At 61.0% G+C, this 112196-nt stretch carries 109 protein-coding genes and 2 pseudogenes (2 of these 111 running past the window's edge); 43 read left to right on the forward strand and 68 right to left on the reverse strand.

Features of this window, described 5'->3' with window-relative positions:
• The 4 genes from lexA to EOA16_RS14715 form a co-directional block, all read right to left on the reverse strand.
• A protein-coding gene (gene lexA, locus EOA16_RS14700; RefSeq protein ID WP_127259000.1) for a transcriptional repressor LexA crosses the window boundary here: on the reverse strand, nt 1-336 show its beginning. Its footprint begins 405 nt before the window's first position; only the first 336 of its 741 coding nucleotides appear in the window; its start codon is at nt 334-336; its stop codon lies off the left edge, out of view.
• A gap of 444 nt (nt 337-780) precedes the next feature.
• Nucleotides 781-2028, reverse strand: a complete 1248-nt coding sequence (gene kynU, locus EOA16_RS14705) for a kynureninase (protein ID WP_127259002.1) — start codon at nt 2026-2028, stop codon at nt 781-783.
• 78 nt (nt 2029-2106) lie between these two features.
• Nucleotides 2107-2943: a tryptophan 2,3-dioxygenase gene (gene kynA, locus EOA16_RS14710; protein WP_027036649.1), complete on the reverse strand. Its 837-nt coding sequence runs from the start codon at nt 2941-2943 to the stop codon at nt 2107-2109.
• A complete protein-coding gene (locus tag EOA16_RS14715; protein ID WP_127259003.1) occupies nt 2940-4565 on the reverse strand; it encodes an AMP-binding protein in 1626 nt (541 codons plus the stop codon). Before EOA16_RS14715 ends, kynA begins: the two co-directional genes overlap by 4 nt.
• A 259-nt stretch (nt 4566-4824) precedes the next feature.
• Here EOA16_RS14715 and EOA16_RS14720 point away from each other — a divergent pair, with 259 nt between their 5' ends.
• Entirely contained in the window at nt 4825-6180 is a 1356-nt protein-coding gene (locus tag EOA16_RS14720; RefSeq protein WP_127259005.1) for a hypothetical protein, read from the forward strand.
• Between the two features lie 97 nt (nt 6181-6277).
• On the forward strand, nt 6278-7108 hold the full coding sequence (locus tag EOA16_RS14725) for an alpha/beta hydrolase (RefSeq protein WP_127259006.1): 831 nt from the start codon (nt 6278-6280) through the stop codon (nt 7106-7108).
• Between the two features lie 48 nt (nt 7109-7156).
• On the opposite strand, the gene glp is transcribed toward EOA16_RS14725, so the two are convergent.
• Genes glp through EOA16_RS14750 form a run of 5 tightly spaced genes read right to left on the reverse strand, consistent with a single transcriptional unit; the run spans nt 7157 to nt 12562 of the window.
• Nucleotides 7157-8362, reverse strand: a complete 1206-nt coding sequence (gene glp / locus EOA16_RS14730; protein ID WP_127259008.1) for a gephyrin-like molybdotransferase Glp — start codon at nt 8360-8362, stop codon at nt 7157-7159.
• Nucleotides 8362-8844, reverse strand: coding sequence for a cyclic pyranopterin monophosphate synthase MoaC (moaC, locus tag EOA16_RS14735; protein WP_127259009.1), 483 nt, complete (start codon nt 8842-8844; stop codon nt 8362-8364). The genes glp and moaC overlap by 1 nt, the downstream gene beginning before the upstream one ends.
• Before the next feature lie 2 nt (nt 8845-8846).
• Entirely contained in the window at nt 8847-9659 is an 813-nt protein-coding gene (gene trpC, locus EOA16_RS14740; protein WP_127259011.1) for an indole-3-glycerol phosphate synthase TrpC, read from the reverse strand.
• 3 nt (nt 9660-9662) lie between these two features.
• Entirely contained in the window at nt 9663-10673 is a 1011-nt protein-coding gene (gene trpD / locus EOA16_RS14745) for an anthranilate phosphoribosyltransferase (protein ID WP_127259012.1), read from the reverse strand.
• Nucleotides 10670-12562 (reverse strand): SurA N-terminal domain-containing protein, encoded by a 1893-nt coding sequence (locus tag EOA16_RS14750; RefSeq protein WP_127259014.1) that lies wholly within the window; start codon nt 12560-12562, stop codon nt 10670-10672. Before EOA16_RS14750 ends, trpD begins: the two co-directional genes overlap by 4 nt.
• Nucleotides 12563-12706: 144 nt before the next feature.
• On the opposite strand from EOA16_RS14750, the gene tpiA reads away from it, so the two are divergent.
• The 5 genes from tpiA to EOA16_RS14775 all read left to right on the forward strand — a co-directional run bounded on the left by tpiA (nt 12707) and on the right by EOA16_RS14775 (nt 17781).
• On the forward strand, nt 12707-13474 hold the full coding sequence (gene tpiA / locus EOA16_RS14755; RefSeq protein WP_127259016.1) for a triose-phosphate isomerase: 768 nt from the start codon (nt 12707-12709) through the stop codon (nt 13472-13474).
• Nucleotides 13475-13643: 169 nt separating this feature from the next.
• Nucleotides 13644-14117 (forward strand): preprotein translocase subunit SecG, encoded by a 474-nt coding sequence (secG, locus tag EOA16_RS14760; RefSeq protein WP_127259018.1) that lies wholly within the window; start codon nt 13644-13646, stop codon nt 14115-14117.
• Between the two features lie 210 nt (nt 14118-14327).
• Nucleotides 14328-15452 (forward strand): L,D-transpeptidase, encoded by a 1125-nt coding sequence (locus tag EOA16_RS14765; RefSeq protein ID WP_127259020.1) that lies wholly within the window; start codon nt 14328-14330, stop codon nt 15450-15452.
• A gap of 137 nt (nt 15453-15589) precedes the next feature.
• Nucleotides 15590-17227 (forward strand): CTP synthase, encoded by a 1638-nt coding sequence (locus tag EOA16_RS14770; RefSeq protein WP_127259022.1) that lies wholly within the window; start codon nt 15590-15592, stop codon nt 17225-17227.
• A gap of 17 nt (nt 17228-17244) precedes the next feature.
• Nucleotides 17245-17781, forward strand: coding sequence for a DUF1697 domain-containing protein (locus EOA16_RS14775; protein WP_127259024.1), 537 nt, complete (start codon nt 17245-17247; stop codon nt 17779-17781).
• A 37-nt stretch (nt 17782-17818) separates the two neighbouring features.
• On the opposite strand, the gene EOA16_RS14780 is transcribed toward EOA16_RS14775, so the two are convergent.
• Both EOA16_RS14780 and EOA16_RS14785 read right to left on the reverse strand, forming a co-directional pair.
• Nucleotides 17819-19276 carry an NCS1 family nucleobase:cation symporter-1 gene (locus EOA16_RS14780; protein ID WP_127259026.1) on the reverse strand — a complete coding sequence of 486 codons (1458 nt, stop codon included), beginning with the start codon at nt 19274-19276 and terminating at the stop codon, nt 17819-17821.
• Nucleotides 19277-19519: 243 nt separating this feature from the next.
• Nucleotides 19520-20422, reverse strand: coding sequence for a LysR substrate-binding domain-containing protein (locus tag EOA16_RS14785; protein ID WP_127259028.1), 903 nt, complete (start codon nt 20420-20422; stop codon nt 19520-19522).
• Nucleotides 20423-20669: 247 nt separating this feature from the next.
• On the opposite strand from EOA16_RS14785, the gene EOA16_RS14790 reads away from it, so the two are divergent.
• From EOA16_RS14790 to EOA16_RS14825, 8 genes are all read left to right on the forward strand, one after another.
• On the forward strand, nt 20670-22184 hold the full coding sequence (locus tag EOA16_RS14790) for a leucyl aminopeptidase (RefSeq protein ID WP_127259029.1): 1515 nt from the start codon (nt 20670-20672) through the stop codon (nt 22182-22184).
• Between the two features lie 54 nt (nt 22185-22238).
• Nucleotides 22239-23144, forward strand: coding sequence for a proline iminopeptidase-family hydrolase (locus EOA16_RS14795; RefSeq protein WP_127259031.1), 906 nt, complete (start codon nt 22239-22241; stop codon nt 23142-23144).
• 19 nt (nt 23145-23163) lie between these two features.
• Complete coding sequence (locus EOA16_RS14800) at nt 23164-24825, forward strand: ABC transporter substrate-binding protein (RefSeq protein WP_127259033.1); 1662 nt, start codon at nt 23164-23166, stop codon at nt 24823-24825.
• A gap of 39 nt (nt 24826-24864) precedes the next feature.
• The gene (locus EOA16_RS14805; protein WP_127259034.1) at nt 24865-25881 is read left to right on the forward strand and encodes an ABC transporter permease; all 1017 of its coding nucleotides are present in this window, start codon (nt 24865-24867) and stop codon (nt 25879-25881) included.
• The gene (locus EOA16_RS14810; RefSeq protein WP_127259036.1) at nt 25881-26852 is read left to right on the forward strand and encodes an ABC transporter permease; all 972 of its coding nucleotides are present in this window, start codon (nt 25881-25883) and stop codon (nt 26850-26852) included. Before EOA16_RS14805 ends, EOA16_RS14810 begins: the two co-directional genes overlap by 1 nt.
• Nucleotides 26849-27808: an ABC transporter ATP-binding protein gene (locus EOA16_RS14815; protein ID WP_127259037.1), complete on the forward strand. Its 960-nt coding sequence runs from the start codon at nt 26849-26851 to the stop codon at nt 27806-27808. Before EOA16_RS14810 ends, EOA16_RS14815 begins: the two co-directional genes overlap by 4 nt.
• Nucleotides 27809-27816: 8 nt before the next feature.
• Nucleotides 27817-28803, forward strand: coding sequence for a dipeptide ABC transporter ATP-binding protein (locus EOA16_RS14820; protein WP_127259039.1), 987 nt, complete (start codon nt 27817-27819; stop codon nt 28801-28803).
• A gap of 139 nt (nt 28804-28942) precedes the next feature.
• A complete protein-coding gene (locus EOA16_RS14825; RefSeq protein ID WP_127259040.1) occupies nt 28943-29245 on the forward strand; it encodes a DUF982 domain-containing protein in 303 nt (100 codons plus the stop codon).
• A 106-nt stretch (nt 29246-29351) separates the two neighbouring features.
• On the opposite strand, the gene EOA16_RS14830 is transcribed toward EOA16_RS14825, so the two are convergent.
• Both EOA16_RS14830 and EOA16_RS33130 read right to left on the reverse strand, forming a co-directional pair.
• Complete coding sequence (locus EOA16_RS14830) at nt 29352-30026, reverse strand: DUF1194 domain-containing protein (RefSeq protein WP_245455928.1); 675 nt, start codon at nt 30024-30026, stop codon at nt 29352-29354.
• A gap of 171 nt (nt 30027-30197) precedes the next feature.
• Complete coding sequence (locus EOA16_RS33130; RefSeq protein WP_245455944.1) at nt 30198-31658, reverse strand: DMT family transporter; 1461 nt, start codon at nt 31656-31658, stop codon at nt 30198-30200.
• Nucleotides 31659-32020: 362 nt separating this feature from the next.
• Here EOA16_RS33130 and EOA16_RS14845 point away from each other — a divergent pair, with 362 nt between their 5' ends.
• On the forward strand, nt 32021-34003 hold the full coding sequence (locus tag EOA16_RS14845) for a BTAD domain-containing putative transcriptional regulator (RefSeq protein WP_127259043.1): 1983 nt from the start codon (nt 32021-32023) through the stop codon (nt 34001-34003).
• Nucleotides 34004-34755: 752 nt separating this feature from the next.
• On the opposite strand, the gene EOA16_RS14850 is transcribed toward EOA16_RS14845, so the two are convergent.
• The 4 genes from EOA16_RS14850 to EOA16_RS14865 all read right to left on the reverse strand — a co-directional run bounded on the left by EOA16_RS14850 (nt 34756) and on the right by EOA16_RS14865 (nt 39082).
• The gene (locus EOA16_RS14850) at nt 34756-36126 is read right to left on the reverse strand and encodes a sensor histidine kinase (protein WP_164754270.1); all 1371 of its coding nucleotides are present in this window, start codon (nt 36124-36126) and stop codon (nt 34756-34758) included.
• A gap of 51 nt (nt 36127-36177) precedes the next feature.
• On the reverse strand, nt 36178-36564 hold the full coding sequence (locus tag EOA16_RS14855; RefSeq protein WP_127259046.1) for a response regulator: 387 nt from the start codon (nt 36562-36564) through the stop codon (nt 36178-36180).
• Nucleotides 36561-38456: a PAS domain S-box protein gene (locus EOA16_RS14860; protein ID WP_127259048.1), complete on the reverse strand. Its 1896-nt coding sequence runs from the start codon at nt 38454-38456 to the stop codon at nt 36561-36563. The genes EOA16_RS14855 and EOA16_RS14860 overlap by 4 nt, the downstream gene beginning before the upstream one ends.
• 335 nt (nt 38457-38791) lie before the next feature.
• Nucleotides 38792-39082, reverse strand: coding sequence for a hypothetical protein (locus EOA16_RS14865; protein ID WP_127259050.1), 291 nt, complete (start codon nt 39080-39082; stop codon nt 38792-38794).
• On the opposite strand from EOA16_RS14865, the pseudogene EOA16_RS33635 reads away from it, so the two are divergent.
• A pseudogene (locus tag EOA16_RS33635) lies at nt 39024-39234 on the forward strand (RidA family protein); the annotation flags it as partial. The gene EOA16_RS14865 and the pseudogene EOA16_RS33635 overlap by 59 nt on opposite strands.
• A gap of 75 nt (nt 39235-39309) precedes the next feature.
• On the opposite strand, the gene EOA16_RS14875 reads toward EOA16_RS33635, so the two are convergent.
• Nucleotides 39310-39579, reverse strand: coding sequence for a hypothetical protein (locus tag EOA16_RS14875; RefSeq protein ID WP_245455946.1), 270 nt, complete (start codon nt 39577-39579; stop codon nt 39310-39312).
• 340 nt (nt 39580-39919) lie between these two features.
• Nucleotides 39920-40894 (reverse strand): helix-turn-helix domain-containing protein, encoded by a 975-nt coding sequence (locus EOA16_RS14880; protein WP_164754272.1) that lies wholly within the window; start codon nt 40892-40894, stop codon nt 39920-39922.
• Nucleotides 40895-41774: 880 nt separating this feature from the next.
• On the opposite strand from EOA16_RS14880, the gene EOA16_RS14885 reads away from it, so the two are divergent.
• The 5 genes from EOA16_RS14885 to EOA16_RS14905 all read left to right on the forward strand — a co-directional run bounded on the left by EOA16_RS14885 (nt 41775) and on the right by EOA16_RS14905 (nt 48519).
• On the forward strand, nt 41775-42599 hold the full coding sequence (locus EOA16_RS14885) for a hypothetical protein (RefSeq protein WP_127259056.1): 825 nt from the start codon (nt 41775-41777) through the stop codon (nt 42597-42599).
• A 168-nt stretch (nt 42600-42767) separates the two neighbouring features.
• Complete coding sequence (locus EOA16_RS14890) at nt 42768-44273, forward strand: arylsulfatase (protein WP_127259058.1); 1506 nt, start codon at nt 42768-42770, stop codon at nt 44271-44273.
• A gap of 79 nt (nt 44274-44352) precedes the next feature.
• Complete coding sequence (locus EOA16_RS14895) at nt 44353-45309, forward strand: formylglycine-generating enzyme family protein (protein WP_245455929.1); 957 nt, start codon at nt 44353-44355, stop codon at nt 45307-45309.
• A gap of 68 nt (nt 45310-45377) precedes the next feature.
• Nucleotides 45378-46610 (forward strand): alpha/beta hydrolase, encoded by a 1233-nt coding sequence (locus tag EOA16_RS14900; protein WP_127259197.1) that lies wholly within the window; start codon nt 45378-45380, stop codon nt 46608-46610.
• Between the two features lie 67 nt (nt 46611-46677).
• Nucleotides 46678-48519, forward strand: coding sequence for a mechanosensitive ion channel domain-containing protein (locus tag EOA16_RS14905; RefSeq protein WP_245455930.1), 1842 nt, complete (start codon nt 46678-46680; stop codon nt 48517-48519).
• Nucleotides 48520-48641: 122 nt separating this feature from the next.
• Here EOA16_RS14905 and EOA16_RS14910 read toward each other — a convergent pair whose 3' ends face one another.
• The 5 genes from EOA16_RS14910 to arcD form a co-directional block, all read right to left on the reverse strand.
• Nucleotides 48642-49289: a helix-turn-helix domain-containing protein gene (locus tag EOA16_RS14910; protein ID WP_127259061.1), complete on the reverse strand. Its 648-nt coding sequence runs from the start codon at nt 49287-49289 to the stop codon at nt 48642-48644.
• Between the two features lie 122 nt (nt 49290-49411).
• On the reverse strand, nt 49412-50335 hold the full coding sequence (gene arcC / locus EOA16_RS14915) for a carbamate kinase (protein ID WP_127259062.1): 924 nt from the start codon (nt 50333-50335) through the stop codon (nt 49412-49414).
• 1 nt (nt 50336) lies between these two features.
• Nucleotides 50337-51338: an ornithine carbamoyltransferase gene (argF, locus tag EOA16_RS14920; RefSeq protein WP_127259064.1), complete on the reverse strand. Its 1002-nt coding sequence runs from the start codon at nt 51336-51338 to the stop codon at nt 50337-50339.
• 17 nt (nt 51339-51355) lie between these two features.
• Nucleotides 51356-52570, reverse strand: a complete 1215-nt coding sequence (locus EOA16_RS14925) for an arginine deiminase (protein WP_127259198.1) — start codon at nt 52568-52570, stop codon at nt 51356-51358.
• Between the two features lie 13 nt (nt 52571-52583).
• Nucleotides 52584-54050, reverse strand: coding sequence for an arginine-ornithine antiporter (gene arcD, locus EOA16_RS14930; RefSeq protein ID WP_127259065.1), 1467 nt, complete (start codon nt 54048-54050; stop codon nt 52584-52586).
• A 207-nt stretch (nt 54051-54257) separates the two neighbouring features.
• Here arcD and EOA16_RS14935 point away from each other — a divergent pair, with 207 nt between their 5' ends.
• A complete protein-coding gene (locus EOA16_RS14935) occupies nt 54258-54389 on the forward strand; it encodes a sulfocyanin-like copper-binding protein (protein WP_245455931.1) in 132 nt (43 codons plus the stop codon).
• Nucleotides 54390-54565: 176 nt separating this feature from the next.
• Here the strand turns inward: EOA16_RS14935 and EOA16_RS14940 are convergent, their stop codons facing one another.
• From EOA16_RS14940 to EOA16_RS14950, 3 genes are all read right to left on the reverse strand, one after another.
• On the reverse strand, nt 54566-55135 hold the full coding sequence (locus tag EOA16_RS14940) for a cytochrome b (RefSeq protein WP_127259067.1): 570 nt from the start codon (nt 55133-55135) through the stop codon (nt 54566-54568).
• Nucleotides 55136-55412: 277 nt separating this feature from the next.
• Nucleotides 55413-55943, reverse strand: coding sequence for a cytochrome b/b6 domain-containing protein (locus EOA16_RS14945; protein ID WP_127259199.1), 531 nt, complete (start codon nt 55941-55943; stop codon nt 55413-55415).
• A gap of 43 nt (nt 55944-55986) precedes the next feature.
• Nucleotides 55987-56265, reverse strand: coding sequence for a PepSY domain-containing protein (locus tag EOA16_RS14950; protein ID WP_127259068.1), 279 nt, complete (start codon nt 56263-56265; stop codon nt 55987-55989).
• A gap of 254 nt (nt 56266-56519) precedes the next feature.
• On the opposite strand from EOA16_RS14950, the gene EOA16_RS14955 reads away from it, so the two are divergent.
• The gene (locus EOA16_RS14955) at nt 56520-57017 is read left to right on the forward strand and encodes a plastocyanin/azurin family copper-binding protein (protein WP_127259070.1); all 498 of its coding nucleotides are present in this window, start codon (nt 56520-56522) and stop codon (nt 57015-57017) included.
• 166 nt (nt 57018-57183) lie between these two features.
• On the opposite strand, the gene EOA16_RS14960 is transcribed toward EOA16_RS14955, so the two are convergent.
• From EOA16_RS14960 to EOA16_RS14980, 5 genes are all read right to left on the reverse strand, one after another.
• Nucleotides 57184-57774, reverse strand: coding sequence for an NAD(P)H-dependent oxidoreductase (locus EOA16_RS14960; protein ID WP_127259071.1), 591 nt, complete (start codon nt 57772-57774; stop codon nt 57184-57186).
• A 32-nt stretch (nt 57775-57806) separates the two neighbouring features.
• Nucleotides 57807-58193, reverse strand: coding sequence for a hypothetical protein (locus tag EOA16_RS14965; protein WP_127259073.1), 387 nt, complete (start codon nt 58191-58193; stop codon nt 57807-57809).
• Nucleotides 58194-58280: 87 nt separating this feature from the next.
• Nucleotides 58281-59531, reverse strand: a complete 1251-nt coding sequence (locus EOA16_RS14970) for an MgtC/SapB family protein (RefSeq protein ID WP_127259074.1) — start codon at nt 59529-59531, stop codon at nt 58281-58283.
• 13 nt (nt 59532-59544) lie between these two features.
• Nucleotides 59545-59994 (reverse strand): thioredoxin TrxC, encoded by a 450-nt coding sequence (gene trxC, locus EOA16_RS14975; protein WP_127259076.1) that lies wholly within the window; start codon nt 59992-59994, stop codon nt 59545-59547.
• Nucleotides 59995-60022: 28 nt separating this feature from the next.
• On the reverse strand, nt 60023-61876 hold the full coding sequence (locus EOA16_RS14980; protein WP_127259200.1) for a heavy metal translocating P-type ATPase: 1854 nt from the start codon (nt 61874-61876) through the stop codon (nt 60023-60025).
• A 166-nt stretch (nt 61877-62042) separates the two neighbouring features.
• Between EOA16_RS14980 and EOA16_RS14985 the strand changes: the two genes are divergently transcribed.
• Entirely contained in the window at nt 62043-64724 is a 2682-nt protein-coding gene (locus EOA16_RS14985; RefSeq protein WP_127259078.1) for a bifunctional acetate--CoA ligase family protein/GNAT family N-acetyltransferase, read from the forward strand.
• Between the two features lie 20 nt (nt 64725-64744).
• On the opposite strand, the gene EOA16_RS14990 is transcribed toward EOA16_RS14985, so the two are convergent.
• Together EOA16_RS14990 and EOA16_RS14995 are read right to left on the reverse strand one after the other, a co-directional pair.
• Nucleotides 64745-66298 carry a bifunctional aminoglycoside phosphotransferase/ATP-binding protein gene (locus tag EOA16_RS14990; RefSeq protein WP_127259079.1) on the reverse strand — a complete coding sequence of 518 codons (1554 nt, stop codon included), beginning with the start codon at nt 66296-66298 and terminating at the stop codon, nt 64745-64747.
• 49 nt (nt 66299-66347) lie between these two features.
• The gene (locus tag EOA16_RS14995; protein WP_127259081.1) at nt 66348-66746 is read right to left on the reverse strand and encodes a c-type cytochrome; all 399 of its coding nucleotides are present in this window, start codon (nt 66744-66746) and stop codon (nt 66348-66350) included.
• Between the two features lie 175 nt (nt 66747-66921).
• On the opposite strand from EOA16_RS14995, the gene EOA16_RS15000 reads away from it, so the two are divergent.
• A complete protein-coding gene (locus EOA16_RS15000; RefSeq protein WP_127259083.1) occupies nt 66922-67758 on the forward strand; it encodes a universal stress protein in 837 nt (278 codons plus the stop codon).
• 82 nt (nt 67759-67840) lie between these two features.
• On the opposite strand, the gene EOA16_RS15005 is transcribed toward EOA16_RS15000, so the two are convergent.
• The 5 genes and pseudogenes from EOA16_RS15005 to EOA16_RS15025 form a co-directional block, all read right to left on the reverse strand.
• Nucleotides 67841-68287 (reverse strand): pyridoxamine 5'-phosphate oxidase family protein, encoded by a 447-nt coding sequence (locus EOA16_RS15005; RefSeq protein ID WP_127259084.1) that lies wholly within the window; start codon nt 68285-68287, stop codon nt 67841-67843.
• Between the two features lie 19 nt (nt 68288-68306).
• Entirely contained in the window at nt 68307-68993 is a 687-nt protein-coding gene (locus EOA16_RS15010) for a phosphoribosyltransferase (protein WP_127259086.1), read from the reverse strand.
• A 3-nt stretch (nt 68994-68996) separates the two neighbouring features.
• A complete protein-coding gene (locus EOA16_RS15015) occupies nt 68997-69431 on the reverse strand; it encodes a DUF2267 domain-containing protein (RefSeq protein WP_127259088.1) in 435 nt (144 codons plus the stop codon).
• A 134-nt stretch (nt 69432-69565) separates the two neighbouring features.
• A pseudogene (gene hemA / locus EOA16_RS15020) lies at nt 69566-70834 on the reverse strand (5-aminolevulinate synthase); the annotation flags it as partial.
• Between the two features lie 136 nt (nt 70835-70970).
• The gene (locus EOA16_RS15025; RefSeq protein WP_127259090.1) at nt 70971-71795 is read right to left on the reverse strand and encodes a universal stress protein; all 825 of its coding nucleotides are present in this window, start codon (nt 71793-71795) and stop codon (nt 70971-70973) included.
• 201 nt (nt 71796-71996) lie between these two features.
• Between EOA16_RS15025 and EOA16_RS15030 the strand changes: the two genes are divergently transcribed.
• Together EOA16_RS15030 and EOA16_RS15035 are read left to right on the forward strand one after the other, a co-directional pair.
• On the forward strand, nt 71997-72380 hold the full coding sequence (locus EOA16_RS15030; protein WP_127259091.1) for a phasin family protein: 384 nt from the start codon (nt 71997-71999) through the stop codon (nt 72378-72380).
• A gap of 91 nt (nt 72381-72471) precedes the next feature.
• Nucleotides 72472-72747, forward strand: coding sequence for a cytochrome c (locus tag EOA16_RS15035; protein ID WP_245455947.1), 276 nt, complete (start codon nt 72472-72474; stop codon nt 72745-72747).
• A gap of 106 nt (nt 72748-72853) precedes the next feature.
• Here EOA16_RS15035 and EOA16_RS15040 read toward each other — a convergent pair whose 3' ends face one another.
• Nucleotides 72854-73240 (reverse strand): translational machinery protein, encoded by a 387-nt coding sequence (locus EOA16_RS15040; RefSeq protein WP_127259094.1) that lies wholly within the window; start codon nt 73238-73240, stop codon nt 72854-72856.
• 69 nt (nt 73241-73309) lie between these two features.
• Nucleotides 73310-73549, reverse strand: a complete 240-nt coding sequence (locus tag EOA16_RS15045; protein ID WP_127259096.1) for a lipoyl domain-containing protein — start codon at nt 73547-73549, stop codon at nt 73310-73312.
• Between the two features lie 363 nt (nt 73550-73912).
• Between EOA16_RS15045 and EOA16_RS15050 the strand changes: the two genes are divergently transcribed.
• Nucleotides 73913-74185, forward strand: coding sequence for a hypothetical protein (locus EOA16_RS15050; protein WP_348630319.1), 273 nt, complete (start codon nt 73913-73915; stop codon nt 74183-74185).
• Here the strand turns inward: EOA16_RS15050 and fixJ are convergent.
• Both fixJ and EOA16_RS15060 read right to left on the reverse strand, forming a co-directional pair.
• Entirely contained in the window at nt 74182-74796 is a 615-nt protein-coding gene (fixJ, locus tag EOA16_RS15055) for a response regulator FixJ (RefSeq protein WP_127259098.1), read from the reverse strand. The two genes, EOA16_RS15050 and fixJ, sit on opposite strands and share 4 nt — an antisense overlap.
• Nucleotides 74783-76339, reverse strand: coding sequence for a PAS domain S-box protein (locus EOA16_RS15060; protein ID WP_127259100.1), 1557 nt, complete (start codon nt 76337-76339; stop codon nt 74783-74785). Before EOA16_RS15060 ends, fixJ begins: the two co-directional genes overlap by 14 nt.
• A 199-nt stretch (nt 76340-76538) precedes the next feature.
• Between EOA16_RS15060 and EOA16_RS15065 the strand changes: the two genes are divergently transcribed.
• From EOA16_RS15065 to EOA16_RS15080, 4 genes are all read left to right on the forward strand, one after another.
• Nucleotides 76539-77351, forward strand: a complete 813-nt coding sequence (locus EOA16_RS15065) for a universal stress protein (protein ID WP_127259102.1) — start codon at nt 76539-76541, stop codon at nt 77349-77351.
• On the forward strand, nt 77351-79981 hold the full coding sequence (gene mgtA, locus EOA16_RS15070; RefSeq protein ID WP_245455932.1) for a magnesium-translocating P-type ATPase: 2631 nt from the start codon (nt 77351-77353) through the stop codon (nt 79979-79981). The genes EOA16_RS15065 and mgtA overlap by 1 nt, the downstream gene beginning before the upstream one ends.
• Nucleotides 79982-80002: 21 nt before the next feature.
• Complete coding sequence (locus tag EOA16_RS15075) at nt 80003-80491, forward strand: NUDIX domain-containing protein (protein ID WP_127259105.1); 489 nt, start codon at nt 80003-80005, stop codon at nt 80489-80491.
• A gap of 62 nt (nt 80492-80553) precedes the next feature.
• Entirely contained in the window at nt 80554-80823 is a 270-nt protein-coding gene (locus tag EOA16_RS15080) for a DUF6455 family protein (protein ID WP_127259107.1), read from the forward strand.
• A 226-nt stretch (nt 80824-81049) separates the two neighbouring features.
• On the opposite strand, the gene EOA16_RS15085 is transcribed toward EOA16_RS15080, so the two are convergent.
• From EOA16_RS15085 to EOA16_RS15095, 3 genes are all read right to left on the reverse strand, one after another.
• Nucleotides 81050-81748 (reverse strand): CBS domain-containing protein, encoded by a 699-nt coding sequence (locus tag EOA16_RS15085; RefSeq protein WP_127259109.1) that lies wholly within the window; start codon nt 81746-81748, stop codon nt 81050-81052.
• A 132-nt stretch (nt 81749-81880) separates the two neighbouring features.
• A complete protein-coding gene (locus tag EOA16_RS15090; protein WP_245455933.1) occupies nt 81881-82348 on the reverse strand; it encodes a DUF2231 domain-containing protein in 468 nt (155 codons plus the stop codon).
• A gap of 120 nt (nt 82349-82468) precedes the next feature.
• Nucleotides 82469-82702, reverse strand: coding sequence for a hypothetical protein (locus tag EOA16_RS15095; RefSeq protein ID WP_127259113.1), 234 nt, complete (start codon nt 82700-82702; stop codon nt 82469-82471).
• A gap of 185 nt (nt 82703-82887) precedes the next feature.
• On the opposite strand from EOA16_RS15095, the gene EOA16_RS15100 reads away from it, so the two are divergent.
• From EOA16_RS15100 to EOA16_RS15110, 3 genes are all read left to right on the forward strand, one after another.
• Complete coding sequence (locus EOA16_RS15100) at nt 82888-83157, forward strand: PepSY domain-containing protein (protein ID WP_245455934.1); 270 nt, start codon at nt 82888-82890, stop codon at nt 83155-83157.
• Nucleotides 83157-83822 (forward strand): response regulator transcription factor, encoded by a 666-nt coding sequence (locus EOA16_RS15105; protein WP_127259117.1) that lies wholly within the window; start codon nt 83157-83159, stop codon nt 83820-83822. Before EOA16_RS15100 ends, EOA16_RS15105 begins: the two co-directional genes overlap by 1 nt.
• Nucleotides 83823-83902: 80 nt before the next feature.
• The gene (locus EOA16_RS15110) at nt 83903-85165 is read left to right on the forward strand and encodes a HAMP domain-containing sensor histidine kinase (RefSeq protein ID WP_245455935.1); all 1263 of its coding nucleotides are present in this window, start codon (nt 83903-83905) and stop codon (nt 85163-85165) included.
• A 7-nt stretch (nt 85166-85172) separates the two neighbouring features.
• Here the strand turns inward: EOA16_RS15110 and EOA16_RS15115 are convergent, their stop codons facing one another.
• From EOA16_RS15115 to EOA16_RS33140, 3 genes are read right to left on the reverse strand one after another with little or no spacing between them, the layout of a single operon-like run.
• On the reverse strand, nt 85173-86684 hold the full coding sequence (locus EOA16_RS15115; RefSeq protein ID WP_127259120.1) for an RnfABCDGE type electron transport complex subunit D: 1512 nt from the start codon (nt 86682-86684) through the stop codon (nt 85173-85175).
• Complete coding sequence (locus EOA16_RS15120) at nt 86681-87403, reverse strand: FAD:protein FMN transferase (RefSeq protein ID WP_245455936.1); 723 nt, start codon at nt 87401-87403, stop codon at nt 86681-86683. Before EOA16_RS15120 ends, EOA16_RS15115 begins: the two co-directional genes overlap by 4 nt.
• 25 nt (nt 87404-87428) lie before the next feature.
• Entirely contained in the window at nt 87429-87731 is a 303-nt protein-coding gene (locus tag EOA16_RS33140) for an FMN-binding protein (RefSeq protein ID WP_245455937.1), read from the reverse strand.
• A 688-nt stretch (nt 87732-88419) separates the two neighbouring features.
• Here EOA16_RS33140 and EOA16_RS15130 point away from each other — a divergent pair.
• From EOA16_RS15130 to EOA16_RS15140, 3 genes are all read left to right on the forward strand, one after another.
• Complete coding sequence (locus EOA16_RS15130; RefSeq protein WP_127259123.1) at nt 88420-88938, forward strand: cytochrome b/b6 domain-containing protein; 519 nt, start codon at nt 88420-88422, stop codon at nt 88936-88938.
• A 4-nt stretch (nt 88939-88942) separates the two neighbouring features.
• The gene (locus tag EOA16_RS15135) at nt 88943-89638 is read left to right on the forward strand and encodes a VIT family protein (protein ID WP_127259125.1); all 696 of its coding nucleotides are present in this window, start codon (nt 88943-88945) and stop codon (nt 89636-89638) included.
• Between the two features lie 158 nt (nt 89639-89796).
• Entirely contained in the window at nt 89797-90012 is a 216-nt protein-coding gene (locus EOA16_RS15140) for a DUF1858 domain-containing protein (RefSeq protein WP_127259127.1), read from the forward strand.
• A 3-nt stretch (nt 90013-90015) separates the two neighbouring features.
• On the opposite strand, the gene EOA16_RS15145 is transcribed toward EOA16_RS15140, so the two are convergent.
• The gene (locus tag EOA16_RS15145; protein WP_127259129.1) at nt 90016-90717 is read right to left on the reverse strand and encodes a Crp/Fnr family transcriptional regulator; all 702 of its coding nucleotides are present in this window, start codon (nt 90715-90717) and stop codon (nt 90016-90018) included.
• A gap of 147 nt (nt 90718-90864) precedes the next feature.
• On the opposite strand from EOA16_RS15145, the gene EOA16_RS15150 reads away from it, so the two are divergent.
• Nucleotides 90865-91302: a pseudoazurin gene (locus EOA16_RS15150; protein WP_127259130.1), complete on the forward strand. Its 438-nt coding sequence runs from the start codon at nt 90865-90867 to the stop codon at nt 91300-91302.
• A gap of 96 nt (nt 91303-91398) precedes the next feature.
• On the forward strand, nt 91399-92574 hold the full coding sequence (locus tag EOA16_RS15155; protein ID WP_127259132.1) for an NnrS family protein: 1176 nt from the start codon (nt 91399-91401) through the stop codon (nt 92572-92574).
• Between the two features lie 58 nt (nt 92575-92632).
• Here EOA16_RS15155 and EOA16_RS15160 read toward each other — a convergent pair whose 3' ends face one another.
• The 11 genes from EOA16_RS15160 to ccoN form a co-directional block, all read right to left on the reverse strand.
• The gene (locus EOA16_RS15160; RefSeq protein WP_127259133.1) at nt 92633-93502 is read right to left on the reverse strand and encodes an SUMF1/EgtB/PvdO family nonheme iron enzyme; all 870 of its coding nucleotides are present in this window, start codon (nt 93500-93502) and stop codon (nt 92633-92635) included.
• 53 nt (nt 93503-93555) lie between these two features.
• Nucleotides 93556-94662, reverse strand: coding sequence for a copper-containing nitrite reductase (gene nirK, locus EOA16_RS15165; protein ID WP_127259135.1), 1107 nt, complete (start codon nt 94660-94662; stop codon nt 93556-93558).
• Between the two features lie 446 nt (nt 94663-95108).
• The gene (locus EOA16_RS15170) at nt 95109-95810 is read right to left on the reverse strand and encodes a CBS domain-containing protein (protein WP_127259137.1); all 702 of its coding nucleotides are present in this window, start codon (nt 95808-95810) and stop codon (nt 95109-95111) included.
• 66 nt (nt 95811-95876) lie between these two features.
• Entirely contained in the window at nt 95877-96047 is a 171-nt protein-coding gene (ccoS, locus tag EOA16_RS15175; RefSeq protein WP_023783777.1) for a cbb3-type cytochrome oxidase assembly protein CcoS, read from the reverse strand.
• On the reverse strand, nt 96044-98332 hold the full coding sequence (locus tag EOA16_RS15180) for a cation-translocating P-type ATPase (protein WP_127259139.1): 2289 nt from the start codon (nt 98330-98332) through the stop codon (nt 96044-96046). Before EOA16_RS15180 ends, ccoS begins: the two co-directional genes overlap by 4 nt.
• Nucleotides 98329-98826 carry a FixH family protein gene (locus tag EOA16_RS15185; protein ID WP_127259140.1) on the reverse strand — a complete coding sequence of 166 codons (498 nt, stop codon included), beginning with the start codon at nt 98824-98826 and terminating at the stop codon, nt 98329-98331. The genes EOA16_RS15180 and EOA16_RS15185 overlap by 4 nt, the downstream gene beginning before the upstream one ends.
• A complete protein-coding gene (gene ccoG / locus EOA16_RS15190) occupies nt 98823-100382 on the reverse strand; it encodes a cytochrome c oxidase accessory protein CcoG (protein WP_127259142.1) in 1560 nt (519 codons plus the stop codon). Before ccoG ends, EOA16_RS15185 begins: the two co-directional genes overlap by 4 nt.
• 216 nt (nt 100383-100598) lie before the next feature.
• Nucleotides 100599-101462: a cytochrome-c oxidase, cbb3-type subunit III gene (ccoP, locus tag EOA16_RS15195; protein ID WP_127259144.1), complete on the reverse strand. Its 864-nt coding sequence runs from the start codon at nt 101460-101462 to the stop codon at nt 100599-100601.
• A 2-nt stretch (nt 101463-101464) separates the two neighbouring features.
• Nucleotides 101465-101614: a CcoQ/FixQ family Cbb3-type cytochrome c oxidase assembly chaperone gene (locus EOA16_RS15200; RefSeq protein WP_023759205.1), complete on the reverse strand. Its 150-nt coding sequence runs from the start codon at nt 101612-101614 to the stop codon at nt 101465-101467.
• Between the two features lie 12 nt (nt 101615-101626).
• On the reverse strand, nt 101627-102358 hold the full coding sequence (ccoO, locus tag EOA16_RS15205; RefSeq protein WP_127259145.1) for a cytochrome-c oxidase, cbb3-type subunit II: 732 nt from the start codon (nt 102356-102358) through the stop codon (nt 101627-101629).
• 11 nt (nt 102359-102369) lie between these two features.
• Nucleotides 102370-103980, reverse strand: a complete 1611-nt coding sequence (gene ccoN / locus EOA16_RS15210; RefSeq protein ID WP_127259147.1) for a cytochrome-c oxidase, cbb3-type subunit I — start codon at nt 103978-103980, stop codon at nt 102370-102372.
• A 251-nt stretch (nt 103981-104231) separates the two neighbouring features.
• On the opposite strand from ccoN, the gene EOA16_RS15215 reads away from it, so the two are divergent.
• Nucleotides 104232-104633, forward strand: a complete 402-nt coding sequence (locus tag EOA16_RS15215; RefSeq protein ID WP_127259148.1) for a hemerythrin domain-containing protein — start codon at nt 104232-104234, stop codon at nt 104631-104633.
• Between the two features lie 2 nt (nt 104634-104635).
• Here the strand turns inward: EOA16_RS15215 and EOA16_RS15220 are convergent, their stop codons facing one another.
• Nucleotides 104636-105364, reverse strand: a complete 729-nt coding sequence (locus tag EOA16_RS15220) for a Crp/Fnr family transcriptional regulator (protein ID WP_127259203.1) — start codon at nt 105362-105364, stop codon at nt 104636-104638.
• A gap of 163 nt (nt 105365-105527) precedes the next feature.
• Here EOA16_RS15220 and hemN point away from each other — a divergent pair, with 163 nt between their 5' ends.
• A complete protein-coding gene (hemN, locus tag EOA16_RS15225) occupies nt 105528-106877 on the forward strand; it encodes an oxygen-independent coproporphyrinogen III oxidase (protein WP_127259150.1) in 1350 nt (449 codons plus the stop codon).
• A 12-nt stretch (nt 106878-106889) separates the two neighbouring features.
• Here hemN and EOA16_RS15230 read toward each other — a convergent pair whose 3' ends face one another.
• The 6 genes from EOA16_RS15230 to EOA16_RS33640 form a co-directional block, all read right to left on the reverse strand.
• Nucleotides 106890-107321, reverse strand: a complete 432-nt coding sequence (locus EOA16_RS15230) for a potassium channel family protein (protein WP_127259151.1) — start codon at nt 107319-107321, stop codon at nt 106890-106892.
• A gap of 63 nt (nt 107322-107384) precedes the next feature.
• Nucleotides 107385-107717, reverse strand: a complete 333-nt coding sequence (locus EOA16_RS15235) for a DUF779 domain-containing protein (protein WP_127259153.1) — start codon at nt 107715-107717, stop codon at nt 107385-107387.
• A 67-nt stretch (nt 107718-107784) separates the two neighbouring features.
• Nucleotides 107785-109302: an aldehyde dehydrogenase gene (adh, locus tag EOA16_RS15240; RefSeq protein ID WP_127259154.1), complete on the reverse strand. Its 1518-nt coding sequence runs from the start codon at nt 109300-109302 to the stop codon at nt 107785-107787.
• 135 nt (nt 109303-109437) lie between these two features.
• Nucleotides 109438-110406: a helix-turn-helix domain-containing protein gene (locus EOA16_RS15245; protein WP_127259156.1), complete on the reverse strand. Its 969-nt coding sequence runs from the start codon at nt 110404-110406 to the stop codon at nt 109438-109440.
• Between the two features lie 852 nt (nt 110407-111258).
• Nucleotides 111259-111495, reverse strand: a complete 237-nt coding sequence (locus EOA16_RS15250; protein WP_127259157.1) for a hypothetical protein — start codon at nt 111493-111495, stop codon at nt 111259-111261.
• 664 nt (nt 111496-112159) lie between these two features.
• Nucleotides 112160-112196: the 3' portion of a hypothetical protein gene (locus EOA16_RS33640; protein WP_348630320.1), read on the reverse strand. Its footprint extends 98 nt past the window's final position; the window shows 37 of its 135 coding nt (coding positions 99-135); its start codon lies beyond the right edge, outside the window — the gene reads right to left on this strand; the stop codon is at nt 112160-112162.

Consider the following 112196-nt stretch of genomic DNA (forward strand, 5'->3'; position numbering starts at 1 on the left):
GGGCGAGGGCATCCGCGAAGGCGCCGGCTTGATCTGCCGGCCAAGACCACCACCCTGACCGAGACTGCCCTGGATGACGCTTGGCGAGAACTTCTTTGCCGCGTTGAGGCCAGGCGCGATCGAGTCCGGCAACCGCAGCACTTCCAGCGCGCGTGCCCGGTTGGGCAGCCGGCGAATGAAGCCGCGCTCCTCGAGGGCGGTGATCAGCCGATGGATCCCGGATTTGGAGGCAAGGTCGAGTGCCTCCTTCATCTCGTCGAAGGAGGGCGGAATGCCGCTCTCTTTCAGGCGTTCATGGATGAACATCAGCAGTTCATGTTGCTTGCGCGTCAGCATGTCGGCCCCCAGATTACCTGAAACCAGAATCGAAAAACAAACCCAGAACAAACACTATCTGTTCCAGTTGTGTTCTGCAACTGTTTAAAGTTTAATGAATTTGTTAAGGCGGCTGAAACCATCGGCGTTCGCCAGCGAGCGCTCGTCGGCGACTGCATGCCACGACAGTGCGCTTGCGGGCATTGAAATTGTTATGGTTAATAGCCTGTGGCTCATCCTTTTTGCCCAGGTTTGGCATGGGCTGGCGATAGACCGCGGCGGGGGCGTTTCCAGCTTTCCAGGCGCTCGTTTGCCGTGAACGAAACGGAGCCAAAATGCCAACCTGGCTGACCTATTGCAGCCAGGCCGGTCACCCGGCAGGGAACTCATTTATGCACTGGAAATGCGTCCCTCAGTCGTCCGACCAGGCAGGGCCGGCAACAACTGATCGTCGAGGCGCCTGCATCAGGTAACGGCCTCCTTGACGGCGAAACGCCGGGCCTTCCATTCACCCGTGCGCAGAATGTCTTCCAGCACCTCAACCGCCAGCCACACATCCTTGTAGCCGACATAGAGCGGCGTGAAGCCGAAACGGATGGTTGATGGGGCGCGGAAGTCACCGATCACTCCGCGCTCGATCAGCGCCCGCATGATTTGATAGCCATGATCGTGAAGGAATGACACCTGGCTGCCGCGCCTGGTCGCGTCGCGGGTGGTCTCCAGCGTGAGACCGTAGGCGCCGCACTTGGCTTCGACGAGCTGGATGAACAGTTCGGTCAGCGCGACGCTCTTCTTTCGCAATGCCGCCATGTCGACCTCGTCCCAGATGGCAAGCGCACCTTTGAGCGCCCGCATCGACAGGACCGGTTGCGTGCCGCACAGAAAACGGCGGATGCCGGTGCCGGCGACATAACCCCGTTCGAAGGCAAAAGGCCGCGCATGGCCCCACCAGCCGCTGAGTGGCTGGCTGATATCGCCGTGGTGGCGCTGCGCGGCGTAGATGAAGGCCGGCGCGCCCGGACCGCCGTTGAGGTACTTATAGGTGCAACCGATGGCGAAATCGGCATTTGCGTGGTCGAGCTCGACGGGCAGGGCGCCGGCGGTGTGGCATAGATCCCAGACGATCAGAGCTCCGGCCGCATGAGCTTTGCGCGTCAGCGCCGCCATGTCGCGCAGTTCACCCGATTTGTAGTTGACGTGGTTGACCAGCACCACCGCGACGCTGTCATCGATCAGCTCTTCGATGGTTGGCGCGTCGATGCCCGCGAGGCGCAGCAGGACGCCATCCCGGGTCGAGGCCACGCCTTCGGCGATGTAAACGTCTGTGGGAAAACTGTCACCCTCGGCGACGATGGCCAACCGGCCGGGCCGCATCTCCAGCGCCGCATGCAGCACCTTGTAGATGTTGCTCGACGTCGTGTCGCAGACCACGGTCTGGCCGGCCGCGGCTCCTATCAGACCCCCGAGCTGATCGCCGAGTTCGATCGGCATCTCGAACCATCCGGCCGTGTTCCAGGCTCGGATAAGATCCTGGGCCCATTCCCGGGTCGCCGCCTGCTGCAGCTCGCCGAAAACGGCATGCGACGCTGCCCCAAGTGAATTGCCGTCGAGATAGATCAATCCCTCCGGCAGAATGAAACGGTCGCGCATGGCACGCAGCGGATCCGTGGCATCCATGGCTTCGATTGCAGCGAGATCAGGAATTCCACCCATGGTCAGTCAGTCCCGGTTGTTCGCGAAGGGTTTTCCGCCACCGAGCGTGCTCTCGGTGTGCCTAGTTTCATTTCGACGTCAGAGCCGGGTGCGGACAGTCCACAGTTCCGGGAACAGCACGACCTCGAGCATTTTCTTCAGATACGAAGCACCCGACGTGCCGCCGGTGCCGCGTTTCAGGCCGATGATGCGCTCCACCGTGGTGACGTGGTTGAAGCGCCAGCGGCGGAAATAATCCTCGAAGTCGACCAGCTTCTCGGCCAGTTCGTAGAACATCCAGTAGCGCTGCGGATCGCGGTAGATGGTCTGCCAGGCGACCAGCACCTCTTCATTCTCGGTTCGCGTCTCACGCCAGTCCGTGCGCCTGGCATCGGCACCGATGTCGAATCCGTTGCGCGCCAGAAGCAGCAGCGCTTCGTCGTAGAGCGATGGCTCGGCCAGGATGGCTTCCAGCTTTCCGCTCAGGTCCGGCCGGTGCTTGTGCGGCCCGAGCATGGCCAGGTTGCGGTTGCCGGCCATGAACTCGATGGCGCGATACTGCCAGGACTGGAAACCCGAGGACTGGCCGAGCGCGTCGCGGAACTCGGTGTATTCGCTGGGCGTCATTGTCCGCAGCACATCCCAGGCATTGTTCAGCTGCTCGAAGATGCGCGCGACGCGCGACAGCATCTTGAAGCTCGGCTCCAACCGGTCGGCGCGGATCGAGCGGATCGCGGCGCCAATCTCGTGCAGAGCGAGCTTCATCCAGAGCTCGGAGGTCTGATGCTGGATGATGAACAGCATCTCGTCATGCGCCGAAGACAGCGGCGTCTGGGCCTCCAGCACCTTCTCCAGGTGGAGATAGTCGCTGTAGGACATGCGTTCCTTGAACGACATCTGGGCGCCTTCGGACGCCGGATCGTAGGGTTCGCTCAATTGATTTTCTCCGTGCGCAGCCGGAAGCGCTGGATCTTGCCGGTCTGGGTCTTGGGCAGAGCGGCGATGAATTTTATTGACCGTGGATATTTATAAGGGGCGATCGTCGTTTTGACGTGGTCCTGCAGGCGCTTGGTGGTGAGAGCGTCAGGCGCGACGCCCTGCACCAGCACGACATGCGCCTCGACGATCTGGCCGCGCTCGGCGTCGTCTGCGCCGATGACAGCGCATTCGGCAACGTCGGGATGTGACAGCAACGCCGCCTCGACCTCGGGGCCGGCGATGTTGTAGCCGGCGCTGACGATCATATCGTCGGAGCGCGCGGCGAAATGGAAGAAGCCGTCTTCGTCCTGCGTGAAGGTGTCGCCGGTGATGTTCCAGCCGTCGCGCACGTATTCCTTCTGCCTGCCATCGGCCATGTAGCGGCAGCCGGTCGGGCCGCGCACCGCCAGCCTGCCGGTCGTGCCGCGCGGCACCTCGCGCATCTCATCATCGACGATGCGCGCCTCATAGCCGCCCACCGGCTTGCCGGTCGACGCGGGCTTCATGTCGCCAAAGCGGTTGGAGATGAAGATGTGCAGCATTTCGGTGGCGCCGATGCCGTCGAGGATCGGCTTGCCAGTCTTTCGCGTCCACTCTTCGAAAACCGGAGCGGGCAAGGTTTCGCCGGCCGAAACGGCAACGCGCAGTGACGACAAATCGGCACCTTCATCCATGGCCTTCAACATGGCGCGGTAGGCAGTCGGCGCGGTGAAGGAGATCGTTGCTTTGTAGGTCTCGATTATATGGATCATGTTGGGTGGCGTCGCCTGTTCCAGCAGCGTCGCCGCCGCACCGAAGCGCAGGGGAAAGATAGCGAGCCCGCCAAGGCCGAAGGTGAAGGCCAGCGGCGGCGAGCCGACGAAGATGTCGTCCGGCGTCACCTCCAGGATTTCGCGGGCATAGGCGTCGGCGATGATCAGGAGGTCGCGATGGAAATGCATCGTCGCCTTCGGCACGCCTGTCGTGCCCGAGGTGAAGCCGAGCAGGGCGACATCGTCGCGGCCGGTGCTGACGGCAGTGAACGTCACCGGCTTGTCGAGAGCGACACGATCGAGTTCGGCATCATGGTTGGCGGTGCCGTCGAAGCCGATGACCTGCTTGAGGAATGCGCTGTCCTTGGCGCAGGCGGTCATCTCGTCCATCAGCCTGGTGTCGCAGAGCGCGATGGTGATCTCCGCCTTGTCGACGATCTTGGCGAGCTCGCCGGCGCGCAGCATCGGCATGGTGTTGACGACCACGGCGCCGACCTTGGTGGCAGCCAACCAGCAGGCGACCATGGCGGGGTTGTTGGCCGAGCGTATCAGCACCCGGTTGCCCGGCTTCACGCCATAATTCTCGACCAGCGCGTGGGCCAGCCTGTTCGTCCAATCGGACAGTTCCTTGTAGGTGCGGCGGCGGCCATTGCCGATCAGCGCAGTGTGGTCGCCGAGGCCCTTCTCGACCAGCCTGTCGGTCAGTTCGACACCGGCGTTGAGGCGTTCGGGATAGTCAAAGCCATCGAGCAAGATTTCAGGCCATTGCTCCGGCGGCGGCAGGTGATCGCGCGTGAACGTGTCTATATGGGCCGATGGTCCCAGCATTTTGCGGCTGCCCTATCTGCTTCATGACCGTGACCGGACATGGCGCAGGATCGCACTAGTCGAAATTTGTTTCAAGCCTAAAATATTTTTGCCCCATTGACGTGTTTGTCTTGGTCCCAGGAATTTCAATCCTAAGAAACGCTGGGAAATCACCGAAAACGTCTTGTCGGATCGCAAGGGCGGCGCAAAAATCAACAGGCTTTGCGATTCAGTGAGCCTGTGGTCTCTCGCGTCGCCGAACAAAATCTGGAGACCCGCCATGCCCACCAGCCATGATCTTAAGGGGCTGACAAAATTCCTCGGCCGCGATGAATGGCGCGACTGCTTCGAAGAGGTGTTCGACGATCATCTCGGCCCGGTCCTGGATGACGACGGTATGGAGTTCGAAGACCTTGCCGAAATCCTTGGTGACAGCTGGGCCATGACGCTGTGGGGCTGCGCCTTCGAGGATTTTCTGACCCAGGACTTCGACGTCGGGGGCGTCAACATCGTCGACGAATATCTCAAGCGCCGTGGCTGGAAGGAGGGCGCCCAGGCAAAAGCCTACATGAAGGCGTTGCGAACATCGATCATGAGCCTTTACGAGGTGAGCGATGTCGTGCCCGGGAAGTCGCTTGTGGCGCGCGACCTTCTTCGCGGCGGCGATCCGATCACAGTCAGCGAGGGTACGGCTACCAAGACCCTGAAACAGTGGGACAAGGTCGCCGCCCGCATCGTGCCGGTCATGGGCAAGAACCTTTTCGCGGGTGGCCTTCTACCGTTCACGCCGCAGGCCACGGAAATTCTGTTCGACGGCCTGCGGGGCATATTCGAAAAAAAGGGAGTGAAGAAACTCCCCGTCTTCAAGAACGAAGACCTGCAGACGGTCGCCTCCATGTTCACCCTCTCATGGCTGTTCGATACGCTCGGTCGGGTCCTGGAGACGCCTTTGCTTAAAAACGCTGAAGGCGATGACATCATGTTCCACGATGTCCGGTTTCCACTGTCATCCGGCACAACCCAGAAAGACATCGCCGTGCGGTTGACTGCTATTCCGGGAATGTTGCAGCAAAACCCGAAGTTCTGGAACTGGCTCGAGGATGAGCCGAAAGGCGGGAGGAAAACGAAACACAGCGACGCGCTTTCCCTCGATACCACTATGGACAACGGTTTGCGTGTGTTGGGCAATGTCGAGCTGAAAGGATGCTTTCTGCACCTTTCCGCCAATTCCGACACGCGCGCGGACAAAGGAACCGCGCTGATCCGGCAGGCTCTCGGCGATCTGCTCGGCATGCCTGAGACCAAAATCGAAACCGTCGAGCAATTGATGGCCGAGCGACCAACCCGCGATCGTGGACGAAAGTCAACGGATATCCCTCTGGAAATCGCCGAGCAGGTCGTCCACGAGTTCATGGACCGCCAATATCGTGGAACCCTCGACCAGCCGGTCGATATGCTCGGCAACAAGACGCCACGCCAGGCCGTCAAAACACCCGCCGGTCGCCAGAAGGTCGCCGAGTGGCTCAAATATCTCGAAAACCAGTCTGCAAAGCGCGCTGATCCAGAAGATCCCATAGCGACCTACAGTTTCGAATGGATGTGGCGAGAACTCGGCGTCCACGATCTACGTCACTAAACGTACCGTGTATTCGTGTCCCAGTGATGCATTGGGGCTGTCATGCTTGCAATTGCCAACCGCTGAAATGATGCCGATCTCTTGGGAAGGGACGCAGATGTTCGAACGTCACATTGCCGATTGGGACAGCGCCTATGCCAACGGTGCGAACATCGCCGGCAGCGACCGCTGGCCGGCGGCCTGGGCGGAGCCGGCGCAAGCATTCCGCGATGCGCTCTCGGCAGAGGGCCGGGCACGGCTCGACATCGCCTATGGCGACGGACCGCGCAATCGGTTCGATCTTTTCCTTCCCAAAGCCGCTCCCAGGGGGCTCGTGGTGGTCATCCATGGCGGCTACTGGCTGGAGACTGACAAGAGCTTGTGGTCGCACCTTGCCAATGGCGCGGTCAGCAGCGGTTTTGCTGTGGCGATGCCTTCCTACTCACTGTGCCCTGAGATACGCATCGGCGGCATCGTTAGGGAAATCGGCACGGCGATCGGCAAGGCAGCGGCAATGGTTGGGGGACCGCTGATGCTGACCGGACATTCAGCCGGCGGTCATCTAGCGACGCGGATGGTGACGACAACAACGCCGCTGGCGGCCGATGTAGCGCGGCGCATACGCAATGTCGTTTCGATTTCGGGCCTCCACGACCTGCGTCCGATCATGTACACCGCCATGAACAAGGAACTGGCAATCGACGAAGAGGAGGCGCTGGCTGAAAGCCCAGCGCTGCTGCGGCCCGTGGATGGTGCCCGCATCACCTGCTGGGCCGGCGGTGGCGAGCGCGCCGAGTTCCTGCGCCAGAATGCGTTGCTTGCCAACATCTGGACCGGCCTCGGGGCCACCACCAGCGTCGTGATCGAGCCCGACCGGCATCACTACAGCATTGTCGACGGCCTTGCCGATCCGGCGCATCCGCTGACACAGAGCTTGATCTCGAACTAGAGGCGAGATCACTTTCTCGTCTGTTATGAAGAGCTTGTCTGGGATTCTTCAGCGCAGCATGAAAACACTGCAAGCCTCGCCCGCGGCCGCTGCGGGCGCAAACGGCGCCCGCACGATCAGCCCGTTGGCGTCGGCCAGCATTCTCAGCATCGAGGAATCCTGGATGCCGAACGGCGTCGCCACCAGCACGCCGCCATCTTCCCTGACCACGGCTCGGACATAGTCCTGGCGCAAATCATTGGCCGGCATTGCGGCGCCCAATCGCGCCGGACGTATGTCCTGGCGATAATTGCGGCCGCCGAGCCGCGCCAGCAACGGCTTCAGGAACAGTTGCGAGCAGACCAGGCTTGCCACCGGGTTGCCAGGCAGGCCGATGCACCTGATGTCGCCGAGGCGGCCGAACATCAGCGGCTTGCCGGGCCGCATGGCGATCTTCCAGAAGCCGAGCGTCATGCCTTCGCCGGTCAGCACGTCGTGGATCAGGTCGTGATCGCCGACCGAGGCGCCACCAAGCGTCACGATGACATCCGCACCGGCCGCGACCGCTTTTTGCACCAGTTCGGCGATGGCCTCCTTGCGATCGGCGGCAATGCCGAGATCGAGCGCGCGGGCGCCGACCGAGTGTGCGGTGGCAGCGACGCCATAGGCATTGGACGAGATGATCTGGTCCTGCCCGAGTTCGCTGCCGGGCGGCAGCAATTCGTCGCCGGTGGCGATGATGGCGACCAGCGGCCGTTTCACCACGTTGACCCGGGGATGGTTGGCCGATGCTGCCAGCGACAGTGCCGCCGGGTCGAGCAAGCGGCCTTTTTCCAGCAGCATGTCGCCTGTTGAAAAATCGAGCCCGATGCGGCGGATATTGCGCCATTGCGCCGTCGGCTCGGTCACTTCGATATCGCCGCCGCCGAGGTCGCGGACATTCTCCTGGATGACGATGGTGTCGGCGCCTTCGGGCAGCGGCGCGCCGGTGAAGATACGCACCGCTTGTCGCTCGCCGACCGTGCCGTCGAAGCCGCGCCCGGCAGGCGCCATGCCGATCACCGATAGTTTCGATGGGACCGACGCCACGTCGGCGGCGCGCGCCGCATAGCCGTCCATGGCGGAAGCATTGAAAGGCGGTTGGGTGCGGAGTGCCACGACCGGTTCCGCCAGAACACGATCCACCGCCTCGAACAGAGGAACGCTTTCGCCGGCCAGAGGTGCCGCACCATCGAACAGGCGTTCAAGCGCCTCCGCGATAGGAACCAGCGCCATCAGGAACTCGCCTTGTAGTCACCCGACTTGCCACCGGTCTTTTCGACCAGGCGGATACCGGAGATCACCATGGCGCGGTCTACTGCTTTCGCCATGTCATAGATGGTCAGGCAGGCTACCGAAGCGGCCGTCAGCGCTTCCATCTCGACACCCGTCTTGCCGGTGACGCGCGCCAGCGCGGTGACCTTCAGGCCCGGCAAAGCATGGTCGGGCTCGATGTCGACGGAAACCTTGGTCAGCAGCAGCGGATGGCAGAGCGGGATCAGCTCATGCGCCTTCTTCGCCGCCATGATGCCGGCAATGCGCGCAGTGCCGAGCACATCGCCCTTCTTGGCGTTGCCGGCGAGGATCATCTTCAGGGTCTCGGGCCGCATCGCGACAAAGCCTTCGGCGATCGCCGTGCGCGTTGTCTCCGCCTTGTCGCCGACATCGACCATGTTGGCCTCGCCCTGCGGGCCGAGGTGGGTGAGGGCTGATGTCATCGTCAGACGGCCTCGGCCGATACCTTGCCCGTCAAAAGCAGGCGCGTCGCCGCTGTGACGTTCTGTTGTCGCATCAGGCTCTCGCCGACGAGGAAGGTGTCGATGCCGGTCTTCTGCATCCTGAGGCAGTCATCATGGGTGAAAATACCGCTCTCGCTGACCAGCAGGCGGCCGCCCGGCACCATGGGCGCCAGCCGCTCCGACGTTTTAAGGCTGGTTTCGAATGTTCTCAGATCGCGGTTGTTGATGCCGATCAGCTGCGACGACAGCTTTACCGCGCGCAGCGTCTCGGCCTCGTCATGCACCTCGATCAGCGCATCCATGCCGAGTTCGAAGGCAGTCGCCTCAAGCTCGCTGGCCAGGGCGTCATCGACGCTGGCCATGATGATCAGGATCGCATCAGCGCCCCAGGCGCGCGCCTCATAGACCTGGTAGGGATCGAACAGAAAATCCTTGCGTAGCGCCGGCAGGGCGACGGCCGCACGTGCCTTGGTCAGAAATTCCGGCGCGCCCTGAAAGGACGGCGCGTCGGTCAGTACCGAAAGGCAAGCGGCGCCGCCTTTCGCATAGGCCTGCGCCAGCGCCGGCGGATCGAAATCGGCGCGGATCAGGCCCTTGGACGGGCTTGCCTTCTTGATCTCGGCGATCAGCGCGAAGGCGCCGGATTTGCGCTTCGCTTCCAGTGCGGCAAGAAAGCCGCGCGGAGCGTCGGCATCTTTTGCCCGGGCCTTGATTTCGGCCAGCGGCATGCGTGCCTTTGCCGCCGCGATCTCGTCGCGCTTGTAGGCCTCGATCTTGCGAAGAATGTCAGACACGTTTTATCCGTTCGAAATCTCGACCAGCCTGTCCAGCACTTGCAGGGCACGGCCGCTGTCGATGGCTTGCGCGGCGAGCGCGATGCCGTCGGCAAGCGTCGTCGCCTTGCCCGCAACGACCAGTCCGGCACCGGCGTTCATCAGCACGGTGTCGCGATAGGCGCCGGCGCCGCCGCCGAGCATATCGCGCAAGGCCTTGGCGTTGTAGTCCGAATCGCCGCCGCGCAATTCATCCTTGCTATGGCGCGCCAGCCCAACCGCTTCAGGGGTCAGCGTGAAGCTGCGGATCTCGCCGCCGATCAGTTCGGCGACCTGCGTCTCGCCGGTGGTGGTGATCTCGTCATAGCCGTCGCCATGGGCAACCCAGGCATGCTCGGCACCCAGCGCCTTCAGTGTCTCGGCAACCGGCAGGATCCATTCCGGCAGGAACACACCGACCAGCTGCCGCTTGACGCCGGCCGGGTTGGAGAGCGGCCCGAGCAGGTTGAATATGGTGCGGGTGCCGAGTTCGACGCGGGTCGGGCCGACATGCTTCATCGCCGGATGGTGCGCGGGCGCGAACATGAAGCCAACGCCAGCCTCGTGGACGCAGCGGCCGATGAATTCGGGCGAGATGTCGATCTTGACGCCGAGCGCAACCAGCACGTCGGCTGCCCCTGTCAGCGACGACAGGCCGCGATTGCCGTGCTTGGCAACCGGCACGCCGCTGCCGGCAACGACGAAGGCCGATGCCGTCGAAATGTTGACGCTGTGAGAATTGTCGCCGCCGGTGCCGACGATGTCGATGGCGTCGGTGGGCGCGTCGACGTGCAGCATCTTGGCCCGCATGGTTGCGACGGCGCCTGAAATCTCGCTCACCGTCTCGCCGCGCACGCGCAGCGCCATCAGGAAGCCGCCGATCTGGCCGGGGGTCGCATCACCCGACATGATGATGTCGAAGGCCTCGCGGGCTTCCTCGAAGGAAAGCGCGCTACCGGTCGCGACCTTGGCGATATGGGTTTTCAGCGCGCTCATCTTGTCGAGGCTTGGGCAACGGCGGCCTGGTCGATGCGAACGTCGTACTGCGTCTGCAACTGCGCCACCAACTGGTCGAGCAGATCATCCGACATGCCGGAGGTGAAGGATTTCTGCGCGTCGTCCGGCACCGAACTGGCATCGGCCCCAGCGGGCTCGAACACTTCGGCGACCTTGTACAAGATCTGCCCGTCGCCGGTGGGCGAGGGGATCAGGCCGGTACCGCCTTCGCCGACTCCGAACATCGCTGCGGCGCCCTCCTTGCCGAAATCGACGTCGTCAGCCTCGCGCTTGACACCGCGCTTGGTCTGCTTTTCCAACTTCAGTTCGCTGGCGATGACGTCGAGCGTTGCACCGGCCTTGAGCCGCTTTTCCAGCTCGTCAGCCTTGGCGGCGAGCCGCTTGCTTGTTTCCGCCGCCGTCCAGTCGGCCACGACTTTCTGACGAACCTCATCCAGCGTGCGGTCGCGAGCCGGCGTGATGGACGCCACCTCATAGAAGACGAAGCCGTTGTCGGCTGTGGTCAAGGCATCGTTTTCCGTGTTGGGTTCGGCGTCGAAGACGGCTTTGATCAGCTCCGGCGATTGCGGCAGGGCCTTGACGATGCTTGCATCTGGCCGCAGTCCACTGCGATCGATGGCGTCGATGGTGACGACCTTCAGCTTCAGCTTGGCCGCAGCGTCGGCCAGGGAACTGCCGGCGGCGCGGGTATCATCGTAATTGTCGCGTACGTCCAGAAGGATGCGGCTTGCCTCGCCCAGCGCCAGATCCTTGCGGATCTGGTCGGACACCTCGGCCAGCGGCTTCACCACCTCGGGCTTGATCTCGGTGACGCGCAGCAGCACCGGACCGAAGGCGCCTTGCACGACCTGGCTGACTTCATTGGCGTTGAGCGCGAAGGCCGCGTCGGCGACCGCCTTGTCGGCGATCTTGTCCTTGGCAAGCGTGCCGAGCAACGTGTCGGCCGGCGTCTTGCCTTCCGCCGTGACCAGCTTGTCGAAAGTAGCGCCGGCCTTGAGCGAATCGAGTGCGGCCTTGGCCGCGTCCGGCGTCTTGAACACGAGCTGCTCGACGGTGCGCAGTTCCGGCGTGGTGTAACGCGCCTTGTTCTTGTTGTAGTCGTCGCTGACCTGGCTGTCGGTGACGGCGGTCGTATCCATGATGTCGACGGGTTCGAGGCGGACATAGGAGAATTTGCGGTATTCGGGTGCCGCATATGTCTTCTTGTTGGCTTCGAAATAGGCTGAGAGCACGCTATCGGACGGTGCCGCGATCGGCTCGACCAGTGCCTTGGGGAGCGTCAAATAGTCGATGGTGCGGTCTTCGCCGCGATAGAGCGCAACCGCCTTGAAGAAAGTGTCCGGAGCCTTGAGGCCGTCCGAGACCGCCTCGACAATCTGCTGGCGCACGGCCACCTGGGCACGGTTCTTCAAATAGTCTTCGGGCCGCATGCCAATCTGCTGCAACATATATTCGAACGTTCTGCGGTCGAACTGGCCGCCCGGGCCCTTGAATGCTGGGTCTTCGCGTGTCAGCTCGGCCAGCCGGTCCTTGGAAAGTCCGAGGCCCAGCTTGCGGGCCTGTTCGTCGAGAACGGCCCCCGAGACGAGCTGCGCCAGCACCTGGTTGTCGACACCGAGCGCCTTTGCCTGTTCGTGGCTGAGACGCTGGCCGAACTGCTGCGACATGACAGCGAGCTGGCGATCATAGGCGAGACGGTATTCGTTGATCGACACTTTGGTGCCGCCAGCCGTTATGACCGAATCATGACCGGCAAGACCGCCCATCAGCCGTCCGGAAACACCCCAGACCAAAAAGCTGAGCACCAGCAGCACCAACAGCCCCTTCGCGACCCAGGTGCCTGCCGCGCTTCTCAATATACCAAGCATTTTTACTTCCGATTTATGCGCATTTTCGCATGCGCCGAGTCTGAAACAAGCGCAATAGCGCCCTTCCGGTCCACTGTCGATTGCTTTGTGGCCTGATTTTGGTAGTGAGGGCCAGAGCCCGATATCGCCCGGAGAAGCAAACCCATGACACCAGGAATTCGCCCGCTCGTCGCCGGCAACTGGAAAATGAACGGCACCAGCGCCTCCCTCAACGAGCTCAGGATGATCGGTAACGGTTTCATGAGCGGGCTCGATGCGGAGACCGAAGCGCTGGTTTGCGTTCCCGCGACATTGCTTGCCCATGCCGCGGAGATCCTGTCGCGCACGCCGGTGCATGCCGGCGGCGAGGATTGCCACCCCAAGGAGAGCGGCGCCTACACCGGCTGCATCTCGGCGGAAATGCTCAAGGATGCCGGTGCAAGCCATGTCATCGTTGGCCATTCCGAATGCCGCGAGCAACGCGGCGAGGATGATACCACTGTCCAGGCCAAGGCCTCCGCCGCCTGGCGCGCCGGGCTTGTGGCCATCATTTGCATTGGCGAGACGCATGAGCAGCGTGAAGCGGGCGCGACGCTGGACGTGCTGTCGAGGCAGGTCGATGGCTCGGTGCCGCCAAGCGCCACCCCGTCCAACACCATTGTTGCCTATGAGCCGGTATGGGCGATCGGCACCGGCCTGACGCCGACCGCCGCCGATGTGGCCGAAGCACACGCACATATCCGCGAAAAGCTGTCGGAAAAGCTTGGCAGCGTCGCGGCGAAAGTGCGCATTCTCTATGGCGGCTCGGTCAAGCCCTCCAACGCGGTCGAACTGCTCGGCGTCAGGAATGTCGATGGCGCCCTGGTCGGCGGCGCCAGCCTGAAAGCGGCTGATTTTCTCGCCATCGCCGAGGCCTATCGCAATATCGGTTGAAGACATTCGCCACGCCGGATGGGCTTCCGGCGCCGGAAATCGTTGCAAAGGGCGGGTTGCTTCCCATATTCCGGCCACGGGCTTGGAAATGCCGTCAAAGCATTGTATTGAGCCGCCTCCAATTCACCGGTCGTGTTCGCGGCCGGGTAAGGCCTTGCCAGGATAAACTATGGAAACCGTACTGATCGTCATCCATCTCATGGTCGTGCTCGCCCTTGTCGGCGTGGTGCTGTTGCAGCGCTCCGAGGGCGGCGGCCTTGGCATTGGTGGCGGATCCGGCTTCATGACCGCGCGCGGCGCTGCCAATGCGCTGACGCGTGCGACGGCGATCCTGGCGGCCGCCTTCTTCGCCACGTCACTGACACTGTCGATCGTTGCCCGCTATGGCGAGAAGCCGATCGACATCCTCGACCGCGTCCCAGCGACATCGGATGGTGCGGCAGGCAAGGGCGTGCTCAACCAATTGCCCGGCACGACCACACCGGCGCCCGCCGGCAACGCCACGCCGGCGCCGCCATCCGGCAACGACGCCGCGGCTCCGGCGACTGCCCCGGCCACTGCGCCTGCCGCCGGCTCGACGCCGCCGGCGACCAACGGCACGGCTCCCGCCGCACCGGCGACCCCGCAGGTTCCAAACCAGTAGTCTTCGGTGCCTGAAGACGCGATCTGTGGTCGTTTGAACACAGTCGCGGCAAATGCAGCGAGATCACGAAGATTCGACGGGGTGAGGCATGGCCCCACGCTTGAGGCGTCCGCGCTTATTCGACTATAGATTGCACGCGGCATTTCCGGCGCCCTTGGGGGGCGCTGGGCGACGCCGTGGCAACAAGCATAGAACGATCGGATCTTCGCCATGCAGCTTCGCAGCTTCATTTTCCTGGGACTTTGCGCCGCAATCGGCATGAGTTCCCCAGCCTTCGCCGGCGTGCCGGCAAATATGGCCGCACCTTCAGTTGAGAAAACCGGCGCCATCAATGTCGCCGTCAAGAGTGATGCGTCGCAATTGAAGCTTCTCAAGAAAAAGAAAAACCCGACACCGGACGACCTGGCCCAGATCAAGAAGATCGAAGCCAAGATCGTTGCCGACAAGGAGGCCGCCAAAGCCAAGGCGCTCGAGGCCAGGAAGCTGGCGATGCGCGAGGCGGCCAAGGCCAAGGCCGACGCTGAACGGCAGGCGTTCCTTGCCAAGAAGGGCAAGAGCGCGCCGGCAACCGAGGTGGCCGATGCCAAGCCGGCAAAGAAGCAGGCCGCCAAGATCATCGAGCCAATCGAACCGATCGCACCAATCCAATCAGCAGAGCCGCTTCCGGCAGAGGCGATGAACGTCGCCTTGACCGGCAACAATGGCGAGCTGCGCAGCGAGGTCATCGGCCAGAAGCAGCCGAGCAGCGGTGGTCTGTTCGCCGGTCTCTTCGGCGGGACCTCGTCCGGGTCTTCGATAAGCTATCTCCCTGAGACACGGGCTCTCGACCAGGTGCTCGCCAAGAGGGAAGCCAAGAAGCAGTTCAAGGTGAAGCCGGAATTCGTGCCGCAGGACGTGGAATTCAGCGGTTACGATGCCGGCACCATCGTCATCGACACCAGCGCACGGCGCCTCTACCTCGTCGAATCGTCCTCCACCGCGCGCCGCTACGCCATTGCGGTCGGCCGCGAGGGCCTGCAGTTCAAGGGCACGGTTGCGGTCGGCGACAAGCAGGAATGGCCGCGCTGGATCCCGACGCTGGACATGCAGAAGCGCGAGCCGAAGCATTACGGCCAGTACAAGGACGGCATGCCCGGCGGTGGTCAGAATCCGCTCGGCGCGCGCGCAATCTATCTCTATGACGGCAAGAAAGACACGCATTTGCGTATCCACGGCACCATCGCGCCGCAGTCGATCGGAACCAGCGCCTCTAATGGCTGCTTCCGCATGATCAACGAGCACGTCATGGACCTCTATAGCCGCGTCAGGGTTGGCACCAAGGTCGTCATCATCTGACGTTTTCGTCATCCTGCCGAAAGGGCCGGCTCAGCCGGCCCTTTTGTTTTGCCTTGTTCACGACCCAAGCGCCTTCTTGGGAAAAAACCTTCGCGGTGGTTTTTTCTCTGGCGGAATCAATCCGGCCGCGTTAAGCGATGACTCCCATGGCGCGATATGTATTCATCACAGGCGGCGTGGTTTCCTCACTTGGAAAAGGCATTGCCGCAGCGGCCCTTGGGGCTCTCCTGCAGGCGCGAGGCTATCGCGCACGCATCAAAAAACTCGATCCCTACCTGAATGTCGATCCGGGCACGATGTCGCCGTACCAGCACGGCGAAGTCTTCGTCACCGACGATGGCGCGGAAACCGATCTTGATCTTGGCCATTACGAGCGCTTCACAGGCCGCTCCGCCAATCAGCAGGACAACATCACCACCGGCCGCATCTACAAGAACATCATAGAGCGCGAGCGGCGCGGCGATTATCTCGGCGCCACCGTGCAGGTCATTCCGCACGTCACCGACGAGATCAAGAATTTCGTCCTCAACGGCAATGACGACTATGATTTCGTGTTGTGCGAGATCGGCGGCACGGTCGGCGACATCGAGGCGATGCCGTTCCTGGAAGCTATACGCCAGCTCGGCAACGACCTTCCTCGCAACAACGCCGTCTACGTCCATCTGACGCTGATGCCCTACATCCCGACGGCGGGCGAACTGAAGACCAAGCCGACCCAGCATTCGGTCAAGGAACTGCGCGGCATCGGCATCGCGCCCGACATCCTGCTGGTCCGCGCCGACCGAGCCATCCCCAAGGAAGAGCGCAGAAAGCTGTCGCTGTTCTGCAATGTGCGCGAAAGTGCCGTGATCCAGGCGCTCGACGTGCCGCATATCTACGATGTGCCGATGGCATACCACAAGGAAGGGCTTGATTCGGAAGTGCTGGCCGCCTTCGGCATTGATCCGGCGCCGAAGCCGCGCATGGAGCCCTGGCAGGCGGTATCCAACCGCATCCACAATCCGGAAGGCGAGGTGACCATCGCCGTCGTCGGCAAATACACCGGCCTCAAGGACGCCTACAAATCGCTGATCGAAGCGCTCTCGCATGGCGGCCTGGCCAACCACGTCAAGGTCAAGCTCGAATGGATCGAATCGGAGATCTTCGAAAAGGAAGATCCGACGCCCTGGCTGGAAAAGGTGCATGGCATCCTGGTTCCCGGCGGCTTCGGCGAGCGCGGTTCCGAAGGCAAGATCCTGGCGGCGAAATTCGCGCGTGAGCGGAAAGTGCCGTATTTCGGCATTTGCTTCGGCATGCAGATGGCCTGCATCGAGGCGGCGCGGTCGCTGGCCGGCGTCGAGCATGCGTCTTCGACCGAGTTCGGTCCGACCGAGGAACCGGTCGTCGGCCTGATGACCGAATGGCTGAAAGGCAACATGCTGGAGAAGCGCCGCGAAACCGGCGATCTCGGCGGCACGATGCGGCTCGGCGCCTATCAGGCCGAGCTCGCCAAGGGCTCCAAGATCGCCGAGATCTATGGCGACACGCAGATTTCCGAGCGCCATCGCCACCGCTACGAGGTCAATATCGACTACAAGGAGCGGCTCGAGGATTGCGGCCTGGTGTTTGCCGGCATGTCGCCCGACGGCGTGCTGCCGGAGACGGTCGAGTATCCAGACCACCCCTGGTTCATCGGCGTGCAATATCATCCGGAACTGAAAAGCCGACCGCTCGACCCGCATCCGCTGTTCGCCAGTTTCATCGAGGCGGCGGTGGAGCAGAGCAGGCTGGTGTAGCGACCAGGCTGGCGGCAATGCAGACTTATGTCGCGCTGCTTTACAGCATCATCCTGGGCGAGGGGCGGCGGCTCGTGATGGCCGATCTCAAGGCCATGGCGGAAGATCTCGGGTTGAAGAACACGCGCACGCTGGTGGCGACGGGCAATCTGGTCTTCGAGGCGCCGGCAACTGATATCGCCGACCTTGAACAGCGGCTGGAGGCAGCCTTCGAAAAAACCTTCGGCCGCCATGTCGACATCGTCGTGCGTGGTGCCGAGGACTGGCTGAAGCTTGCCTCCGGCAATCCGTTCCCGGCCGATTCGGCTGAGGCAGGCGATCAGGTGGCCGTACGGGTGATGCGCAAGCCTGCGCCCGTGGAGGCCGTGAAGGGGCTTCAAGCCTATGCCCGCGAGGATGAAAAAGTGACTTCAGTCGGCGGCGACATCTGGGTCGTATTTTCACGCGAGAGGCCAAGCTCGCGGCTGCTTGCGGCGATGAATCACAAGCGCATGGGCACGGGCACGTCGCGCAACTGGAACACAGTGCGCAGATTGGCCGAGATGCTCGGGTAGGGTTTGGGGCGGCTCTCGCCGCCCCAAATTCAGCTTGTCAAGCTTTCGCGGTCTTGGCGCCGGCGCCCAAAGCGGCGGTGCGCAGTGCGTAGTAGATGACGCCGGCGATCGCCACGCCGAAGAACCAGCCATAGACACCCCACCAGGACGGCAGCCAGTTGGTGAAGTTGGGCAGGATCGACGAGAAGATAGCGCCGATGCCGGCGGCGATGAAGGCGTTGACGTGCCAGCCGCCCTGGAAGCGGAACTCGCCATCTTCGCGATAAAGCGCCTCGACGTCGACCTCGCCCTTCCGGATCAGGTAGTAGTCGACCATCATCACCCCGAAGATCGGCCCCATCGTCGCGCCGATGATGTTGACGAAGGAAGCGGCACTGCCTTCCCATGGCGCGAAGGGATAGAGCAACAGTGCGATTACGGCTGCGATATAGCCGCCCTTCTTGAAGTCGATCTGCCTGGGGAAGACGTTGGAGAAGTCGAAGGCCGGCGAGACGAAGTTCGCCACCACGTTGATGCCAAGCGTTGCTACCGCAAAGGTCAGGGCTGCGAGCGCCGCCAGGAACCAGCTGTCGAATTTCGCCGAGATCTGGTCGGGATGCAGCAGCACTTCGCCATAGACGTCAAAGGCGGCAATGGTGGTGACGCCGGCGACAAGCGAAAACAGGATCAGGTTGATCGGCAGGCCCCAGATGTTGCCCTTGCGCAGCGATGCCTTGTCCGGCGCGTAACGGGCGAAATCGCAGAAATTGAGATAAAGCGCGGAAAAGTAGGTGACCCAGATCGCCGCCACCGCAAACAGTGACGTCCACGATCCCGGCGTACCCGGCACGCCCGCGTCCTTGGTCTTGTCCAGCAGCACGTCCATGGGGATGTCGCTGGTGAAGGCAAATCTCCCGGATTTGACGCAGAGGTAGATCGCCAGGATCAGCATCATCACCCACACCGCTGGGCCGGCCCAGTCCTGGAAGCGGCGCACGGTTTCCATACCGTTCTGGATGATCAGCAGTTGCAGCGCCCAGATGACCACGAAGCAGATCACCTCCAGGCCGGTATGGCCGAGGAAATGCGTGCTGGCGTTGAAGTCGGCGAACCATTGCGTGCGGATCAGCAGCGCCACGATCGCGCCCGAGGCGGCAGCCGTCTGTGCGCCATACCAGAAGCAGGCGACGATGGCGCGCACCAGCGCCGGTATGTTGGCGCCCCAGATGCCGAAAGAGGCGCGGGCAAGCACGGGGTAGGGCACGCCGGTCTTCACGCCGGCATAGCCGACCATGTTCATCATTACGTAGATGATGAGCGAACCGATGCCGATGGCGATGATGAAGTTGACGAAGCCGCCGCAGAACAGAAACAGACTGGCGGCCAGATAGTAGCCCCAGAGGCTGTGAACGTCCGACGTCCAGACGTTGAAGATCGAGAATGGTCCCCAGTTTCGAACTTTGGCTGGCGCGAGATCCTCGTTGTAGAGATCAGGTGAAGCACCCTGTATCGTCATGGCAATGTTCCCCTTTTGCAGCACGCGCCCTCACGCGTTGGCCGCGTGCAGGTTAAGCCTGCCGCAGGGGAACCGACAAGCAATCTATTTGCCGGCTTTGGCCTTAAAGATATTCAATGAGAACTGCGATTATCGATGCAAGGCGATGGTGGGTCATCGCTGAACCCGGCACGGATGATTCGAAGTTCGACGCCGGGATTTCAATCTGAAGCGGTGGCTGCCGACACCTTCGGTCGGGGCCATCTAAGCGATGGCCATCACCTGCTTGTGGTCCGCGACTTCGGCGAGCAGCCAATCCTGAAACAGGCCGGTGCCCGGTTTGTTGCCGATGCTGCGACGCTGATGCAGGTAAATGCCGGCCGGATAGGTGTGGCGGGCATGGAACGGGGCGACCAGTTTGCCTTGCTGCAGAAAATCTTGCGCCATGATCGTGTCCGCAAGCGCTATTCCGGCGCCATTGATCGCTTCGCGCATGATCAGGGTGCAATCATCCAGTGTTGTGCTGGATTTTGGCGTCGTTTCCAGAACGCCTTCCTGCTCCAGCCACCGCTTCCATCTCATGGTTTCGCATTCATGGATCAGATGATGATTGACCAGATCGGCCGGCGACCGCAGCGGCACAGGTCCCTCCAGAAGCGAAGGCGCACAGACCGGCGTCAAAAGCAGCGGGATCAGCAGCGTCAAAGCCGGGCCGGCCTTGTAGACGAACTCGTCGACAATGGCCAAATCGAAGTTGGCGCGCTTGCCTGAAGTGGAGATCTCTAGATCCACCGACGGATGCAACCGGCGGAAGTTCGGCAACCGGTCCGCCAGCCAAAGGTTCAGAACGGTGGGCACGCACAAGACCCGGACACGTTGGATCTTGCCGTGGCGCGACCCCTCGGAGAGGCTGACGTCATCGGTGGCGCGCCAGATGGCTTCGAACGCCTCCGAGAGGCTGCGCGCATAGTAGGAGCCCCTTATGGTTGGGGTTATCTGGCGAAAACCGCGTTCGAACAGGTCCTGGCCAAGATTTCGTTCAAGCGCGCGGATGTGGCGGCTGACAGCCGAGGGTGTCAGATGCAGTTCTTCCGCCGCGTCCTTGACGCTGCCGAGGCGAGCGGCGGCCTCGAAAGCGCGCATGCCATTGAGTGAGGGAAGGGCCATTGGCCGATCATGAATTGTCGGTTGAGTTTTTGTCAATTGACATGGGCAGAATTCGCGTTTGATCGCCTGCCCCGTTAGGGGATACCCAGAAGACAAGAGCAATTAAGTCGTCTCAAGAAGGCGACTGTTTGGGGACCGGCATTGTACCACGAACGGCGGAGACCGGCTTGACCAGTCTCCATCGGGGCGAGCGAAGCGTTGCTCGCTACCCGGCCGGTATTGCCGCAATTGGAGAGAGCGCCAGCCTATGCCTCAATCGCCAGCGCCGGTCTTCGAGACCGCGGACGAGATTTCCGCCGAAGCCTCCGTCGTCGTGATTTTGCAAACTGCCCAAACAGGCTTCGGCCCGCGGGCAGTCGCCCTGGATGCCGAGATGAGCGGGATTCTCTCTCGTGCATGCTCCGACCCGGCCACCCTGGCCGAATCCGGCACTTGCATCGATCTTATTGCTCCGCAGGCCGTATCGACCAAGCGCGTGGTCGTCCTGGCCTTAGGCAAAGCTGAAGCCGTAACCACCCTGTCGTTGGCGCGCGCCGGCGGTCTGCTTGCCGCGCATCTGGAAGGCAAAGGGGAATGCGCGGCCACCCTGGTCCTGGACCCCATCGCCGGCGTTGAACTATCCGGCGCCGAAATCCTGGCACGTGTCGCGCTTGGCATGCGGCTGCGCCGCTATCGTTTCGACATGCGCAACCGGCGGCAAGGAGCGGGAGCGGATCGAACCTTGCGGGTGAAACTGGTCGGGGCCCGCGGCCCGGATCTGACCGCGGCGCTGACGCGGATCAATGCAATCGCCGACGGCGTCGAATATGCGCGCACCCTGGTCAACCTGCCGCCGAACCATCTCCACCCCGACAATTTCCATGATCATCTGGAGCCGCTGCGTGAAGCCGGCATAGACATCGAAATGCTCGATGCCGCGCAGCTGAAAGAGCTCGGCATGAACGCGCTCCTGGCCGTTGGATCGGGCTCGGCGCGCCCGCCCCGGGTCGCTGTCCTGCGCTACAGGGGCAAGGGTGCTCCTGCCCAACCACTCGCTTTCGTCGGCAAGGGCGTCTGCTTCGATTCGGGAGGCCTCTGCATCAAGGGCGGAGCGCAGATGTTCGACATGAAAGCCGACATGGGCGGAGCGGCCGCTGTGGTCGGGCTGCTGATCGCGCTCGCCCGGCAAGGCAGCCCGGTACACGTAGTCGGTGTTCTCGGCATCGCCGAGAACATGCCATCCGGCACCGCGCTCAAACCGCGCGACATCATCACGACGGCCTCGGGACAGACCGTGGAAGTGTTCGACACGGATGCGGAAGGACGCCTGCTTCTGGCCGACTGCCTCCACTATGCAGCCACGCGCTTCAACCCTTCGGTGATCGTCGATCTGGCGACGCTGACCTATTCGGTGACGCGTGGCCTTGGGTCGATATTCGCCGGCCTGTTCAGCACCGACGATGCCATCGCGTCACAGATGATCGCGGCCGGAGAAACGGTCGGCGAACGGTTCTGGCGGCTGCCGCTCGACCGGGCCTACGACGAGGGTTTGCAATCGCCGTTCGCGGACCTCAGGCATCATGCCAAGGACATGGAAGACGGCGATGCCCCTTATGCCGCGGCCTTCCTGCGCCACTTCACGGAAGATCGCCCGTGGGTGCATCTCGACATCGCCAGCAAGGAACTGACCGACACCGATCGGCCGCTCGGCAGGCAAGGTGCCACGGCATTTGGCGTGCAGATGCTGGAAGAGTGGGTGCAGGTCAGCCGCAACGTGAACTAGGCGCTCGTCGTCACGGACAAATACGAGATGCCTTCAACCGCACTGGGAACTGGGATGTCATCTGATATCATCGGCATGGAAGGACGGGCCGCTTTCGGCGCCTACGAGACCTGGTATCGGGTCAGTGGCGAACTCGGTGGCGAAAAGGCACCGGTGGTGATCCTGCATGGCGGCCCGGGCGTCGCCCACAATTATGTCGATGCCTACAAGCTTCTTGCGCGAAGGGATCGCGCCGTCATCCATTATGACCAGTTGGGCTGCGGCAATTCCACCTTGCTGCCCGAAAAAGGCGCCGACTTCTGGACACCCCGGCTGTTCATCGACGAGCTTGACAACCTGGTCGACCACCTCGGCATTCGGCCGGGCTTTCACGTGCTCGGCCAGAGCTGGGGCGGCATGCTGGGTGCCGAATATGCCGTGAAGCGGCCGCAGGGTCTGAAGTCGCTGACCATTGCCAACTCACCGGCGTCCATGAAGCTGTGGGTCGAAGAGGCCATCCGCTTGCGTGCGGATCTGCCTGCCGATGTGCAGGAGACTCTGACCCGGCACGAGCAGGCCGGCACGACGGACGATGCGGCGTACCAGGCGGCGACAATGGCGTTCTACGAGCGGCATGTCTGCCGGGTCGTGCCTTTCCCGCCCGAAGTCACGGAAAGTTTCGCCCAGGTCGTGCGCAATCCTACCGTCTATCATCTGATGAATGGGCCGAACGAGTTCCATGTCATCGGGACGCTGAAGACCTGGAGCATCGTCGAGCGCCTGCCGGCCATCGATGTTCCCACACTGATCATCTCCGGACGTCACGACGAGGCCACGCCCGCGACCGTGCAGCCCTACAAGGACGGCATCAAGGGGTCTCGCTGGGAGATATTCGAGCATTCCAGCCACATGCCGCATGTCGAAGAGCAAGATGCGTGCATGCGGGTGGTGGGAGACTTCCTGGACCACAACGACAATTGAAGAAAAGGGGAATGAAAACATGAAGAAACTGCTTCTGGCGGCAACAGCCGCGGCATTGCTGGCCGGTACATGGCTGGCCCCGGCACAGGCCGAATATCTTAAGGAGCACCGAGGCGGCACCATCCGCCTGCTCGCCCGCTCCGCGGCCGGAACGCTCGATCCCCACATCAATTACACGGACCAGGGCTGGCAGATGTACCAGCCGATCTATGACGGCCTGGTGGCCTTCCGCAAGGCCGAGGGCATGGACGGCTTCACCATCGTTCCCGATCTGGCCGAGGCCATGCCGCAGGTCAGCAATGACGGCAAGACCTTCACCTTCAAGCTGCGCAAGGGCATCAAGTTCTCCAGCGGCCAGGATCTTGGCGTGAAGGACGTCGTCGCTTCCTTCCAGCGCATCTTCAAGGTTTCCGGACCCACCTCCGGCACGTTCTATGCCGGCATCGTCGGTGCCGACAAATGCCTGGCCGACACCAAGAGCTGCACGCTGGAAGGCGGCGTTGTCGGCGATGAAGCGGCCGGCACCATCACCATCAACATCACCAAGCCGGATGCCGAGCTGCTCTACAAGCTGGCCTTGCCGCATGCCGTGGTCCTGCCGGCGGACACCCCCGCCGAAGACATGGGTTCCAAGCCCATTCCGAGCACCGGCGCGTACATGATCTCCGCCTTCGACCCCAACAAGGGCATGACGGTTTCCCGCAACCCCAACTTCAAGCAGTGGAGCGAAGAAGCCCAGCCGGACGGCTATCCGGATGTAGTCCAGTACGATTTCGGCCTGTCCGAGGAGGCAGCCGTCACCGCGATCCAGAACGGCGAAGCGGACTGGATGTTCGACGCTCTGCCGAGCGACCGCCTGGGCGAACTGGGCAGCAAGTCCATGGACCAGCTGCACATCTCACCGCTTTCGGCTTGGTGGTACGCGCCGCTGAACAACCGTCTCGCACCCTTCGACAATGAAAAAGCCCGCCAGGCCGTTGCCTATGCGATCGATCGCAACACGCTGGTCAAGCTGTTCGGCGGCAAGGTGCTGGCTTCGCCAGTCTGCCAGGTCCTGCCTCCGGACTTCCCCGGCCATGAAGACTATTGCCCCTTCACCAAGAATCCGGGCGCCAAATGGTCGGCCCCCGACCTCGACAAGGCAAAGCAGCTCGTCGAGGACTCCGGCACCAAGGGCCAGAAGGTGACCATTATCGTCGAGGACACCGCCATTTCGCGCTCCATCGGCGTCTATCTGCAAAGCGTGCTGACCAGCATCGGCTATGTCGCCGACGTCAAGCCGATCTCGTCGAACATCCAGTTCACCTACATCCAGAACACCAACAACAAGGTGCAGATGTCCGTCACCCAGTGGTACAAGGACTATCCGGCGGCTTCGGACTTCCTGAACATCCTGTTCAGCTGTGCCTCCTTCCGCGAAGGTTCGGACGCCTCGATCAACATCGCCGGCTTCTGCGACAAGGAAATTGACGCCAAGATGCAAAAAGCATTGGACCTCGGCGTCACCGACCAGAAAGCCGCCGACAAAATGTGGGCTGAAATCGACAGGCAAGTCACCGACAAGGCACCCGCCGTGGGCCTCTTCACGCCGAAGCGGCTTGATTTTGTCAGCAAACGTCTTGGCAATTTCAAATTCAACCGGCAGTTCAACTGGATGATCACCCAATCCTGGGTGCAGTGAAGGGCCTGGGTGCAGTAACCAACCGCGGAGGGCACGTCCGTGTCGAACGTAGCTGTCGCCGCGCCGCGCAAGACGCGAGGGCCCTGGGCCGTCGCGTTTGCGAAGCTGGCAAGGGACAGGGCTGCCATGACGTCGCTGGCCGTGTTCCTCCTCATCGTCCTTGCCTGCCTCAGTGCGCCTCTTTATGCGAAATGGGCAGGCGTGGACCCCTTCGCCTCGACGCTCGACGCCGTCATCCAGATCGACGGCGCCGACGTTCCGGTGATGGAACAGTCGACGGAGGGGCTCGGGCTTGGCTACACACCGCTTGGTCCCACCTGGCGGCTGGGCAATTACTTCCTCGGTGCCGACAGCCAGGGGCGCGATGTCATGGCCAGGATGCTCTATGGCGGGCTCAGTTCGCTGCTGATCTCCGGAGCGGCGACCATCTTCACCCTGATCCTGGGCACGGCGGCGGGGTTGATCGCCGGCTATTTCGGCGGCGTCACCGACACGGTGCTGTCGCGCTTCCTCGACATCCTGTGGGCGTTCCCCATCTATCTCTTGGCGATTTCGCTCTCTATCGTCACCATCGCGCATGGCATCACGATCGGTCCTATCCAGATCGAGTCCGGCAGTCTGTGGCTGCCTGTCATCATCATCGGCATCGTCTACGTGCCCTATGTGGCCCGCCCAATACGCGGGCAGGTTCTGGCACTGCGCAAAAGCGAGTTCGTGCTGGCCGCGATCAATCTGGGCGTACCGGGATGGCGCATCCTGTGGCGCGACATCCTGCCCAACGTCACCACCACGCTCATCGTCTTCGTGCCGCTGATGATGGCGCTGAACATGCTTACGGAATCAGCGCTTTCCTTCCTTTCGATCGGTGTGCAGCCACCCGCCGCGAGTTGGGGCACCATCATCCAGGACGGGCAGGCGCTGCTTTACACCAGGCCATTGGTGGCGCTAGTGCCGGGCTTGGCGATCGCGGTTTCCGTCATGGCGCTCAATGTCTTCGGCGATGGCCTGCGCGACGCGCTCGACCCGCGCTCCAAGGTTCGGCTGGGGCGCGACTGATGATCTACGCAATCCTGCGCCGGTTCGGCCAGATGCTGTTCGTGATGTTTGGCATCTCGGTTATCGTCTTCCTGATTTTCTTCGCAACGCCGGGTGCCGACCCGGCAGCGCGCATTGCCGGCCGCAATGCATCGCCCGAAGTGCTGGAGGCGGTGCGCCACAGCTTCGGCTTCGACCGGCCGCTCTACGTGCAATATGTGACGATGATGGAGAAGATCTTCGTCACCGGCGACCTGACCTCCTTCGTCAATCGTGGCTGGAGGGTGGTGCCGGCGGTGATGGATTCGATCCCGGTCACACTCTCGCTGGTGTTCGGAGCAGCGATCCTGTGGGTGGTCGTCTCCATCATCATCGGTATCGCAGCCGCCGCCACGCGCGGCAGCTGGCTGGACAAGCTGCTTATGGCGTTAGGGTTGCTTGGCATTTCCATGCCGGTCTACTGGTTGGGCGAGGTGATGAACCTGATCACCCAGAGCCGCTACCACGACAGCTGGGCGTTCTCCTGGGTGCCGCCGCTCGGCTACAAGAATTTCTCCGACGATCCGAAGGGCTGGTTCCTGACCCTGGTCATTCCCTGGATCACACTGTCCATTCTTTATATCGGCATTTACGGGCGCGTGCTGCGCGCGGCAATCATCGAATCTCTGCAGGAAGACTATATCCGCACGGCCCGGGCCAAAGGACTGTCGGAGACCCGCATCCTGCTGCGCCATGCCCTGCGCACGTCGCTCATCGCCTTCGTCACGCTGTTCGGCCTGGACTTCGGTGCGCTGGTCGGGGGCTCGGCCCTGCTGACGGAGGTGGTGTTCGGGCTGCACGGCATCGGCAAGCTCACCTATGACGCGCTGCAGAATCTCGATCTGCCGATGATCATGGCAACGGTGATGTATGCTTCGATGTTCGTCGTCATCGCCAATGCGGTCGTCGATTTCGTCTACATCCTTCTCGATCCGCGCCTGAGGACATCATGATACTGTCGGTGCGCGACCTCAGAGTTGCCTTCCGCACCAATGACGGCCTGGTGCGGGCCATCGACGGCGTTTCCTTCGACCTCGAGGAGAGCGAGATCCTCGGCGTCGTCGGTGAATCCGGTTCCGGCAAGACCGTGTCGCTGCTGGCCGTCATGGGTCTCATCACCGACCCCAACGCCACCATCGAAGGGTCGATCCGCTACAAGGGCCGCGAACTCGTGGGACTGCCCGCGCGCGAACTCAGGCGGCTGCGCGGCAACGAGATCGCGATGATCTTCCAGGATCCGATGACCGCGTTGACGCCTGTCTACACGATCGGCTGGCAGATCGCCGAACAGATCCGCGCGCATCGCAGCATCAGCAAGTCCAAGGCGATGGAGCGCGTGGAGGAACTGCTGGCCGAGGTAAATTTCCCGAACCCGCACGAGGCGATGTCGCGCTACCCGCACCAACTGTCCGGAGGCATGCGTCAACGGGCGGTGATCGCAATGGCTTTGTCCTGCAATCCTGCGCTTCTGGTGGCCGACGAACCGACCACGGCGCTCGACGTCACCGTGCAGGCCGGCATTCTCGATCTGGTGCGCAAGCTGCGCGCGACGCACAAATCAGCGGTCGTCTTCATCACACATGACATGGGCGTGGTTTCCGAACTGGCCGACCGGGTCATGGTCATGTATGCCGGCCGCGTGGTGGAGCGCGGCAGTCGCGCGGAGCTGTTTTCCGATCCGCGACACCCCTATACGCGCGCGCTGCTCGGTTCGATTCCGCCGCTGACCGGCGAAAAACCACGGCGCCTGCCGGCCATTCCCGGTTCGCCGCCATCATTGCTGCGACTGCCGCAGGGCTGTGCGTTCGGTCCGCGGTGTCCAGTTCACTACGAGCCCTGCGAGGCCGGCAAGCCCGACCTCGGGAGCGGCACCCATGCCGCGGCATGCTTCAGGGTGGCACAGGCATGAGCGGGCCGATGATCGACAAGAACCGCCCAATCCTCGAGACGCGTTCGCTGGGCAAGCGCTTTTCGATAGGCAGCCGTTTTTCCGCCGAAGGCAAGCGAATCGTTCATGCGGTCGACAATGTTTCCCTGACCGTGTGGCGCGGCGAGACTGTCGGACTGGTCGGCGAATCCGGATGCGGCAAGTCCACGCTGGCGCGCTGCCTGGTGAGGCTCTACGACATATCGGACGGCGAGCTTCTGTTCGAAGGCAACGATATCACCTCGAAATCGCTATCCGAACTCAGGCCGCTGCGGCGTCGCCTGCAAATGGTTTTCCAGGATCCGTCGGCTTCGCTCAATCCGCGCCGGCGCGTCGGCGACCTGGTGGCCGAGCCGCTGCGCATCCATGACAGGCTCTCGTCGAGCGAGATCACCAAACGCGTGGCGGAACTGTTCGACCTTGTCGGCTTGCTGCCGGATCACGTCATGCGGTTTCCGCACGAATTTTCCGGCGGACAACGCCAGCGCGTCGGCATCGCGCGGGCTATTGCGCTGAACCCGGACCTCGTGGTCCTGGACGAACCCGTCTCCGCGCTCGACGTGTCGGTGCAGGCGCAAATCGTCAACCTGCTCGCCGATCTGCAGGAGAAACTCAACCTCACTTACATCTTCATCGCCCACGACCTGTCGGTGGTACGTCAGGTTTCAACCCGCATCGCGGTCATGTATCTCGGCTCGATCGTCGAAGAAGGGCCGGCGGAAGACGTGTTTGCAGCACCAGCCCACCCCTATAGCCAGGCGCTGATATCGGCGGTTCCCGTCGTGGAGACGACGCCCGGTGGGACGCGCAAGCGCATCATCCTCACCGGCGACGTACCGAGCCCGCTGAACCCTCCAACCGGCTGCCGTTTCCATCCCCGATGCCCGATCGCGGTGGAACGCTGCCGTTCGGAACGGCCACAGTTACGGGAATACCGACCGGGTCGCAAAGTCGCCTGCCACTTCCCGACGATGTAGGCGACACTCACCACCGCACGGGTGATCGCCTTCGCCCGACAGATTTCCAAAAAGATTCCATTTTTACCTGGAACCAACGGGCTGTTGGCGCGTTTGGTGGGGTTCGATCGAGCGCATTGCGGTCGACCGGGAGGAAACGATGGATCAGTTGCATTTCTTTTCGCCCGTGCGGATTTCGCGCGGGCAGGGGCATCCTGTGGAAGAAATCGATAGTGTTGCCGAAGCCATGATGTTCTTGCGGAAATGGCCGACGGGACGGCGCGGTCCGGTTTATCAGTGCGCGCTGAATTGTTGCTCGGCCGCCTTGTCGGGCCAGATGTCGGTCGAGGAAGCAAGGAAAGCGTTCACCGGCTTTGCCCGCATCACGCGCCTTCTCGACGACGACATGGCGTCGCCCGTGCCCAGCGAAGGCAAGGCAAGCGTGCACGCGCTACGGCGATAGGCTGTTGTCCTGACGCTCCTACAGGTCTCGCGCTACAGCGGCGCGAGTCTCGTCGTGCAACGCGCTCGGTTTGGGGCGTCGAAAGTTCGTCCTGCATGGCACACTTTCACAGCGGACGGTCGTCGTTCATGCTTACTTCAGTCACGAGCTTGCGGCGAAGCGCCATGGTGTAGTCGTCTGGCCCCTTCGGCGTCATGACGAAGGCTTGGGAACCGCCAATGACCGATTTGGCAAAATAGGATGCCAGAGGTTCGCCGGGATTCTCATCCTCCGTCGGGATGGCGATGGCGTTGATCGTATATCCCTTGGCTATGGCGTTCGACCTGCTCGGCTGGACGGGAAGCCCGTCGTTGTTTTCGCCGTTGGAAGAGATATCGATGACTTTCTTGGCCGCCTTTCCCGGGAACTGGTCGAGCAAGAGACTGCCGATGTCGATAGCCGAGGAAACGGATGTTCCGCCACGCCCCCTGCGGATGAAGCCGGTATCGCCTTTCCTGCTGATCACCGCTGCCGCCGCTTTGGCATCTTCCAGTCCGCAGATGCTTGTCCACGGCAGCACGACGCGCGCGTGTCCGGGGCTCGACCATTCAAAATAGGCGACGCCGATGCAGCCAACGTAATTCCGGCTGATGGCGGCGATGATCTCTGGCGAGGTGAGTGCCGCGGCATGTCCCTCGCGTTGCATATCGGCGATCTTCGGATCGATCGACGACGAGAAGTCGACCGCGAACACGATGGCGACGTCAACATTCGCGGCATGGGCAGAGACACCCCAAAACATCGAAGCTGCAAGTATTCCTGTCACTCTCGAGATTGAACTGGCCGGCGTCAGGAGACTGCCCCAGCCTGTCGTCCGCACCCGCTCGCGAGAGGATGGGGGTCCGGCGTCCTGATACACACTGCCAAACATGTCATTCTCCATCTCGACATCCGGTCGTTTTAAAAAGCGGGTTCAACATGTGGAAATCTGGCGGGTGGCCTTGGTGCCCACCCCGAACAGCAGCAGATCGGCCTTGGTCCACAAGAGACAACAGCCGAGCAAGGTCAGTGGCATGGCGAGTGCCGCGAAGGACCCGCCCGACCAGACCTCAGGCAAGGCACGTCCGAGGGCCACGGTGGTCGCCAGCATTGCCGGCAACCGGCTGGCGAGCACCGCACTGCGGAACGGATCGGGCCAAGCGGCCGGCCACATCGGAATCTGCCTGCCGGGCCTGTGGAAGGTGCTGCCGAATTTGCCCAGCGCATGCAGCAGGCCGGAGGTCGCCGCAAGCAATGGATCGCCGAGCAGCAGCAGCGCAATGCCGAGCCCGATCGCACCCAGACCCGACAGGAAGTCGCCCAGACGGTTGAGGGTGGGATCTGGAGCATCCGGCCTTGCCCAGGCCCGGTGATAGGCCTCGCCGCCCCAGAAGAAGACCAGGGTGGTCAGGGTCAGCGCAACAGTGCCATGGCTCCCAGCGAAATATTCGATCACCGCCGTAGTGACGCTGCTTCCCTCATGCAAGCCGACCGGCGCGGTGGCAATCTGGATCGCGAGACCGACAATGAGGCCGAGCGCGTTGCCGCTGTTGTAATAGCCGCCCGGTCCCTTCATGCGGGCCCGAAGCGCCGATACCAAATGTGCGATCGGAAGAAGAAGGATTGTCCGCGCGTCCATCATTGCGCCCCCGGGGTGACGATCGCCTGCCCAATTTTCGCCAGCAGCTGCAAAGGCAGGGGCCGCGTCGAAGGGTTGAACCGAAGCGGTTCGCAAGGACGTGCGTGCCTGCGGCGCTCGGTTAGACATCGCAACGGACAGGATCGCACCCAGAATGATGGCCGCGCCCAATGCGCTCGCGGACGAGCTCCGCTCGCCGAGAAAGACCGCCGCGCCCAGCGCCCCGAAAACGCTTTCTGCACTGACGATCACGGCGGCGTGGCTGGCCGGTGTAAAGCGGAGGGCAACCGTCTGTATGCCGAAGGCAATCGCAGTGGAGAACACGCCGAGGATCGCCAGTTCCGGACCGGCTGCGAATGCGGCGGCCAACGACAGATTGCCTTGCATTGCGCCGAGCGGCAGGGCAAAGGCTGCGGCGCCGAAGAACTGTGTCGCGGCTGCGGTGAACGGCCGCGCATGCACCTGCATGTGCCGGCCCAGCTCGACTGCCCAGAGCGAATAGCAGGCGGCTGACAGGACCGCGGTGAGATCGCCACTGCTGAACCCGGCAATCCCATCCGACAACAGCAGTGCTCCAACAACGGTCAGCCCGGCTGCGAGCGTGAGACTCGCTGTCGGACGTTCGCCGACGAGAAACCAGGCGGCCAGCGGTGTCATTGCCGTTGCCGTGCTGACCAGGAAGCTCGCATTGGTGACGGAGGCACTGAGATAGCAAAGCTGCTGGAGCGTGATGGAGATGGCAAACAGCGCGCCCACCTTGGCCAAGCTGGAAAAAATGGTCCAGCCTGATCGGAAGCCGCCTCTCCATCAAGACAAAGGGGAGCACAAGCAGCCCGCCGATCAGGCAGCGCAGACCCACCGCGCTCAGCGCGTCGAGATGTACAAGCACCATCTTTTGCGAGACATTGCCGAAGCCCCACAAAGCGGCTGCAAATAGCAGCAGCAAATTGGCTCTTGTCCTGGACACGCGTCCCCCTCGGACCAAGCCTTTCGTTGACTTGGTCACCTTAATTTAGCAAAGCCTAAATAGCCTGCCGTTACGGCAGCGCTTGAGCGCCAAGGCCGACTGTTGCGAAGCGTTAGTTTTGAGTTAGGATTTCGTCAGGCTGGGACAGCAAATGCAAAGTGAGGACAGCAGCGCTGCAAATAGAATCTCACTCTTCGGCGGTTTCCGGATTGAAAATGAAACGGCCGGTCCGCTTCGGCTGACCGGGAAACGAGGGCCGGCAATCATCGCCTATCTGGCCCGATGTCCGGGCATGGCGGCGACGCGGGAGAGGCTGGCTGACCTCCTATGGGGCGACAGCGACGGCGAACATTCTCGCAACAGCCTTCGGCAAGCCCTCAGTGTCCTGCGCCAGGATCTGGCGCGAGAGGGGGTGGACCTCATCCATTCCAGCGGGGAGTTGATCGCCCTGAGGCCAGAGGCGGTTCAAGTCGACGTGGAGAAGTTCGAAACGGGTCTCTCGGCCCGTTCCGCTCAGGACCTCGCGAAGGCCTTGGCGAACTACACCGGGCCCTTCCTCGACGGGCTTTATCTGGGAAGCAATGCGTTCGATGACTGGATCACATCGGAACGCGACAGGCTGCTCGGCCGCGCGCTTGAGTCCTTCGAAAAACTGGCCCGTCTCGTCGACCCCGATGCCGGGCTGATCCTGGCCGATCGTATTCTGGCCATGGAACCGACTCGAGAAGAATCCTATCGGCTCAAGATGGAATTGCTGCTCGCATGTGGCCAACGCGACAGGGCAATCAGGACATACGAAGCTTGCAGAAGCATGCTGAAGAAGGAGTTCGGCGTCGAAGCCGGCCCTGAAACGCGGGCGCTTTGGCAATCTCTGTTGCTTGCCGCCGACGACGCCTCAAATATGCAGTCGACAAGTGGTGTTCCGGCCAGCCAGCGCCTTGGGCGTCCGTCCATCAGCGTTGCCGACTTCGTCAATCTGACCGGAAAGCAGGGCGACGACTTTTTCGCCAAGGGACTTGTTCAGGACATCACGACGGCTCTCTCCGAAGTGGCCGACTATGTCGTGCTCGCCGCGCTTCCGCCCGAGAAGAGCGGCCCAGGCGAAGAAATCAAGACGCCGGGGATACTCCGGGCGCGATATATGCTCAGCGGCAGCGTCCAGAGATCCGGCAATGGGCTGAGGGTGAATGTCCAACTCGTTGATGCCGCCGGCGGCCACCACGTCTGGGCCCAGAAGTTCGACGGCCACTCCGAGAACGCGCTCGAATTCCAGGACAGGATCGCGCAGTCTGTTGTTCTTGCCGTGATCCTCGAACTTCAACTGACCAACTGGAAGGTTCGAGACAAAAGCCCTCCGGGTACCCCTGAAGTGCGCAGGCTGGTGAACGAAGCCCTCATGAAATATTTTGAGATGACTCGGGACTCGCTTTTGGTCGGGATAGAGCTTGCCGAGAGGGCTTTCTCGATAGGTCCCGATAATGCCCGTGCAAAGCGGACGCTCTCGATCATAATATCCATGGGCGTAGCGTTTGGCGCGCTGCCTCGGGAGAGTGGGGTGATCGAGCGTGCGGTCGAGCTTGCGGAAGCCGCGGTGCGGGCGGTGCCGGACGATGAAATTGCCCGATGTATCTTGTCGTTCGCTCTCGAAAGTTGCGGTCGTATCGACGAAGCGATCGCCGAATGCCGTCACGCGATCAGCCTCAACCCAAGCTACCCGACTGGCCACGGCGATATTTCGATGCTCTTTGCGTTGCGCGGACAGGTCGACGAAGCGGTGCGCGAGGCCAACGAAGCAATCCGGCTCGGAACGCACGATGTCATCGACTTCTGGCGCCACCACGGCCTGGTTGTGGCGCTCTTCGCTGGCGGAGACAACCAGCGGGCGCTCGAAGCCGCCCGCAAAGTGGTCAGGACAAAGCCGGGCTTCGTTCGCGGCGCCCTTTATTGGGCCGCGACCGCGTCGGCCACCGGAAACAACGAAGAAGCGTCCCGGGCCATCCACCATTGCCTGTCACAACTTCCGCATCTCAATCTGAGCAATGTCTGCCCTGGCTTTGTGCCGCGCTATGTGAAGGATCATCACCATTCCCGGTTCCTTGAGATGCTGTCGAGGGCTGGCCTTCCCAGTTCCTAGCCACTCATCGGCGCAGACACCGTCATACGAAGCTGGAGGGTTCCGTCCTCCGCCCAGGCATCGAAAGCAGATGACACTTTGGCAATTCCGGCCCGGTCGACCTATACGCTACCCTGCGATTGAGGTATTCGGCGCCGCACGCCGTCGCGCCGGCCAGGTCATCCGCCGATTTGCGGCGGCGGCCTATCATGGCACACGGTAGAGTCCGTACGACGCGATTCAACCTATTGAAGTTATGAAAATGCAAGATTATCAAAGGTTTAGGATAGCCATAGCCCCGATGATGGATGGGGAAGATACTTCAATATAATCAGCTAGTTACGAGATGGCGTGTGCAAAAATCGCACACGAAAGTTCTGCTTCTCTTCTTTTTTCGTTCCCACGACGGAGCCGCCGACAGCCCTTTTCGGACACGCTTCTGCCGACGATATTGACCGCTCAAATGCGGATGTTCGCTGGGATATCCGTGAGCTCATTGTCCGCGCGGCATCCAATTTGCCTCGGGTGCTTGGAAGCTTTCCGAACTTCCTGCCTTGCGCCTCCATACGAATTGCGCGCGTTTATGACAGAAGTTGGGATGCATGGGTTGGCACTGGCGCAAACTTGATCGAGACACTCATCTGGGTTCGAGTCGGTAGAGCGCTCAATCAATCAAGCGCGTTCGGCGGCAATCGGTTGCTGTCAACGCGACCATGTCTATTGGTTGCACCTAACCCGGATTTCAAGGTCACGGCGCTCCTTCTTCGCCCCGACTAGCCGGGAGTGGCAATAAGAATGTGGCAGGAAATTCCGGAAGGTAGCGGGTCAATTTGCGCGCTACCAAACTCTACAGGCAACACATCCAGGATCAGTCTCAAGCCAAACCCTCGGCCGAGCTTCGGAGGAACAGGGGGGCCGCCGCTCTCCTGCCAATGGACCTCGAGCCCCCTGGCCGTGGTCTCCCATCGGATACCGACCCTTCCTTCCGCGTTGGAAAGTGCGCCGAACTTGGCAGCATTGGTGCAAAGCTCGTTGAAGACGAGCGCTAGCGGCACATTCATGCGCGCCGGCAGCTTGATGTCCTCGCCGCGAAGGTCGAATCTGTTCGGGGACTGGAAGGGTTCCGCCACACCGACGATCAGGTCAGTCAGGCTAAAGGGTTCTCCCTGTTGAGCAACAGCCAGATCAGTCGCCTTGGCCAACGCAGCGAGTCTGCCCAGAAACCCGTTCAGCGCGGTTGGATTGGCAGCTCCTCGTCCGAACGACTGGGTTGCAAGCGCCTGGATGACGCTGAGCGAATTCTTCACACGATGATGGACCTCGCGCAGCAGCAAGTGCTTCTGTTCGTCGCCGCGCTTGCGCTCGTCGATATCCATCAAGACGCCGATAATCCGCTGCGGCTCGCCAGCAGGAGAATGTTGCACCTCTGCCCGAAGCAGTCTCCAGCGCAATGAACCATCGGGAAATCGGCAACGGAATTCTGCCTCAAAGTACGGATCAGCGACGTCGGCTGCGCGGCTTCGGATTTCCATGATCCTCTCAAGGTCGCCTGGAGCCAGCAAGGTCCGAAGCTCGGCAACGGTCGGACATGCATCCTCCGCCAGGCCGAACATACGGTTGAGCTCTGGGGTGACCATCAAGCGGTCCGCCGGCACATCCAGTTCCCACACCGCCATTCTGGCGGCATCTATGGCCAGTCGTTGTCTCAGTTCAGCCTCTCGCAGCGCATTCTCCGCCTGCTTGCGAGCGGTGATGTCCTCGATGGTGCCGAGGAAGCGCACCGCTTTCACGGTGTCGCCGCTGCGTTGAAACACCACCTCTCCGTAGGCCAGAGCCCAACGGATTTCGCCTGTGTCGGCCCGCACGAGACGATATTCGTAGGGCTCGTTGTTCCTAATCTCAGGGTCCAGCGCCATGCGGGCCTGTTCGCTGGTGACAGGTAAATCAGCTGGGTGGGTGACGGCGCGAACCTTCTCGATGGTAATCGATTCGTCCGGCGAAAACCCGCAAATCACCCGAGCCCGGGGCGAGTAGCTCATCTCGTTGGTTTCGAGGTTCCAGTCCCAAATGCCTAGGGGGGCGGCGCGGAGAGCCAGCCTGAGCTTTAGATTATCATCGCGGAACTTATCAATCGGCCGACGCACGGTTCCCCCAAGACAGACCAAGACTACGCGATGTTGGTCTCGTTCCGAAACTCATGCTGACGGGCTCCCTGATCCTTGGGGTCCCGACAGGGCGGAATGCAACGAGTTGGCCAGTTTCTCCTTGGAGTAGGGCTTGTCGATGATCGGAGCACCTTTGGCGAAGTCAGCGGCGCCATGACCGTAGCCCGTGGCACATACCATCGGGATGCGCCGTTCTCTCAGGGCGTCTGCCACGCGGTGGCTCAACTCCCCGCGAATGTTCACGTCGAGCACGGCCGCGTCGATATTATGGGTCGAAATCAGGTCCAAAGCGGCGTCGATTGACGTGGCCGGACCAATGACCTCTACCCCAAGGTCGTTGAGAAAATCGTTGGCCATCATGGCAATCAGGGATTCATCTTCAACCAGGAGGACGCGTCTGCCCAACAGTGTCGTCATTGTGCGAGTATCCCCTCCTGCAGCGGAGCATCAATTTTACAAACAAGCCCTTGGGGCTGAAACTCCATTGCGACTTCTGCCTCCAAATCGGCCGCCAGGCCTCCCACAATCAGCCGCGAGCCAAACCCCCGCTGTGATGGAGCCGACACCGCGGGACCGCCCAACTCGCTCCAAATTAGCTTCAGCCGGGGCTTGGGATTTTCGGTGCGAGCCCACTCGACCGAAACTTTGCCGGCATCGTTGGAAAGGGCACCGTACTTAACTGCGTTGGTCAGCAGCTCATGAAGTGCTAGTGCGACGGAAAGGGCCTGGTTCGGCTGCAAACGAATGGCTGGCCCGCTCGTTGTGACCCGGTTGGCAAACGTGCCTCGGATCTGGAGACTGTCGGAAACCAGTTGGTCCAAGGATGCATGCTCCCAGCTGGTCTGGGTCAGGATGTTGTGCGCGGCAGAGAGGGCCATGAGGCGACCCTCAAAGGCGGCATGAGCCTCGGTTGCAGCAGTTCCCCTGAAGGTCTGATGGGCGATTCCCTGGACCACCGCCAGCGTGTTCTTCACACGATGGTTGAGTTCAGCCATCAGCAGGTCTCGCTGGGTCTCTGACCGTTTTCGCTCGCTGATGTCGACGATCGAGGCGAGTGTCATCAAGCCTTCGCTCGTCTGGATCGGGCTTATTCCAATCTCAACCGGCACTTCGCTTCCGTCCTTGCGCCGGGCATACAGGTCTCTACCCGCACCCATCGGTCGCGCCAGAGGGCGCTTTCCATACTTGCCGCGGAACAGAGGATGAGAACTACGAAACTGCTCGGGTACCAACATTTCGATGCCGTGGCCTATCATCTCCTCCCGCTTATAGCCAAATACGGCTTCGGCATGCAGATTGACGAGGATAATCCGGCCGTTCCCATCGGTCATGACCATGCCGCTGGGGGCTGCCTCCACGGCCGACCGAAATCGCTCCTCGCTGTGGCGTAGTGCTGCTTCCGCCTGTTCGCTTTCCGTCACGTCGACATTCACCCCAATTAATCCGCGAAATTGGGCCTTGGCGGAAAAATGGGGGCGAGCGACGGTGAGCAGAGTGCGGTACTGGCCCTTGCGGTTCTTGTAGCGACCCTGGACGGTGACACTCGACTTTGTCGTCAGCGCTTCCATCATCCGGGCTCCGATATCGGCAGCGTCGTCCGGATGGATGGTCGGGTGCCAACTGAAGGTCGGGATCTCCTCGCTCGTGACACCCCAGAACTCGCGCAGCATGCTGTTCAAATTCGTGCATTTACCTGATGCGTCACACGTCCAGATCATGACCGGCGCATGTTCGGACATCAGGCGGAACTGTTGTTCGGATGCTCGCAACTCATCTTCGGTAAGTTTGCGGGCCTCTTCCGCCCTGGTCCGCTCAAGATAGAATCCGATCTGCCGGGCGATCGTCATCGCAAGATCAAGCTCGTGGCTGGCAAAGGAGTGCTTCTGGTCGTAGTAGGTCATGAACTTGCCCACCACTTCGCCTTGCGCCATCAACGGAATGAACGCCAAACCGACGATGCCTTCGCTGGCAATCCTGTCTTTGACGCTGGCCGGTTCAGAGGTCTCTGCGATGTCCGTTACAAGGATCGGCTCCGCATTGCGTTCGCCCGCTTTCCAAGGCGAATGTCCCGCCAGCGCGTGTCGGTAGGAATCGGATAGGCCACGCCACGCCACGAAGCGCATTACCCCTGCGTCGTCGAAAAGCAACATGGACGCCCTTCGACACCCGAGCCCATCGCGGATGGCATCCAGGCCAGCCTCGAAAGCTTCGTGATTAGATCTTGCCCGATACAGGCGGTCTGTCAGCACGTAAAGCGCGCTGAGTTCATCCACCCGTTCCGTGAGTTTCTCGCCCCCCGGTATCTGCATCGCCTCCCCTCCTTGGCGAACAAATTAGCACGACGGCATATAACGAAGACGATCCATCTTGGTTCCAGTTCGCAAATATGTGGCCGCTTGGCCCATTCAACGCAATAATCCGCACAGGGGCTTAAGCTACGCTGACGGTCAGATCATAAGGCAAGCGTTGCATTACCGGGGCGGACCGTTGTCCGGCCAAGTCCGGAGGGGCTAGATGACCTGCATTGCGAGCAACCGCTACCAAGGCCTAGCGCCTGCATTTATACCAGCGCGGACAGCTTAATCGGGTTAACTCATGTCTCGTCCGACGCTAGGCTCGCATCTTGGTGCGCGTTCACCCGGGATCAGGTCAACTCATAATAAAAGTCGCAGATCAAATCCGCGACCTTCACAGCTTCAAAATCCGTCATGTTGGCGGCCGTCTCGATAGCGACCGTTTCCATATTGTCGTGGTCGTCGGCAAGAAGATCCAAGATCTTGGTGAACTTGATCTTGAGCTCACGGTCACCGTCGAATTCATCGAGAGTGACGTGCAATATGTTCGCATTTGCATCGATCAATCTTGTCTGAATAGGGTCCGCCGAGGACGGCCGAAAGGCTGCGGAGATCGCCACTCTGAGCGCCTTGTCTGCCATCAGGGGCATCTCGGCTCGCTCGACATAGTGACTGGCGTTGCCAAGCTCGGGGTCTGCATCGCGACGGCGGGCGATTTCCGGGACCATCCGAAAGTCGCCGACGGGCGTCCGAGCTGCTCGTCAAGGTCTTCGGGACCGAAATGCTGTCAGGCGCCCTGTAGGTCCGCGCAAGTTGCGCGAGCCGCGTCAGGATACCGGCTCTTCACAAACCGATGTCGGTTCCCAATTCATTGTATGTGGACGACGACGTAACGTCCGCCGTACGACTGATAATAGGCGCCGCCACAGTGCCACAGCACGGCGCCATTGACCGAGGTCTTCACACAGGCCGCGGGCAGCCTGCTCACGTAGACAGTCGAACGGCGGATCGTTCGGCGTGTGGTCCGCCTCGCGACGCCTGCGACGCTGCCCGGCGTGAGTGGATGGCCCACTCTCGCATGCGCGTAACCGACGAAGGAGGTGGACGGCGCAATCGGATCGAGCAGACCGGCAAACATTATTACGACGATCCCGGCGGCGCCGGTCAACTTCAAGCTAAGTCTAGTCATTGTCCGTCCTCTCAAGAAAATCTAGCAATTGCGTCCGTGTGGAATCCGCAATCCATGCGGTCAGGCGCACGAGGCAAGTCTGCGCCGAATCCGAGTTGAAGCATTCGCAACTCCCTCGACCCCACGCGAGCCAGAGGCAGCGCTCTTTCAACTATTTAGAAGATACTAATTCTAGCACGCAGCTGCTATCCGAATTGCGCAAATCCGATTGAGGTGATCAGCCCATGATGCAATTCCTCGGCGTCACAATGCCGGGATTCCATGTCATTCGGCGGTTTTCGCGCGCCGGTCATGATGGCCGGGCACGATGGATCGTTTCCTTGGGAGACTCTCCAAAGAGTGAGCGATAGCTCGCTGCGAAACGCCCAAGGTGGGTGATCCCTACCTCCATGGCCACCCTTGTGACGCTTAAGCCGCTTGCGCGCGCAGTGGTCAGTTGCCGCCTGGCTTCATTGAGGCGGAGCGCTCTGATGAATTCGAGCGGACTTACCCCGAAGGTGGCCCGAAAGGCATACTCCATTTGTCTGCGGCTAACGCCGATTTCCTTGCATAGCCGAACGATTGGGATTTCTTCCTGAATGTGGGCGTGAATGAAATCTTCGGCAGCCCGGGCTTGGCGAAGATGCCGACCTACGGACTGAGTTATTCCAGGCTCATGACGGTCCGAGACCGCACGAGCGTCAGCCAGTGCTCCCAGATATTCGACGAGCATGAGCGGAGGGTGCTCTAGTTGAATCGGATCGGTTGAAGCTGCCGCGAAACAGTCTGCCATTGGCTCGATCTGATTCCGGATGGCTTGTGCATGGCTGGTCGCGAGCCGAACGGCGCTGGGGTGATCGGCCGCCTGCTCCTCGATCATTCCCGTGGAAAGCGCCTGGATTTCCGCCCAGATGGCAGTCGGAACAACGGCGGCCGCATAGCGGAGTCCGGGCTGAATGGTTGCCGTCACTGTCGTGCCGGCGGGGATCGTCACGACCATGTCGTCCTTGAGCGGAATGCCGCAGATTGTCGACCCGCAGGCCCGCTGGACTGACACAAGGGCGATGGAACTCGGACTGAAATCGCCAACGGCGCGGAAGGCGCAATGAAATTCGGGTAGGTCAAGCGCCCATTTGCCCGGGGACTGGATTTGCCGGATTCGCGACGGAAGCCAGCCCGACGAAAGCCGGTCCACCTTCACGGGCAGACCGGAGGCGGCGCTGGTAAGCTCGTCAGGGCCAAGCTCCACGTCCCTGTACGAAGGCAATGATGGCCGTTTTGTCAAAAGATAAGTCCTTTGCGCAAAGTGGATAGCGTAGCGGACACATAAGCTATAGCTCATAGAAAAAAATTGCGCTCGATCAAATTGGCGAAGGCCGGCGGACGGCTGGTGGGAGATTATCGACTCGGAAGTCTCGGACGGCTGATGGCGGGCTGCCTCAACAGCATGCCGGCGTCGATCAAGGCCGAGCTTGTCAAACGCGGCGTCGCGGCAGCGCGGCTTGACGCCGATGGCCAGGGTGAGAACACCCCAAGGGTGGCATGACACACTCGAAGGCCGATCCATCAATCGCCGGGTTGAGCTTGTCCGCACGGGTCGCTAGCGCCAAATGGTCCGGGCGCCAGTTCCTGACCGGTGCAAGAAGGTGCGGCAGTTACCGGTGGACTGGAGTTGCCGGATGCGCGACGCCCCCAGTGGGCCGAAAAGCCTGTCAACCTTGACCAGCATTCCAGAAGCTGCGCTGGCAAGCTCGTCTGGGCTGAGCCGCACGTCCCTTTGCGAGGGCGATGAAGGCCATTAGGTCAAAATGCGTCCTTTGCGCAAAGTGGATAGCAGGACGATTGTATAGGTATATCTTATCGCAAATTGCGCGAGATCAATTAGCGCGCAAATAACGCCGATAACGGCGAGTGGGGACTATGGGCGGAGAATATCTTTTAGACAGGTGCCGGGGACATCGAGCGCCCTATCGAAGCCGCGATATGACGAGATCGACAATGCGGGTGGCACGCTCCGTGCGCTACGATGCACATAGCGAAGTTGATCCAGCGCAAAGCGCGGGTTCGTCTGTTGCCCGATACTGCGCCGAATATGACGGGGCGCGCGGGACGCTGAATTCTTTGCCATGCGTAGCCGGGCCGACGAGAAGGACAACGGGGGGTTTATGAAGAGATTTGGTTTAGCTGCCTTGGGGGCGGCGGCAATGTCGGCGCTTTATACCGCCAATGCGTTTGCAGCGGATACTACCAAGGCGGCAGCGGAGACTATCAACCAGCAGGACGAAGGTTGGACCTTTACTGCCGCCCCGTATCTCTGGGCATCGGGAATCAACGGCCAAAGCGGCCTCTTCGGCTTTCCGCCCCAAGATGTGGACGTGAGCTTCAGCGACGTGTTGCAACACCTGAGATTCGGCTTCATGGGGGTTGCGGAAGCCCGCAACGGGCGTTTCACCATCAGCACAGACATAGTGTACGCTAGGCTCAACGCCGACATAGGCACCCCCCGGGGAATTATCGCTTCCAATATCGATGCGACGGTCACCACTTTCATGGGCACGGCGCTCGGTGGTTACAGCGTGTATTACCAAGACGGCACGAATTTCGATCTGGTGGCCGGCGCCCGCCTCTGGTCAGCAGACAATCGATTCGAGTTCCACGGTGGCGCATTTGACGGCACGTCTGCCAGTGACGGCGATACATGGGTCGATCCGGTGATCGGCGCCAAATTCAAGGCCAATGTTGGCAATGGATTCTACTTGGCCGGCTGGGGCCTCGTCGGGGGCTTCGGCGCAGGATCCAAATCCATGTGGGACGTGATGGGAGGCGCCGGTTACCAGTTCAACGAGAAGTCGTCCATGTTCGTTGGCTATCGGGCTGTGCACGACAACTATCGCCACGACGGTTTCGTGAATGATGTCACTCAGCAGGGTCCTATGTTGGGTTTCACCTACCAATTCTCAGCTGCCCATCATGGAACGATGGAGGATTGACATGAAGCCGTTGCTTCGTCGCGGCGCGTGCATTTAGCGCGGACTGCCGTGTGACGGCGGAGCAGGCATCGGCTCGGAAAGCAGAAAATTGGTTCTGAGGACTTCGGGTTTTGATTACGGGTTTTTTGCCAGCAAGAGTGTTTACCCGTAGGGAGAAGGGTGGAAAGTATGAGCAACGATCGAGACGTCCCGGCTGAACCCGGTATCAATAAAATCACGCGGCGGGACGCGTTAATGGGCGGTACGGCGGCCGCCGTTTCGCGATTTGCCGCACCGGTCGGCGTTTCGGGCGCGCTCGCCGGCCTTGCCGGCGTTCAGCAGGCAGCGGCCCAGCCACCACCGCCCAACATCGTCTACATCATCTCCGACGACCAGGGTTGGAAGGACGTGGGCTTTCACGGCTCGGACGTCAAGACGCCCAACATCGACAAGCTCGGCGCCGAAGGCGCGCGCCTGGAACAGTTCTATGCGCAGCCCATGTGCACGCCCACTCGAGCGGCGTTGATGACTGGCCGCTATCCGTTGCGCTACGGGCTGCAGATGGGCGTTATCCCGTCGGGCGGCAGCTACGGCCTTGCCACCGACGAGTATCTCCTGCCGCAGATGCTCAAGGACACGGGATACAAGACGGCGATGGTGGGCAAGTGGCATCTGGGGCACGCAAAGACCGAATACTGGCCGCGTCAGCGGGGATTCGATTCGTTCTACGGCGCCCTGGTTGGCGAAATCGATCATTTCAAGCACGCGTCCCATGGCGTGATGGACTGGTATCGCAACAACAAGCCGGTGAAGGAGCCAGGCTACGACAACACCCTGTTCGGCACGGAAGCCGCCAAAGTAATCGAAAAACATGACGGGAAGGCGCCATTATTCTTGTATCTGGCATTCACTGCACCGCATTCGCCTTATCAGGCACCGGAAGAATACATCAAAAAATATGCTCATGTTGCCGACGAGCAGCGCCGGCTCTACTCCGCAATGATTTCTGTCATGGACGACGAAATCGGCCGGGTTGTTGCAGCGCTCGAAAAGAAAAAAATGCGCGACAACACTATAATCATCTTCCAAAGCGACAATGGCGGCGTCCGTTCGGCCATGTTCGCGGGCGAATCGAAGGTTGGCAACAACCTGCCGGCGGACAACGGGCCGTACCGCGATGGCAAGGGCACGCTTTACGAAGGCGGGACGCATGTCTGCGGACTTGTCAATTGGCCAGGCAAGGTCAAATCGGGCGATATCGGTGGCATGCTCCATGTTGTCGACATGTATCCGACTCTCGCCGCGCTCGCCGGGGCGAAACCGACCAAGAACAAGCCGTTCGACGGCATGAATGTCTGGGACACGCTCAGCGAAGGCAAGCCATCGCCTCGCAGTGAGATAGTCTACAATGTTGACCCGACTGGCGGAGCAATCCGTGAAGGCGATATGAAGCTTGTCTGGTCGGCCGGTGTGTTGGAGCGGGTCGAACTGTTCGATCTTGCCGCCGATAAGTCCGAAAGTACCAATCTGGCAGAGAAGAATCCCGATAAAGTTAAGGAACTGAAAGGGAAGATCGTGGATCTCGCCAAACAAATGGCGCCGCCACTGCTGATGATGGAAGCGATCAAGCTGACCTTCGGCGCGCCGCCGATCTCGGCCGATCCGTCTTCGTTGTTTAATGAGGTCGGAGACTAGGCGCGCCAGATCGGTCCGGAGTTCCATGAAACTAGAATCAATGAATGACGCGAGCCCGGCTGTGCTATCCACAGGGGATATGGAACATGTCGGTTCCGCGCCTGAGCGCAGCCCGCCATTCCCGGATATGGAGTGGATTCCTGGCGGCGAATTCCTGATGGGCTCGAATCACCACTATCCGGAAGAGGCGCCGGCACATCGCGTTGTCGTCGGCGGCTTCTGGATGGATCGCATGACGGTCACGACTGGCGAGTTCAGGCGTTTTGTGCAGGCGACCGGTTACGTCACGCTGGCCGAGCGTCCGGCGAATGCCGCGGATTATCCCGGAGCCAGCGTCGATTCGTTGGCACCGGCTTCGGCCTTGTTCGTCAAGCCTGCGCGCGGCGTCGATCGAAGCAATCACTATAACTGGTGGGCCCATGTCCGGGGAGCGAACTGGCAGCATCCGCGCGGGCCCGCGAGCAGCCTCAAGGGCATCGAGAACCATCCTGTCGTCCACATCGCATACGAGGACGCGGAAGCCTATGCGAGCTGGGCGGGAAAGGCGCTGCCGACCGAGGCCGAATGGGAGTTCGCCGCCCGCGGCGGGCTGAATGGCGCCGAGTTCGTATGGGGCGCCGAACTGACCCCCGGTGGCCAGCATATGGCCAACACGTACCAGGGCGAATTCCCGTACCAAAATGCCTGCGAGGACGGCTATGAATGGACCGCGCCGGTCGGTTCATTTCCGGCAAATGGCTATGGGCTCTTCGACATGGCCGGCAATGTCTGGCAGTGGACCGTGGACTGGTACCAGGAGCACCGCCGGATCGAGAGCCCCTGCTGCACGATGACCAACCCGCGTGGCGGCCAGCGCGACGCGAGTTACGATCCGGCGACGCCCGATATCACGATTCCACGCAAGGTCACCAAAGGCGGCTCTTTCCTCTGCGCTCCCAGCTACTGTCGGCGCTACCGGCCGGCCGCGCGCATGGCACAGCCTGTAGATACGTCCACTTGCCATCTCGGCTTCCGCTGCATCGCGCGCCCAGCCTGATGGACGCTTGCCCCCACGCAACGCGATCCTCATCGCGCCGAGAGATCCGGCGGGAAAGTAAATTGACAATGATGTCGCAGTCCATCTCAATTAATGGGCGGACTAAGGGAAGTATATCGGCTCTGTTTCTTCTTACGCTTACGGCATGCGGAGGAGGGCCGGAAGGCGTCCTTACGCCGATTTCCGCGAATCTGGTTTCACCGTCGGCATCGGACGTGACAATGTTGGTGGCGACCAGCCGCAAACCTTCCGGCGACCCGGCAACGCTGTTTACAGGCGAGCGCAGTCCGGCACTTTCCTTGACCGACTTGACCATTTCAATTCCGCCGAACCGTGCGCCCGGCACGGTCGAGTGGCCGAAAAAGCTGCCGCCGAATCCCCAGAAGGAATTCGCTGTCATTGCCGCGAAGAGCCTTTCGATTCCCGAGGCTCACGACTGGCTACATTCTCACAATTCGAACGGCCGTGTTCTCGTATTCGTACATGGCTTCAACAACCGTTACGAAGATTCGGTTTTTCGCTTCGCGCAGTTTGTGCATGACTCGCGAGCAAAGGTCGTGCCTATTCTTTTCACGTGGCCTTCACGCGCGAGCGTGTTCGGCTACAACTACGACAAGGAAAGCGCAAATTTCTCACGGACGGCGTTCGAGCGAACATTGAAGGCTTTGGCGGACGACCGCGGCGTGACGGACATTACCGTCATGGCCCATTCGATGGGAACATGGCTCGCCATGGAATCGCTGAGGCAGATGGCTTTGGAGGACGGGCAGGTTTCGCCCAAGATCAGCAACGTTATCCTCGCGTCTCCCGACCTCGATGTGGATGTCTTTGGTCGCCAGTGGACCGAACTTGGACCAAAAAAACCGAAATTCACGATCACCGTTTCACGGAACGATCGGGCGCTTGCGGTCTCGCGCCTGATTGCAGGCAATGTCGATCGGGTTGGGCAGGCTGATCCGTCAAAGGAGCCGTACAAATCGAAGCTGGAGGCAGCCGGAATAACCGTCCTCGATTTGACCGACGTGAAGACCGACGATCGGTTGAACCACAGCAAGTTTGCCGAAAGCCCGGAAATCGTGCAGCTGTTGGGAGCCCAATTGGGTTCCGGTCAAATCCTGACCGACTCGCGAGTAGGCCTTGGTGACAAGCTGGGTCTGATGGTTGCCGGCACGGTCGACACGGTTGGCAACGCCGCGGCAGCGACGTTAAGTGCGCCCATTACAACAGTCGAGGGGAAAGCGGACAAACCCGCGCCAGACGAACTGGAGACGATCCTGAAGGGCGATGCGACCACCGAATGATCCGTCCTGGAGAACCGACGCGCAGGACTTGTCGGCTACTACGGGCGAGGCGCTGAGGGGAGAAAACGTGGACACGACGGCGGAAACGGACGTTACTTCGTTGATTTCGGGCTTCGAACAGCTAGCCGAGCGTTTCGTCTCCGGACTGTTCGCGCGGTTTGCCGCTTTGAGCGACGTCCCGGTCGACCTTGAAAACCTGAGGGCCTCGCTTGCGGCCGGGGGAACATCTCTCCTTGTCCTCCTGTCCGAGATTGTGTTGATTGTTGCGCTCGTCGCGGGCGTTTTCATCCTGCTCGCCTGGCGGTTCAATACGGCGAGTGTCACAAGCAGTGCATGGCGCAGATTCTTCGCAGGCGTGGCGGCTACCGTGGTGGCATTGGTGGTCGGTTTCATCGTCGCGCGGCTGCTGGCCGGTTCTGGCCTGCCTTTGCAAACCCTTCGCCTTTGGACGGTGGCGACCGTGCTCGGCTTCATCATTCTCGCCGCCGTCAGATCGCTCTTGATGGCATCGCGGCGAACCGAATTCGCAGAGCGCTCCGCCCATCTGGTGGCGCTCGTGCGCGACCTCTCACTTGCCATTGGCTTGGCAATCATCGCCGTTACGCTGCTTGCGACGTTGCGCCTCTGGAGCGTCGGGCCGGCCTTGGACGATCTGCTGCGAACGGGCTCGGCAATTCCGATCTACCTTCTGTTTGCATGGGCGGTATGGCGGCACAGACGCACAATGGCAGCCGCCGTCGCCGGTCCGCGCCCCAGAAGCCGCTGGCGCACCCGTTTCGCCAAAATGTGGCCGGCAATCGTGGTCGCGTTCGTGATAACAACCTTTCTCAGCGCTCAGACCGCAGTGACCCTGGGAGCATCGCTTCGTGGGTCGACCGTTCTGCTGACCGCGTTGATGTTTCTCGCCGCGCCGCATGTCGACGCAATGATCGGGAACTGGGCGCAGCGCGGCTTCGAATCTCCTGACATCTCGATCTTGGCAGCGGCAGGGCGACAGACCGCCCGCTTCACCGTCGTGGCTATCATTGTTGCCATGCTGGGAACGCTATGGGCGACACCGCTGGCTGCCGGGTTCGGCATAGATCTAAGAGAGGTCGCCAAGGGCGCATCCGGTGTGGCGCTGATCATGTTGGGGGCGGCGTTTCTTTGGAACGTGGTCGGGGCAGGGACGGCTCGTGCCTTGCGCGCGGAGTTGCCCTCCGTAGGGGGTGACGAGGAGGTGCAGGGTGCGCCGCGTTCACGGCTGGGCACGCTGGTGCCGCTGCTCAACGCGGTCGGCAAATCGAGCATTCTGGCCTTGGCGCTTCTCTCGATCCTGGTGACGATCGGGATCAATGTCTGGCCGCTGATCGCCGGCATGAGTGTGTTCGGGCTGGCCATCGGCTTCGGCTCGCAGACGCTGGTGAAGGACCTGGTCTCCGGGCTGTTCTTCCTGATCGACGATGCATTCCGCTTCGGCGAATATATCGAAACGTCAGGCGCCAAAGGAACCGTGGAAAAAATCTCGGTCCGGTCGGTTTCCCTGCGCCATCAGCGCGGTGCCTTGGCGACAATCCCCTATGGCTCGATTGGCAAGATCCAGAATTTCAGCCGCGACTGGATGATCGAGAAACTGACCTTTCGCGTTGCATTCGACACCGATGTCGACAAAGTTCGCAAGATTTTCAAGAAGATCGGCCAGGATATTTCGGCCAACCCGGAACTTGCTGGAGATCTGCTCGAGCCGTTCAAGAGCCAGGGAATTGCCGAGGTTGAGGACGGCACGCTGGTCATCCGAGCTAAATTCAAGGCGAAAGCGGGCAGAAACTTCATGATCCGCCGCGCCGTCTTGATCGCCGTGCAGCAGGCATTTCAGGAAAACGGCATTCAGGCCGTCGCAAAGCCGCTGACGTCTAGTCTCACAGGATAAAGCGGCGGTTTGCCATGCGCATGGTAGGCAAGCGATTGGACGGAGCGAGCGCAAGAGCCAAATGTCACTGCGTGTTGAGACGGTGAGGGAAGCCCGGCTGCCGCGCGTTGTGCGAAGCCCCGTCATTCGCTCATGCAGTGGAGGGCGTCGTTTTTGAGGATCTCGATGCTGCGCAGGCTGAGCAAGCGGATGACGCCCTTGTCCTTCAGCCGGGTGAAGACCCGTGACACGGTCTCGATGGTGAGGCCGAGATAGTCACCGATGTCCATACGCGACATTGGCAGTTCCACCTGGCGCAAGCCGCCCTGGCGCTCCGCCATGTCGACAAGAAATGCAGCCACGCGTTCGATGGCGTTCTGGCGACCGAGAACCAGCAGGTGTTCCTGGGCCCGGGTCAAACCCTTGAGCGCCAAGGGCAGCAGCTGGCGCGATATGTCCGCGCCGGCAGTGAGTCGCAAGACACGGACAGCGGTCGCGTTGATTGCCTCTGCAAAGAAATGATGTGTCGTGTCAGCCTCGAAGCCGAATGTCTCTCCAGCCAGGTGAAAGGCGCTGATCTGCCGGCGGCCGTCGGCAAGCAGGCGGTAGATGCGCACGGCGCCGAACTCCACCTGATAGAAGGCACCGGCCTTCTCACCCTGGGCATAGATTTCCGCGCCGGCGGGAAAAAAGCTGACCGGCTGCAGAGGCGCGGGGTCGAACGCGTCCGGCAGGCTTGGCTGAGCAGAGTGCGACGACAATGAAATCCTGGAGGCTGTGTAGGCGTGCATGGCTGTTTTCCCGGTTGTTCCGTGACACAGCAATCGCGCGAATCCGCAGGTCGCGAAATTCGGTTATATCCCTACGGGAAACTACTTAGGACGGAGCGGACGTCCGGTTGAAAACATCGGTATCACGGGTGAAGCGGCGCGCCGGCTTCGAACCACGTTCCGCACTCGCCTTTGACAATTTTGACGGCGTCATCCAGCTTGCCGATGGCGGCAGGCTTGCCCATTGCTTTAGCGAACTCGATTGCGGCACGGACCTTCGGCCCCATAGAGCCCGCTGGAAAATTTCTTTCAGATATTTCCCCGGGGCTCACGCGCCGGAGCGCCCGAGCAGTCGCTGTTCCGTAGTCTACATAAACGGCGTCGACGTCAGTCAGCATCAGCAGCATGTCGGCCTTCAATTGACGCCCAAGAAGCGAACTTGCCAGATCCTTGTCGATAACGGCCTCCACGCCGTAAAGGCTGCCATCGTCCCGGGCTATTACCGGAACCCCGCCGCCGCCGGTGCAGATGACGATCACACCGTGTTCGACGAGGAAGGAAATCACGGACGCTTCCAGGATCTCCAGCGGCCTGGGCGAGGGCACAACACGGCGCCATTTGTCGCCATCGGGCGCAATCTGCCAGCCGCGTTCCTCGGCAAGCGCACGGGCCGTTGCCTGATCGTAGACCGGGCCGATTGGCTTCGTCGGATGAGCGAAAGCAGGATCGTGCGGATCGACCCTCACCTGGGTCAGCAGGGTCGCAAAAAGCCTCTCTTTGAGGAGGTTGCCGAGTTCCTGTTCAATGACATAGCCAATCATGCCTGCGCTTTCGGCGCCAAGCACGTCGAGTGGAAATGTCCGGCCATCCGAAGTGGCCGCTGCCTGCAGGGCCAGAAGTCCCACCTGCGGACCGTTGCCGTGCGTGACTACGATCGAGTGCCCTGCGTCGACCAGATTTGCCAATACAGCCGCGGCGCGCACGATGTTGACGCGCTGGTTCCCGGCCGTCATCGGTTCTCCACGGCGTAGCAGTGCGTTTCCGCCGAGCGCAACGACGATAAGCATCTCAGTTGCCGATCGTGGCGACGAGCAAAGCCTTGATCGTATGCATCCGGTTTTCGGCCTGGTCGAAGACGATTGAGGCACCCGACTCGAACACCTCGTCCGTGACTTCCATACAGTCGATTCCGTATTCCTTCTCGATGAAGGCGCCGACCTCCGTAGCGGTGTCGTGGAATGCCGGCAGGCAATGCATGAATTTGATGTGGGGGTTGCCGGTGGCAGCCATCACTTCTCTGGTGACACGATAGGGCGTCAAAAGGCGAATGCGCTCGGCCCAGCCGGATTTGTCCTCGCCCATCGACATCCACACGTCTGTGTAGACAAAGTCGGCGTCCTGGACACAGCCCTTCACGTCTTCGTCGAGCCGGAAACGGCCACCGCTGCGTTCCGCCAGATCCCGGACATGGGCGCAGAATTCCTCATCCGGCCAAAGCTCCTTTGGCGAAGCGATGCGCATGTCGATACCGATCTTGGCTGCCCCCAGTGCCAGCGACAGTGCGACATTATCCCGACCCTCGCCGACAAAGGCGACGGTCATGTCCGAAAGATGCTTGTGCGTGAATTCACGCATGGTCATGAGATCAGCGAGGATCTGCGTCGGGTGCGCCTCGTCGGTGAGACCGTTGTAGACGGGCACACCCGCATACGTGGCAAGCAGTTCGGCCTGGTGCTGGCCAAAGCCACGATACTCGATCGCATCATACATACGGCCGAGTACGCGCGCCGTGTCCTTCATGGATTCCTTGTGGCCGATATGGCTGCCGGTGGGGCCGAAGTAAGTGACGTGGGCGCCCTGGTCATAGGCCGCCACTTCGAACCCCGTCCGTGTGCGCGTCGAATCCTTTTCGAAGATCAGGGCGATGTTCTTTCTGACAAGCCGCGGGATTTCGTGACCGGCGAGTTTGGCCGCCTTGAGGTCGGCGGCGAGCTTGAGAAGAAACCGGATCTCTTCCGCAGTGAGATCGTCCAGGGTCAAGACGGAGCGGCCATGAAGATTGATGGACATCGGGAATTCCTCTCGGGTCAAATCGGATCGCGGACAATAGGACAGGTCATGCAGTGACCGCCGCCACGGCCGCGGCTGAGCTCGGCGCCCTCGACGGTGATCACTTCAATTCCGGCACGGCGCAAAAGTGTGTTGGTGTAGACGTTGCGGTCGTAGCCGATGACCACGCCGGGCTCGACCGCAACGACATTGTTGCCATCATCCCATTGCTCGCGCTCGGCCTCGTAGCGGTCGCCGCCAGTGGCGATGATCCGCAGCGACTTCAGTCCAAGGGCCTCGGCGACCACCGTCGTGAACGGCTTTGTCTCATCGGTGACCTCGACCGCTGCCTCTCCATCGCCCGGCCGCAGCGAGAAGGCGCGCAGCCGGTCGACCACCGGCGGGTACATGGTCACCAGATCGCGATCGCAGAAGGTGAAGACGGTATCGAGATGCATGAAACTGCGGTCACGCGGCATCAGGGCGGCAATCACACGCGTGGCTTCACCAGCCGCGAACAGGCTGCGCGCAAGGCCGCCCACGGCTTGCGGCGTGGTGCGCTCCCCCATGCCGACGAGGACCGTTCCACCCCCGATCGGCATGACATCGCCGCCTTCAAGGCTGGTGCCTGTTCCCAGGTCTGGCGACACGAAAGGAACACCACTGTCGCGAAAGCGGGGATGGAAGCGGTAGACGGCTTCGACATTGGCCGCTTCAGGGCGCCGTGCGGGCCAGTACATGGAATTGACCGAGACCGAACCGTAGATCCAGCAGGAGCTGTCGCGGGTGAAGAGCTGGTTCGGCAGCGGCGGCAGCACAAAATCCTGGGGCGCCAGCGTTCTTCCAGTCAGGCCTTTGGGCTCAAAAGGAAGCTCGGCCCGAGCAATACCCCCGACGAGGTAAGACGCCAGCAGCTCGGATGGCATCTCGTTGAGCCATCCGCGCAGCTCGTCGACCATGTCGAGCCCGACGACGCTGGGATGTACCCGGCGGTCGAGAAGCCAGTGACGGGCCTTGCTCAGGCTCATCGTCTCAGCCAGGAGCTCCCCTAAGGAATGCACAAGCACGCCGCGTTCACGCAACGCATCGACGAAGACATCGTGCTCCTGACGCGCGCGCTTGACCCACAGCACATCGTCGAAAAGCAGCGCCTTGCAGTTCTCCGGCGTCAGCCTGCGCAGGCTAAGGTCCGGGCGATGGACCATCACCTCGCGCAGACGGCCGACCTCGGAATGGACACCCAGGCTTGTCATCATGCCAATCCTCTCACAGCGGGCTGATGGCGCCGGTCCACATCTCGTAAACGGCGAGGATGGCCACAGCGATGAGGGTTCCGGCGAGTGCCGCTTCGGCAGGATGGAACACACGCTGATCGGTTTCGCGGCGTGCCCACACGTAGAAGATGATGCCGGGCGCGTAGAGAATCGCGCACATGAACAGGTATGCAGGTCCCGCTGCGTACACGAGCCACAACCCATAGACCGTTGCCAGCAATCCCGCGAAAAGCGGACCGGCGCGCTGCTCATTGCTCTCGTAGCTCTCTCCAGTCAGCGCCAGCTTGGCCGCGTAGGCTCCGGAAAAGATGTAGGGCACCAGGATCGCCGCCGACGCGATGTAGAACAGCGCCTGATAGGTGCTTTGTGCGAAAAGCGTGATCACCAGGAACGCCTGGACCAGCAGGTTGGTAATCAAAAGCGAAGTCGACGGCACGCCACGCTCGCTTTCCCGGCCGAAAAATTTTGGCATCGTTCCGTCCTTGGCGGCGACATGTGGAATTTCAGCTGCAAGCAGCGTCCAGCTCAGGAAGGCGCCGATCACGGACACGACAAGCGCGATGTTGATCAGGATGGCGCCCCAGGGGCCGACTACGGCCGCCAGCACGCCGGCCATCGAGGGGTTCTTCAGCGCTGCGAGCTCAGGCTGGCTCAGGATGCCGAGCGACAGCAGTGACACCAGCGCGTAGAGGGCGAGGCAAGTGAAGAAGCCGAGAACTGTTGCCGTGGCTATGTCCTTACGGCGCTCGGCCCGGCCGGAAAATACGCTGGCGCCTTCGATGCCGATGAACACCCACAGGGTGACAAGCATTGTGCTTTTCACCTGTGCGGTGATCGAGCCGAGACTGGCATTGCCGAGGCCCGTGAAGTCAAGGGACCAGACTTGTAGTTTGAAGGCGACGGCAACAACGCCGACGAACAGGGCGATTGGAGCGATCTTCGCCACTGTGACAACGAGGTTTATGATCGCCGCCTGCCGGATGCCGGTCAGAACCAGGACGTGGATCAACCATAGCAGGATCGAGGCGCCGAGCACCGCCTGCCAGGTGTTTCCGTCGCCGAACGCCGGGAAGAAATAGGACAGGGCGCTGAACACGATCACCGCGTAGGAGACGTTGCCGACCCAGGCGCTGATCCAGTAGCCCCAGGCGCTGTTGAAGCCGATGAAGGGACCGAAGCCGGCCTTGGCGTAAGCGTAGGGTCCGGCATCGAGCTCGGGTTTGCGGGTCGCAAGCGATTGATAGACGAAGACCAGTGCCAGCATGCCGACCGCGGTGATCGCCCAGCCAATCAGGATGGCGAGAGGACCGGCACCGGCTGCCATGTTCTGCGGCAGGCTGAACACGCCGGAGCCGACCATGGAACCGATCACCAATGCGGTCAGGGAACCCAGTCGAAGTCTCGTTGGCGCCGCGGTCGCTACTTTCGGAACAGGGATATTGAAATCAGCCGTAGTCATGATGCTCTCCCAAATTTGAAGGCTCTGATGGGAGGCAATGAACAGGAAGATTGGTCAGGCAGCTTTGATGCGGGTCAAACCAGAAAAGGTGGGTTCCCGGTTCACGGGTCGTAAGTTAAAGAGACTCGCTTACCGACGTCGGATGTGTCCGATCCACTCACCGCATTCGCATCGTGAGGCGAAGACAAGGCCGGCGACAAGGGCGAGGTGTCGGAGCTCGATCCCGACAAATCAGGCACATTAACCGTCGATCTGAAGGCTGGAAAATACCTGCTTATCTGCAACGTGCCGGGCCACTATGGTGCCGGCATGTGGGCCGAATTCACCGTCGAGCCATAAGCCCTGAAGCCTCAAGCGCCTGGGGTGTCTCCCGCCTTCCGGCTCGTCACGCTAAAGCCCTGGTGACGGGCCAAGGGCTGCATCCTTGGCCGTCCAGATGGACCTAGCTAAATTCGTTTCGGTCGCGCCGGGCTTGTACATATATTGCCCACTTCGACCCGTGCAGTCCTTCGGCCTCACTTTCGCAAGCCCATTTTTTCGGGCAACATCTGCCGGAGTACGTCATCCTTGCGAACGAAATGATGCAAAAGGGCGGCGGCCGCGTGCAGTCCTGCAACGATGAGGATCAGATTGGCGCAGAGGCTATGCAATTCTCTGATGAATCCAGCCGTGGCTCGATCCGGTGGATATGGAGACGGTATGGTGAACAGACCGAAGAAACTTAAGGCGTCGCCCCTGTACCAAGTCAAGAGGACGCCGAGAACCGGGATGGTCACTAGCAGTGCGTAAAGCAGAAGATGGGTGGCCTTAGCCGCCCACCGCTCTATCTGTTTCATTTCCATGAACGGATCCGACGCGTCCATGGGCAGCTCCGGCGCGCCCCATACCAAGCGCAGGCATACGCGCACGACGACAAGCGCAAAAAGAACCAGGCCAAACGAAATGTGAAACCACCAGACGAGATCGCGGCCGGGATCGCCCCGAGGAAAAATGTCTGCGACATAGGTCAGCCCATAGAGTCCGATGACCAGCACGAACACGGACCAGTGGATGGCCTTCTGGGAGCTTGAATAAGTAGGGTTCATCTGACAATCCCGTTTGGAGGTAACTCTAATCAGCCATGATCTTGTCAAAGCCGGGTTCCGAATGAGGGCGTCGCCGCGCCCGACTCAAGTTTTTCTCCAGCGAGTGTGCCCATCTGGCTGGTGTTCATGGCGGATTCCAAGGCAATAGATTGGACAGATAAGCAGCTTGGGTACATGCCCATGGCAAGCCCAAGAAGAGGGCAAGGCCCCCAATTGAAGCCATCTTTCAACTCTCAATGCCCTGCGAACCTTGTAGCCACATCACTCCATTTGCGGGTTAGGTGATGTCGGCGGGCTCGGCTTTGCGTTTTCGCCCCGTGATCATGGCTAGGACCAGGTTTTCGCGATGGCGGAAGCTTGCCAGCACAACGCCGCCAATGTGGAGGAAGACGAGTAGCAGCAGGCCGTGCGCAGCCAGGCTGTGCGCCGCTTCGACCCACGCCACGCCGAAATAAGTATCCGTCGTCATCAGCCAGCCGGTCAGCGCGGTTGAACCCATCGCCGCAATCAGCACGATAACCATCGCGCCACCAGCCGGATTATGGCCGATATAGCGGGATTCGCGACTGCTCAGTATTGCCGAGAGATAGCGCAGCACCGTCGCCGGATCACGCACGAATTGTGAGAAGCGCGCATAGGGCGTGCCCAGAACGCCCCACACGAGCCGCATCGCGACCAGCCCGGCAGCGGCGTATCCGGCCCAGTGATGGATATTCTCCGCGGAATGGGAGGTGAGCCAGGCCGTGACGAAGCTGAGCACCAGCGTCCAGTGGAAACTTCGCACGACCCGATCCCAGACGCGCACCATCTCCGGAGATAGCTGCGCGTCCGCGGCTGCTGAAACGCTCAGATCAGTTTTCGCCGGCTTCGGCATTGTCGAGCTTTTCAAGGGTCTCGGCATTGTAGGCCAGGTTCACCTTCTTGCCGGCCTTGTCCACCGCGTAGACTTCGTAGCAGCCCTTCTCCACCTTGATCTGGCGGACGGTGAGGCCTTCGCCGATCAATTGCGTCTCGAGCGTTGCTTTCGGCTTGAACTGTGATTTCGGGGCGGTGCTGCAACTGCCGCCGGCGGCGAGTGCTGGCCCTGCAATCAAGCCCGCGAGGGCGGCTAGAACAAGAGTGCGGTACATGATGGCTCCATTTTGAAGAATGGGCGCGGATGTTGCGCCTGTGGGTGGGATTTCGATCGGCTTCAGTCAGACGGCGACACGACCGTCATTGGTGCGGCATAACCAATTCAACCTGACAACTGGCTGACAGCTGGATCGGCGTCGCCGCTCGCGCCGGCCGGTTTGATCTGGCGCAAGGGCGGCGGGTGACACCGCGAGTAGGATCACGGCCAGGATGTAGAGCGCTTCTGCTGCCGTCCTGAAAGAGGATCGCGATGAAAACCATATCGAGAAGAGCAGCGCTCGGGCTTGCTGCCGCAATGCTCATGGCCGGCAGTGCCGGCGCTGTCCACGCTGCTTCGCTTGTCCAGATCTCGATGTGGGACAAGGGCGCGAGTACGGAGATGCCGATGGGGCTCGCCTATGCAGCGCCAGGACTCGATATCACCAAGGCGACTATGGGCATGAGGGCTTTGCCCGGAGCGGTAAAGGCTGGGGAGGTCACATTCAATGTGAAAAATGACTCCAAGGACACCGTTCACGAAATGATCGTGATGTACCTTGCCAATCCTGGCAAACCGCTTCCTTACCTTGACGCCGAGAACCGGGTCGACGAAGACAAGGCTGGCGACAAGGGCGAGGTTTCGGAGCTCGATCCCGGCAAATCAGGCTCGTTGACTGTCGATCTGAAGGCTGGAAAGTACCTGCTTATCTGCAACGTGCCAGGCCACTATGGAGCCGGCATGTGGGCCGAATTTACCGTCGATCCATAGGCCCTAAAGTAGGCAGCCTCTTGGCCGGAACCTGCGACCGTCCCAAGCTTGCCTGGGTCGCCGTCTTGCCGGTTTGGGCGCCGCATAAGGCCTGGTGGCTCTGGCTTTGTTTGCGGCGCCGGCAAAGGATGGCTTTGAACCGCTGTCCCGGTTTCTGCATCGCCAGCTAAAGCGCTCGCTCGCCGAGCTTGCGCATTTGCCGGATCCACTTCGCCCGCGTCGCATCACTGGCGCCCGCGACCATCCCGAACAGGGTCTCCCGCACCGGTCTGATACCGACAAAATGGAGGATGCTTCGCCGCATGCCAGCGATGCCGTGTCCTAGGAACCATAACCGGTAAAGAACGGGAGGCATGCCCATGGTCACCACGACGCGCGCGGAGCGGCCGCGAAGCAGCGTCTTGGTGAACCCGCCGCCCTTTTCTGGGTAGGCAAAGGCCGTTCCTGGTCGCATCACCTGCTCCAAAAATGCCTTGAGCATGGCCGGCATGGTGCCGAGCCACAGCGGAAAGACAAAGACGATGTGCTCAGCCCAAACGATCGCGTCGGCTGCATCCTTCAGGTCGTCGGGAACGGCACCGTGTTCGAACTCCTGCATCGTTCGCAGAATCGGAAATTCGATTGCTGCCAGATCGACCCGGCGGACGACATGTCCCGACTGTTCCGCGGCCTCCCCATAGGCCTTCGCAAGACCACGGCAGAGCCGGTCAGGGGACGGGTCGGGGTGACCGACGACGATGAGGATGCGTCGCGACATGGTGTGCCCCGGGGGAGCCTGGCGTTGCAGCGTTAGGGACGCTCGACCCTTGCTACCTGATAGGTGTGCATGGCGCCATTGCGCTCGATCGATACATATTCACCGGTCACGAACCGTTCGTCGCCGAGATGGAAGCCAATCTCGTCGTCACGATCGCCTTCCGCGTAGTCGAAAAACCACTGGCCCCGGGGCTTGCGTCTCAGCCTGCCGATCAAATCTTCCTCGCCGGTGCGAAATCGGCGAACCCGGCAGGAGGCCCTATGCGATTTCCACTCTTCCGCATCGATTCGGCCTTCGCCGGTCAACGGAGCGAGCACGTCGTAGCCCTCCTCGCGGTCACCTTCCGGATGGCCTTTCTCGCGGGCAAGCAGCAGCCGAACATGTCGGAATTTCGGGGTGAGGTCTTTCAAATTTGTCATGGCGAACTCCTTTCAAGGAGTTCCATAGAGCGGTCGCAGACCCTGGCCCTTGATCCGCATCAAGGAAGGCTCAAGAATCCGTTTCAATCAAGGGCTGAGCAACAACATGGCGCAGGTGCCCGCGGTCGCGGCGGCGAGGGTTGCGCCGGCCAGCGGCAACCAGAATCGGAACGGACCAGTGGAGATTGCGAGCAGCAGGCGACCGATCGCATTTGCCGCCAGCGCTCCCAGCACTGCCTGCCCGATAGTCTCGACGGGGACCGACTGCTTGACCAGCCGCAAGGCACTGAGCACCGAGACATCGACATCGAACGTGCCTGCCAGCGCCGAGGTTACCTGCAAGCCACGGCCGCCGAATTGAGCTGCCAATCCAGCGCTCGCGCTTGCGACAATCGCAAAGAGCAAGGCGAAGAGCAGCAACCGGCCCAGTTCGAATGGATTGCGCGCGATACCGCTACTTTCGCCACCCCCGCTGTCGCGGGCCAGCAGCAATGCTCCGCAGGAAGCGAAGGCGAGCGCAGCGGCAATCGCCGGTATGCCGACCGAAGCGAACACGCTTGGCTCGACGATCAAGACCACGGCGCAGACCCGAAGCAACGAGACCATTGCAGCCAGCGATGCCGCCCCGGCGAGTGGCAATGGATTGCTTGCCGAGGCGGCGTCGCGGGCAAGCGCCAAGGTCACGGCGGTGGAAGAGACGACCGCACCGGCGAGCGAACTGACCAGCAGACCACGCGTATTTCCCAGGATGCGAACAGCTACATAGCCGGCGAATGATATCGAGGCCATCAGCACCGTTAGGAACCAGATTTCCCAGGGATTGAAACCGCCCCACGGGTCCATCGTCCGGTTTGGCAGCAAGGGCAAGACGATTGCCGTCATCACCGCCAGGATCAGCGCCGAACGGAGTTCGATCCAGGTCAGTCGCTTCAAAAGACCGTGCAGGACCTCTCGGCTGGCCAGGATTGCCGCCAATGCCGTGCCACCGGCAGCAGCCGCGCGATAATCGCCGGCGACGGAAAGCGCGCCAAGCGCGAAAACGCCAAGGCCAGCGATCACGCTCGTGACGCTGAAATCCTCATCATGGGCAGCCTCACGCGCCTTGTACCAGGCGAAAATTGCCGCAAAGGCAATGAATCCGCCCACCAGCACGGATACCGCGCCGAGCGCGTTGGCCAAGGCGGCGAGAACACCGCCGAGTAGGCCGGATATGCCGAATGTCCGAATGCCGGCCGTGCGGCTGCGATCGGGTGCATCCCTTTCTTGCCAGCCACGCTCCAAACCGACGAGCAGACCTATTGCCAGGGCGAGCCCAAGTCGGGCGATGAGCGGATCCATTGGCGCGGCGACTTCAGGCGGCGACCGTCGGCAGGCGGTCGCGAACCCACCTGACGATCTGGCCGGCCGTCATTACGCCGGATGTGCGTGCAATCTCGCGCCCGCCATGGAAGAGGACCATCGTCGGGATGCTGCGAATGTCGAGCCTTGCCGCAACAGCCTGCTCATTGTCGGAGTTGAGTTTGATCAGGCGAACACGAGGCTCCAGCTCGTTGGCAGCCGCCTCGTACGCCGGGGCCATCATCTTGCAGGGGCTGCACCAGGGTGCCCAGATGTCGACGACAACGGGCAGGCTGCCGCGCACGATCTGACGATCGAAGGTCGCGGCGTCGACGTCTTGCGGGTGGCCCGAAAACAGCATGGTCCCGCACTTTCCGCATTTCGCCTCCATGGCATTGCGGGCCGGCGGCAGGCGATTGATCCCACCGCATTTGCTGCAAACCACCAGATACTGCTGTGCCATGGCCATTCACCGATTTTGCTGTCGTCCACTATGCGCGCCACAGATGTCCATCGCCAAGGGTGCGCAACGCGTTCAGGATGACCGCCACGTCAATCCCTTCCTGAAGCAGCGCTCCGGCAACGGGGGTAATCTGTCCCAAGGCCGCCGCGATCATTGCCACCCCCGACAGTGCCAGCCCGGCGATGATACTTTGCAGGGCAATCGCGCGCGTACGTCGGGCAATCCGTACCGCCGCGGCAACAGGCTCCAGGCGGTCGGCGAGAACAATGACATCCGCCGCTTCGGAAGATGCTGTCGCACCACGCGCCCCCATGGCGACGCCAACCGTAGCGGCGGCAAGGGCGGGTGCATCGTTGATGCCATCGCCGACCATCATTGTTGGAGCGATTGCTTTCTCGGCTTCTACCGTCGCCACTTTATCCGCAGGAATGGCATCGGCGACGATGACATCCAGATCCAGCTTGGAAGAAATACGCTTGGCTGCTGCGCCATCATCACCTGTCAGCATGACCATGCGCGTGATGCCAGCCGAGCGCAGATTGGCGAGCGTGTCGTGTGCATCAGGACGCAGCGCATCGCCGAAGGTGAAGATGCCGGCAAGACGTTTGCCGAGTGTAACGAAAACCCTCAGCACTGGCTCGTCCCGGTATCGGTCCTCACCGCCTTTCGCCCATCTGGGCAGCGGTTTGCCGGCCAGCACAAGAGCCCGAGAACCTGCCGCGATCGACATGTTTTCGACCCGACCTTTCAGGCCAGCACCGCGGGTCTCGTAGACATCATGCGGGTGCGAAAGCATGAGCTGCTTGCCACGCCCAGCCCGGATGATAGAATCTGCGAGCACATGGTGCGAAGCCTGTTCCAAGGATGCCAGAAGTTGCAGCAGATGGTCGGCGTTGCGGCCGGGTGCTGCTTCGATCTCGATGAGCTCGGCGCCGCCAATGGTCAAGGTCCCCGTTTTGTCGAAGATCGCGGTTCGGACTTGCGCAAGCGCCTCCAGAGCCGCACTGCCCTTCATAAGGATGCCGGCACGCGCGGCGCGGGACACGCCGCCGATAAAGGCAACCGGTGCCGCAAGGATGAGCGGGCAAGGTGTCGCGACGACCAGCACGGCCAGCGCCCGGATCGGATCGCCGGAGATGTACCAGGCGGCACCTGAGACCAGCAAAGTGGCTGGCAGCAGGAACAGGGCAAAGCGGTCGGCCATGCGGATGAACGGGGATTTCGCCGTCTGCGCTGCAGCCACCATGCGTACGATCGCGGCATAGGTGCTCTGCTCTGCCAAGGCAGAAGCCTGCATGCTGAAGGTCTCCCCCGCATTGATGGTGCCGCTGCGCAGCATATCGCCCGCTGTCCGCCGTTCCGGCAGCGGTTCTCCGCTCACCGCGGACTCGTCGAGAGAGGCGGAATCATCAAGCAGGATGCCATCGACGGGAAGCAGTTCGCCGGCCCGGACAAGAAGCTCGTCGCCCACGGCAACGTCTTCAACGGAGATGGTCTCGGTCCCCAGCTTTGACGTTCGATGGGCGACACGCGGTGACCGGTCGGTCAATGCCTTGAGGTTGCGTTCCGCGCGGCCGCGCGCGAAATCCTCAAGCACCGTGCCGCCGGCATACATGATCGCAACCACCACGGCCGCCAGGGGTTGTCCGAGCAGCAGCGCAGCGGACATCGACACCAGCGCAATCGCATCGACACCGAAGCGGCCGATCCAGAAGTCACGCAGAATGGAGATGGCAAGGGCCGCCACCACGGGCAAGGTCGCCACGGTCCAGATCGTGTCGGCTTCAAGGGGGCCGAGCCCGGTTCGCCAGACGCCGATTCCAACGGCGAGGCCCAGAATGGCGATTATCAGCAATGCGCGTCGCAGGGTGGACTCGTTCATGCGATGCCTTCCGATTTGATCGATGCTCGCCAATTATCGCCAGCGCTGACGGAGCGCGTCGAAGTCGGGGAACAGCTAATCGCGATAAGCGGCGAACGCTTTGATCCACCGCAACGAACGGGCAAGATCGACCGGCGATGATCGCCACGAATAGGAGGCACCAGGGGTGACGATTCGGAATCTCGAACATGCGTTCGCGCCGAAGTCGGTTGCGGTCTTCGGAGCGTCGGTGCGCGACGGCTCCGTCGGCCGTGTCGTCTTCGACAACATCGTCAGCGGCGGCTTCGAGGGCACGGTCTGGCCGGTCAACCCGAAATATTCGCAGGTGGCTGGGCGACGCTGCTATGCCAAAGCGGCCGATCTTCCAGGTATTCCAGAGCTTGGTGTTATCGTTACGCCGCCAGAGACTGTTCCCGGCATCGTGCGCGACCTCAGTGACAAGGGTACGCGAGCGGCCGTGGTCATCACTGCAGGGCTGACACGCGAAAACGGCCTGCGCCAGGCGATGCTTGACGCCGCCAGGCCCACCCTTTTCCGGATCATCGGCCCGAATACAGTCGGACTGATGATCCCGCCCATCAAACTCAATGCCGGATTTGCGCATATGGCCGCCAAGCCTGGCAACATCGCGCTTTTGTCGCAATCCGGCGCCATTGCCACATCGCTGATCGACTGGGCGGCGGACAATAATGTCGGCTTCTCGCAGATCGTCTCGCTCGGCGACATGGCTGATGTCGACGTCGGGGATTGTCTCGACATGCTGGCGGGCGATGCCCAGACGCGCGCCATCGTGATGTACCTCGAAGCAATTCCCAATCCACGCAAATTCATCTCGGCCGCCCGTGCGGCGGCACGCATCAAGCCAGTGATCGCGATCAAGGCGGGCCGACACGAGCAATCGGCCAAAGCGGCCGCGACCCACACCGGCGCGCTATCGGGTGCCGATCGTGTCGTCGATGCGGCATTGCTGCGCGCAGGAATCCTGCGCGTCAAAGGCCTGACAGAGCTGTTTGATGCCGCTGAAACGATCGCCCGCTTCCCTCCGCTCAAACGAGCCCGCGTCGGCATCGTCACCAATGGCGGCGGGGCAGGGGTATTGGCTATCGATCAGCTCATGGACTGCCAAGGGGAACTGGCCGCGCTATCACCCGCCACCATCGAACGCCTGAATGCTGTATTGCCTCCAACATGGTCGCACGCCAATCCGGTCGACATCATCGGCGATGCCCCGCCGGAGCGCTACAAGGCCGCCGTCGAAGCTGTAGCGGCCGACCTCGGAACGGACGTCGTCCTGGTGATGAATTGTCCAACGGGTCTGGGCTCGCCGCTTGCCGCGGCAAGCGCGGTGGCGGAACTCACAAGGGACGGGATGATCGCCGGCAAACCGGTCCTGACCTGCTGGCTCGGGGAACACACGGCGCGCGCCGGGCGGCAAATCCTTCAAGATGCCGGCATTGCCAGTTTCGAAACGCCCGCTGATGCTGCAACGGCAGTCTCCTACCTGAGCGAATGGTCGCGTGCCCAGCGGGCATTGATGCGCACGCCCTCAAGCAGCAGCGAGGACGTGACGAGCGATCGGGAGGCTGTGCTTGCCATATTCAGTCAGGTCGCGAAGGACGGGCGGCGAATGCTGACAGAGCCCGAAGCCAAGGCAGCGATTTCCGCCTACGGCATCCCGGTGCCCGAGACGATCGTCGCCAGATCTCCCGCCGAAGCCGAAGCAGCGGCCGGCCGGCTCCTCAAGACGTCTGAACAGATCGTCGTCAAGCTGCTGTCCAAGGCGATCTCGCACAAGTCGGACATTGGCGGGGTGGTGCTTGGCATTTCCGACGCCGCCGCTGCCGGGGAGGCGGCACGCGCAATCGAAGCGCGCGTGCGCAAACACGCACCGCAAGCCGATATTGAAGGCTATGCCGTTCAGCCGATGGTGACGCGAAAACAGGCGCAGGAACTGATCCTCGGCATGAGCCGGGATCCGATCTTCGGGCCGGCCATCCTGTTTGGAGCCGGCGGCGTCTCCGTCGAGGTGATGGACGACACAGCGATCGCCTTGCCACCGCTCGACGACGTTCTTGCCGGTGACCTGATCGGGCAAACGCGGATCGGCCGCCTGCTCGCAGGGTTCCGCGATCGCAAACCGGCAAATCGAGGGGCAATCGTCGCGGCGCTCAACGGGCTCTCGCAGATGATCGTCGACTTTCCGTGCCTCGTTTCGATGGACATCAATCCGCTGCTAGCCGATGCCGACGGCGTGATTGCACTCGACGCCCGCATCGAGATCGAGCCGGGAAGCGTGGAGGAGCTAGGGCCAAACCCGGCGCTTGCGATCAGGCCCTATCCCTCGGGTTGGGAGAAGGAGTTTTCGGCAGGCAGCGCTGGCTATCATATCCGGCCGATCAAGCCGGCCGACATCGCGCTCTATCCCGAATTCCTTGCCAGGATTTCGCCTGATGATCTGCGCCTGCGTTTTCTGTCGCCGCGCAAGAGCTTCTCCTACCAGATGTTGAAGCGGCTCACTCAACTCGACTACGATCGCAACATGGCTTTCGTCGCCCTGGAGACAAGCTCCGGCGCGCTGGGCGGCATCAGCCGCCTGTCTTGCGATCCGGACCACGCCGTCGCCGAATACGCCTTGCTGGTGCGCACTGATCTGCAGGGTCATGGTCTGGGCTGGGAATTGCTCAGGCAGATCGTCGACTATGCAAGAGCGGATGGGATCCGCCGCATCGAAGGCATCGTGCTGAGCGAAAACAGCAAGATGCTGGCCATGTGCCGCGAGTTTGGCTTCTCGATCACGCATCTTCCGAACGACCCCGGCCTTGTCGAGGCCAAGCTCAAACTCAGTTGAGACCGATCGTCCGCACCCGGTCAGGACGCTGTGCGCAGGATCTCCGAAGCGCCGTGCGCGCAAGATCTCCTCAATTCGGCAACAATGTCGACGACCTGTCGATCGGAGTCGGTCCTGCGCCAACTGGCCTGGCTGGCATTGCGCTGCAATTGACGCGACAGGATATCGACCGTGGCGTCCGAGGGGCCGCCCTTGCGTTCATTGACCCGCTGCCAAAGGACGAGTGGATCCGCCTCCAGCCAGAAGCCGGAGAATGCGATACCTCGGTCGCGCGCTGCCTTTTCAATCCGGTCACGATCGGCCGGTCTATCGAAAACCGCATCAGCGACAACCCAGCCCCCCTCGGAGAGGATCAGGCCGGCGCGCCATGCGATTTCGTTGTAGACCCGTTCGGACATCTCAGGTCGATAGGCCTTGTCCGGCAGCCTGGTCTCGGCGGGCACGCCGTGCATCGCCTTGCGGATGCGGTCGCTTTCGACAATGCGTGCGCCGGGCGGCGCTCCAACATAGGCAGCGAGCGCCTCGGCAATGGTCGTCTTGCCGGAACCACTGAGGCCGCCGATGGCAACGAGCCGCGGCTCTGTTTCCTGGAGAAATGTCAGGGCCAGTTCGAAATAGGATCTCGCCTCGGCAATCAGCTTGTCGCCGTCGGCACTGCCTTCCTCGACCTGTGTCGCGGTCACATGGGCGCGCACGGCAGCCCGCACGGCCATGAAGAAGGGCAGTAGGATGAAACCGTCTTCATCGTCGGCCTCGTCGAGATAGCGGTTCATCACGAGATTGGCGAACTGGGGGAGGCCGCGATGCCAGAGGTCCATCAACAAGAAGGCAAGGTCGTACAGAACATCGATGCTGGCGATCTGGTCATTGAATTCGATGCAGTCGAAGAGGCGAGGCTCGCCATCGAGAAGGCAGATGTTGCGCAGGTGCAGATCGCCATGGCACCGGCGGATCTTGCCCGCGGCCTCCCGGCGGTCTAGCAATCCGGAATGACGGGCAAGCGCGGTGCGGAAGGCCCCGGCAAAGGTCTCGATCTCCCGTTTCGTAAAAACATTGCTGGTGCCAAAGCCGGCCTCGTTGATGTCGAGCACGCCCATCAAATTGAACGAGCCGGTGCCGTTGTGGACCTCCGGCGCTGCGCGATGATATCCAACCATCATCCGTGCGACGGCGGTCATCAGCGCTGGCGTCAATTCTCCCGCGGTTGCCATTCGATCGAGAAGCTTCGACTGGTCGAAGCGGATCATCTCGATCGCCGCGTCGAGCATTTGGCCGGTGCCGTCAAGAGCCAATCTGTCGTCGGCTTCCCGCGTGATGCGACGCACCCTCAGATAGAGGCCGGGAGCGGTTTTCGAGTTGAGTTCTACCTCATTCTCGCATGCGGCCAGCCTCTGTGCCGCCGTCGAGAAATCGACATAAGGCAGCTTGACCGCCCGCTTCATCTTGTAGGCGCGTTGGCCAACAAGGAAAATACGCGAAATGTGAGTCTCGATCGCCTCGACGGGCCCAATCGCGCCATGGGTAGCAGGATCAAGCAGAAACGCGGCAGCGGCTTGCTGGTCGTCGACGATCATGGCCGGCCTTCCCGGTGTGTCTTGGGAAATTCGTTTCCGCGATCTGCGCTCATTGCTGCAATGTCTGGACATAACCTGCCAACTCATGGATGCGTTCCCTGGTGACGATTTCGCCTGCGTTCGGGCCATATTTCTTCACGTCGGCAGGCAGGAATTGGCTGCCCCACACTGGCATGTCGCGCTCGCCATGCGCCGGCACCATGGCGCGACCGTCGATCACGGCATAAACGCGCCAGTAAGGGAATTCTCCGCCATTGCGCCTGGAGAGGCGTGTCAGGTCACTCGGCCGCTTCAACAGCTCGTCGCCCAACGGGCCATCGCCCTTGCCTTCGGGACCATGGCAGACGGCGCATGAGTTCATGTATTCGGCCTTGCCATCGCCGAGTTCCTGGGCGTCCGCCGTATTGAAGGCCAATGCTGCCAGAGCCACTGTGATCAGGAATCTCATGTGTGTTTCCCCGATTGTTCGGCTGAAATCTAAGGCCTTGCTTTGGCAGTGCGTTGATGCGGATCAAATGCCGCGGCGGTCACGGTGTTTGATTCAGCGCAATGAAGGCATCGAGCGCCCTTGCTAATCACTGAAACCACGACTGACCCTTCAATCGAAATCAGGAGTTGCCGCCGTGACTTTCAGAACACTGCTTACGGTTACCGGGCCGAACCAAGGTGAAGGTGATCTAAAGCTAGCCGCCTCGCTGTGCGAACAGGTTGGCGCCCATCTCTCCGTGCTCGTTCTCGAGCTGGCCGCACCGCCCTCTGGCGGCGAGTATGCCGCTGTCGTCTCACCGGCCTGGCTGGAGGAACGCCAGGCCGAACTGAAAAGGCTCGAGAAACGAATTTCCGACGTCGCTGGCTTTCTCTCCCAGACCGCCGTATCGGCCGATCTAAGCGACGACTATCCCGACATGGGATGGGCGGACGACGTTATCGGAAGGCGTGCCCGCTACGCGGATCTGACAATTCTCGGACCAGATCTGCTGGCAAGCCACACGCTGAAGGACAAAGTCATCGTGGGCACGCTGTTTTCATCGGGAAAGCCGATCTTGCTCGTTCCCGAGGGTGCGCGGCCAACGCTGAAGCCGAAACGCATCCTCGTTGCTTGGGACGCCCGCCTCGAGTCATCGCGCGCCGTCCGCGAGTCGCTCGATATGCTGAAAGGTGCCGAAGAGGTTCACCTCGTAATTGTCGACCCGATCGAGGACGAGTTCCATCACGGCGCGGAACCCGGAGCCGATGCCTCGGCCTATCTTGCCCGGCATGGCGTGAAGGTTACGGTCGACCGGCTGCCGAGCGCGAACCATTCGGTTGCCGATGTGCTTCGCCAGCATGCCGGCGACGTTGCTGCAGAGTTGATAGTGATGGGGGCCTACGGTCATTCCCGGTTGCGCGAGCGAATTTTCGGCGGGGTCACCAAGTCGATGCTTGCGGGTCAATCGCTGCCGGTCTTGATGGCGCGATAGCAATTCAACGGTAAAGAAAAAAGCGCCGGTGCAGATTGCGCCGGCCCTTTCATTTCATGTCTCGCAAGACTTGATGGGGCGACTACTCGCTTGCTTCTCGTCCGGACACCTGCTCGATCAGGATCCGGAAGAAAACGTGGGGTGCGCTGTCGGTTGTAGGAGGAGCGACCGGCTTGAGTGCGCCAGGCTCCCACCAGTCGGAGTGCTTGCTCAAGACCGACCAAGCATGATCCCGCTCAAGCTTGTGGCCAATTCGATCCGGCAACTCTTCGTATCGGCCGTCGGCAACGACACTTTTCCATCCTCGCCCCTGGCCATGTTCATCGACCTGGACGGACACCAACGGATTGGCGCGCATCCATTCGATCTTTTTGCCCGGCATCGAAAACGCGTAAAGATGAGCGTCCGAATGGGCGTAGTAGAAGGGCACGACATAGGGTTGCCCATCCTTCGCGCATGCCAGGCGGCCCACGCGATTGGCCGTCAGCAATTTGGTACATTCCAAAGCAGAAAGCGTGCGGATTTGCATCAGTGCGATCTCCTGTTCTTCACGGCTTTTGATTCAGGCCGGAAACCTGCCGCTGGCCAGTTTTGTACAGCTGGGCAGCCTCGTCCATAGCGGAGACAACGTCGCTGTCGGAGAGCTGCGGGAACCGCAGATAATGGTGGCCCAAGGCCCGGAACTGTCCTGGCTGACTAAGGCAGACCACACGATCCGCTTCCTGTTCCAGCGCGGCGACTGTCTCTTGCGGTGAAACGGGAACTGCCACGACGATTTCCCTCGGTGACCGGCGCTTGAGGGCGCGGATCGCGATTTTCATGGTCGTACCGGTTGCGGCCCCGTCATCGACGATGATCGCGATCCTTCCCGCGATCGACATCGGTTTATTCTTACCTCGATAGGCAACGCGCCGGCGTTCGAGTTCGGGACGCTCATTTGCAATCAAGACACGTAAGGCGTCGTCGTTGAGGCCATAGGTCTCGACAATTTCACGGTTCAGCACGACCTCCCCAGGGTCGCCATCGACGATCGCGGCAACAGCCAACTCGGGATTGCCCGGGGCGCCGACCTTGCGGACGATAAGCAGGTCAAGAGGAGCGTTGAGGGCTTTGGCCACTTCCACTGCGACGGGCACGCCGCCACGTGGCAATGCCAGTACGACGGGCCGATGCAGTTGAAGCCTGCTCAATTCCAGGCCAAGCTTCACTCCAGCGTCTTCCCGGTCACTGAACATCGATCAATCCACCGGCCACAGTTTTCGCAGCGACTTCTTCATCGAGTTTCTGACCTGCGCGATCTCACCATGCGAAATGTGACGGTCGAGAAGATTAAACACAGCACTGATCGCGACATCGAAATCGACGTCATCGTCATAGCCAAAACAATGTCTGACACTGAGAACGAAATCGCGTTTCTTGCGTTCACCACCAGGTCCGGCCGGGTTCCAACCTTCGAAGTACATGCCGCGAATCAGAACGGGAAGCTGGGCCGAAAGATCGGCCATCTCCGATTCCGGCAACCAGTCCCGGATTGTGTGCAGAACGGACCTAAGAAGTCGGCACGCGCTAGGTTCGCTCCAGCAAAGGTCCGCAGCGAGCTCTCTCACCCACAGTTGTGCCTGTTTTGAGGCATGCGTGAAGTCAGCAAAGGAAGTGTGAGAAATATGGCTCATGACGGTCGTCCTCAATGATCTACTCTATTCTGGCGCATCGGGCGCCTGCGAGCCTTGAGCCGGATCAAATTGCGGGAATTGTCTCGCCGGGCATTGGACGTCGGCCGTGATGGCGCTGGCGCGACCTCAGCCGCCGATTTCTGCATCAGCAGCGGAATGATCCGGTCGCTCTTGGCGACAGCGGGCCGGCCTGCCGAACCGTAGGGAATGCCCAGCGCGTCCCATGTCTCGACCAGCGCGTCCTGCAGTCCCGCGATCAGCTGATCGGTGTGGAACGGCGTCGGCGTGATGCGTAGCCGCTCGGTGCCGCGCGGCACGGTCGGATAGTTGATTGGCTGGATGTAGATGCCGTGCACGCCGAGCAGGCGGTCGCTGGCCATCTTGCAAAGCTCGGGATCGCCGACCAGCAGCGGCACGATATGGGTGGGCGACTCCATCACCGGCAGGCCGGCGGCGCTGAGGACCTCCTTGGTCCGCGTCGCCTGGCGCTGCTGCGCGTCGCGTTCGGCCTGCGAGCGCTTCAGATGGCGGATCGAGGTGGTGGCGGCAGCGGCAATGGCCGGTGGCAGCGCTGTGGTGAAGATGAAGCCCGGCGCATAGGAGCGCACGGCGTCGATGATGGCGCTGTTGCCGGCGATGTAGCCGCCGAGCGTGCCGAATGCCTTGGCGAGCGTGCCTTCGATGATGTCGATGCGGTCGGCCAGCCCCTCGCGCTCGGTGATACCGCCGCCGCGCGGGCCGTACATGCCGACGGCATGGACCTCGTCGATATAGGTCATGGCGTTGTAGCGCTCAGCGAGTTCGACGATCTGCCGGATCGGCGCGATGTCGCCATCCATCGAATAGACGCTCTCGAACACGATCAGCTTGGCGCGCTCGCGGCCCGCCGCTTGCAACAGGCTTTCCAGGTGCGCGACGTCATTGTGGCGGAAGATCTTCTTTTCGGCGCCCGAGCGCCGCACGCCCTCGATCATCGAAGCGTGGTTCAACTCGTCCGAGATGATCAGGCAGTTAGGCAACAGCCGCGCAATGGTCGAGATCGACGCTTCGTTGGAGACGAAGCCGGAGGTGAAGACAAGAGCTGCTTCCTTGTCGTGCAGGTCGGCCAGTTCCACTTCGAGTTCGACCAGCGGATTGCTGGTGCCGGAAATGTTGCGGGTGCCGCCGGCGCCCCAACCCATTTTGCCGGCCGCATTCTGGAACGCGGCGATGACATCAGGGTGCTGGCCCATGCCGAGATAATCGTTGGAGCACCAGACGGTGATTTCCTCGGCACGGCCATTGGAACGCCAGATGGCGCGCGGAAACTTGCCTGCAAGGCGCTCGAGGTCGGCGAAGACACGATAGCGACGCTCCGCGTGGAGCTGGTCGATCGCTTCCTCGAAGAACCGCTGATAGTTCATATCCGAATTTCCTTGTGTGCTCGCCGTTGCGCTGCGGGCATCGGCTACACCGTACTTGGCAAGGGGTTGGACGTAACCCTTTGAGGGAACGGACGACCTTGATTCATGTCAAAATCACGACTCCGAGGCTCCTTCCTCAGTTCGATATGAAGCGATGCAATGATCCGCTGCGCAGCACAGAACGCGTCACGCCGCCAAAGGTCCTCTCCAGTACCCGGCTATGACCGTAGCCACCGAGAACAATGAGATCGGCCGCAATATCCTGTCCGATCTGCAGGAGGATTTCCGCCGGTTCGGAGCGGCGCGCATCCAAGATTTCCGACCGCGCCTTCACCCCGTGGCGCGTCAGATAGAGTTCGACATCCGCCACATTTCCCCTGGGCCCAGTATTCCCATTGTCTACGGTGGCGATCACGACATCCCTGGCGGTGATCAGGAAAGGCATAGCGTCGATGACGGCACGTCGCGCTTCCCGGGTATCATTCCACGCAATCAGGATGCTTTCGGCCTTGATCGGTGCCAATGGGTCGGATGCCACGAGTATCGGACGGCCGGCCGCGAGGATGAGACTTGCCGGATCCAGCATACGATGACGGTCGACCACCAGATCGGCCGAAGGCGAGCCAATGAGGATCAAGTCGGCGGCACGCGCATTGAGTGCAAGTTGGCGCGTGGGATTGCCTATCTCTCCGCGCCACGAGGCACGGTTGCTGCCTTTGACGATGCTCAGGAATTCCTCTCTCAGGCAGTCGAGGCGACCTTCTATCTCCTCCACCTGACACCACAACGCCTTGGTCGCGGCCTGGTCATCAGTGCCGGTCGGCAGGACAAAATGCGGCTCGGCGGCGCAGAAGCCAATCAGGTCGGCCTCGAGCCGTTGAGCAAGATCCCATGCCATCGCGATGCGTGGCGCGGCGATCGCGTCCGCGTCCAGTTGAACCATGATCGTCTTGAAAGCCATCGCGTCATTCCATCTGCGGTTGACGCGACTTGGCCATCAAATGGAGGGAGGCACCTTGATGCGGGTCAAACGCGCAACGAAACCGGTTGATGCCGGCACGCTCGTACAGTCCGCAAGGCCATAGGGTTGATCCTGATCAAGGACATGACGACGAATGGCGTCAACGTCGCACTGTGGAGATTCAGAACGGAGTAGCCGATAATGCACACCCAGCCCGAACCATCCTCATTCGGCACACAATTGTTGCCGATTGCGGGAAATGGCCAGAAGTTCTTCCTTGCTGCCGCGTCTCTTCAAGTGCACGCCTTCAAGGCGATGATGCGCTACAACGTCGAAACGCTGGCATTTCTGAAGCATCGTTGCGAACAGGACGTCAAGCTGGCCGACGATCTCATCACCGGTCCGGAGTTCAATGACGCTTTCGACATCTTTGCTGCTTTCCTGCAGAATGCGACATCGCAATATGTCAGCGAAGCCGGTAAGGTCGCGACACTGACCTCCAGGGTTGCTTCGGAAACGGCCAAGCGGGTTCGCGAGGAAGCCAGAACCGCGATCGAGGACGCAGCGGCGAAGACAGTCGCGTAGATCGGCAATGCGGAGGTCGGCAAACATGACCAACTTTTGCAGGCGTCGTCGTCTGCCGGCTTCCGTCCTTGCACTGATGCTATTCGGACATATGAATCCAGCCCTGGCCGATAGCTTAACTGATCACGGAAAGGCGTTGGTGGAAGTCAATTGCGCCCGCTGCCACGCCATTGGAAAAACCGACAAGAGCAGGCATCCTGACGCTCCGGCGTTCCGCACCTTGTCAAAGCGATATCCGATCACCGATCTCGAGGAGGCCCTCGCTGAGGGGATTTCGACTGGCCATCCAGACATGCCTGAGTGGATCGCCAGCCCCGACCAGATCAACGCAATTATCGCTTACATCAGCACCTTGCAGCAACCGTGATCGGGGCTGTGGACGCGGCAGCCCACCGAACCTGACGCCTCCATTGCACAATGGAGGCTATCGATCTGGTGGCTGTTAACGCGCCAGCAAACCGGCTCGTACCAAGCTAGGGCAACATCCTGTCAGCTGCACGGAAGAACGACCGAGCATGCGCCACGATCTGGGCCTCGGTGGGATGATCAGCAGGTTCGACGCCGATGATGTGATCCTTCAAGTGGGCATGGTGGTCGCGTATATGCTTTGCCAACTCGTCTTTTGCTGATCCTGGCCCCACGATCAGCCATTCTTTCGCCGGCTGCAGCGCCGCGACGATGTCCTGGTAGAAGGACTGGTTTTCCGGTGCACGCTTGCCGTCGACGGTGCCTGCCTTGTTGTGGGTCTGATGATGCGCAAGCGTGGTGGCAAGCCTAAGGCTCTCGGCCGATTCACGATTGAAGAAAAACACCTTGGCTTCGCGATGGTCCAGCCAGGCAACGGCATGTTGGGTCTGCATATTGATACATCCTTGAGGCTATAGTTGAGGAATGAGCGCAATCAACCCGACGAGACGTCCTCACGCGGGCTAAGACTCCAGCGTCGCCAGGATCGAGCCGGGCTCGATGACGGTATTCGCAATGGCGACAATCGTCGCGCGGCCACCTGCCGGCGCGACAATCTCGTGCAGCGCGTCTTCAACGCGAACTTCGGCTATTCGCTCTCCGGCCTTGATTGTGTCACCGCTCGTAATGAACCAGCGCTCCAGGATGCCCTCCGGCAACATGCTGGACGCCCACAGGGCTTCATCGACCTTGATATAGTGCATCGCAATTCTCCCTATGCCGGCGAATGATATGCGCTCGCGCAGCACGGTCCTTGATCCCGATCAATCGGCGCACGACGCAGGGTGCTGCAATCGCGCGGCGTTTGACGGCGATCAATTTCTGATGCGGCAGCTGTCCTAAGGATGGCCGGCCGTCGACGGAGTGAGGTCATGAAGCATTACAGAGAAAGGCAGCCGTCGCGATGAGCGTCCGATCAGACATTGGCGCTGCGTTCGCAATCAATTGGGTTGCCCGCGCCGTGCATGTGATCGGCACCGATGCCGATATGGCGTCTACCGCAAGAACTGTTAGCCACGGCAGCCCGACGCCCGGCAACGCGTGTGCTGTTTCGGCGATTCCAGAAAATGATGCAGATCAATGCGCAACGCATCGTTTGCGAAGATTTTGATGCGATGTGGAACCCTATCCTAAGCGCACCTTATGGTCGCCATCTCGAACTCGCCGTCTTCGACGAGGAGGGGGCGCATGCGCTGGTATTTCCCTGCATAAAGAGCCGCGAAGGTTGGAAAAATGCCGCCACCGGCGCCCGTGTCGACATCCGTCCGACCCACTGGCGCGAGTGGGAAGAGGAGAAGGTTCAGGCCAGCACTGGCAACCCTTTTGAAGGTTCTCCCTAGGGTCGGGATTCCACGATCAGCGCCATGCGCACGAGATGTGACAGGCTGCTTGCGCCCATTTTGCTCATGACATTGGCCCGGTGGATTTCGACCGTGCGCGGGCTGATCCCAAGATCGTAGGCAATCGTCTTGTTCGGCAGGCCCGAAACAAGTCCATCCAGCACCTGCCGCTCGCGTTCTGACAAGGTCGACAGACGCGCGCGGATATCCGCAGACTGGGGATGCGCCGCGTTCGCCTGGTTCCGGTTGGCCAGCGCGGAGCGGATCGCCTCGATCAGAATTTCGTCGTCGAACGGCTTCTCGATGAAATCGGCAGCGCCTTCCTTCATGGCCTGAACGGCAAGCGCTACGTCGGCATGGCCCGTCATGACAATAACCGGAATTGTATGTCCGCCCCCTCTGAGCTGGCGCAGGAACTCGATGCCGTCTATGCCCGGCATGCGCACGTCGGTGACGATGCAGCCGTCGAGATGGCCAGTCGCCGTTGAGAGAAAAGCGGTGGCCGATTCGTGCAGGCGTACGGCGAAGTCTGCTGTCGCCAGAAGAAAACCGAGCGATTTGCGGACGTCGACATCGTCGTCGACCACGTGCACCAGATCACTGTCGGCCATTTGTGATCTCTTCCTTCTCTACGATGCGCAAGGTGAAGCGGAAAGCGGTTCCGCCGGCCGGCATGACCTCGGCCCATATATGGCCACCGTGCGATTCAACGATGGTGCGGCAAATGGAAAGGCCGACACCCATGCCTTGCTTCTTGGTCGTTACAAACGGCTGGAAGAGCTGGGCCGAGACCTCCGGCGCGAGACCCGGGCCTGTATCGATCACGCTTACCTCGGCCATCCCATCATCCCGGGCAATGGTTGTGACTTTCAATTCGCGGCGCGGCGCGTCCTGCATGGCCTCCACCGCGTTGCGCATCAGGTTGAGCAGAACCTGCTGAATCTGGATGCGATCGGTCAAGACCAGTTCGGCGGCAGGGTCAAGCTTGTAGCTGACGAGAAGGTTTATCTCCCGCGCGCCGACCAAGGCCAGCGATGCGGCTTCCTCGATCAGCATCGGCAGCCGTTCGACCTGGCGCTCGCTTTCGCCCCTGGCTACAAAATCCCTCAGGTGACGGATGACGTCGCCTGCCCGCAAGGCCTGCTCAGCTGCCTTTTCGACCGCATCCCGAAGCATAGGCGCATTCTCGTCCTGGCTCTTCTCAAGCAGCCGACGACTGCCTTTGAGGTAGTTCGTAATCGCAGTCAGTGGCTGGTTGATCTCATGGGCAAGCGTTGAAGCCATTTCGCCAAGTGCTGTAAAGCGCGCCATGTGGAGGAGCTCCTGCTGCTGCTCCTGGATTCTTGCCTCCGCCCGGTGGCGTTCGGTCAGGTCGCGGCAGAAGCCGGTAAAGAAGCGTCCGGTTCCCGGATGCATCTCGCCGACGGAAAGCTCCATCGGGAAAGTCGTGCCATCCTTGCGCGCGCCGGTAACCGTCCGGCCGAGCCCGATGATCCGGCGCTCTCCTGTCGTCAGGTAGCGAAGCAGATAGGCATCATGCTCGTCGCGGTAGGGCGAGGGCATCAGCATTTTCACGTTTTGACCTATGACTTCGCTTGACTGATAGCCGAACAGCGTTTCGGCAGCGGTGCTGAAGGATTGAATCCCACCCTGTTCGTCGATGACGACCATCGCGTCCGGCACTGTTGCCAGGATCGACCGCAAATGGTCCTCACGCAGCCGAAGTGCTGCGTTTGCAAAGGACAGGTCACTGACATCCGTGCCTTCAACGAAGATCGCGGTGATACGGCCATCGTCGGCCTTGACCGGCTGATAGACAAAATCAAGGATGCGCTCCTCGACCGGCCCGTCGGCTTTGTTGCGAAGGCCAACCTTCACCCCGTGGCCGATGTAGGGCTCGCCGGTCGTGTACACGTGGTCCAGATGTTCGAAAAATTCATTCCCTTCGAGCTCGGGAAAGGCGTCCCTTACTGACTTTCCAATCACGTGCCTGTGGCCAATCAATCGCTGGTAGGCGGCATTGGTCAATTCGAAAACGTGACCCGGCTCGCGCATGAGCGCGATAAAGCCCGGAGCCTGATCGAACATCCGCGACAAGAGGGCTTTCAGTGTCGTCCCACCGGGCGACAAGCTGAGCGCTTCGTCTTTGATCACCTGAAATTCCTGCGTTCGAGACGGTGCTACCCGGGCTAACTATCACTTCTCGTCGCACAGGCAAAACAGATCGAGACGACGTATCGCAAGAGATTCAGTTGTCGGCGCAACTGGCGGGTCTTTGACGCGCGTCAAGGCACCGGGCGCTGGCGCATGCGATCCCTCACGCATAGCGCCGTTTCAGCGAAAGGCACCCGCAATGTCCTTCAAGGCAATTATCGTGAACCTCGCCATCGATGCGGCTCCTGCGCCCATTGTTCAGGTTGGGATCGAACTTGCCGAGCGATTTGGAGCACATCTTATTGGCCTGGCGGCGGCCGATGTGCCACCTCTGGTCGCGACAGGCGAAGGCATGGTCTACGAAGGCGAGATTATGCAGATCCAGCGAACGGAGATCGAAAAGCGGCTCGCCGAATTGCGTGAAGTATTCGAGACACTTGTGCCGGCTTCGATTACAAGCGAATGGGGACAGGCTGTCTGCAGTCCGACCCGATTCCTCAGCGTTTCGGCCAGAGCGGCCGACCTCATCGTCACCGGCGGCGTGGATGGAGACAATGTCTTTCGCGCTGTTGATATTGGCAGCCTTGCACTCGGGACTGGGCGGCCGGTTCTGGTCACTGCAGGCAATATGGAGCATATCCGCGCAAAAACTGTGCTGGTTGCCTGGAAGGACACCAGGGAGGCACGGCGAGCGATAGCCGATGCACTGCCTTTTCTGGCCAAGGCGAACGAGGTTGTCGTCGCCACAATTGACACCGACCGTGACGAGAGCATTCGTGACAGCCTCGACGATGTCGCCGCCTTTCTTGGACACCATGGCATCAAGGCGCGAACCGAGTTGATTGCCGGCGAGGCCGATGGCAATCGGCTGCTTACTTTTGCACGCTCGATCCATGCGGATCTGATCGTTTCGGGCGCCTATGGCCACAGCCGCTTGCGGGAATGGGCGTTCGGCGGCGTCACCCGTACGCTCATCGAAGAGAGCGGCATAAGCCGCTTCATGTCGTATTGATGACAAGCGAAGCTGACCAGCAATCCGTGCCGCCGGACGGCGCCGCTTATTGGTCGATCAAGACCGATGACCTCCTGCGGAGCCTCGAGACGTCGCCATCGGGGCTTGCCGCCTCCGAGGCCGCATCGCGGCTGGCAAAATTCGGTCGAAACACACCGGCGTCGAAGTCGAGCGCTTCGGCCCTGGTCGTGTTTGCCCGCCAGTTCCGGAGCCCGCTGGTCCTGATCCTCATTTTCGCAGCCAGCGTGTCGGCGTTCGTCGGAGAGGGCCAGGAGGCTGCAATCATCGGCGCGATCGTTTTGGCAAGCTGCCTCTTGAGCTTCACCCAGGAGTATGGTGCGTCGCGGGCGACCGAGTTACTGAAACAGCGTATTTCGCGCAAGGTTATAGTGTTACGCGACGGTGTCGAATGCTCGGTTGCTGCCGAAGATATCGTGCCGGGCGACATTATCCGACTTTCGGCCGGGAACCTCATTCCCGCGGACGGCATCATTCTGGACGCCCGCGATTTCAATGTCAGCGAGGCCGTGCTGACCGGGGAAACCTTTCCGGTTGTGAAGGCACCGGGGCGGTCGGCGCCAGAGGCTTCCGTCGCGCAGCGCGGCAATGCCGTTTTCACGGGCACTTCGGTTCGCAGCGGCACTGCAACCGTGCTTGCGGCAGCGACCGGTGCCCACACGGAATTCGCATCGATCGCCGCAGCCCTGGAGCGAAAGATCCCCGAAACCGGCTTTGCCCGGGGGATAAGACAGTTCGGCTATCTGATGACCGAGATCATGCTGGCGATTGTTATCCTGGTGTTCTTCGCAAATCTGATGCTTCATCGACCGCTGATTGAATCGCTGCTGTTTTCGCTGGCACTCGCGGTGGGCCTCACGCCGGAACTTCTCCCGGCCATCATCAGTGTGACGCTGGCCAGAGGGGCCCGCGCCATGGCTGCCAAGGGCGTCATCGTGCGCCGTCTCGATGCAATCGAGAATTTGGGCAGCATGGACCTTCTGTGCACCGACAAGACCGGCACGCTGACGGAAGGCATGATCCAGCTCGACGGTTGGCTCGATGTCGATGGCAATGCGTCAGCCGACATCCTACTTTGGGCCCGTCTCAACGCGACCCTTCAGACCGGACTGAAGAACCCGCTGGACGAAGCGATCGCCGCTGCGCCGGGCGAGGGCGCATCGTTGGCTGCCTTCAAGAAGGTCGACGAGATTCCTTACGATTTTATCCGCAAGCGGCTCTCCGTGGTTGTTCGGACCAGGGACGCCGAAGACCTGCTGATCACCAAAGGCGCGGTGCAAAATGTTCTCAAGACCTGCGGCTTCGTCCGCACAGCCAAAGGGCTGGAGCCCCTCGATGAGACGCACCGTGCGGCAATCGACGAAAAATTCCGACGCTGGAGCGCGGACGGCTACCGCGTTCTGGGCCTGGCAATCCGTCGGTCTGAGAGCGCGAAAACGTTCAGCAGGAAAGACGAGATCGATCTCGCCTTCGCGGGCTTCCTGCTTTTCCTCGACCCGCCAAAGAAAGGCGTCAAGGAGACGCTTGCCGAGCTCGCCCAGCGCGGCATCGCGGTAAAGGTCATTTCTGGTGACAACCGTTACGTTGCCGCGCATCTCGCCCAGGCGATCGGCTTGCGCGCCGACAGAATCATGACCGGCGACGAGCTGTCTAAATTGACCAAGAGCGCGCTCTTCGCAGGCGTGCAGCACACCGACCTCTTCGTCGAGATCGACCCAAACCAGAAGGAGCGCATCGTTCAGGCCTTGCGGAGCAGGGGCCATGTCGTTGGTTACCTTGGCGACGGTATCAATGATGCGCCTGCCCTTCATGAGGCAGACATCGGCATCTCGGTCGACAGCGCTGTCGATGTCGCGCGCGAGGCGGCCGATATCATCCTACTCAAGCAGGATCTGGGCGTGCTTGTGCGCGGCGTCGACGATGGCCGCAAGACCTTCGCGAACACGATGAAGTACATTTCCATCACCACCAGCGCCAATTTCGGCAACATGATCAGCATGGCTGTCGCCTCGCTGTTCCTGCCTTTCTTGCCGCTTCTGGCCAAGCAGATCCTGCTCAACAATTTCCTTTCTGACGTTCCTTCACTCGCCATTGCAAGCGACAACGTCGATCCCGACCAACTGCGCCGGCCTCGCCACTGGGATATCCGTTTTGTGCGGCGGTTCATGATCAGCTTTGGCCTGGTCAGTTCGCTGTTCGACTTCGCGACCTTCGCATTCCTTCTTTTCTTCGCGCACGCCACGGAGGCCGCATTCCAGACCGCGTGGTTTGTCGAGTCGTTGCTGACGGAGCTTGCCATCGTGCTCATTGTGCGCACGCACAGGGCTTTCTGGGCAAGCCGTCCAAGCCCGTTGCTTGCCTGGCTTACATTGGCTGTCGGGATTATCGCGATCATGATCCCCTATCTGCCGTTTGCAGCCTGGTTCGGCTTCGTGCCCTTGCCTCTGCCCATGCTTGCCGGGCTTGTCGCAATTACCGCGCTCTATCTACTCGCCTCTGAGGCGACCAAGCGCTGGTTTTTCGGACAAGAGAACCGCAAGTCGCACCGGAAGAGGGCTGGGCGGACGATTGAAAGAGGGGCCAAGCCTCATGCAGCCTACCCGAGATCATAGGCCGTGCGGAGGCTTGAAGCGATGACGAAAAGAAGCGCAGGCATTCTGCCCTATCGAGGATCGCGCAAGGGGCTGCAGGTGCTGCTTGTCCATCCTGGAGGCCCGTTCTGGCAAAGACGCGATCTTGGCGCCTGGTCGATTGCCAAAGGCGAGTATGACGAAAGCGAGCTGCCCGAGGCAGCGGCACGGCGCGAATTCAGCGAAGAGACAGGCTGGGAGCCCAAGGGAACCCTGCTCACTCTGGGGCAGTTGCGCCAGCGAGGAGGAAAACTCATCACGGCATTCGCGTTCGAAGGCGACTTCGATACCGCGAGGTTGCGCAGCAACCTGTTTGAAATGGAATGGCCGCCACGCAGCGGTCGGGTACAATCCTTTGCCGAGGTCGATCGTGGTGAATGGCTGGATTTAGCACTGGCCAGGGACAAGCTGGTTGTCGGTCAACGGCCTTTTCTCGACCGCCTCGTCGCTTCGGTTCAGCGCTCAAGAGGTTGTCTGCTGATCGCTCGTTGATCGAGATCAACGCCGCCCGCCGCCAACGTGCCAATGATGGCCAGTAGGCAGGAGTGATCACCATGACCTTTCTCGATTACCTGATTTCAGTTGATGCCAGAACTGCCCTGATGGACCGCATGATGCGGAAGTTGGGCGTCGACAGACAATTGAAGGTCGTGGCAGACCATACGGCAGTCACGAACCGGGCGGTGGACCGCTGCCGTTCCTGCGGGCATCAGGATGAATGCTCGGTCTGGCTCGACGAACATCAGCGAGCCGATAACCCGCCGGACTATTGCCGCAACAGCGACCTGATCGCTCGACTGCAGCATGCGGCCGGCCAACGCTAGCCATTCGAGCACTCAGCCTGGACGATATCGTTCTGCCCGTGTTTTGACGAGAGTCAACGCAAACCGCGTTTTTGCAGTTGATAGGTTTGCAATCCACGGGACCAGGCAGTTGAACGCTTTATTTTTTCTGGAAGCATTCCTGCTCTTTGTCGCACCAGGGCCAACCAACGCTCTTTTGCTGGCGGGGAGGCAATGGTGCCTCGCCGCGGATCAATGGTCTGCCCCGCTACGAAACAAGGACGACCGAGACGGGATCGGCGCAGAAGAGATTATCCTTGACGGCATTGACGCCGGAGACGTTTTCGGCCGCGACTATCGCTGCCTGGCGCTCGCGTTCGTCGAAGATGGCGCCGCTCAGTGTTACCACACCCTTGTCCACCATCACGTTGATCAAATCGTTGCCGGCCCATCTCTGCCTTGCAAGCTCAGTAGCGATGTTGTGGTGAATCTGTTCGTCATCAATGACCGTAGCGACACCATCGGGAAGAACGCCGAGCAATGCCCGCAGAAGATCAGAGCGGGTGACGATGCCGACGATTTTCCCAGCTTCTACGACCGGAATGCGTTTGACATGGTGACGCGTCATGAGCTCGACGACTTTCGCGAGCGATGCTGCAGGGGATGTCGTGACGACATCTTGCGACATCACCTCCTCAACCCGTCGACCATTGGCGCGGACATATTCGTCGGCGGCCTTTCCGGGGCTGACGAGAAATTCCAGCCAGCGCGAGCGCTTGCGCTCCGTGCCCAGTTCCCCGCGTCGCAGGAAATCGCCCTCGCTGACGATCCCCACCAGCCTGCCGTCGTTGCGAATGACGGGGAGGCCGCTGACCTTTTTGGAAAGCATCAACCCGGCAGCCTCGGCGATCGATGCTGACGGGTCTATGCCGACGACTGGCTTGCTCATGATGGCTTCGGCTTGCATGTTCGCTCTCCGGAGTTTTTCCAACGTCCGGCTTTCTTAGATTTCACATGCACGAAGCGCCTTGATTTGAATCATTTGTTGGCGGAGGCAAATGGTCCAAAGCTGGGCCGTGAATGACCGGGCGCGAACCGGTCAACCAGCGATCGCGGTCTTGGCGACGTTCACGCCAAGTTCGTAGACAAGCAGTCCACCATAGTAGGCCGTCGCAGTGACCAGAAATGCACCGCAAATCTCGATCAGAGGAATGGCGATCGTTACACCCCGCGTGTCACGGTTCCGCGTCCAAAGCGCAAGCCGCACGAATCCCCAGATCAGAAAAGCAAAGGCAGTGATACCTCCCAGGCTTTCATGGATTTCCGCGACATCGCTGCTGAATCCGGCCGCTTCGGCATGATCCAGCGCAAGACCTCCGAAGAACCAGGTCCCCATAGCCAACATTCCGGCGGCCAGGGCCACAAAAGTAGAGATCGTACCGGCGCCCGATCTCCTGGTGACGGCGCTGCCGCCAACCAGCGCTACAAGGTCGATAGCCACAAGCATGTAGATCAGAACAATAGGAAAATGAACAAGCATGGGATGGATATGTTGAATGGGGATCACGAAAACTCTCCAGAAATTGGCAAGAGACTTTGATAATTTGCCGGCTTTGCCGCGAGCCCTGGCCCACGACATTGGCAAGCGTCATGTGCTGTGGTGGGCCATGCACAGCGAAGGGAAGACCTAGTCGTTTTCGTCGGCTTCATCGCCTTGCTGGTCGTCACACGCATCGTCGCCACCCTTGATGGCTTTCGGGGTGGAGGCGTCCTGCATGGGGATGGCCTGCAGATCGATCGGACCGGATGGGACAACAGACGATGACGCCCCACATGATCGTTCGTCCGATTCAGCGGCCGCCGGCAGGGCAATGATCGTGAGGCTTGCAAGTGCTGCAAGGACAAGCATGGAGTTGCGCATGGTCTCGTATCCTTCTCAGCGCGGCCATGATTGGACGCGATGATGCCCTGATATGGACCCTTTGCTTGCTGTGGGCTGAGGACAACTGACAGCAAATTGAAAGCTGCGACGTGCGACATGCCTTGCCGATGAAAAGACAATGGAAGCGTTTGGCGGTGCTGGGTCTCGCGGGACTTGTCCTGGCCATGCCTATCGCTGCCCGTGCCGACGAGGACGATGACGGCGACCATGACCGGGCGCGGGATCTGTACGAACGCGGCGAAATCAAGGGCCTTGCCAATATACTGGACGTTGTCCGCGCCAAAGCTCCTGGCGATGTTGTTGCGGTCGATCTCATCCGCAAGGCCGACAGATGGGTCTACCGTTTTCAGGTCGTGGGTGCCGATGGCCGGCGAAAGACCGTCGACGTCGACGCCGGCGCCGGCGTCATCATGCGCGATGGGGAGGGTGACTGATGAAGATCCTCCTTGCCGAAGACGAGCTCCGTATCGCTGCCGATATCGCGACCGTCCTCAAGGCGTCCGGAATGGCGGTCGATGTTGTAAAGGATGGTGAATCCGCCTGGTTCGCGGGCGATGTCGAGAATTATGACGCCGCGATTCTGGATCTCGGATTGCCCAAGCTCGATGGTCTTACGGTCTTGAAACGTTGGCGGGCCAATGAGCGCAGGTTTCCGGTTCTCATCCTGACCGCAAGAGGCATGTGGACCGAACGCGTCGACGGGATCAATTCCGGTGCTGACGACTATCTTCCCAAGCCTTTCGAAATGGAAGAACTGCTCGCCCGGTTACGGGCAATCCTGCGTCGCTCGGCCGGCCAGGCGGCACCCGTGTTAAGGTCCGGGCCGCTGCTCTTGGACACACGCCAGATGCGCATTTCGCTACGCGGCATCCCCGTTCCGCTTTCGCCGCTGGAATACCGGCTCCTGGCGTTTCTGATGCACCACGCCGGCCGGGTGGTGGCGCCGACCGAACTTGCCGAGCATTTGTACGATTCAGGCAACGACCGCGATCCGAACACGATCGAGGTTATCGTTGCGCGCCTGCGTCGCAAGCTCGGGAGCGACGTCATCGAAACGAGGCGCGGATTCGGGTATCTGATGCCCGACGAATCCCGCTGATGGGCAATTCGATCCGCTTCCGGCTGTGGTTGGCGGCAACGATCTCGATTCTTGTCGCACTCGCTATCGCCGGCGCCGGCTTGCGCTATCTGTTCGAACTCCACGTCGAGCGGCGCGTCGTGGGCGAGCTCACGGTCGACCTCAACGAACTGATCGGCGCAACGACCTTCACAAGCGATGGCCGCCTTGTCGTGGCCCCAGTGCTGACCGACCCGCGGTTTGCCAATCCACTCTCCGGGTACTACTGGCAGGTGGAAGACATCGCCACCGGCAGCCTCGAGCGTTCGCGATCCTTATGGGACGCTAAGCTTCTCCTGGCTGCCCAGAGCGAAACTGGTGGCCTGCGAACGGTCGAGGAGTTCACGGGCCCGGGCGGAGAACTCAGCATTGCGGTCGAGCGTACGGTCATCGATGCCGGAGGTCGGTCCTTTCGCGCCGTCGTGGCGGAAGATCATCGAACCGTTGAGGTGTCTGTAAGCGAATATGTTCGCGACCTTGCTCCGGCTCTCCTGATGCTCGCTGCAGTTCTCATGGCCGCGTTTTTCATCCAGATCACCATCGGCCTTGCACCGCTGGAGACCTTGCGGGTCGCCGTCAAAAACGTGATTGCGCAGCGATCAGCACGGCTCGATGTGGTGGCACCAAGCGAGGTGCAGCCGCTCGCGGACGAAATTAATCGTCTTCTCGATGCCCAGGAGAAGGCGCTTGCGCGAGCCCGCTCGCGCGCCACCGATCTGGCGCATGGCCTCAAGACACCGCTGCAAGTGCTGTCGGCCGACATCCGGGCCTTGCGCAAGAAAGGTGAGACGGATCTGGCTGACGAGATCGAGAAAAGCGCCGGAGCGATCCGGCGCCATGTCGAGCGGGAGCTCGCGCGCGCCCGCCTCGCACCCGGCGTTTCCGGCAAGGCATCCTGCCTTGTGTCGGACGTGGCGGCTGGCGTCATTGCCGTCGTCAAACGGACACCAAGCGGCAAGCAGCTTTCGTTCAAGCTGGATGTCGCGGAAGATCTGACGGCGCCAATCGACGAAGGCGACTTGTCGGAAGTTCTCGGCAATCTGGTCGAGAATGCCGCGCGCTATGCAAAATTGTCAGTTCGTGTCGGTGCCTCCACTGCCTGGGACGAGGTGACCGTCAGTGTTGCTGATGATGGCCCAGGTATACCGGATGCTGATCGGAAGTCCGCACTCTCGCGCGGGGTCCAGCTCGACAGCAAGGGCGGCAGCAGGGGTCTTGGCCTGGCCATCGTTTCCGACATCGTCGAAGCCTATGGTGGACGCCTTGCCATGGCCAACGCCGATCCGGGCCTGGTGGTGACCATTTCCTTGCCGCGACACAGTTGAGTGTGCTTCAGGCAAAACCCGGGAAATAGTCGACCTTTATCTTCGAGCGGCGAACGCCCATGGCCAACAGCTTCTGGCGCAGCGCCTTGACCATCGCCTGCGGGCCGGAAATGTAGAAGGTGCGCTCGAGGTAGTCGGGTATGGCCAGACGTATCAGGCGCTCGTCTATGTATCCGGGATATTGCCCGCGCTCGCTACCGCGCGCCACAGCGTGGATCGTCTTGATGCCAAGTTCCTGCCTGGCCGCGCCAAGCACGTCGCGATAAGCGATGTCTTGCTGGCCTTCGGTTCCGTAGAGGATGACGATCGGTCGCCGCTCATTGCGGTCGATGAGATATTGCAGCATCGAGCGGAACGGCGTGATGCCGATGCCTCCGGCCAGGAACGCGATCTTGGTTTCACATCGGGCGGGCAGCGTGAAGTTGCCGGCCAGTTGCGCGGCATGGATCGTGCTACCCGGCTTCATGGTCATCAGCTCGCGCTTGAAGGCACTTGATTGCGGATAGAACTTGACGCCGAGTCGGACTGTTTCCTCCGTCGGCGCCGAGGCGACTGTGAAATAGCGGCGGTTGCCGCGATTGTCGGCACGATCGATGCCAAGCGTCCATTCGAGATACTGGCCGGCCTCGAAGGCGAGCTTGCGCGGCGACCGGAAGACGAAGTCAAAGCTGTCGACGGCCGATTGTTCAATGCGTTCCAAGGTCAGCACGAAGCGTCCCTTGGGGCCTGCCGCATAGGCAAACAGGTTGCCGGCGAGCAAGGCCAGTTCGGGGGTGAAATAGAACGAGCCTATATGGACGTTGGGAGCGAACAGAAAGCCGACAATGGCGGCAAAGGCGATACGCGGCCAACGCATCGTCGGCGCGGTCAGCGGCTCGGTCAGCATCACGAATGCAAAGAACAGCAGCGGCGACGAACCCAGCGTCTCTGCAAGCGCGGTCCAGTACTGCGACGGGTCCGTGGTTGCCAGAATGGTCGCCAGCGCCACGAAAACGAAGGTCAAGACAAGGTCAAGCCGGCGCAGTTTCCGGACAATAAGCATGCCGCCAATGAGCACGAGCGGAAGCAATGGCAGATTGCCGCCCACCCACCACGTGGCTGGTTGGTCGAGCAGCAGCGCGGACAGCGCCACGCCCAGCGCAGCCGGGTTGAAAAGGTGCTTTCGGCCGATGGCGAAAATGAACTTGGATGAAATCGCCCAGACGGACGCGAATGCCACCGCCGCGATCCCCTTTATGTCCGTGACCGAAACCGGATCGAGGATAAGCGCCAGGATGAGTGCTGTGATGTAGACGGACTCGTTGTTGGCCGGGACTGCGAAGGCATGCGCAAAGACCTTGTTGGTGATCCAGCAGGCGGTCAGCGCAAGCGCCGTCGTGAAGGCAAGCGCAATCGGATCATGTGGCACCAGCTTGACGAAGCCGAGCACGAACGCTGCGCCGACCAGTGCCATCAGATAGTAGAGGACCAGCCTGTACATGGTCAGGTGATCGAGAAATCGGTCCATGGTCTTGATCATGGCAGGCAAAGGGCTCCGAACCCGGTTGTCGGCGTGGCGCGGCCATTGGCGTCGACGAGATAGCCCTCCAGGCCAGGCGCCTGCTCGATGAAGAGAATGCCGTCCCGCCCCATGGCGAACGCCGCGGTAGCGAAACGATCGGCTTCGAGCACATCGGCGCCGATGACGGTCAGGCTGACGATGTCCTGGATCCAACCGCCAATCCCATGTGGATTGTAGATGTGTTGACCGCGGACATAGGTGCCGGAGGTTGCGACACCGCGACCGCGGGGATAGACGATCTTTACGATCTCGTCCGGGTTGAAGGGATTGCGGATACCGATGCTCCAGTCATGACCCAAAGCATTCTTGCCGCAAGACTGGATATCCCCGCCGGCCTCGATAAAGAAATCGCTGATGCCGGCCCGTTGAACGATCCCGGCCGCATTGCGAATTGCCCAGCCCTTGACGATGCCGGAAGGATCGAGCGACCCGTCGGGTTTACGAATATCGAAGTATCCATCCGTCTCGTCTTTCGTCTGTCTGGCGAGTGCGAGCACTTCCATCATCTCGCCACTCCAGTCGACGACCGGCACGTCGCCGCGGTTGATGGCCGTGATCTCGCTGTCGGCCCGGTATGTGCTGAAGCGCCGGTCGATGTGCTCGAAATAGCCGAATACCGCGTCGATCAGTTCACCGTTCGGCGCACCGCCGACGTCGACCGTAATGGGCATGCCCATCAGAATGCGCGTTTCACGCATTTTACTAGGACGACGCTTTCTTCAGCGCGCCGCGCAGCGACTGGATGAAGGCCCTGCTGGTTAGCGTCGCGCCCGAAATAATGTCGACACTGGCGCTTTGGGCGTTGATCGCCTCGTCGCGCAGCATCGGCAGCGCCTGCCTGTTGATGTTGATCGAGGTGCGGCGATCGGAGGGATATTTCAGTACTTTCAGCGCCGTAAGCTGCCCGCCCTGTACGAGGGCTTGAATCTGGATGATGCCGTAGTAGGCATCGGCGGGCGGGCCGGTGTAGACGCCGTCGGCATAGCCCTTTGCGGCCAGCTTCATGCCCACCTGCACGACACGTGCTGGCGCATCCCGATATGCCGGCCTCGGCTGCGGAACTGGTATGTAGACGGCGGGAGTTACGGCGAATGCAGGTGCTGACGACGCAGGATCGGAGACAGCCGGAGCCACTGGCTGAGGCGGTGGCGTTGGCGATGGTTGTGGTGCCACCGGAACCACGGTCTGCCTGACTGGATCATTTGGCCATTCAGCGGGCTTTGCTATCCCTGCCATCGTTTCGCGGGCAATCGGGAACCTTGTGCTGAACCGGGGATTGAGGGTTGCCGGCAAGGTCCGAAGCCCCGGCAAAGTCGCAGCGGATGACGACTCTTTTGGCTGCACGGAAGGCGCTTGGGCTGCGTCGGCCGGCAGCGCTTCGCCAAGCATATCGTTTGCCGGATCCTTGCCGGCCTGATCCCAGACATAAGCGCCGGAGGCGGCGATCACGAAAAGTGACAAGGCAATCTGTTTCATCGGAATTGTGTTTCCACGTTCAATCTTGCGGGGCGATGCATCTGGTCCGCTCGGATGCAATATCCCACGACCAAGCTGACAACTGGCTGTCAGCCGAGTTAAAGCTGCCAAGGCCCCGTGAAAGCTCCAAGGAGAAACGGGAAATTGCTTTGTCCCAGATCAAGACTGTCGCCTAGGCCGCAAGGTAGGACGGTCCCCTTAAGGGAGATTGTTGCCTATGACCGTTGCCAACGAGCCGACCGGATATACGGCAACGCAGATTGTATTGCATTGGGCGATCGCGGCGCTGATCGTCCTGCAGCTTTTGCTGGGAGAGGACATTAAGCCAGCTTATCGGGCATTCTCGCGCGGCACCGAACCAGCGGCTGGCGACATCTTCAACGCCAACATTCACGTCTATGTCGGCTTGACCGTCCTGGTGCTGGCGGTCTGGCGCCTTGCCATCCGCTTGCAGCGTGGCGTCCCCGTTGCCCCGGAAGAAGAAAGCGTCGCTTTGAAGCGGATCGCGACGGCAACCCACTTCATGCTTTACGTGTTCATTTTCGGCATGCCGATAACCGGAGCTTTGGTATGGTACTTCCGCCTTGCTGCCATGGGCGACATCCATGAACTGGCCAAGCCAGTTATCATCGTTGTCGTCTCCCTCCATGCGGCGGCCGCTCTATGGCAACATTTTTATGTAAAATCCGGCGTGCTCATCAGGATGCTGCGGCCGGCCGCCCGGCGTGCGCGGTGACATCATGAGCCGCCTGCATGCGGAAAACCATCTCGTATCGCGCATTGGCTGGCTGCGGGCCGCGGTGCTTGGCGCCAATGACGGCATTGTGTCGACGGCCAGCCTGATCGTTGGCGTGGCTGCAGCCAATGCCGCGGCCTCCAATGTTCTGGTGGCCGGTATAGCGGGTTTGGTAGCTGGCGCGATGTCGATGGCGGCCGGCGAGTATGTCTCGGTCAGTTCGCAGTCCGATACCGAACGAGCCGACCTTGCCCGCGAGAAAGGAGAGTTGGCCACGCAGCCAGACTTCGAGCGACTGGAACTTGCGGATATCTATGTCAAGCGGGGCGTGGAGCCAACGCTGGCATTGCAGGTCGCCGACCAGTTGATGGCCAAGGACGCGCTCGGCGCTCATGCTCGCGACGAACTCGGTATTTCGGAGGTGACGACGGCGAGACCGATCCAGGCGGCGCTGGCCTCGGCGGCTGCATTTTCGGTTGGCGCGGCCATGCCATTGGCGATGGTGCTTGTTTCACCTTCAGCCTGGCTTGCAGCAACCGTGTCTGTTGCCTCGCTCCTATTCCTGGCTGTGCTGGGTGCCATCGGCGCGAAAGCCGGCGGCGCCGATGTGATGAGGGCAACCCTTCGCGTCACATTCTGGGGTGCCCTGGCAATGGCGCTGACGGCCGGCATTGGCGCCGTGGTTGGTACCGCCATCTGATCTGGTCCGGCTTCGATCTCGGTAGATGCAACGAGCGCCTTTTCTTGCGCAAGAGAATCCGGCCCTTCAGGTGTCAGCGCTACGAAGTTGCGAAAGCGCAACGAAGGAAGCCAGAGCCGCATTTATGAAGACGCTTCGCAGATCGCGGAGACTTCATCGTGAAACAGCGCAGTTCGATCAACCCCGACATGGTCGTCGACGAAATCATGAGGAAATGGCCGGCAACGGTGGCGGTGATGTTGAGACACAACATGCTCTGCGTCGGCTGTCCGATCGGCACATTCCACACAGTGACTGAGGCGTGCCGGGAACATCAGATCGATGAGGACGACTTTCTCGTCGAACTCGAAGCGACTGTTCGAGGAGAATGGTGACGGTCAACCCTTGTCCCGGTTCTCGGCCAGAACCACAAGACGATGCGCATCCTTGACCGTGACCTTCTGGCGCCCGCTGAGGATTATTCCGTTGTCTTCCCACTTGCTCAGCAGCCGGCTGACCGTGTGCAGCGTCGTACCCGTCATCTCGGCGATGTCCTGCCTCGAGATCGGAAAATCGATTTCGATGCCGCTGTCGGTCTTACGGCCGGTCTGGTTCGCCAGCCGCAAAAGCGCATGCGCAACCCGCTGCTCCACCTGTTCCGTGGACATCTCGACTACCCGCGTCTGGGTCTCCTGCAGCCTGGTTCCAACCGTCTTGTATGTGGTTGCCCCAAACACCGGGAACCGGCGCGCCAGTTCCGCCCATTGAGAATTGGCCCAGGCCAGCACCACGCAATCCACCGCCGCGACAGCGGTGGCGGGGTAGGTCGTCCGGCCCAGCGCTGCGGCGACGCCAAAGATCTCGCCTTCGCTGATGTATCTCGCGATGACCTGCTGTCCGTCCGGCGTGGTGCGGACCACCCGAATGTGCCCGGCGATCAGCACGAAGAAGGAATTGGCCTCGGCTTCCTGCTCGAAGATCGTTGAGTCCTTGGCATAGCGTGACGATCGAGCACTTCTGAGAAGCTCGCTTTGCTCTTCGGGCGTCATCCCTTGAAAGAGGGGCAGCCGCGATATCAGCGATCGGTCCAGCGCAACCAAGCGAATTTCCTCACGGCCTTTCCGCATCAATCGTGCGGCAACCCTTTCTTATCCCGAGTTTGCGCCAGCGCAAATTGTCCACTGCCACATCAGGCTAAATGACATGGAACGGCGCAACGCCGCGAAGACGAAACAAAGGACAAATCGATGAAACTCTCCATCCTCGCTGCCGCAATCTCCCTCCTCGCGCTCGCCGGCGGTGCAAGTGCGGAAGAGCACGTGGTGCAAATGCTCAACAAGGGCGAAAAGGGCGCCATGGTTTTCCAGCCGGCCTTCGTCAAGGCGGCACCTGGCGACACCGTCAAGTTCGTCCCGACCGACAAGACCCACGACGCCGAGTCGATAAAGGGCATGCTTCCGGATGGCGCTGAGCCTTTCAAGGGCAAGCCCAGCGAGGAAATCACCGTTACGCTGACGAAGGAGGGCGTTTACGGCGTCAAATGCGCGCCCCACTACGGCATGGGGATGGTCGCGCTGATCGTTGTCGGCAAGCCGGTCAATCTCGATGCCGCCAAGGCGGTCAAGCATCCTGGCAAGGCAAAAACGGTGTTCGCCGACCTGTTCACCCAGGTTCCGGCCAACTGACCACCATACAGTCTGCCTGCCGTAAGGGGGCGGGGCGCGGGCCGGACGGACCGAGGGCGGCGGTTCATCCGGCCCTTTTCATTTGAGGATTCAGTCATGGCAGTTTCACGCCTGCGGAGCTATTCCGGTCCCGCGGTTCTCTCCTATGGATTCAGGCCCTTCTTCCTCCTCGGGTCGCTGTATGCCGCGCTCTCCATTCTGCTCTGGCTGCCGATGTATGCAGGCGAGCTTGTTGCCCACAGTGTGTTTGTCCCGGTCGACTGGCATATCCACGAGATGCTGTTCGGCTATCTGCCGGCGATCGTTACCGGGTTCCTGCTGACCGCCATCCCGAACTGGACGGGCCGGCTGCCCGTGCGGGGACCGCCGTTGCTGGCGCTGGTTGTCCTGTGGCTTGCCGGCCGCGCCGCTGTCTTCTTCTCGGCGGATATCGGCTGGCCAGCCGCCGCCGTGATCGATGGCGCTTTTCTGCTCGCGGTCGCTGCGGCGGCGGCACGCGAAATCGTCGCGGGACGGAACTGGCGCAATCTCAAGGTGCTGCTGCCGCTTGCCGTCCTGGCTGGCGCTAATGGCGCGTTCCACATCGAGGCGCACCTTCAAGGCACATCCGACATCAGCCGCAGGCTCGGTATGGCTGCGACGATCATGCTCATCTCGCTGATCGGTGGGCGCATCATTCCGAGCTTCACGCGCAACTGGCTCGTCCGCGAAAATCCTGGCAGGCTGCCTGCGCCGTTTGACCGTTTTGACGTCGTCTCGATAGCCATCTCAGTGATCGCTCTCGGAGCATGGACGTTCGCCCCCGATAACAATGCCTCAGGAATGCTTATGGCTGTCGCCGCGATCTGCCAGGCGTGGCGTCTGTCGCGCTGGGCTGGCGAGCGCACATTGCGCGATCCGCTCGTGCTCGTACTCCATCTTGCATATGCCTTTGTGCCGGTCGGTCTCACCCTTGTCTCGGCGTCGGTCTTCTTCCCCGATGCCGTACCAGCGGCGGCGGGATTTCACGCGCTCGGAACGGGTGCGGTCGGCGCGATGACGCTTGCCGTGATGACCCGCGCAACGCTCGGGCACACCGGGCGAGAGCTCAAGGCTGGAAGAGGCGCCTCGTTCATCTTCGTAGCCGTCCTTCTCGCGGGATCATTGAGAATCCTGGCCGCCTTCGTCCCCTCTGGGCTGGTGATCGACATTGCCGGTGCCGCCTGGGTGGCGGCATTTTCCGGCTTCATTCTGGTCTACGGCAACGCATTGATGACGCCAAAGGCGCGGTGAGCCGGCGGGGAGAGCCGGCGACCGTCGAAATGCGAATGCAGCAGCCGCTTCAGATTTGTCAGGCAATGCCGAGGTAACCGATGACGCGGTTCACCCACCCCCGATGGTCCCGGACCAGCCTGAATCCCAGATTGTCCGGAGGCGTGCCAACGGCACAGCCGCCGCTCTTTCCGTCGCTAACGAAGTTCGACATATAGGCTCTGTGAAGTCCTTCAAGGACGTGGACGCCGCAATTGTCGACCGAACTTGCAACACCGCTCCCATCGGGAGCCAACGTGGTGCGGATATAGCAAGTCGAGGTCCACTCCCAGACGTTGCCGGAAAAGTCGGCGAGGCCCAGGGAATTCATACCAAAAGAGCCGCGGCTCCTGGGCAACGGGTCCGGTTTGCGATTGAGGTCCACCTCGGCCCTATAGCTGGTGAGCCAACGCCTGGCGGGGTTGCTGGCGTCGTTTTCGACGCCCTCGAATTCGCCGGCGAACCGCTCCGCCGCGGCAAACGCCCATTCTTCGTCGGATGGCAGCCGCCATTTGTCGCCGGTCACGTCCGAATACCACCGGGCGTAGGCATTGGCATCGAGATAGCTCACACCGGTCACGGGCGCGCTGACTGGGATCGTGCGCATTTCCTGTGGCGGTGGGCAGCTGCCAGCCGCGGCACAGGCCGCATAGTCGGCCGCGCTAACTTGATAGGTCATGATTTCAAGAGGGGTGTTGAACTGTCGCTTGAGGCGGGGATTGGCTTGCGGGCGTCCATCCTTGAGGAACTCGCCCGGCGTCGGATAGGTGATCGAACCGGAAAGCAAGACAACCGTCATAGCGGTGGGGTGGGGTTGTCGATCCCCGAAGACCGCCGGTATCGAGAGCCCTACCGGAATAGCAGCGGCGGCCAGGGTGACTGAGGCAACCTTCAAGATGTAAGGAGACATGGCTTTTGTCCATACCCGGACAGCGACGCTGTCCGGGGTAAATTGGAGTGCCGTCAGTTGGTGGCGATGGGTTTCGGCGCCTCGACCTGCGTCATCAAATCATCATTCCACTCGCCCTCGACCATGAAGTGAGCGGTCGCCCCGAGTTCCACGGCCTCGATCAGATTGTGATTAACGTAGGCGTAGACGCCGGGCTGCAGGAACGTATAGAGCGCGGATCCGGCGGAGCCGCCACGAATGAACCAGGTTTCCAGATCCTTGGCCGGCGGGTTGGCGAATTTGCCCTGTTCCCAGACATAGTCGCCGTGACCGCCGATCAGATGCGGCCGCGTATCGCGGTTGGCCTGCGAATGCACGATCAGCACGGTCTCGCCGACCTTCGCCTTCATGGCGTTGTCGCCGGTCAGCGAACCGACCTTGCCGTTGAACACGACATGCGTCGGGATCAGCCCGCGCATGACCTTGACGATGTCGTCGTAACCGTCGCCCGCCGACTCGTAGCTCTTGTAATTGCCCTTCTCGTCGCGCGGAATGTAGAAGTCGCTTTCGCCGATGTAGAAAATCTTGTCGTATTTGACCGGCTTGCCCTTGTCGTTCCTGAGGCCGTCGCGCGGCAGCACCATGATGGCGCCGTTCATGCCGGAGACGACATGCCACGGGATCATCGGTCCGCCGGGGGCACAGTGATAGACGAACGTTCCCGTTCGGGTGGCCTTGAAGCGCAGCGTCACCTGTTCGCCGGGATTGATCAAGGTGAGGGCGCCGCCGCCGAGCGCACCGGTCGCGGCATGGAAGTCGATGTTGTGGGCAAGGGAGTTGGTATCAGGATTGATGAGCGTCAGTTCGACATAATCGTCCTGGTGCACGACCATCAGCGGGCCCGGGATCGAGCCGTTGTAAGTCATTGCATTGAGCTGCGTCCCGTCGGCGTCGATGACCATCGGTTTTTCCTCGATCGTCATGGTGAATTCGACGATCTTCGGTCCGCCCTTGGCCACCTGGTCGTGCGGATGCACAAAAGGCGGTGCCAAGAGCTTGATCTTTTCGCGGGGAAGCCCTCGAATGTCGGCCTTCGTCACCGTTGCCGAAAATGCGGGCAGTGCGGCCACGGCGGCGGCACCAATCACCGCTCCGAAAAGGGTTTCGCGTCGCGTGATCATATCAATCTCCTATCTCTACCGTTGCGGATGAGCAGAAGGTAACTGACCTGACGCAGCGTTTCTTTGCGCTGGCGCAAATTGCTGAGTGTTAATCGGAGCAACAACAGCCCTCGGACTGCGGCAATCTTGTGCGCCAAGTTTGAGATGCCGCAGTTTGGTGTCGAGGTTTTCTGCAAGCGTCCGCAGCCATTGGCTCCCTGAAGAACAGCGGCCGCCATTGCCTTTACAGAAGATCAGAATTCGCTCGGTGGCCAAGCCCAGCAGAAAAAGGCCGCGGCCATCGCATTTCCGTCAGGACGGGCGTCGTCGTTGCCGACAGCGTGCTCGGCAAGTATGAAGTGCTGCTCTACGCCGAAGGAACTCGCCATCGGCGTCACTGTGAAGGAGGTGCGAAAAGAGAACAGAACCCATCAGGGGCTCTGCTTTGCGTCCCCGCTTTTCCGCAGCTACGAAACCATCATCACCGAGAACGTATCTGTACGAAGGACGAGGCTGTCCTTGACGTGTACGACCCCCGCAACGTTCTCCGCCGCAACGATCGCAGCTGTCCGTTGACGCTCGTCAACAATCGCCCCCGTCAGTTCGACGACGCCATCGATGACCCTAACTTCAATCAAGTCACCACCACTCCACGATTGTCCTTGCAGTTCGGTAAGTATCGCCTTGCGGATCAGGTCGTCATCGGGTGAAGTTGTACCCTGTTTCGGCAGTGCGCGGATCAGGACAGGCAGCAAATCAGTTCGCGTGATGATGCCGACGACCCTTTCCCGATCGACAATCGGGACATTGTTGATGCGATGCTGCATCATCAAGGTCACAATCTGTGCAATCGAGGCGCTTGGAGCCGCCGAAATGACGGCTGTGTTCATCACCTCATGGACGATCCGTCCGTTCGAGCGCACATAGTCATCGGCGATTGTGCCCGGGCCAAGATCAAACTCCAGCCAGCGTGGACGCACACGCTGAGTCCCAAGTTCTTGTCGGCGCAAGAAATCGCTTTTGCTTACAATGCCAACCAAGGCACCGTCGCGGTCTGTTACCGGGAGGCAGCTGACTTTGTTTGAAAGCATGAGTTCGGCCGCTTCGGCGATCGTCGCGTTCGCATCCGTCGTGATGACTGGCTTCGTCATAATGGCTTCGGCTTGCATCCTCACCCTCCTGATTTTTCGTCGGACGACGATGGGACATCCCGACCCGCGGCGCTTTGATCTGAGTCACTTGGAACGAGTGGCATTCTCCGCGCCTTCGTCGCTGTCGATGAGAATGCGCTCCGCCGCGCCATCGAGATCCTCGTACTGGCCGCTTCTCAACGCCCAAAGGAAGCCGGAGAGGCCGAGTGCGCCAAGGAATAGCGCTACGGGGATGAGGTAGACGAGCGTCGTCATGAGGATTGGGCCAATTCGTTGATTTCGGATCGTTTGGAGGGCCGAACCTCTTTCGCCAGCGAACCTGGCATGGAACTCCGCAAACGCATTGCATTGCCAATGACAAGCAGCGATGACGCCGACATGGCAATCGCCGCTATCAATGGCGTGACTTGCCCGAGAATGGCGATCGGCACAGCGACAGCATTGTAGACGATGGCGATGGCGATGTTCTGGCGGATCAGGTTTCCCGCATTGCGCGAGACGTTCATCGCCAGAGGAACGGCAAGAAGGCTTTCGCGCAGGAACACGAAGTCGGCTGCGTTGCGGCCAATGTCGGCGGCCGTGGCGGGTGCGATCGAGACATGCGCGGCGCTCAGCGCCGGCGTGTCGTTGAGCCCGTCGCCAACCATTAGAACCTTGTGCCCGTCTCTCGACAGGCTCTCAATGCGTTCAACCTTGCCGGATGGCAGCAGGCAGGGAACGAAGTCATCGACACTCAACACGTCCGCAACCTCGGCGCAGGCTTTCGCGGTATCGCCCGACAGCATTTCCACCCGCATACCAGCGTTGTGCAGCTGGTCGATGGCTACCTTGGTATCGACGCGCAGCGCATCCTCGAAAACAAAGGACGCGACAATCATCCCGTTTTTCGTCAGGACTGTTCCGCCGTAGCCATGCTTGCCTTCGCGGCCAGTTCGAGCCTTCCAGCCAGCCCATCCGCGTCTGCCCAGCCGCCAGATGCTACCGGCGGCGGTGGCTTCGATCCCGAAACCCGGGTGCTCGGTCACAGCATCGAATTTGTGCTGGCTGCTGCTGACGGCAAAGCCGGAAATGGCCTTTGAGTATGGATGACGCGAATGCGCGGCCAGGTCGGCAGCGATTGCCAGCATGGCGGCATCGATCGACGACGCATTGACGAGCCGTGGCTGTCCTAGCGTGAGCGTCCCGGTCTTGTCGAACACCGCCATGTCGACTGCCGCCAGGCGCTCCATGGCCGACCCATCCTTGACCATGATGCCGTGCTCGAACAGGCGCCGTGCGGCGACCACCTGGACGATTGGAACGGCGAGGCCAAGCGCGCAGGGGCACGTGATGATGAGAACAGCGATGGCGATCGTCATCGCCCGGTGCCAGTCGCCGGTCGCCACCATCCAGCCAAGGAATGTCACGAAGGCGGTGAGATGAACCACAGGAGCATAAAGCGCTGAAACGCGGTCGGCGATCCGGCGGTAATGTGCGCGACCGCCCTCGGCGGCCTCCATCAGCCGAACCATCTCCGCCAAGAACGAATCCTTCGCGGCGGCAGTCGCCTCTATCGTCAGCGAGCCGGTAAGGTTGAGGACACCGGCCTGCACGGTATCTTCTGGCGCCACGCTTCTGGGCGTGCTCTCGCCGGAGACCAGGGAGCAGTCGACGTCCGATGTTCCACGCGCAATCTTGCCGTCGACGGGGATTCTTTCGCCGGCTGCAATGAGCAGCTGCATCTCTGGTTCGATCTCGCCAACCGGCAAATAGTCCCGTGCGCCGTCGCCGCGCAGCACCATGGCGCCACGCGCGGCCAACTGTGACAGACTCTTCACCGCGGTCCGAGCGCGTTCGCGCATCACGTGATCGAGCGTGCGCCCGATCAGGAGGAAGAACAGCAGCGATACCGACGCGTCGAAATAGGCGTGGTCGCCATGGGTGATCGTCTCATAGAGGCTCATGGCGTAGGCCAGCGAGACGCCGACTGCGATCGGCACGTCCATGTTCATGCGGCCGTGGCGCAGCGCATTCCACGCCGACCTGAAGAAGATACCGCCGGCGAAGGCGAGGGCGGGAATGGCGATCAGTGCCGAGACCCAGTGGAACAGGTCGCGCGTCGCGCCGTCGGCGCCGGACCAGACCGATACCGAGAGCAGCATGATGTTGCCCGCCGCAAAGCCGGCAACGGCGACGGCGCGTATGAGCTCGGATAGCGTCTTGTCCTTCGCATCGGTGTCGGCTTCGAACAGATGTGCCTGGTAGCCCAGGCGCCCGAGCACCGCGACCAATGGTGGAACCTCGCCGCCGCGCCACTGGACCGAGACCCGCTTCGTTGACAGGTTGACGCGCGCGGCCTCAACGCGGTCGAGCTTTCCCAAAGCCGTCTCGATCGTCTGGATGCAGGCGCCGCAGTGAACCATCGGTACCGAAAGGTCGGTCTGGTGAAGATCATCGCCAAGCGATCGGCTCGCCAGCCTGACCTCCTGGCTTGACGGCAGGATTGAAGCGGGGCCGACCAGATCCAGCGCCATTTCAGCGCCCGGCGCACAACAGCTCATTGCAGCGCTCCATGGGAAATCATGACCCTGTGGACTTCGCGGTAGGGCTCTGCCAGACCCGCGTCCGCGTCGACTTCGACGATCCAGACACCGTCCTTCGGCATGTGCTGCGCAGCAAACTCCTCGCCCGAGGCGAGGGCGAGCGTGACGGCCTTATCCTCATTCTCGTAGGCGGGATGGCGAAACAGCACCTTTACGCCATGCAAGAGAACCGGCTTGCCGGCGGCGTCGGTGAGGCTATAGCGGACTTCGCCCCAGGCGATGGTCAGCTTGCCGGTCCAGCCGAGGGCTGCCTGCGCGCGCCCTTCCTCGGCCTTCTTGTTGAACTGCTGGCTCGCCACATAGGTGTTTTCGACGACAAGGCCGGTCCAGCTTGTGTTGGCGAGCGTCGCCATTGTCAAATTGACCGCGATCACCACCCCGAAGAAGGCAAGGATGATGGCCAACATGTGCCTGCCGGTGAATTCGCGGGATTTGTGAGCGTTGGCGGTCATCTGGCGATCTCCGGCGCGTTGAAGGTTGCGGTGTATTCGTCCGCCTCGAAGCTCGCCTTGTCCTCGACACGGAACGTGAAGGTTTGCGCTGTGCCGTGGATTTGATCGGCGGGCTGGCGCACGAAGACCTTCAGCATTTTCAGGCGGTCGGGTTCGACCGGAATGGCGAAAGAGCGGCCTGCCTGAACGTCGTCGCCGACCACGCTCATTTCAGCCCCTTGCAAGCCTTGCATCGTGACGATGATCGTCCTTGGCTCGGGGATCATGTTGAGCAGCTTGACGGTATAGCCGTTGCGGATCGAACCGTCGGACAGCGTCACGAACTGCGGATTGCGGTCATGCAGCACGTTCACTTCGAGCCGGTCGCGCGTCAGCAGCGAATAGAGCAGGCCCAGGCCGATCAGCGACCACATACCCATGTAGACATAGGTGCGCGGCCGAAAGATCTTGCGGATATGGAAATGCGCCACCTTGTCGGAGAACAGGCCATCAGCCGCCCTGACCAGCGACGGATTGACCGAACTCGCACCGCCTGCGGTCGCCAGCATCATGTTGGCGTTGTAGTCGGAGAGCGTGGCGTAGGAAATCAACCCGCGCTCCTTGCCGAGCTTGTCCATGACGCCGTCACAGGCGTCGATGCAAAGCGCGCAGGTGATGCATTCGAGCTGCTGGCCATCGCGAATGTCGATCCCCATCGGACAGACAGCGACACAGGCATTGCAGTCGACGCAGTCGCCGACGGGCTGCCCTGCGGCAAGAACCTTCTTGGCGTGACGTGAGCGCGGTTCGCCCCGCCAGTCATTGTAGGTGACGGTGAGCGAACTTTCGTCGAGCATGGCTGCCTGGATGCGCGGCCATGGGCACATATAGGTGCAGACCTGCTCGCGCATCAGCCCGCCGAACGTATAGGTCGTCGCCGTCAGCACGGCGACGGTAATGTAGGCGACAGGTGCCGCAGCGCCGGTGAAGAGCTCGCCGACCAGCGTCGGCGCATCGGCGAAATAGAAGATCCAGGCGCCGCCGGTCAGCGCACCTATGACCAGCCAGATGGCGTGTTTCGACACCCGCAGCACCAGCTTGCGGGCGGTCCAGGGCCCGGCATCGAGCTTGATACGAGCATTGCGATCGCCTTCGATGGCCCGCTCCACGACCAGGAACAGATCGACCCATACGGTCTGCGGGCATGTATAGCCGCACCAGGCACGGCCGACAGTCGACGTGATGAGGAAAAGACCGACGCCGGCCATCACCAGAAGTCCGGCCACATAGTAGAATTCCTGCGGCCATATCTCGATGAAGAAGAAATAGAAGCGCCGGTTTGTGAGATCGAGCAGTACCGCCTGGTCCGGAGCAAACGGGCCCCGATCCCATCGCAACCACGGCGTCAAATAGTAGATGCTGAGCGTGATCGCCATCACCAGCCATTTGAACCGGCGAAAGCTTCCCGAGGCCCGCTTTGGGAAGATCTTCTTGCGCGCGGCATACATTGGCTGGCGCACTTTGGCGGAGTTGACCGCCTCGGCTTCGAGCCGTTCTACCTGCGTATTGTCCAGCACTGGTTTCTCCGTCGTGCAGCTTGTGATTTCGCCGGGCAAGTGACCTTGCTGGATGCAGGGAGGTGCGCGAAATACAGCGTCGAACGGATTGTGCCGCCGACTGGATTTCACCGCGTTGATGCAGGTCAATCGCCTGGACCACGGAAACAAATCGAGGCCCGGCAGAGCCGGGCCTCGTCGCTTGGGCGGTGAAGGGCAGGGAATAGGCCCCCGTTCCTATTCCCCACCGCCTAGCGAATGGACGTAGACCGCCAGTTCCTTGACCTTGGTTTCGCCAAGGCGGCCGACCCATGCCGGCATCACGCCCTGTTTCGGCGCACGGACCTGGGCGGCGATTGCTGTTTCGCCTGACCCATAGAGCCAGATCGCATCGGTCAGATCGGGGGCGCCGAGCTCCTTGTTGCCCTTTGCATTGTCGCCGTGGCAAGCCACGCAATTTTCGGCAAAGACCATGGTTCCGGGTTCGACCAATGCTTGATCGCTGACCGTGCCCGACAGACTGGCGACGTAGGCGCTGACCTGTTTGATCTGGTCGGCGGTGATGATGTCGCCAAAGGCGGGCATTTCCGACAGGCGCGTATCCGGATCGGACGCGAAGCGGATGCCATGCGTGATCGTCTGCTGAATCTGCTCGGCCTTGCCGCCCCACAGCCAGTCGTCGTCATTGAGGTTGGGAAAGCCCTTGGAGCCCTGGGCGCCGGAGCCATGACATTGTACGCAATTGACCTTGAAAGCGGCGCCACCGGCAGCGACCGCGAATTCGCGCAACGCATCGTCGGCGGCAATCTCCGAGACGTTTTTCGATTCTACCGCAGTGACATATTTGCCCTTCGCAACTTCGGCCGCCGCAAGCTCGTTCCCGACATCGTTGCGGCTCGAATAGCCGAGCACACCCTTGGTTGCCGAGTGCAGGAGAGGCCATGCCGGATAGGCAATGGTGTAGCCGATCGCCCAGACTATGGTGATGTAGAACGTCCATACCCACCAGCGCGGTAGTGGGTTGTTGAGCTCCCTGATGCCGTCCCACTCATGGCCGGTGGTCGAAACACCAGAGATTTCATCGATGTGCTCGTCGCTCATGATCACTCGTCCTCAAGGGGAATCCGGGCAGCTTCGTCGGCGAGCTTGCGGCTGCCAGGGCGAAGCGCAAAGGCGATAGCGCCAACGAAGAAAAGCGCCATCGCGACCAAACCCCAGCTGTCGGCAAACTCTCGCATCAGATTGTAATCCATTGATAAAACTCCTCAGCGGTAGCCGGCGGCTTCGTCGTAATTCTTGAAATCGACCAGCGTCCCGAGCATCTGCAGGTAGGCGACGAGGGCATCCATCTCGGTCACCTGTTGCGGGTTGCCGTCGAAGTCACCGACCTTGGCTTTCGGGTAGCGGGCCTCGAGGCCGGATGTGTCGGCGTTAGGATCGGCCTGCGCCATTAAATCCGCATTGGCGTGCGCGATCATGTCATCGCTATAGGGAACGCCGACCCGCCGGTTGGCGACCAGATGCGTCGAGAAGTCCTTCACGTCGATCGGCGCGTCTTTCAGGAACGCGTAGCTTGGCATGATCGATTCCGGCACAACCGAACGAGGATCCGTGAGGTGCTCGACGTGCCATACATTCGAGTAGCGGTCGCCAACGCGGGCAAGGTCCGGTCCGGTGCGCTTCGATCCCCATTGGAACGGATGATCGTACATCGACTCGGCCGCCAGGCTGTAGTGACCATAGCGCTCGACTTCGTCGCGGAACGGCCGGATCATCTGGCTGTGGCAGAGGTAGCAACCCTCGCGCACATAGATGTTGCGCCCGACAAGCTCGAGCGGCGAGTAGGGGCGCATGCCTTCGACCTTCTCGATCGTGTTGTCGAGATAGAAAAGCGGTGCGATCTCGACGATGCCGCCTACGGTCACCACAAGAAGGGAGCCGACGAGAAGAAGCGTGGCGTTCTTCTCGATGAGTGCGTGTCTGTCCATCAAGCCCATTTTCTGGCTCCTTATTCGGCAGGCTGAAGGGCAGGAACGGAGCCAGGCATCGGCTCCTCCTCGCGCTGGTATCCGAGAATGGTCATGCCGATATTCCAGGCCATGATCAGGGTGCCGGTGAGGTACATGGCTCCGCCGATGGCGCGCATGACATAGTAGGGGTGCATGGCGGCGACGGTTTCGGCGAAGGAGTAGACCAGGAAGCCCTGCTCGTCGTATTCGCGCCACATCAGGCCCTGCATGATGCCCGACACCCACATGACAGCGGCGTAGACAACGATGCCGAGCGTCGCCAGCCAGAAGTGCCAGGTGACGAGCCTGAGCGAATAGAGCCGTTCACGATTCCACAGCTTCGGCACCATGAAGTAGATTGCGCCGAACGAGATCATGCCGACCCAGCCGAGCGCGCCGGAATGGACGTGGCCGATGGTCCAGTCGGTATAGTGCGACAGGGAGTTGACCGTCTTGATCGACATCATCGGGCCTTCGAAGGTGGACATGCCGTAGAAGGCGATGGCCATCACCATCATGCGGATGATCGGATCGGTGCGGAGCTTGTCCCAGGCGCCCGACAGCGTCATCAGGCCGTTGATCATGCCGCCCCAGGACGGCATCCAGAGCATGATTGAGAACACCATGCCGAGCGTCTGCGCCCAGTCGGGCAGGGCGGTGTAGTGCAGGTGATGGGGCCCGGCCCAGATGTAGAGAAAGATGATCGCCCAGAAATGGACGATCGACAGGCGGTAGGAATAGACCGGCCGGTTTGCCTGCTTGGGTACGAAATAATACATCATGCCGAGGAAGCCGGCGGTCAGGAAGAAGCCGACGGCATTGTGGCCGTACCACCATTGCGTCAGGGCGTCCTGGACGCCGGAAAAGGCAGAGTAACTTTTGGAGCCGAGGAAGGAAGCCGGCATCGACAGGTTGTTGATCACATGCAGCATCGCGATGGTCACGATGAAGGAGAGGTAGAACCAGTTCGCGACGTAGATATGCGGTTCCTTGCGCTTCAGGATCGTGCCGAGGAACAAGACGAGATAGGCGACCCAGACGATCGTCAGCCAGATGTCCACATACCATTCGGGTTCCGCATATTCGCGGCTCTCGGTGATGCCGAGCAGGTAGCCGGTAGCGGCCATGACGATGAAGAGCTGGTAGCCCCAGAACACGAACCAGGCGAGATCGCCGCCGAACAGCCGGGCGCGGCAGGTTCTTTGCACGACGTATAATGACGTGCAAAGCAGCGCGTTGCCGCCGAAGGCGAAGACGACACCCGACGTATGCAGCGGCCGCAAACGGCCGAAATTGAACCAGGGCTGGATGTTGAGATCGGGGTAGGCGAGCTGCAGCGCGATGACGACGCCGACAAGCATGCCAACCACACCCCAGAACATGGTGGCGATGGCGCCGTAGCGGATTGGACCATCCATGTAAGCGGACGGATCGATCGAAGCGGGCACTTCGAAATTCGAGTTGCGGATGAGGATGGCGACAAAACCGAGCAGCACAAAAAACAGCACCCACATATGCTGCCGGAAAGGCTCGTCGACACCGAAGCCGGCGGCCACCAGGGCTGCAAATGTGAACAGGCCCAAAGCGAAGATTTGCGTGCCGAACTTCATGAGATGTCCCCGACTTCGGATTTCGATGGGCGGACGCCAATCCGCATGACACCAATTCAGCAGTCGCGTTGCCGCCGCCTTGATCCATGTCAAAGCCATTAGCGTTTGGATTGGGCAGCCTCAAACCGCAAACGATCAGGAGACTGTTATTGAACAGGGAGAGGGAGCCGGCATCGTCGCTGTTCGAAACAAGCCGCGCCAGTTCGATACTGTCAGGTCGATCTGACAGAGAAACGGTCCCGGCGGTGGTGATGAAGCGTGCGCATCTGGAAAAGCTGCAGCTGTGCGATGCCCTGGAAAGGATCGCCGACATCCTGCCCAAGGTCGATTGCCTGGCATGCCTGGCTGCAGCAAACGCGATAGTTCCGCTGTTGCGCAGCATTCATCAATACGAAGAGACGGTGATCTTTCCGGCCTACGAGGCTGCTTTAAGCGGCGGCGATGCTTCAACCCGACGATTGCGTGCCGAACACGTCGAGGACGAGTGCTTTGCCGGCGAGGTGACTGAAATCCTGCTGGCGATTGGCCATGGCGAGCCAGTCGAGAATGCCGAGGCCGTCGGCTTCATGCTGCGCGGCTTCTTCGAAAGCATGCGCCGGCATATCGCCTTTGAACGCGAGCACGTCTTGCCGATGATCGGCGTCGTCGATTGAGTCTAGACGCCAGAGCGTCGCTGCAGCCGGGCCAAGCTGTCGACTGTCACTTCCCTGTTATTCTCGACCCGGATCACGCCATCTGATCGCAGCCTGGTCAGCTGGCGGCTCACCGTCTCGATGGTCAGACCAAGGAAATCGGCGATATCGGCGCGGGTCAGCGGCAGATCGAAACGTGTCGACTGGGCGGCCGCGTCAAGCGTGGGATCGATGTTTTTGGCGATCATCAGGAGAAAGCTCGCCACCTTTTCCGAAGCGCTCTTCCGCCCCAGTGTCACCATCCAGTCGCGGGCTTCGTCGAGTTCGTTCAGCGCCTGCTTGAGCAGACGATGCTCAAGCTCCGGTGATTCCTTCATCATCCGTTCGATGGCCGCCTTTGGAAACGAGCACACGGAAACGGCGGTTGCGGCTTCGGCGTTGATCGCGCTTTCCACCTTGAAGGGCCTGCCCAGGAAATCGGGGGCGAACTGCAGGCCAACAATCTGCTGGCGCCCGTCAGAAAGGCTCTTAGTCAGCTTGATGACGCCAGAAAGCACGTTCGAATAGCTGTCGACGGTCTCGGCGTCGCCAATCAGTTCAACCCCTGGTTCAACATTATGCTTAGATGAGCTCTTGGCCAACTCCACCAATTGATCGGGATCGAGCGCGCCGCAAACGCCGCGGTGCCGTGCTTCGCACGATTGGCAAAGCACGGGAATGCCGGCGCTGTGAACATCCTGACGCACTGTCACCACGATCGCCCGAGAAATCCGAAAGTTCCACCAGGATATAGCATCGGTCCGAGAAAAAGCCTTGCGGCAGTTTGTCCGCGGCAAGACGGCATTGACCGAAATCAAGGCTTCCGGTGTCCAATGTAATCATTGTCGCGCCATGCAAAGTGGAGCGGATAGAGACATGCGGCCGGAATTGCTTGCCAGACTTGCTGAGAACGTGCCGCGCTATACGAGCTACCCGACCGCGCCGCATTTCCACCCCGGCGTCGGTGCCCTTGTCTATCGAAGCTGGCTGGACGCGCTTGAGAACGGCGATGAGATTTCACTCTATCTGCATATTCCCTACTGCGACAGGCTCTGCTGGTTCTGTGCCTGCCACACCAAGCAGACACGTCACTATGAACCCGTGACGGCCTATCTCCGCTCGTTGCATGCCGAGATCGCCACCATTGCCCGTATTGTCGGCGGCAAGGCCGGCGTGCGCGCCGTCCACTTCGGTGGCGGCTCTCCGACGATGCTGAAGCCCGAGGACATGGTGATGCTGGGTAAAGCATTGCGTGCGAACTTCGATTTCCTTCCGGACGCCAAGATCAGCGTCGAAATCGATCCCAATGATATGGATGATGGCCGGCTCGATGCGCTTGCCGAGATCGGCATGACCCGGGCGAGCCTCGGCGTCCAGGATTTTGACCCGAAGGTGCAAAAGGCAATTAACCGCGAGCAGAGCTTTTTGCAGACCAAAGCGGTGGTCGACGGCGTTCGTTCGCGCGGCGTCGAATCGGTCAATCTGGACCTGCTCTACGGCTTGCCACACCAAACCAGGGAGAGCGTCTCCTCCACCGTCGCGCAGGCGTTGACCCTGGAACCGGATCGGCTGGCATTGTTTGGCTACGCGCATGTGCCCTGGTTCAAGAAGCATCAGACGATGATCGACGAGGCATGGTTGCCGGGTCCGGCGGAGCGGTTTGCTCAATCACAGCTGGCCGCTTGTCTTATGCTGAACGCGGGATATGAAGCCGTCGGCTTCGACCATTTCGCCAAGCCCAACGATGCGTTGGCCGTAGCGGCCCGAACCGGCTGCCTGCGCCGCAATTTCCAAGGCTACACGGAGGATCGCTGCGAAACATTGATCGGCCTTGGCCCATCATCCATCAGTCAATTTCGCCAAGGCTATGCGCAGAACATGCCGTCGACCGCGGAGTATGGACGCATTGTCTCGGACGGTGGACTGGCGGCCGTCCGCGGTATCGCGCTTTCCGACGACGACGGCGTTCGCGGTTGGATCATCGAGAGGCTGATGTGTGATTTTGCCTTCTCGGCGATCGAACTGGTGGAGCGCTTTGGCGAAGCTGGCCAAAGGCTTCTGCTCAAGGCAAGTTCCACCGCCCTGCGTGACGCCGAGGGTTTGCTTGAACTTGATGGTGACCGCTTCGTCGTGCCGGCGGAAAGTCGCCCCTTTGTCAGAAGCGTCGCGGCGAAATTCGACAAATATCTCGAACCCGGCAAAGCCAGGCATTCGGTAGCGGTGTGAACATTGGCCCGGTCAGAAGTGTTCGCCAGCCTTGAACGGGCCGATGCGGGTGCCTGCCGCGATCAGATAGGCGGTCGACCAGCCGATGAGCAGGAACCCGTTCACACCCTCGAGCGCCGCCAGGACACGCCACGCGTGAGCGGGCACGATGTCGCCATAGCCAACAGTCGAAAAGGTAATGGTCGAAAAATAGAGTGCGGTCTCGAAGTCAACGAAGATATCAAGCAACCTATATAGCCCTGCCCAGAGCCAGACCTCCGCGGTGATGACGGCAAAGAGCCCCATGACCACGCTGATCATAGCGACGATACGGCTGCGGCGTCCATGCATACGAAACCGCGCGACCAAGTATCTCATGGCATGCGTGACGGCGATCAGGCCAAACGTGTGGATCAAGACCGTTAGACCTATGACGACGGTGCCGATGAGCAGATTGAGGATCATCGTCGGAAGGTAAACATCGATCCGGCGCCTTCCTTGCTCGAAGTCAAAACCGGCAAGTTTCGCCTATACGGCGCAGATCGTCGACCGGGTCAGGAACCGCTTCTCCCGTCCATTGTCGAGGGAGAACATACCGCCGCGACCAGGCACCACGTCGATGATAAGATCGGTATGCTTCCAGGCCTCGAATTGCGATGCCCCGATGTAGAACGGTGCGTCGCCGATGTGGCCAAGCAGCACGTCCCGGTCGCCGACGATGAAGTCAGCACGCGGATAGCACATGGGCGAAGAGCCGTCGCAGCATCCGCCGGACTGATGGAACAGCACCGGGCCATGATCGGCAACAATCTCCGCGATCAGTTCAAGGGCTGCCGGTGTCGCGGTGACTTTCGCATGCATGGTCTTTTCCGATTTCAAAATTATGGCTCGGCCCTGCCAGGGCCGAGCCATTGAGCCAAAGAGGCGATCAGAAGAAGCCGAGCTTCTTCGGGCTGTAGCTGACCAGCATGTTCTTGGTCTGCTGGTAGTGGTCGAGCATCATCTTGTGGGTCTCGCGGCCGATACCGGACTGCTTGTAGCCGCCGAAGGCCGCATGCGCGGGATAGGCGTGGTAGCAGTTGGTCCAGACGCGGCCGGCCTGGATGGCGCGGCCGAAGCGGTAGGCTCGGTTGCCGTCACGTGTCCAGATGCCGGCGCCGAGGCCGTAGAGCGTATCGTTGGCGATTTCCAGCGCCTCGGCGTCGTCTTTGAAGGTCGTGACCGAAACCACGGGCCCAAAGATCTCCTCCTGGAAAATGCGCATCTTGTTGTGACCCTTGAATACCGTGGGCTGGACGTAGTAGCCGCCCGCCAGATCACCAGGCAGGACATTGCGCGCGCCACCGGTCAGCAACTCGGCGCCTTCCTGGCGGCCGATGTCGATGTAGGAAAGGATCTTTTCCATCTGCTCGGACGAGGCCTGCGCACCGATCATCGTGGCCGGGTCGAGCGGATCCCCCTGCACGATCGCCTCGACCCGTTTGAGGGCACGCTCCATGAATCTGTCATAGATGGATTCATGGATGAGGGCGCGGCTTGGGCAGGTGCAGACTTCACCCTGGTTCAGCGCGAACATGACGAAGCCTTCGATCGCCTTGTCGAAGAAATCGTCGTCCTCGGCGACGACATCCTTGAAGAAGATGTTGGGCGACTTGCCGCCCAGTTCGAGCGTGACGGGAATGAGATTCTGGCTGGCATATTGCATGATCAGCCGGCCCGTGGTGGTCTCGCCGGTGAACGCAATCTTGGCAATGCGCGGTGAGGAGGCGAGCGGCTTGCCGGCCTCGAGGCCGAAGCCGTTGACGATGTTCAGCACGCCCGGCGGCAGCAGGTCGCCGACAAGGTCGGCCCACAGCATGATGGCGGCCGGCGTCTGCTCGGCAGGTTTCAGGATGACGCAGTTTCCAGCGGCAATTGCGGGAGCAAGCTTCCAGCATGCCATCAGCAGCGGAAAGTTCCACGGGATGATCTGACCGACCACGCCCAGCGGCTCATGGAAGTGATAGGCGACCGTATCGTCGTCGATTTGCGAAAGGCTGCCTTCCTGGCCACGCAGCGCGCCGGCGAAATAGCGAAAATGGTCAATGGCAAGCGGCAGGTCGGCCGCTGTCGTTTCGCGGATCGGCTTGCCGTTGTCCCAGGTTTCGGCGCGTGCCAGGAGATCGAGGTTTTCCTCCATGCGATCGGCGATGCGGTTGAGGATGAGCGACCGTTCGGCCACGCTGGTGCGTGCCCAGCCGTCCTTGGCGGCGTGTGCGGCGTCCAGGGCGGCCTCGATGTCCTGAGCGTCCGAGCGGGCCACCTCGCACAGCAATTGACCATTCACTGGCGAGAAGTTCTCGAAGTAGCGGCCGGAGCGTGGCTCGGTCCATTTGCCGCCAATGAAATTGCCATAGCGCCTGTCAAAGGGCGCCTTGACCGACCGTGAGAATTCAACCTTGTTCACATCTTCCTCCCAAAGCTGACGCCGCGGAATGCGACGCGTGGAGGAGATATGCTTGCGCAGGCGCCGATTGTCAGGCCGTCGAAACCATGTCGTTCGCGCGAGTGTCGCAGAACTGAGACAGTTGGGCCGGCAAATTCAGTGGGTGCGCCCTAGTTCGAAGCGTTTCAACTTGCGATGCAGTGTTGCCCGGCTGATTCCGAGCGCGTCGGCGGCCGCTGAAATGTTCCCTGAGGTTCGAGCCAAGGCTCTCTGAAGCGCAGCGCGCTCGGCCCGACCGAGGCTTCCTTCCACGCCTTCGGCACCGCTCAACACGTCCATGGCGGGCAGGCTTCTTGCCAGCGATTCCTGGGAGATGCCCAGCGCGATCCTTGCCGACCGTGTCGCTCCGACCACAAGATCGTCGGAGTCGACCGCGATGAGCCCGGCGAGCCCGCTACTCGTTTCCGGAAGCAGGAGAACACGGGCACTTTGGAATGCCCGGCGAAAGTTCTCCGCTTCGATCCGTCTTGCGGCGTCCGCGACGGCCACCGAGATCAGGTTGGTAAACGCTTCGGTGAGATCGGCGCGGCAAGACGACACGTCGAGCGCCGCTGTGAGATTGCCCTCATGATCGAAGATCGGTGCTGTCGTGCAACTCAGCAGAGTATTGCGTGCAAAGAAATGCTGATCGCGATGGATGGTCAGCGCTCGCCGCTCGGCGAGACATGTTCCGATGCCATTCGTGCCTTCGCTCTCTTCGCCCCAAACCGTGCCCGTCCACAGTCCCCAATCTTCGAAAGTCTGGTTGTCGGAGGCAGCGCCACGGCGATCCACCGGAACTCCGTCGAGGTCGGCCAGAAGCACGCAGCAGCCAACCCCGCCCACCGCAAGATAGAGCTTGTCGAGGCTGGACCGCGCCGCCATTTGCAGCGGCTCGATCCTCTGCCTGGCTGTTCTAAGCTCCGCTTCCGTCAGACGCTTGGGCGATTTGCGCTCGGCCGGATCAAGCCGGTGCAGGTTAGAGGATCGCTGCCACGAGGCAATTAATGCCGATTTTGCTGCCGCGTCGGAATTGATCGCAGTCTGGACGCGATCTTCATGATGGCCGGCTGAGTGCCCGTTCACGCTGTCCTCCCGCTTTCGAAACTTTCCCTTGTCTGTTCAGTCACGCTCTTTCAGGTAATGCCCTGTCATAGTGAGGCTGTTTCCCAAGTCGGTCACCGACCTGTCAATTCGCCGAAGGAACTAGTCTGTGCCTTCCGGAGGCTCAAAGAGCGCCCACGGGAGTTCCATCGGGACGCAGCTGGTCACCGTTCCGGATATCTACAGCTGATAGGAAGTGTTGCTATTGATGTGGCGCAAGTCAGCCATCATGGCGTTGGCAGAGAGCCCGTTGCGGGTCAGCGCTTGAAGCGCAGGCTCGTTACGCCAGCGAGATGTAGCTCCAACTGTGAGCGGAACCAGACGGAACGATACGGAAAGACTTCGGATTTGCCCTCGAAAAAGACAATAAATCAATTTTAGGACGCCCTGCGGGCCTACCAGTTCATCCGATCCTGCGGAAAAGTCGAAACTATTCTGAGATAGCGAAAAATCCTCTTGGGCCGACGGCATTAACCTCCCCAATGCGGTTGTTCGCCGGGATTTCCATCGAACCTCATTATCCCGCTTTGGGTGTCCACCTTGACTGGTTCAATGAAAGCTTTTCGAACCTTCAGGTTGGCGCGCTTGAACACGAGCCAGCATCACGACGGGCCGCTACAGGATCATGTCACAGGGGAGGGATGCTTAAGCAGCGCGAGAGCTTGTGAATTGGATCCGAATCCGGCCAGAGGCCTCTATGCTAGCGAGAGATTCCCGGCTTAGCGGATCGCCTTCCTGATTTTAACGGCCGCGAGGAACAACCAGCCAATGACATGCCCGGTGTCAATCGTCACGGCATATTGGCATGATATCTGGCGCATGCTGCCGGGATGACTATTTCATGTGAGGGCCGAGCGCGGCCGGGGCTGAGACGACATCATCGGCGTACTCATAAACGTACGTGCGACCGCTGCTGATGTCGGTGACTTCCACAAAGAATTTTCCAGATCGATGCAATGCAGCCAATATGTTTCCAGTGGCTTTTTCGACTGCGCGACGTGCGGTCGGCTCCTCGGAACAAAATTCCCTTGTCAGCCGCCCAGCCAATAACTCCTTGAATTGGTAGGTCACAGCCCCGGTCCGCGCAGAATCAATTGCATTAGCACGTCCTAACACTTACGGCGGAATATTTGGGGTGGCCTTTCGTCCATGCGTGGCGGCCTAAGCCTTTTCGGGCGTGACGGCCGAGCTGAAGTGGTCGGCAACCAACCCCGACGCCGGCCGTTGACCTATGCTGGTTGATCCCAGCACTCCAGACCCTGCCCGCTGGCTCCTCCAAGGGGCAGCGGGCTTTTTCATTGGCGGACATGGAACATCAGGGTGTCGAAACGCTTTGGCGATTGCACCGTCCCTCCCATCCCGGTGCATCTCCCGTGACCCTGGCCCGCTGCCGAAAGGTGGCGGGCTTTTTGCCTGCTGGAGGAACATCCTCGCAATATCGATGTTTGGTGGCCGGCCGGTATCCCATTCCGGCTTTCCCCCTCTGATTGCCCGCTGGCTCCGGCCGGCGGGCTTTTTATTCGGTCGTGGGAATTCGATGACCGTTGCCGTTGGCTCCGGCTCCAATGGATCGTGCCCAGGCTTTTCATGCCATAAGACTTGCCGCAAATCGCGCTGATCGACGCGCTGGCCACACGAGGGGCAGCTGTAAAAATGGTCCTCTTCGCGGATGAGGTCGCCGCCGTGCAGCTTGCCGGGGATCGGAGGGCCTAGGTCGGATAGCTTCTCATGCGGGCTAAGCCTTATCGACGAGCAAGGTTTTCCGCTTCGGC

The sequence above is a fragment of the Mesorhizobium sp. M7A.F.Ca.US.008.03.1.1 genome (genome assembly GCF_003997495.1).
Taxonomy (GTDB): domain Bacteria; phylum Pseudomonadota; class Alphaproteobacteria; order Rhizobiales; family Rhizobiaceae; genus Mesorhizobium.

Bases quoted from the DNA above. Each gene is read 5' to 3' on its own strand.
- kynU (WP_127259002.1), bottom strand. From the start codon at position 2,028: ATGGGTGGAATTCCTGATCTCGCTGCAATCGAAGCCATGGATGCCACG.
- EOA16_RS14715 (WP_127259003.1), bottom strand. From the start codon at position 4,565: ATGCTGGGACCATCGGCCCATATAGACACGTTCACGCGCGATCACCTG.
- EOA16_RS14720 (WP_127259005.1), top strand. From the start codon at position 4,825: ATGCCCACCAGCCATGATCTTAAGGGGCTGACAAAATTCCTCGGCCGC.
- EOA16_RS14725 (WP_127259006.1), top strand. From the start codon at position 6,278: ATGTTCGAACGTCACATTGCCGATTGGGACAGCGCCTATGCCAACGGT.
- glp (WP_127259008.1), bottom strand. From the start codon at position 8,362: ATGGCGCTGGTTCCTATCGCGGAGGCGCTTGAACGCCTGTTCGATGGT.
- moaC (WP_127259009.1), bottom strand. From the start codon at position 8,844: ATGACATCAGCCCTCACCCACCTCGGCCCGCAGGGCGAGGCCAACATG.
- trpD (WP_127259012.1), bottom strand. From the start codon at position 10,673: ATGAGCGCGCTGAAAACCCATATCGCCAAGGTCGCGACCGGTAGCGCG.
- EOA16_RS14750 (WP_127259014.1), bottom strand. From the start codon at position 12,562: ATGCTTGGTATATTGAGAAGCGCGGCAGGCACCTGGGTCGCGAAGGGG.
- tpiA (WP_127259016.1), top strand. From the start codon at position 12,707: ATGACACCAGGAATTCGCCCGCTCGTCGCCGGCAACTGGAAAATGAAC.
- secG (WP_127259018.1), top strand. From the start codon at position 13,644: ATGGAAACCGTACTGATCGTCATCCATCTCATGGTCGTGCTCGCCCTT.
- EOA16_RS14765 (WP_127259020.1), top strand. From the start codon at position 14,328: ATGCAGCTTCGCAGCTTCATTTTCCTGGGACTTTGCGCCGCAATCGGC.
- EOA16_RS14770 (WP_127259022.1), top strand. From the start codon at position 15,590: ATGACTCCCATGGCGCGATATGTATTCATCACAGGCGGCGTGGTTTCC.
- EOA16_RS14775 (WP_127259024.1), top strand. From the start codon at position 17,245: ATGCAGACTTATGTCGCGCTGCTTTACAGCATCATCCTGGGCGAGGGG.
- EOA16_RS14780 (WP_127259026.1), bottom strand. From the start codon at position 19,276: ATGACGATACAGGGTGCTTCACCTGATCTCTACAACGAGGATCTCGCG.
- EOA16_RS14785 (WP_127259028.1), bottom strand. From the start codon at position 20,422: ATGGCCCTTCCCTCACTCAATGGCATGCGCGCTTTCGAGGCCGCCGCT.
- EOA16_RS14790 (WP_127259029.1), top strand. From the start codon at position 20,670: ATGCCTCAATCGCCAGCGCCGGTCTTCGAGACCGCGGACGAGATTTCC.
- EOA16_RS14795 (WP_127259031.1), top strand. From the start codon at position 22,239: ATGTCATCTGATATCATCGGCATGGAAGGACGGGCCGCTTTCGGCGCC.
- EOA16_RS14800 (WP_127259033.1), top strand. From the start codon at position 23,164: ATGAAGAAACTGCTTCTGGCGGCAACAGCCGCGGCATTGCTGGCCGGT.
- EOA16_RS14810 (WP_127259036.1), top strand. From the start codon at position 25,881: ATGATCTACGCAATCCTGCGCCGGTTCGGCCAGATGCTGTTCGTGATG.
- EOA16_RS14815 (WP_127259037.1), top strand. From the start codon at position 26,849: ATGATACTGTCGGTGCGCGACCTCAGAGTTGCCTTCCGCACCAATGAC.
- EOA16_RS14820 (WP_127259039.1), top strand. From the start codon at position 27,817: ATGATCGACAAGAACCGCCCAATCCTCGAGACGCGTTCGCTGGGCAAG.
- EOA16_RS14825 (WP_127259040.1), top strand. From the start codon at position 28,943: ATGGATCAGTTGCATTTCTTTTCGCCCGTGCGGATTTCGCGCGGGCAG.
- EOA16_RS14830 (WP_245455928.1), bottom strand. From the start codon at position 30,026: ATGTTTTGGGGTGTCTCTGCCCATGCCGCGAATGTTGACGTCGCCATC.
- EOA16_RS14845 (WP_127259043.1), top strand. From the start codon at position 32,021: ATGCAAAGTGAGGACAGCAGCGCTGCAAATAGAATCTCACTCTTCGGC.
- EOA16_RS14855 (WP_127259046.1), bottom strand. From the start codon at position 36,564: ATGACGACACTGTTGGGCAGACGCGTCCTCCTGGTTGAAGATGAATCC.
- EOA16_RS14860 (WP_127259048.1), bottom strand. From the start codon at position 38,456: ATGCAGATACCGGGGGGCGAGAAACTCACGGAACGGGTGGATGAACTC.
- EOA16_RS14865 (WP_127259050.1), bottom strand. From the start codon at position 39,082: ATGGCAGACAAGGCGCTCAGAGTGGCGATCTCCGCAGCCTTTCGGCCG.
- EOA16_RS14875 (WP_245455946.1), bottom strand. From the start codon at position 39,579: ATGTTTGCCGGTCTGCTCGATCCGATTGCGCCGTCCACCTCCTTCGTC.
- EOA16_RS14885 (WP_127259056.1), top strand. From the start codon at position 41,775: ATGAAGAGATTTGGTTTAGCTGCCTTGGGGGCGGCGGCAATGTCGGCG.
- EOA16_RS14890 (WP_127259058.1), top strand. From the start codon at position 42,768: ATGAGCAACGATCGAGACGTCCCGGCTGAACCCGGTATCAATAAAATC.
- EOA16_RS14895 (WP_245455929.1), top strand. From the start codon at position 44,353: ATGGAACATGTCGGTTCCGCGCCTGAGCGCAGCCCGCCATTCCCGGAT.
- EOA16_RS14900 (WP_127259197.1), top strand. From the start codon at position 45,378: ATGATGTCGCAGTCCATCTCAATTAATGGGCGGACTAAGGGAAGTATA.
- EOA16_RS14910 (WP_127259061.1), bottom strand. From the start codon at position 49,289: ATGCACGCCTACACAGCCTCCAGGATTTCATTGTCGTCGCACTCTGCT.
- arcC (WP_127259062.1), bottom strand. From the start codon at position 50,335: ATGCTTATCGTCGTTGCGCTCGGCGGAAACGCACTGCTACGCCGTGGA.
- argF (WP_127259064.1), bottom strand. From the start codon at position 51,338: ATGTCCATCAATCTTCATGGCCGCTCCGTCTTGACCCTGGACGATCTC.
- EOA16_RS14925 (WP_127259198.1), bottom strand. From the start codon at position 52,570: ATGACAAGCCTGGGTGTCCATTCCGAGGTCGGCCGTCTGCGCGAGGTG.
- arcD (WP_127259065.1), bottom strand. From the start codon at position 54,050: ATGACTACGGCTGATTTCAATATCCCTGTTCCGAAAGTAGCGACCGCG.
- EOA16_RS14940 (WP_127259067.1), bottom strand. From the start codon at position 55,135: ATGAACCCTACTTATTCAAGCTCCCAGAAGGCCATCCACTGGTCCGTG.
- EOA16_RS14945 (WP_127259199.1), bottom strand. From the start codon at position 55,943: ATGGTGCGCGTCTGGGATCGGGTCGTGCGAAGTTTCCACTGGACGCTG.
- EOA16_RS14950 (WP_127259068.1), bottom strand. From the start codon at position 56,265: ATGTACCGCACTCTTGTTCTAGCCGCCCTCGCGGGCTTGATTGCAGGG.
- EOA16_RS14955 (WP_127259070.1), top strand. From the start codon at position 56,520: ATGAAAACCATATCGAGAAGAGCAGCGCTCGGGCTTGCTGCCGCAATG.
- EOA16_RS14960 (WP_127259071.1), bottom strand. From the start codon at position 57,774: ATGTCGCGACGCATCCTCATCGTCGTCGGTCACCCCGACCCGTCCCCT.
- EOA16_RS14965 (WP_127259073.1), bottom strand. From the start codon at position 58,193: ATGACAAATTTGAAAGACCTCACCCCGAAATTCCGACATGTTCGGCTG.
- EOA16_RS14970 (WP_127259074.1), bottom strand. From the start codon at position 59,531: ATGGATCCGCTCATCGCCCGACTTGGGCTCGCCCTGGCAATAGGTCTG.
- trxC (WP_127259076.1), bottom strand. From the start codon at position 59,994: ATGGCACAGCAGTATCTGGTGGTTTGCAGCAAATGCGGTGGGATCAAT.
- EOA16_RS14980 (WP_127259200.1), bottom strand. From the start codon at position 61,876: ATGAACGAGTCCACCCTGCGACGCGCATTGCTGATAATCGCCATTCTG.
- EOA16_RS14990 (WP_127259079.1), bottom strand. From the start codon at position 66,298: ATGATCGTCGACGACCAGCAAGCCGCTGCCGCGTTTCTGCTTGATCCT.
- EOA16_RS14995 (WP_127259081.1), bottom strand. From the start codon at position 66,746: ATGAGATTCCTGATCACAGTGGCTCTGGCAGCATTGGCCTTCAATACG.
- EOA16_RS15005 (WP_127259084.1), bottom strand. From the start codon at position 68,287: ATGCAAATCCGCACGCTTTCTGCTTTGGAATGTACCAAATTGCTGACG.
- EOA16_RS15010 (WP_127259086.1), bottom strand. From the start codon at position 68,993: ATGTTCAGTGACCGGGAAGACGCTGGAGTGAAGCTTGGCCTGGAATTG.
- EOA16_RS15015 (WP_127259088.1), bottom strand. From the start codon at position 69,431: ATGAGCCATATTTCTCACACTTCCTTTGCTGACTTCACGCATGCCTCA.
- EOA16_RS15025 (WP_127259090.1), bottom strand. From the start codon at position 71,795: ATGGCTTTCAAGACGATCATGGTTCAACTGGACGCGGACGCGATCGCC.
- EOA16_RS15030 (WP_127259091.1), top strand. From the start codon at position 71,997: ATGCACACCCAGCCCGAACCATCCTCATTCGGCACACAATTGTTGCCG.
- EOA16_RS15035 (WP_245455947.1), top strand. From the start codon at position 72,472: ATGAATCCAGCCCTGGCCGATAGCTTAACTGATCACGGAAAGGCGTTG.
- EOA16_RS15040 (WP_127259094.1), bottom strand. From the start codon at position 73,240: ATGCAGACCCAACATGCCGTTGCCTGGCTGGACCATCGCGAAGCCAAG.
- EOA16_RS15045 (WP_127259096.1), bottom strand. From the start codon at position 73,549: ATGCACTATATCAAGGTCGATGAAGCCCTGTGGGCGTCCAGCATGTTG.
- EOA16_RS15050 (WP_348630319.1), top strand. From the start codon at position 73,913: ATGATGCAGATCAATGCGCAACGCATCGTTTGCGAAGATTTTGATGCG.
- fixJ (WP_127259098.1), bottom strand. From the start codon at position 74,796: ATGGCCGACAGTGATCTGGTGCACGTGGTCGACGACGATGTCGACGTC.
- EOA16_RS15065 (WP_127259102.1), top strand. From the start codon at position 76,539: ATGTCCTTCAAGGCAATTATCGTGAACCTCGCCATCGATGCGGCTCCT.
- mgtA (WP_245455932.1), top strand. From the start codon at position 77,351: ATGACAAGCGAAGCTGACCAGCAATCCGTGCCGCCGGACGGCGCCGCT.
- EOA16_RS15075 (WP_127259105.1), top strand. From the start codon at position 80,003: ATGACGAAAAGAAGCGCAGGCATTCTGCCCTATCGAGGATCGCGCAAG.
- EOA16_RS15080 (WP_127259107.1), top strand. From the start codon at position 80,554: ATGACCTTTCTCGATTACCTGATTTCAGTTGATGCCAGAACTGCCCTG.
- EOA16_RS15085 (WP_127259109.1), bottom strand. From the start codon at position 81,748: ATGCAAGCCGAAGCCATCATGAGCAAGCCAGTCGTCGGCATAGACCCG.
- EOA16_RS15095 (WP_127259113.1), bottom strand. From the start codon at position 82,702: ATGCGCAACTCCATGCTTGTCCTTGCAGCACTTGCAAGCCTCACGATC.
- EOA16_RS15100 (WP_245455934.1), top strand. From the start codon at position 82,888: ATGCCTATCGCTGCCCGTGCCGACGAGGACGATGACGGCGACCATGAC.
- EOA16_RS15105 (WP_127259117.1), top strand. From the start codon at position 83,157: ATGAAGATCCTCCTTGCCGAAGACGAGCTCCGTATCGCTGCCGATATC.
- EOA16_RS15115 (WP_127259120.1), bottom strand. From the start codon at position 86,684: ATGATCAAGACCATGGACCGATTTCTCGATCACCTGACCATGTACAGG.
- EOA16_RS15120 (WP_245455936.1), bottom strand. From the start codon at position 87,403: ATGGGCATGCCCATTACGGTCGACGTCGGCGGTGCGCCGAACGGTGAA.
- EOA16_RS33140 (WP_245455937.1), bottom strand. From the start codon at position 87,731: ATGAAGCTGGCCGCAAAGGGCTATGCCGACGGCGTCTACACCGGCCCG.
- EOA16_RS15130 (WP_127259123.1), top strand. From the start codon at position 88,420: ATGACCGTTGCCAACGAGCCGACCGGATATACGGCAACGCAGATTGTA.
- EOA16_RS15135 (WP_127259125.1), top strand. From the start codon at position 88,943: ATGAGCCGCCTGCATGCGGAAAACCATCTCGTATCGCGCATTGGCTGG.
- EOA16_RS15150 (WP_127259130.1), top strand. From the start codon at position 90,865: ATGAAACTCTCCATCCTCGCTGCCGCAATCTCCCTCCTCGCGCTCGCC.
- EOA16_RS15155 (WP_127259132.1), top strand. From the start codon at position 91,399: ATGGCAGTTTCACGCCTGCGGAGCTATTCCGGTCCCGCGGTTCTCTCC.
- EOA16_RS15160 (WP_127259133.1), bottom strand. From the start codon at position 93,502: ATGTCTCCTTACATCTTGAAGGTTGCCTCAGTCACCCTGGCCGCCGCT.
- nirK (WP_127259135.1), bottom strand. From the start codon at position 94,662: ATGATCACGCGACGCGAAACCCTTTTCGGAGCGGTGATTGGTGCCGCC.
- EOA16_RS15170 (WP_127259137.1), bottom strand. From the start codon at position 95,810: ATGCAAGCCGAAGCCATTATGACGAAGCCAGTCATCACGACGGATGCG.
- ccoS (WP_023783777.1), bottom strand. From the start codon at position 96,047: ATGACGACGCTCGTCTACCTCATCCCCGTAGCGCTATTCCTTGGCGCA.
- EOA16_RS15180 (WP_127259139.1), bottom strand. From the start codon at position 98,332: ATGAGCTGTTGTGCGCCGGGCGCTGAAATGGCGCTGGATCTGGTCGGC.
- EOA16_RS15185 (WP_127259140.1), bottom strand. From the start codon at position 98,826: ATGACCGCCAACGCTCACAAATCCCGCGAATTCACCGGCAGGCACATG.
- ccoP (WP_127259144.1), bottom strand. From the start codon at position 101,462: ATGAGCGACGAGCACATCGATGAAATCTCTGGTGTTTCGACCACCGGC.
- EOA16_RS15200 (WP_023759205.1), bottom strand. From the start codon at position 101,614: ATGGATTACAATCTGATGCGAGAGTTTGCCGACAGCTGGGGTTTGGTC.
- ccoO (WP_127259145.1), bottom strand. From the start codon at position 102,358: ATGGGCTTGATGGACAGACACGCACTCATCGAGAAGAACGCCACGCTT.
- ccoN (WP_127259147.1), bottom strand. From the start codon at position 103,980: ATGAAGTTCGGCACGCAAATCTTCGCTTTGGGCCTGTTCACATTTGCA.
- EOA16_RS15215 (WP_127259148.1), top strand. From the start codon at position 104,232: ATGAAGCGTGCGCATCTGGAAAAGCTGCAGCTGTGCGATGCCCTGGAA.
- hemN (WP_127259150.1), top strand. From the start codon at position 105,528: ATGCGGCCGGAATTGCTTGCCAGACTTGCTGAGAACGTGCCGCGCTAT.
- EOA16_RS15230 (WP_127259151.1), bottom strand. From the start codon at position 107,321: ATGATCCTCAATCTGCTCATCGGCACCGTCGTCATAGGTCTAACGGTC.
- EOA16_RS15235 (WP_127259153.1), bottom strand. From the start codon at position 107,717: ATGCATGCGAAAGTCACCGCGACACCGGCAGCCCTTGAACTGATCGCG.